This window comes from Paenibacillus sp. FSL R7-269, assembly GCF_000517865.1.
Taxonomy (GTDB): Bacteria; Bacillota; Bacilli; order Paenibacillales; family Paenibacillaceae; genus Paenibacillus_AQ.
On the sequence record NZ_ASPS01000049.1, the window covers coordinates 1 to 115343 of the forward strand.

A 115343-nucleotide genomic window follows, 5' to 3' on the forward strand; every position below is an offset into this window, starting at 1 on the left:
CCCAACTCACTCTCATCCATCTTCCAGCCCACTGGCAGGCTACTCTCCATCCCGCTCACTCCAGCTCCCCCGGCACTCCCAACTCACTTTCATCCATCTTCCAGCCCACTGGCAGGCTACTCTCCATCCCGCTCACTCCAGCTCCCCCGGCACTCCCAACTCACTCTCATCCATCTTCCAGCCTACTGGCAGGCTACTCTCCATCCCGCTCACTCCCCGCCCCAGCCATGGAACTTCGACCAGGAATTCAACAGGAAGTTAAGAATAATGAAGCCGTACCCGGCAATCGCCCAGCGGGCCATGACGGTACCGCTCCGGAGGCCGGAGAACTTCAGCACCAGGTAGGCAATGTAGACGCCAAGGCCCGTAAGCGTAGTCAGGACCTTCGTATCCTGAAACAGCGGCGTCCGCCCTTCCGCGACAATTGACAGACCCGCCAGAACCAGCGAGGCCAGCAGCAGCGGAACTCCGGCCAGGATCGCTGTGTAGGAATATTTGTCCATCGTCTCCAGGCTGGGCAGCCTGCGTACGCGGTCATCCCACTTCTTATTCTTCAGCTTCGTATGCAGGAATAGATACATTATCGCAAATACCGTCCCCAGTGTCAGTGCGGCAAAGCTCAGATTCGCCAAAATCACATGCATCGCCAGCCACCCGTGCACCGCACTCCAGCTCTGCAAGGTATGATCCTCTGCCGTCAGCCATACCCGGTTCAGCAGGAATACGCTGAAGCCCGCCATGCTGAGCAGCAGCACCGTGAACTCACCGCCGCGCGTATACGTCACAGCAAACGAGGTAACCACCATGCTGAAGGAGAACCAGAACAGGAAATCATAAGGCGTGAAAATCGGCAATCCGCCCTCCTGGGCGAAGCGGATCGCAAGTCCGGTCAGCTGCAGCAGGCCCACGACAGCAAGAAGCCCTGTGCCCAGCCGCTTTCCGCCCGGATTACGCCGAAGGCAATCCGAGAAAACAAACAGCAGGCTCAGGGCATATAGCAGCAGAGCGGCATCATATATTCCGTTCAGCAGTAGCATGTGGCTCACCCGCCCAGCAAACCGGCTGGGGTAAGCACCGCTCCCGGCACACGGATCTCTCCGCCGGAGGGACGTTCAGCAGTGCTGCGTTGAAGCGGTTCAACACTTTCACCGGCCGGACCTGCATCCAGCTGCTCCTGCAGGGCGAAGATCTGAGTGAAATACTCCAGTGCTTCATTCCCCTGCTTGCCGCCGGACATCTCCTTGATCACATTGATCGGATCATGCATCATCTGGTTGACGATGCTCTTGGTCAGCCGGCGGATCACCTTGCGCTGATGCTCATCCAGCTCAGGCAGCTTGTTGAACAGACTACCCATCGTTTCTTCATATATTCCGTTTGACTTGTCCTGCAGCGCACGGATTACCGGTCTGACGCCGAGCGTCTTCAACCATTGCTGGAAATCCGCCATCTCGCCTTCAATCATAACCTCGATCTTGGCGGCTTCACTGCGGCGCATCTCCAGATTGCTCTCCACAATGCCTTCCAGATCGTCGATATCATAGAGGAATACATCCGGCACACTGGCAGCAGCAGGGTCAATATCGCGCGGCACCGCAATGTCGATCATGAACAGCGGCCGTGAAGGACGGCGCTTCATGCCCTCGGCTACCTGGGCAGCCGTCAGCACATAGCCGTCTGCACCCGTGGAGCTGATCACAATATCCACTTCATCCAGAGATTTCAGCGCCTCTTCAATCGTGCTGGGCTTACCCGAGAATTTCTCGGCCAGCTCGATGGCACGGGACAATGTGCGGTTGGCAACAATTACTTCCGCCGCGCCGCTGCTGTACAGATGCTTGACCGTCAGCTCGCTCATTTTGCCGGCGCCGAGAATGAGCACTCTTTTGCCGGTGAACATGCCGAAGATCCGCTTCCCCAGCTCCACTGCCGCATAGCTGACCGACACCGCACTCTCGCCGATCGAGGTCTCACTATGCGCACGCTTGCCGAGCGTCACCGCCTGCTTGAACAGCCGGTTGAACCAGGTTCCGGTAACCCCTTCCGCCTGAGCCGTCAGGAAGGCGCTGCGCACCTGACCCAGAATCTGTGTCTCGCCAATCACCATGGAATCCAGACCGCAGGTGACACGCATCAGATGGGCAATCGCCTGCTCGTCTTCATATATATACATATGTTGCGTAAATACATCGCTTCTTACTCCGAACCACTGCTCCATGAAGCTGCGGATGAAATATCCGCACATATGAAGGCGGTCCACGACCACATAAATTTCCGTCCGGTTACAGGTGGCGACAACGACCCCTTCCAGAACGCTCTTCGTCTGCAGCAGCTGATGAAGCGCAAGCGGCAGATCTTTCTCGGCAAAAGCGAACTGTTCCCTCACCTCTACGGGAGCCGTACGGTAATTCAGGCCAACGACGACAATATGCATCGCTTGTTCACCATCCTAATCTATATTCATTGGTGTAGGCGCTGTTACTGCTTATCAGCAAATAATAGAATCAATTTCACAAGATCTCAAAACGCTGTGTTAAGTATATCACATCAAAATACGGCTTTTAACAAAACCTTTGAACTATTTATGAATTGCAGATAATAATTATTATAAATAAGTCCATAAGTAATTAAATATAACACATCGATGGAATATTGACACACTTTATTACGGATGATAGCATATAACAAATGATCTGAGTTAACTTTTATAACATATGTAGCAAAAACGACCTAATTCTCCTTTCCTAAGTTAACATTGTGTCAGTTATGTCCTTTCAAACCTCTCTTGTATAAGCCCGTTAATCCGGAATGGGCGTATCTACAGGCAACCGTAAATTGCCCCAGGCTACAAGAGGCCAGACCCCTGCTGGATAAATCAGTGTGAGCTTACGGGTGAAACCGGGCTTTTCTCTGCTGATGTATCCTGCTCTGGACTGCGCCTCCTTTAGCCTGGGGTTTTTAGCATCCATTATAATAGAAGGAGTGAGGGCAAATGAGTGCATCCTACGCAAGCTTAAGTGAATCGATCCGTAAGGCCAGAAATGTGAGGATCTACAAGAACAAGGACACCGCCTATGACTTCAAGCTCTACCCCTTCGGAGAACGCGGAACGTATATCGCCCCCGAGCTGATCCGTGAAATCACTCACAAACTGGCGGATGCTGTAGCGGAGCAATTTCCCGATTTTGATTACATTGTCTCCCCTGAACCCGGCGGTCATACCTGGGGGATGCTGGCTGCCTACAAGCTGATGAAGCCGATGAATATTCTGCGCCTCAGTACGGAGCTGTATGAGAATTATGAGGTTAGTGTCAGGCGCGAGACGGCGTATAATGAGAATTATATCTATTTTGACGGCTTCTCTTCCGGTGACCGCGTGCTGCTGCTGGATGATGTGATTAGTTCAGGCGCTACGATCCGCTGCATTGCTGCTCAATTGTCTGTGATGGGCGTGACGCTTGTCGGCGTGCAGGCAATCTTAGCCAAAGGTGAGCATTACAAGCAGCTGGAAGCGGACATCGGAGTACCCGTCAGGTTCCTGTCCCAGGTATAAGTTGTCCAAAAATAGCAGGGGAGTGACAAGCCATGGCTTATTATTACGAGCAGCCTTCAAGAACCTTCAGTGAGTTCCTGCTGGTGCCCAGCCTGACCACCAAAGATTGCATTCCCGGAAATGTGGATCTTAGCACACCGGTAACCAAATTCCGCCGGGGAGAGACCCCGGCACTGACCATGAACCTCCCCGTGACTTCGGCGGTCATGCAGGCGGTATCCGACCACAACATGGCAATCGCACTGGCCAAAAGCGGGGGCATCTCCTTCATCTATGGCTCCCAGTCTATCACGCAACAGGTCGAAATGGTCCGCCGGGTCAAAAAGTTCAAAGCCGGATTCGTCCTCAGCGACTCGAACCTGCGCCCGGAAGATACGCTTCAGGATGTGCTGGTGCTGAAGGCGCGCAGCGGCCACTCTACCATTGCGATTACAGACAACGGAGAACCAACGGGCAGACTGATGGGCATCGTCACCAGCCGGGATTACCGCGAGAACCGCCTCCCGCCGGATTGCCCGATTACAGAGTTCATGACCCCGCTGGCTTCGTTGATCTACGCCGAAGAAGGCATCACACTGACAGAAGCGAACGACATGATCTGGGATCATAAGCTGAACTGCCTGCCGATTGTGAATGACAGCGGCCATCTCGTCCACCTGGTCTTCCGAAAGGATTATGACAGCCATCAGGAGTATCCGCTGGAGCTGCATGACGACAACAAACAGCTCATCGTGGGTGCCGGAATCAATTCGCGGGATTACAAGGAGCGTGTACCGGCGCTGGTGGAGGCTGGAGCAGATATCCTGTGTATCGATTCCTCTGACGGGTATTCGGAGTGGCAGGCGGAGACCATCCATTATATTAAGGAGACTTTCGGGGAGAGCGTGAAGGTCGGCGCGGGCAATGTTGTCGATAAGGAGGGCTTCCTGTATCTCGTGGAGGCGGGAGCTGATTTCATCAAAGTCGGTATCGGCGGCGGCTCCATCTGCATCACCCGCGAGCAAAAGGGCATCGGCCGGGGCCAGGCCTCCTCCGTCATCGAAGTGGCGGCGGCGCGCCAGGAATATTATGAGCAGACCGGCATCTATGTCCCCATCTGCTCGGACGGCGGAATTGTTTATGACTATCATATTGTGCTGGCGCTGGCGATGGGCGCTGACTTCGTGATGCTTGGGCGCTATTTCGCCAGATTCGATGAGAGTCCCGGACGCAAGCTGCTGGTCGGCGGGAACTTCGTGAAGGAATATTGGGGCGAAGGCTCCAGCCGGGCCCGCAACTGGCAGCGTTATGACTTCGGCAATGCCGATAAAGAGAGCAAGCTGGAATTCGAGGAGGGGGTGGATTCCTTTATCCCCTATGCCGGACGGCTGAAGGATAATCTTGATCTCAGCATCAGCAAAATCAAGTCCACCATGTGCAATTGCGGCGCGCTAACCATCCCGGAATTGCAGCAGAAGGCCAAGATTACCCTGGTCTCCTCGACAACGATCTTTGAAGGAGGCGCACATGATGTTATGCTTAAGGAAAAGGACAGATCATCTTCCTGATCCCATCCTGATCCATAAGGAGCGTCAATCATGAGCCAAATTACCAAAGTTCTGGTCAGCAAGGACCAGCTACAGCAGCGAGTACAGGAACTGGGCGCTGAAATATCGCGCGACTACGAAGGCAAGGAGCTTGTGCTTATCGGTATTCTTAAGGGCGGCGCTGTATTCATGTCCGACCTGATGCGGGAGATTACTTTTCCGGTTGGCATCGATTATATGTCGGTCTCCAGCTACGGCGCCAGCGCCACCTCCTCCGGTGTCATCACGATTAAGAAGGATATCGACATCGATATCCGGGGCAAGCATGTCCTGCTCGTCGAGGATCTGATCGACACCGGGCTGACACTTCAGCATCTGCAGCAGCTGTTCGCCCTGCGCGAAGCCGCCAGCGTACGCATCTGCACCATCCTCAGCAAGCCTTCCCGCCGCCTGGTCAATGTTCCCATTGACTACAGCGGGATTGACATCCCGGACGAATTCGTCGTCGGCTACGGCCTCGACTATGCCGAGCAGTACCGTAATCTGCCGGAGGTCTGGATCATCAAGACTGGCGAATAGGTACTTGCCCCACAATGAAACACCCGCAGCAGGAGATTGTCTCTCCACTTCTGCGGGTGTTGTCTTGTTTCTTATATAGCTAGTAGGTGCGGCTATCCTGGACATGGATATAATTTACGCCCTGCGCCGTCAATTTGGAGCCGCTCGTGTCCACGACGCGGACCGCTTTCTTGCCTTTGCCACTGAGGGAGAAGCTAATATTATTCGCCAGCTTGTTCTCTACAATCTGTTCAAGCGCACTGTGAAAGCCCCCAACCGTCACTCCCTCCAGGTTCTCCAGAACCGGCACTTTACCCTCTTCAATAGTCTTAAGAATTTGATAGATCAACGACTTGCTACCATCCATTCCCGTTCGCCTCCTGCATCAATTGTGAGCGTTTACAACACATCCGCCTTACATGCAAGCTTTTCCATCATTATGTATATTCTCTTATTCGACAGCGCAGAACGTTTACCTCTAACCTGGAAATCAATCATCAATAAAAAGTTTCATCAATATGTCCCCCGTACATGCTGCTGACTCCGACGAGTCTGAACACACCATTCACTTTGGCATACGTATAATTCTGATCGGGTTCATCCTTATATCGTACCTCCGCTTCATAATCGCCCGATTTCAGGCTATAGACTCCCCGGATCTCTTGAATATCTGCTTCGGGATATGCTCTGGTATGAATCAGGTAGGCTTTGACCTCATTAGCGATTTGACTTCTTTTATAGGGTAATCCGGTTAGCGACAGGTAGATCCCTCCTGCTACAACAACGAGTACCACAACAGCAATTATCGTACCCCGGTTAGTAAGCCTCATGCGGATAACCTCCGTTCAAAATAGGGTTCCAACCCTGAGTGAGAATAACATAAATTTACAAGTGTCAGTTCATTTTACCATACTGGGTGAATGCCAGCATATTGTATTCGGTTTCTCACATATATTCGGTCACTCATCAACTCTTCCGCCTGAACGCAAAAAAGCACCCCTCAAGGTGCTTCCTGCCACTAGCCACTTTTCCTGCCACTTTCCATCCTTATGCGTTTTGGCGGTATATTGGTGCGCCCAGCGGTGAACTGCCGGCTCCGCCGTCAACGGCGATATCAGCGCCCTGGATATACGATGAATCCTCGGAGGCCAGGAACAGCGCTACCTTGGCGACCTCTTCCGGCACAGCCGCGCGGCCCAGCGGAATCGAAAGGGCCATGCCTGCCTCAACCTGCTTCCAGTTATCCATCGCCGACTCGCCCCAGATCGGAGTGCGCGTTACGCCGGGCGCAATGTTGTTGACGCGGATGCCCAGCGGGGACAGCTCGGAGGCCAGCACTTTGGTCATGCTGCTAACCGCTCCTTTGCTGGCGGCATAGGCGGAATTGCCAGGTCTTCCGGCCTTGGCTAACACAGAGCCCGTCAGAATGACGGAGGCTCCGGCCTTCAGATGAGGCAGCGCAGCCTGGACGGTGAAGAAGGTACCGGTCACATTGACCCGAAGCACTTCCTCGAAGGTGGCAAGCTCTGTGCTACCCAACGGTGTGTAGCCCGCGATTCCTGCATTCGCGTAGACCACATCCAGTCTGCCGAAGGCCTCTATCGCTGCATTCACAGCCTTCACCGCACTCTGCGGATCAGTCGCATCCCCCTGCACAGCAACCGCATACTCCGCGCCCAGCTCTTCTACCGCCGCATGCAGGGATACCGGATTACGGCCGGTAATGACCACTCTGGCGCCCTCCGCCACAAATAACCTTGCGCTAGCCAACCCAATCCCGCTATTCCCTCCAGTAATCAATGCAACCTTCCCGTCAAGCTTCCCCATCGTTACCACTCCTTATCGTTTTTATTTGAGACCGATCGTTCTATTATTGTCAAAAAAATAATTTCTTTCGTAGCTGCATCTTAACATATTCAAGAACGTTCGGTAAAGTATTATTTTTACCGAACGTTCTCAAATAGCATCAGCCATGCAAAAAACAGAAAATATCCCCCAATCCACAGCAGTGCCCCTATCATGATGATGATTCCTATGTACCCCGCCCAGCCTGGCGGTTTCCTTGTGTACTTCAACAGAAGAAGCGATGCAACAACCAAAACCGCAGAAGGGATGCCTATTATCTGGAGCAGCAATATATTTATGACATCCAGGATAAATCCTTGGCTGAACCATGGGTTAGTCAGCAGGACAACGAGCGCTAAGCCTACAATATTCACCACGACAGCAATAATCCAGAGTATTCTAACGGGTCTAACCATGCTTCACCCCCTATGCTATCCCATTACCCGCTACTCACAAGTATTACACCAAAGCTAACGTTATTCTCCACAATACCTTCAATTAAAGACGGGTCCGTCCCCATGGGGACAAGACCCGTCTTTATCACTCATCTTTGTTAGTCATCTTTGCCATTCGTCAAGATCTAACGGACAACCTACTGCCCTGCCGTCTCAAAAGAAAACCGTGCTGTCCAGGTAGCGCCTGCATCCTTCGTCACATAGAGGGTGGAGCTGTTCATATCCTTAACAGCCATCCAGCCCTGATTGACGTCGGTGAACGAGATCGTTCCTTCGAATCCGGGAATGGTCTGCTGATTCTTCCAGCTCTGTCCGTTGTTCTTGGTGAGCCCGATTCCCACTTGCTCCGCTGCCGGCTGGTATCCTGCCAGAAAGGCAGTCTGTGTGCCGATCAGCACCATATTACCGGGGGTACCCGAAGCTGGCCCCTTCTTCGCTATGGCTGCGCCGCTGCCCGGAGCCGGACCGCCGCCTGCGGTCTCCTGGGCAATCACCCGGGTCCAGCTGCCGCCGGAGTTAGAGCTGCCGTAGAGGGAATAAGAGGTCTGCGACATGCCGACGCCGCCGTACAGCAGCGCATACACCTGACTGTCCTTAGCGTAGATCTGTCCGTAATTCGCCTCAGGGGTGGAAGCGCTAAGTACCTGCTTCCAGGCTGCTCCACCGTTAGTTGTCTTCATCACCCGATAGCCGCTGCCGGGAACGACCACCACAGCCCAGCCGTTATTCCGGCTGGTGAATTCCGCTCCGCGTGTGTTGGCAGGCGTCTTGATCAGACTCCAGCTCTCCCCGCCATCCTTCGTATAATATGTAGATGCGCGGTTGTATCCGAAGCCCTGACTCTTGTCCAGGAACTCTATCCGTTCAAAGGTTACTGCCTGGTTCGACAGCCTTGTCCAGGTAGAGCCGCCGTCTGCCGTTCTTAGCAGATATTTAGCCTGCCCGTCCTTGACGGCAGCAAGCGCCCAGCCGTGAACATTATCCGGGAAATCAATCTGCTGGAAACTCCACTGTCCTTCATAGATCTTTTGGAAATGGCAGCCGCCGTCCGAGGTTCCAATCAGAAAACCGTTTCCGGCTGCGCGCCCGATATTCGCGTTCAGAAACTCCACATCCGAGAAGGTAAGCGGAATGCTGTCAGCTCCGCCATGTGCCTTTTGCAAATCCTGAAGCAGCTCGTGATCTCCAGTCCCGCAAGCCGGTGCCGCGGCCGAAGCTGCCGCCGCCTGAACCGGGGAAGCCGCCGCTCCCCAGCCTGACAGGGCAAGTAGACCTGCGGTAAGAAGAGTTACGGTTATCTGCTGTAATCTGGTCGTTCTATTCATCGGTAACACCTCCTGAATATATATTACCCTCTCCACAGAACGTCACTCCGAAGGCACATGAATATGTTACTCCATCTGAGGCCGACTATTCAGGTGTGAAATGGTACAAAACTGTAACCATTTTTGCTGTTAAAATATCCTATCCGTGTTTAATAATAAGTACAGAGATTTACAAGCAATGCATTCAAGGAGGAAGTGGACGGTATGATTAAACAGGATATTCAGCATGCACTTCTCTCCAATCTATGCCAGCGCGTGCATTTAATCAGCGGAGAAACGTACACTGGAGTATGCCAAATCGACCACTCCGCAGATGCACTGCATATTGAAACGAATAAAGGGACCTTCACCGTCCCCTATTGGACGATCAAGCGGTTCATCTAATCACATCATTCCAACCCAAAAGACCTCACGGCCACATCAGGAGATGTGAAACATGAGGTCTTTCTTGTGTACTTATACAACCGGATTCGGTATCATACTGCCGCCCCGGCAATGCTTCAGGTAATTCAGCGCATGGACCTGGCCTGTCATCTCCAGCTCATCCCGGTAGACCGGATCATGCCAGCCTTCAATATCAATCGTACCCTGATAGCCGCCCTGCCGGAGAATGGTGATAATATCCGTCCAGTTCGTATCTCCGAAGCCCGGCGTCCGGTCCCACACATAAGGCTTCGGACCATGAATTCCGTATTCCTTGACTATGTCCCAGGCAATCGTCGCGTCCTTGCCATGAACATGGAAAATCTTATCCACCCATTTGCGCAGCTGCGGAATCGGATCAATTAGCGCGGTGAGCTGATGGGCAGGCTCCCATTCCAGCCCGAGATTGTCTGCCGTAACGGCGTTGAACATTTTCTCCCAAGCTGTAGGGTTATGAGCAATATTCCAGTCACCCTTCTGCCAGCTCCCGCCCATCGCACAATTCTCAAAAGCAATCCGCAGACCCTTGTCTGCCGCCCGCTTCGACAATTCTCCGAACACCTCGGCGAATCTCGGAAGCGACTCGTCAATCGACGAGCCCGGCAAGCGCCCCGTGAATCCGCCGATAAGGTCAGTCCCGAACAAATGAGCGTGCTCAATCAGCTGCGCCCAGCCTTCCAAGGTAGCCTCTGTCTCAGCCTCCGGCCCGCCGCCAAGCGGATTGCCGTAGATGCCGACAGCAGAGATGATGAAGTGATGCTCAGCCGCCAGCTCCCGGACCCGGGCTGCGGTCTCCGCCAGATCGATTCCGCCTGTCGTCTGCCAGAAATTCAATTGAAAGGAGTCGAAGCCATGCTCTACAATCTGCGGAATGACCTGGACGGCTTCGCCGCCGCGTACAAGCGTCCCTATTCTCAGTGAATCTTGCATGTTGTTGTCAACTCCAGTTGGTTTTATAGTCAGCGCCCTGCTGTTACCGGCCCTTAATCATCTTGCAAGAGCCCCGTTTGAGCAATACCGCATCATAGACAATGTGCTGATGGGAGGAATGTTTGGTAATCAGGTCGAACAACACGCCCACACTGGACAGTGCCATTTCAGTGCCCGGCTGGCTGATCGTATCCAGCGCAGGATGATAGTACTCAGCCATCTCAATACCGTCGAAGCCGATGATCGAAATATCATCGGGGATAGATAAGCCTGCGGTAAGCACAGCTTTGGCCGCACCGATCGCAATCGTATCGGAGGCCGCAAAGATAGCGGTTACGGTTCTGTCGCGGTTAAGCAGTCTGCGTGCAGCATTGAAGCCTGAGCTTGGACTGTATTCACAATCCTCTACGAATCCCGGATTATAAGGTATGTTATGTTCTTCCAGCGCCATCTTGTAGCCAAGAAGGCGGCGGCTGCCTGTGGTGTCTTCCAGTAAAGGGGATTTGGCGAGAAAGCCGATGTTTCGATGTCCCAGCGAAAGTAAATAAGAGGTTGCCTTATAGGCTTCCTTGGATTCATCGATCGTTACGCTTGAGAAGATGGACGGGTCCACTTCCTGTGAGGTAGTGATGGTCGTGAGTACGAATGGAACGGTTAACTGCTTGAATTTCTCTTCGGAGTGATTATAGGTACCGCCCATGAAAATAATCCCGCTAAGATTCTTCTCTTTCACCAGCTGAATGGCTGCGTTAATCTCATCGGTGCCGTCTTCTACCTGATGGATAAGAAACGGATATCCGCGCAGATTGACCTGACGTTCAATCTCCTTGATCATAATCGAGAAGAATGGGTTAGTGATCCCTTTTACCATAAGTGCAATATTTTTGGATTGCGTTGTTTTCAGATTTCTGGCATTGGAATTGGGAATATAATTATATTCCTTGACGACACTCAGTACCTTCTCCCGGGTGGCATTGCTCACCAGACCCTTATTATTGATGACTCTGGACACTGTTGAGATGCCGACACCGGATATCCTGGCGATATCCTTAATGTTTACGTCCACTCTACTCCCCCATTTATAGGTAAGGGAGCTATAAGATATAGCTCCCCTGTAACCTATACATTCTTTTAGTTAACAGGTGTAAATTCTGCCAATTGTTTCTCTACTTCGGCAATGACCTTATCAACTCCTGCTTTTTTCAGCTGATCGCGGTATTCTGCTACAGCCGTTTTTGCATCTTTATTTGTTTTACCCAGCATGAGCTGGATACCAAGCTGTGCATTCACGTTCGAGATCGAAGCAATCTCAGTAGTTACATTAGCCGGGTCGAAGCTGAAGCCGTTGTACGGATCATCAATCGCTTCTTTATCCCATGCAGCGAACAGTTCCTTACGAACCGGGTTCTCAGTATCACTAGGAATCACGAACTTGTCGTTTCTGAGGGACCAAGCCGAGAAGCCTCCGCCGTCTGTTTTTTCATTGAAGCCCTGCGGCTGTTTCTTCACGCCATCTTCAATAACGTAGTGCTTGCCTTCGATACCGTACTGCATCAGATCGTAGTAGCTCTTATCAGTCATGAACTTCTCAATAACCATAAGAGAGCGCTCTGGATTATTCGAATTGGCGCTGATAACGGTTGAGTTATCTACACCCATTTTACGTTTGATTTTCTTGTTGGCTTCAGCAAAGGTATAGAACGCTGTAGGAGCATTAGGCAGCGCCTTGATATCTCCGCCATACTGGCCGATCCAGTCCTGGGCATGAGTCAGATAACCCGCAGAGTTCGCGGCTCTGAAGTTGTCTTTGCTGCCAAGGGAAGCGGACAGAACGTCTTTGCCCCAGTAGCCTTTGTCGCCCCACTCACGCATTTTCACAGCCCAATCCTCGAATTCCTGGGTGAAGGCCGGATGGAATACAGTCTTGTAATCCTCAGGGCTCTTAGTGACCAGGTTCAATTCATTAAGCGAGATACCAGGTGCGTTCAGCCACATGCCTGTAGTATCAACGAGCATTCTGTACATGTTCTGTGCATCTTCAGCTTTACCGTTGATTGGAGGGAAGGACTCGTTCTTCACCACGTTATCCATGTATTTAACCATATCATCAATGGACTTAATGTCAGTCATGCCGTATTTCTTCAGCAGATCGGTACGGTAGGCATAACCGGCAGGCGTATATTCACTGAACAGACTCGGTACGCCGTAGATTTTGCCATTCACCTTGGTATTCTGCCAGGAGGATTCTGGAATCTCAGCCTTCAGCTTAGGCGCTACCTTGTCCAGCATGTCGGTAATGTCGGTCAGCGCACCTTCAGTAGCCAGGGTGTAGTAGGACACAGGAGCACCCGGAGAAGCATGCGACAGATCGAACGATTCGCCGGAAGCGAATAGCAGCGGATACTTGGTTGCTACGTCTCCCCAGTCAATATATTTGATTTCAAGCGTAGTATTGAGATCAGCCTTAAGCTTCTTGTTAATCTCAGCCAGAATGTCTTTATTGGTAACTCCCTCACTGCCCCACAGGTAGTACGTCAGCTTCGCTTCCTTAGAAGTGTCTACGCCTCCGGAATTAGTGGAAGTGGATGGAGTGTTCGACGAGCCTGTATTTCCATTTGCATTATTGCTTGACGAACAAGCGGATAGCACTCCAGTAAGCATGAGGACAGCAGCTAGAGAAGAAGCAATCTTTTTACCTTTCATTCGGTAAGCCTCCCTTTTCTTTTCTATATTATGAATCTTGCATCTATAACAAACACCCTTCAAATTGAAGCAGGCGTCCATTAACCCTTAACAGCACCGATGGTAAGACCGGTTACGAAGTAACGCTGAATGAATGGATACAGGAGAATGATCGGGCCTGTAGCCAGCACGGCTGTAGCCATTTTGATCGATTGGGTCGGCAGATCGGCTGTATTAATGACCGCTCCCGAGTTGATGAGACTGCCCATATTCGCCTGATTGATCATGCGCTGCAGGAAGTACTGGAGCGGGAATTTGGTCTGAGTGTCCATGTACAGCATTCCGTTGTACCACTCATTCCAGAAGCCCAGTGCCGAGAACAGTCCGATTGTTGCCAGTGACGGAACCGCCAGCGGCATGAAGATCCGCCAGTAGATGCGGAAATCGCCTGCACCGTCAATCGTTGCTGATTCATACAGGGAATCCGGGATCGCCTTCATGAAGTTACGCATCAGGAAGATCGACCACGCCCCTACCACAGCCGGCAGAATCATGGCGAACAGGTTGTCCTTGAGGTGCAGATGCTTAACCATCAGGATGTAAGTCGGAATCAATCCTCCACTGAACAAGGTGGTGAAATAGATCAGGAAGGAGAAGAAGTTACGGTATTTGAAATCCTTGCGGTTCAGGACAAATCCGGCCATGGACATCATGAACAGCCCGAGCACCGTACCGACGACTGTGATAAAGATCGTTACCTGATAAGCATCCACCAGCTTGGAGGAGTTACTGAGCAACAATTCATAGGCCTTGAAAGAGATCTCATTCGGAATCAGCTTGTACCCCTCGCGGATAATCTCCTGCTCATTCATGAAGGAGGAAGAGATCATCAGCGCAAAAGGAAACACACAGAACAGGGCAAAGATGGAGATGCAAATGTAGCTGATCACCTTAATGAAAATGCTGCCTGAATCCTGTTTAATAGTATTACTTGCCATATTAACACCCCTGTTTCTTATCTTGTCTTAGAACAACGCGCTATCCGGTTCAACCTTGCGCACAATAAAGTTAACGACAAGCACCAGAACCAGACCGAATAAGGATTGGTAGAAGCCTACAGCAGCACCCATGGAGAAGTTAAATTGTCCCACGAGCGACCGGAAGACATACGTATCTATAATATCCGTCTGCGGATACAGCACGGAGTTTGTTCCAATCAAATTGTAGAAGAGGTCGAAGGAGCCTTTGAGAATTCCGCCCATACCGAACAGGAGGAGCAGAATGAAGGTTGGCTTCAGAATCGGCAGAGTCATATAACGGATACGCTGCCAGGTAGTGGCGCCGTCCATATAGGCTGCTTCATAAAGATCATGGTTGATTCCCGTTATAGCTGCCAGATAGACAATCATACCGTAACCGGTACTTGCCCAGATCTTGAACGCTACAATGATGTATTTCCAGATTCCAGCGTCGGAGTAGAACTCAATCTTGTCTAAGCCCGTACTGGTAAGCATCGTATTGATAAACCCGGAGTTGAAATTGAACAGGTTATACGCGAACACGCCGACGATAACCATCGAGATGAAGTTCGGAAGCAGAATAACCGACTGGGAGATCTTCTTGAACCACTTGCCTGTAATCTCCGACAGCATGATGGCAAATACAATCTGGATGATGTTACCTAGTGCAAGGAACACCAGATTGTAGAGCAAAGTATTCTTGGTGATATTCCAGAGGTCTCCGTTCTGAATCAGGAACTCAAAGTTCTTGAGTCCGATAAAGTCACTGCCGAAGATCCCTTTGTTGAGCTTGTAATCTACGAATGCAACGTAAGCGCCAGGCATTACCGCATAATGAAACACAGCAAAATACACAATGACAGGCAGCAGCATGAGATACAACACTTTGTTCTTCAATAATTCCCGGACAACATTTCCGCCCGATTGTACAAATCTTGCCAATGAACCCACCTCCAAATTAAACATTGCATTCCACTGCAACTAATTAACCCTTTTCGACCATATAGAAACGTTTCCATTATTTCTTTGTGTTTCCCCTGCTCAGAGCATACTCCTTCCTTGTATACGCTGTCAAACATTTTTTATTTTTAAATAACAAGTAATAAAATTACATTTCGCTGTTCATAATAGATGAAAAGGCGTTTTTTTTATAGATAATTGACTTTTTTCAGTCAAAAGTCTAAACTCGAAATGTATCGCCTATGGAAACGTTTCTATTTATTCTTTACATGGACATGTCAGCCCTTTTTTGTGACATCTGATGATGAATTCCCCCGTTCTGATCCATTTCATGTCCTAACTTAAGCATTGGAAAGCGAGGCTCGATATGATATTCAAACAACAAATGAACATGATTACCTTAACCCGGGATGACCTGTCGTATACATTCCTGCCTTCAGGAGATATTTTTGAATTCTCACAGGGCTCCACTCTTATTAATCTGTTCCAGGGTAATCCGGCAGACGGCTCTTCTAATAGTATCTATCTGCGCGTATATACGGAGCAAGGAATCCAGAGCTATCCGCTGCTGGGTATTAAGTCGGGCTCCAAGCTGTCCCGTACCGATGACAAACTGATTTTTGAAGGTTCTATAGAAGCAATCAGCTACCGCGTAACCTTCGCACCGGCAAAGGACGGCATCTGGTTCTGGCAGCTTCAGCTCTCCGGCAACGGTGAGACTGTAGATGTAGTGTATGGCCAGGACGTCGGCATTGCAGATAAAGGCGGCATTCTCGCTAATGAGCTGTATATGAGCCAATATCTGGATCACAGCATCTGGGAAGGCCCGCAGGGCTACGCCGTCTGCTCGCGTCAGAACCAGCCGCAGGGAACGGACTTCCCTTATCTCCAGCAGGGTGTAGTCGGCTCACGGGCTGTAGGCTACTCCACGGATGGTATGCAGTTCTTCGGCATTTCCTATAAAGGAAGCTATGTGCCTGAAGCGCTTAACGGCAATCTGCAGAACCGTAATTATCAATACGAGCTGGCTTATACCGCACTCCAGACTGAGACTATGGTCCTGTCGGCTCCAGTAGAATTCGCCTTCTATGGCCTATTCCGTCCGAATCATCCCGCTGCTGTAACTGAGCTTGAATTCCAGGCTGAGCTGCAGGCAGCTTATGCAGAGATCGACTGGAGCGGCAAGGAAGCCGTGCCAAGCCGGGATGTCCCTGTGCTGAGTGACGATATCGGCAAGCCATATGTCTCCGCACAGTGGTCACAGGCCGAGATCGATGCTGCCTTCCCGAACCGGAAGCTTGAGGAGATGGAGAACGGACAGCTGCTCTCCTTCTTCACAGACGGGCATGTCCATGTGGTTCTACAGCCTAAGGAGCTGCTGGTAGAACGTCCGCATGGCCATATCATCACCTCGCTGCTGGGCGACAAGCAGGTAGACAACAACCTGATCTCCTCCACTAACTATATGTACGGTATTTTCAACGGACAGACTGTAGTGGGGAATACCTCTTTCCATAAAGGGCTCTCCACGCCGCGCGGCCTGCTCAACATTCAGCGCAACAGCGGTCAGCGGATCTATGTCCGCATGGACGGAGTCTACCGGATTCTTACGCTGCCGGCGGCTTACGAGATGGGCGTGAATTTTGCGAAATGGCATTATCAGGTTGAAGACGATGTGCTGACCGTTACTGCGATCGCCGCAGCGGACCAGCCGGATGTTGCCCTTCAGGTCCAGTCGAAGCTGGGCAGATCCTACGATTATCTGATCACGAACCAGCTGGTCATGGGCGAGCATGAATTCCAGCATCCGGTACGGGTAGAAGAGAAAGACGGCATCCTGCAGCTTCTTCCTGATGAAGCATTGCTTCAGAAGCTTCCTTATCCTGGCCTGCATTTCGATATCCAGTTGCCTGGGACTTCTTATACGTATAGTGACGACCGGATGTTCTATGCCGACAGACAGCCGCGCAACGGCACTCTGCTTACCTTGTCGGTAACGCAGTCCTCCGGCTTCCAGCTCGTGCTTCAGGGCAGACTTACAGCGGCTGAGGCTCTTCCGCTGACGGTCCCTTACACACTGGAGAAGGAGCAGGCACAGTATAACGAATTCTACGCTTCGTTCACTTCCGGCTTCCAGCTGGAGCTGGATGGAGCCGAGCAGTCACGGATCGACATTCTGAATGAGACCGCATGGTGGTACACCCATAATGCGATGACCCATTTCATCATGCCGCATGGCCTTGAACAGCCGGGCGGAGCAGCCTGGGGTACACGCGATGTCTGCCAGGGGCCAATGGAATACTTCCTAATGACTCAGCATTATGAGCTGGCACGCAATACCCTGCTGAAGATCTATTCGCATCAACTGTGGGAGAGCAAGGAATGGCCGCAATGGTTCATGTTCGACCAGCATCCGGTTCAGGCCCATGAATGGCATGGCGACGTTGTGCTCTGGCCGCTGAAATGCATTAGCGATTACATCATGGCTACCGGAGATTATGCGATTCTTAACGAAGAAATCGGCTATCACCATCTGGCGGACGCTCAGCCAAGCCAGCAGACCGCGACTGTCCTTGAACATGTGAAGGCTGCCGTTGAGACCATCCGTGAACGCTTCGTACCGGGTACGTCTCTGATCAACTATGCCGGCGGCGACTGGGATGACACCCTGCAGCCAGCCAATGAAGCGCTCAAGACCAAGCTGGTCAGCGCATGGACGGTCGCGCTCGCCTTCCAGGTGATCCGCAATCTGTCCCAGGTGACTTCCGCCGATCCTGAATTCTCCGCCAGCCTGGCAACTATGGCCGAAGAGATGAAGGAATCGTTCCGTACCCTCCTGATCAAAGACGGCGTGATCGCCGGCTTCGCTTACTTCCAGGAGAACGGCAGCATTGATTATATGCTTCATCCGCTGGATCAGCAGACCGGCATTCATTACCGGTTATTGCCGATGACCCGCAGTATTATTGCGGAGCTGGTTACACCGGATCAGGCCGCAGCCAATCTGCGCCTGATCGATGAGCACCTGAACTGCCCGGACGGCGTGCGCCTGATGGACCGTCCTGCCCGCTATGAAGGCGGCGTAAGCACCATCTTCCGCCGTGCGGAGCAAGCAGCCAGCGTCGGCCGTGAGATCAGCCTGCAATATGTACATGCCCATATCCGCTATATTGAAGCTTCCGCCAAGCTGGGCGAAGCGAAGCGTGCCTGGGACGGCCTGTTCCAGATCAACCCGATCAACATCCGGCAGAGCGTGCCTAATGCGCAGCTGCGTCAGAGCAACATGTACTTCAGCAGCTCGGACGGCGACTTCCCTGACCGCTACAGCTATCAGGAGAACTTCGACCAGCTGCGTGACGGCAGCGTTGAGGTGAAGGGCGGCTGGCGGCTGTATTCCAGCGGTCCCGGAATCTATCTGAATCAGCTGATCTCAGCCGTCCTGGGTATCCGCTTCAGTGAAGAAGAGCTGATTATTGATCCGGTCCTTCCGGCCAGCCTTGATGGTCTGCGCTTCACTTATGAGTGCTTCGGCAAGAAGATGACCTTCGTCTATCACATCAGCCCAGGTAAGGCCCGCACCCCGGAAGTGCAGGCAGCAGGCGTTGCTGTTACTGGCCAGGTACTACCGAATCCATACCGCCCGGGTGCGGTAAGCATTGCCAAGAATCATCTGATGAGCCTGCCCGGCGATGAGCTGCATATCTATGTAACACAATAACTTTCAGTACGCTTACGAAGGAGTTAACCATGACTAAACCGTTTATCCAGGATCTCGTGAACGATATGACACTAGACGAGAAGTTAGCCCAGCTTACCCAGCTTGGTCCATACTATTGGGGTCTGGATGATACCGTGGATTTGACGGGTCCATTCAAAGAACTTAATATCGAGCCGCAAGTGATCAAAAGCATCGGCAGCGTTCTGAATGGCATCGGCGCGCGGAATGTCATTGAGCTGCAGACCCGGCATCTGGAATCCAGCCGCCTGAAGATCCCGCTGATCTTCATGGCCGATGTCATTCACGGCTACCGGACCATTCTGCCGATTCCGCTCGCTATGGGCTGTTCTTTCGATCTTGAGGCCTGCGAGCAGTTCGCTGAGGTAGCCGCGCGGGAGAGCGCTGCCGCCGGTATTCACCTCACCTTCTCTCCGATGACCGACCTCGTGCGTGATCCGCGCTGGGGCCGGGTCATGGAGACCTCCGGTGAGGACCCTTACCTGAACGCCCGGGTGACCGAGAGCATGGTCCGGGGCTACCAGGGCAAGGACCTGAAGGAGCCGGGGCGGATCGCTGCCTGCGTGAAGCACTTCGCCGGCTACGGCGCGCCTGAAGGCGGACGTGAATATAACACGGTGGATATGTCCACCGGTGTGCTCCGCGAGTTCTATCTGCCAGCCTACAAGGCAGCAGTAGATGCCGGTGTCGCTATGGTAATGGCTGCGTTCAATACCATTGACCGCATCCCGTCCAGCGGCAACAGCAAGCTCCTGCGCGGTATTCTCCGCGAGGAATGGGGCTTCGACGGCGTAACCATCGCCGACTTCAACTCCGTGAACGAGCTGGTGCCCCACGGCGCAGCGCAAGACGGACGTGAAGCTGCCCTGAAGAGTCTGTTAGCCGGACTGGATATCGAGATGATGTCCACCCACTATCTGAACCACGCTGCCTCGCTTGCCCAGGAAGGTCTCCTCGACCTCCGCCTCATCGACGAAGCGGTTACGCGGCTACTGGAGCTTAAGGACGCCCTCGGCCTGTTCGACAATCCGTTCAAGGATGCCGACCCTGTAGCAGATGAAGCCGACAAGCCAAGTCCCGAGCATCTTCAGGCGGCACGCGAGATGGGTGCCCGCTCAATCGTTCTGCTGAAGAACGAAGGCGGAGTCCTGCCGCTGAAGCGCGGGATGAAGATCGGCCTCGCCGGTCCCTTCGCTACCTCGATCAATGTTCTTGGCGGCTGGGCTGGTACCGAGAAAGACCCGGCGGTCTCCCTCTACACCGGCATCACCGGCAAAATCCCGGCAACAGACCTGCTCACAGCAATGACCGGCGAGCTGGGAAGCATGCTGGAGGGTGTATTCGATGTGGAGGATGCTTCCGAAGCGGCTTATGAGCAGCTGAAGGACTGTGATGTGATTCTTGCCGCAGTCGGCGAGAATCAGCAGGATACCGGGGAAGGCGGCAGTAAGGCCAGCCTGCGGCTGTCCGCCAATCAGGAGAAGCTGATCCACCGCCTCAAGGCAACCGGCAAGCCGGTGGTCACCATTGTATTCAGCGGCCGCCCGCTGGAGCTTGCACCAGTGCTTGAGTCAAGTGACGCGCTCGTACAGGCCTGGTTCCTCGGCACAGAGTCGGGAAATTCCATTGCAGATGTGCTGTTCGGCGATTATAACCCGTCCGGACGCCTCTCCATGAGCTTCCCTTACTCCGTGGGACAGATCCCGGTGTACTATAATGCTTATCAGACGGGACGTCCTTATGATCCCCAGTATCCGAATGTGCGTTATGTAACCCGCTATCTGGATATTCCGAATGATCCGTTGTTCTGCTTCGGCTATGGCCTTAGCTATTCCGCCTTTGCCTACAGCGGCTTCACAGTAGAAGCTGGGGCAGACGGCAAGGTGCTTGCCTCCATCCAGGTGGAGAACACCTCGGAGGTTACCGGCAAGGAGACCGTACAGCTCTATATCCGCGATGTTACCGCAAGTGTGGTCCGTCCCGGCAAGGAGCTGAAGGGCTTCAAGCAGATTACCCTTGCCCCGCATGAGAAGCAGACGGTATCCTTCGAGATCACCAGAGACATGCTCATGTTCTACGCCCAGGATGATCAGCTGGTGTTCGAGCCTGGAGACTTCGATATCATGCTCGGTGCCAACTCCAGTGATCATAGCACGCAGCGGATCTGGATCGGCTGACCCTACTAACCAATAGACATAACAAATAGCGCCAATCCTCCACTTCACAAGTGTATGGATTGGCGCTATTTATATTGCACAGCTCTGCGTTACGCACCGGTCAGCAGCTCAATATCCAGCCGTGCAAAGGTATCCTTCCATTCCTCAGAGCAGCCGCTGTCGGTCAGCACCATGGAGATATGCTCTAGCGGGGCGATCTGGGCAAAGGTAGTGATGCCGAATTTGGAATGATCCGCGACCAGAATGGATTCCTCGGCCCGTTCCATCATTTTGCGGGAGATGAGGGCTTCCTCCAGGTGGTAGTCGGTAATGCCCTCCGCGAGTGAGATCCCGCCGGCAGAGATGAACGCCTTATTCACCTTGAACTGACCCAGCAGATCATGGGCGGTGCCCCCTACTGCTGCCTGGTACCCTGCATTCACCTCACCCCCGGCAAAAATAACCTTCCCCGCAAACTGCTCCAGCGCACAATTCAGCACGGGAACAGAGTTCGTAATCACCGTCACTTGTGTACGGTCCTTAAGCGCGCGCATGATCTCAAGGGTCGTTGTTCCGTTGTCGAGGATGACCGTCTCACCGTCTTGAATAAGTGAGGCTGCCAGCCTGCCGATGGCCTGCTTGTCTTGCAGATGCATCTGGGCGCGCTTCATGAATGTAGGCTCATGATTCTCCGAGCGGATTCGCACCGCTCCCCCGTACACCTTGCGCAGCCGCCCTTCCTTCTCCAGCCGGTCAAGATCGCGCCGGATCGTCTCCGTCGTCACCCCGAACCGCTCCGCGAGAAAATGCACCTGTACCTTCCCCGCAAGCTCCAGCTGGGCGAGAATCGTGTGCTTGCGTTCTTCATAGGTCAGCGACATCCATGCTTCCTCCAGTCGGTGTTGATTTTATATAGAATGTACTTTTATTTTTTCTATGTTGGGATTGGCCGTGACACCAGAGAATAGTTGGCCCTCCAGCCGCTGTTGTCCCAGATTTCCTTGATTCAGCCACTTTTCGCGGGAGAAATCCGGTGACGGCTGCTGCACGAAAGTTTCAGGACCAATGTATGCGAAAAACAGCATACATTCTGCTGCACGAACTAGTAGACCATCAGATTTAAAAGGATGGATAAGTTTGTTAAACCCTATCAACCCAAAATCTAACGGACCGGTGAGATCTTATCTCCGCGAAAACGCCACTTTTTGCAGCGTAACGGACTCAGGCGAACTTATAGTCTCTCAATGAGACGTTTCGGAGCTGAAGTGCAAAGGATAAGGCCTATTCTAGCTCCATGGAGTCCGTTACTCGCCCAATTGGCGATTTTCTTCCCAAATAAGCGCACCTCAGTCCCTTACGATAAGCCAAGCGCCCCTGAAGAACAAGGCCCGCTTGGAAAAAAAGATGTAATTTGAAGGGGAATTGCGTCTGCTCCACTATTTTAAATCCGATAAGGTACTAGTTAGTAAATTCAAATTTTTTTGGGTATCTCTAGTCGAAATGTTGTTTCTAGTGTATTGATGTTGTTTTCACCAGTATATGAATCTGAATTCCACTTGTCAATGCGGCCCCTTTGCCACAGAAGCATCCTTGGTAGATATATGGGTATGGCACACATTGTATGAACTACAGTAGAATGAGCTTTTGCCTAATATCGTGCTAATTCTATTGCAGAGAATACAATCATCCCATAGGAGGCTTGACAGAATAACCAAACGAGCCTAAAATCAACATGAAACAACACAAAGAAACATAAATCAACAACACATTGAATCAACAAACGCCGCACTATTACATCACCACACGCCTTACTGCCATACCCATAATCGGATTGACAAGAGAGGGGATTTCCCGCATGAACAGTAAATTATCATTTCGGCCAGACGGCACCTTCACCATCGTACAGTTCACTGACCTCCACTGGATGGATGGAAGAGCAGAGGATCAGCAGACCCGGGAGCTGATGGAGCTGGTGCTGAAGGCGGAGCAGCCGGACCTGGTTATTTTCACAGGGGATACGATCTATACGGGTCCGGTCCGTGAAGGCGAGCTTCCTTGCCAGGACCCCAAGCAGGCCTTCCGCGATGCCGTGGCTGCTGTAGTGAATTCCGGTGTGCCTTGGGCGTTCGTATACGGCAACCACGACACGGAGAACGGAGTGACCTACAGCGAGCTGATGGAGATTGCGCAGGAGTCCCCGCAGTGTCTGGCTGAGGCTGGTCCGGCGGAGCTGGCAGGTTCAAGCAATTACGTCCTGGAGATTGAAGGCGCGGGCAATCATGCGGGAGCCATCCTCTATATGCTCGATACGGGTGCCTACTCTCCGCTGGAGCAGATTCCCGGGTATAGCTGGGTCCGGCGCAACCAGATGGATTGGCTGGCAGAGCAGTCTGCGCGGCTGAATCCCGGAGAAGGTCAAACGAAGCGGCCTGCACTGGCATTCTTCCATATCCCGCTGCCCGAATATGACGAGATGTGGAACACCCAAGTTTGTTACGGACACAAGTATGAACGGGTCTGCGCTCCGGTTCTGAATTCGGGGTTATTCGCTGCGCTCGTAGAGATGGGCGATGTGGCAGGCACCTTTTGCGGACATGACCATATCAATGATTTCACCGGCACGCTGCATGGCATCCGCCTCAGCTATGGCCGGGCAACCGGCTATAATACCTACGGGCACGACAACCTCAAGCGGGGAGCGCGCGTCATCCGTCTAGAGCAGGACCAACCGTCCTTCGACACCTGGCTCCGGCTGGCAGACGGCTCCCGTTGCACAGAACAGCCCGCCCATACACCTCTCCCTGCTGCAGGGTTCACAACACTAACTACTTCTTGAGGGGCTGACAATCCATGCTGCTGCCAATTCTTTTGGTGCTGGCTTCCGGAATGTGCCACGCGGTGTGGAGCATGTTCACCAAAAGAAGCCTGAATAAAAGCATCTTCCTGTGGTCGATCATGATGGTCTCCACGGTGCTGCTGCTGCCGGTACTGCTGATCGAGCTGTGGACACAGCCGCTGGCCGCCGGTGCTTACGCCCTGCTGCTGCTGTCTGTAGCGCTGCAGGCCTTATATTCCTGGCTTTTATCCATAACCTATGAGATGGGCGACCTGTCCCAGATCTACCCGGTGATGCGGGGGACAAGCACGCTGCTGATCCCGCTGATCGGCGTTATTTTCCTGAAAGAATCCTTGTCTGCCTATGGCTGGATCGGTATTTGCTGCATGCTCGGCGGCTTCGCTGTCCTCAGCGGAATAGGCTCCCGAAGAAGCCACCCGGCTTCATCCGGGTCTGTGTCCGGCACTCCTTCTGCATCCGGCCCCGGCACCACCTTAGGCTACTACACACCGGTACTCATGGCCCTCTGCGTGGGATTATGCACTACCTGCTACGTGTTCGTCGATAAGCTAAACCTTCAGCATATGTCGCCGCTGGCCCTGCTTGAGGTGACCAATATCGGCTTCGTTGCCGGACTGACCCCCGCGGTTCTGAGATCGCGGAAGCTGCTTGAAGAGTGGCGCCGCAACACATTCACCATCCTGCTGGGCAGCGTGCTGAATCCGGGCTCCTATCTGCTGTTCCTGTTCGCACTTCAGCAGGCACCGCTCGCCCACATCAGCCCGCTGCGGGAGATCGGAACCATATTCGCTACGCTCCTCGGTGTGTTGCTCTTGAAGGAGCGGCAGGGCCTGCGGCGGATGGTATGCTCAGTCGTCATTTTCTGCGGAATTCTGCTAATTGGCATCTGGGGGTAAGCAGGATAACTATCGCAGATGTCGAATTGAAACCGTATGATGAAGATAACCTCGATGAGCACACACCTAATGAAGGCACGAACCAGATTCAATCCCAAGCAGGCTCTATTGCTGCTTCTCTATTTAATTATTCTAACCAGTCTGCGCTATATGTGGTTCAATGCCAATACTGCGTCTGAGCATCCTGAAGCACAGCAAGGTGTACTGGATATGCGGGGCTGGGACTTCGTGAATTCCCCGTCCATCCAGCTGGATGGAGAATGGGAGTTCTATCCCGGCCAGCTCCTGGGCTATGAGGATTCCGCTGCACTGGCTGCGTCCACACCGCATGTTGTCCAGGTTCCCGGTGACTGGAGCAGCGGCTTCCCCGAAGGGGAGCAATCCTCTCTGGGCTATGGTACATACAAGCTGCGTATACTTTTAGATCCGTCACAGACCGAGTCTTACGGCTTCTGGATTCAGCGGATTCAGGCCGCCTCCAGCATCGATATTAACGAGCAGAGAGAGACCAGCTTCGGGAAGCTGGCCGCGAATAGCGGAGACTATATCCCCAAGGCGGTCTCTTACACCGCAGCCTACGATGAGCCGGGCAGGCAGGAGATTGTTCTCCTCGTCCGGGCAGCCAACTACGACCATCCGCTGGAGGGCGGGATTGTGAGGTCGATTCGCTTCGGCTCCCAAGCAGCGGTGGATACTGAACGGATGTATTCGATCGGCTTCCAGCTGGTCAGCTTTGTGATCATGATGCTTCATGCGCTGTATGCAAGCATTCTATACTTTTTCAACCGGCGGGAGCATGTGTTCGTGCTCTTCTTCCTGCTGCTGCTCGCTGTAGCGGTCTCCATCATCGCCGACAACGATGCGATTCTGCTGATCTGGTTCCCCATTAACTATACCTGGGCGCTGAAGATCAAGCTGCTGTCCTATCCGGCGATCTCCCTGTTCATGCTGCTGCTGACGCGCAGCTTCTATACTCATGGGCGCTCCGGCCGTCTATTGAAGGGATATGTGGCTGGACTGCTTATCTACACCGTCTATGTACTCGTTCTACCTGTTCAGTTGGTGATGTATGGAAAAATATTTTTCTCTCTGCTCTATCTGCTTCCTGTAGCTGCAGTTATCTACCATATCGGCCGGATGGTTTGGCGGAAGGAACAGGACTCCTTCTTCCTGCTGTTCGCTGCTGCCGCCATCGGCTCCAGTGTCATTGGCGGCGCCCTGGAATCGAACAGCCGGATAAGTATCCAGTATTATCCCGTTGATATGATAGCAGCCATTATCGGCTTCTCCTCCTACTGGTTCAAGCGGTACTTCCGCAACGCGGAGGAGAACCGGCTGCTCAACCTGCAGCTGAAGGAGAGCGACCGGAAGAAGGACGAATTCCTGGCGAATACCTCCCATGAGCTGCGGACACCGCTGCACGGTATCATCAGCATTGCCCAGACTGTAGCCTCCAAGGAACAACAGGTGCTGGACGAACAGAGCTCTAAGGATCTGGAGCTGCTCATTACGATCAGCCGCAGAATGTCCCTGATGCTGGGCGATCTGCTCGATGTGACCCGTCTGCAGGAGAAGCGGATTGTGCTCCAGCGCGAGCCGCTGGCCATGGGTTCACTGGTCTCGGGCGTGCTGGGGATGTTCGAATTCATGATCGAGGGCAAACGGCTGCAGCTGCGTAATGAGCTTCCCGCTTCATTGCCGCCGGTCTGGGGGGATGAGAAGCGGATTGTGCAGATCCTCTATAACCTGCTGCACAATGCCATCAAGTACACGCAGGCCGGAACGGTCACCGTCTCCGCTGCAGCCGACGGCAAGCTTGCGTGGATCAGTGTAGCCGATACCGGAGCGGGGATCGACAAGGAGACGCAGGCGCGGATCTTCTCGCCGTATGAGCAAGGCAGCAAAGGCATCATTGACGGCGGCGGCATTGGTCTGGGCTTAAGCATCAGCAAGCAGCTGACCGAGCTGCATGGCGGAGATCTCACTGTTGACTCAGAGCCGGGCAAAGGGTCAGTGTTCACCTTCACCCTGCTGCTGGCCTCCTCTGCCGGGGCCCGGGAGATGGCGGACCAGGAACCAGCCTCGCAGGGGCAGCCGGACAACCCGGAACTGCAGGAGATGCTGCTGGAGGAAGGCCGGCTGCTGCTACAGCAGCCCGATATCCGCAATCTCATAGTCCCTATGGAATTAACGAATCCGCCGCAGATACAGGATGCCTCCCAGACGGCCAAGTCTCTAATTCTGGCCGTCGATGATGATCCGGTCAATCTCAAGGTGCTCGCCAGCATGCTCTCGGCAGAGCATTATCAGCTGGTCACCGCCACCAGCGCCGAGGAAGCCTTGGAGCTGCTTGGCACCGAGCCGTGGGATCTGCTGATCGCCGATGTGATGATGCCGTACATGTCCGGCTATGAATTGACGCGGATCGTCCGGCAGCGCTTCTCCATCTCGGAGCTGCCGATCCTGCTGCTCACGGCCCGCAACCAGCCTGCGGACATCTATACCGGCTTCATGGCCGGAGCCAACGACTATGTCACCAAGCCGGTAGATGCGCTGGAGCTGAAATACCGGGTCCGCTCACTGACCGGACTGAAGCAGTCCGTTACCCAGAGCCTGCGGATGGAGGCCGCTTACCTCCAGGCACAGATACAGCCGCACTTCCTGTTCAACACACTGAACGCGCTGCTGGCGCTGAGTGAATTCGACCAGCCGAAGATGCGCGATCTCGGCGAAGCCTTCTCCTCCTACCTGCGCATCAGCTTCGATTATATGAACTCGCAGCAGCTCGTCGGATTATCCCATGAGCTGGAGCTGGTAGAGTCCTATCTCTTCATTGAGAAAGCGCGCTTCGAGGAACGCCTGCAGATCGAATGGGAGGTTGATCCCGGCATCGAGCTGCTGCTTCCTCCGCTCACCCTTCAGCCGCTTGTGGAGAACGCCGTCAGACACGGCCTGCTAAGCCGCAAAGCCGGAGGCAAGCTATCGATCCGCATTCACCGCCAGAAGGGCTACACCTCCTTCGAAGTGGAGGATAACGGCAAGGGCATGAGCGAGGAACAGGTGGCCCGTCTGCTCGATGACACCTTCCTGGCCCACCGCGGCATCGGCCTGCTGAACACCAACCGGCGCCTGACCCAGCTCTACGGCGAAGGCCTCGTCATCCGCAGCCAGCCCGGGGCTGGCACTACGGTATCCTTTGTGATTCCTGAGCGGAGGCAGGGCTGATCCTTTAGCTGTGTAGCTCAGACTTTTGACCACAACATAAAGCAAAGCAGCGATTCTCCAATACCGAGAACCGCTGCTTTTTTTTGAGTTTAGATCTAATTTAGTATTTCAACTGATATAACCGGTAGATCAAGGCTGCAGCCTCTGCTTTACTGGCGGTCTGGGCAGGGCGGAAGCTCTGATCCCCGAAGCCTTCGAACAGATGCATACTCTTGGTCAACGCCACACTGGATGCCGCCCATTTCGATATTTTGGCTCCATCTGTGAAGGCTGCAATCACTGCTGCCGGCTGGGCAACAGCTGATTTACCGTTATACGCTGTAAGTGCACGTGCAAGCATTGTTGCAATCTCTTCACGTGTGATGGTTGCCTCAGGGTCAAAAGCAGCCGGCGATTTGCCGTTAATGATTCCGGCTGCATAAGCCGCAGCAATCTCATCACTGTAAGGATTGGTTGGCTTAATATCCTTGAACGGCAAGGCCAGCCCTTCCCCGTTCAACCCGTAAGCTCTGGCGATCATTGCCGCGAACTGTTCGCGGGTAATCTTGTCAGATGGAGCAAATGCTCCGCCTTCGTCCAGGATTCCCTTAGTCAACAGGTAATTGATCTCTTTAACTGCCCAGTGACTGGCAGGCACATCTGTGAATGCAGCCGCTCCAAGCATCACAGTGTACTTGCTGAAGTGTCCTCTCGGTGCCGTTACAGTTTGAGTAACAGGATCATATTTACCGCCAACCGCTTCCCAGGTAAGACTCTTCTCATTCAGGACGTACACAGTCAGATTCTCCAGATTCGCCTCTGAATATTTCGAAATATCAATGGCTGACACATCAAAGGTCACATCGATCGGCTTGGCGAAGCTCTTCACTGGCTGGCCGCCAACAGAAGCACTGAATTCCATTACAGGAAGGTTGGCCAGCGGTTCTGCCTGACGGGGTTTGTTAATTACAGCATTCTGTACAACTTCTGCTGCCAGATTAATCTTCTGGCCTGCCTCCACCTTACCGAAGGTATCCGGCTCAATGGTGAATGCCGTCTGATCCATTTGAATCTTCAATCCGGCAATATCATTCTCCTGCACCAGCGTAAGAATCTCTGATGGGAGCGTGGTATTCAGCTTATGAATCCCTTTATCCACTGGAGGTACTTTCACCGTCAGGCTCAGCTTCAGGTCAGCAGCCGTTCCGGCTCCAAGCTTGCTAGTCAGCTCTCCAGCGACGGATGCTAATGCCTGCTTGGCCGTTTCAATCTGTGCGCTGATGAATCCCGAATCCAGCTGCGATGAGACGGCGTTTCCTTCTACAGTTACATTTTCTTTGGCAATTGTAGCTTCGCCAGCTTTGTTCAGCGCGGCCTGGCTGGAATGTATAACAGCATCCTTCAGCTTCTGAACCTCTTCAGTCTTGATACCCTGCGCGTTATTCAGCACCGCAGCCGCATTATTAATGAGGGCCTGGGCAATTTCTACTGCCTTGCTGGAGCTATCCAGCTTGTTCAGTAAATAAGGCGCACTATCCACCAATTGCGTAATAGAACTCACAATCTTCTGTTTCTCTGCGGAATCCTGAATAGTTCCCAGCAGCTGCGCTGCTGAATCCATGGCCTGAGACAAGCTCTTGCTGTTCTGTTCAGCTTGTGCAGGAGTGTTAGCCGATTTGAGTGACTCGGCAATGCTGGACAGCGCATTCTGTGCTGCCGTGGCTTTCTCTGCTGCGGAGCCGGAAGTATTCTTGAGCAAGTCCTTCAGCTTGTCATTCTGCTGCTGAACATTCGCGTCAGTCCCTGTTGCCGCAGCCGGAGCGGAAGCAGCCGGTGTTGCTGCTGGTCCAGGTGCTCCTGGTCCGCTTCCCCCTGGTGCCGGTGCAGGATTAGGATTCGTACCGGTATTGCCGCCGTTACCTCCATTATCGCTTCCTGGCGGGTTAGGGCCTGGATTAACCACAGTACCTCCAGATGACTCCAGGATTACTTTTTTGTCCAGGGTATAGGTCTGTCCATCAATAGTCATCGAAGCTTTGATTACATAAGTACCGTCAGTCAAAAACTTATCATCTGTATAATCATAAGTAATTGCTCTTAGCGGATATCCCTGTAAAGTCTCTTTGGATAGCACTTTCCCCGCTTCGTTCTGAAGCTCATAAGTAGCCTCTTCCGCGTACAGAGTCTTGCTGCCCCTGCTTGATCCGCCGTTGGCAACCAGAATTTGCGGCTTCTTGATTTGTCCGATGGAGTTGCCTGCCGTATCGACCAGTCCAATCTCAAGCAAGGTCGTACCAGCGGGCCGGATCAACTTACCATTCTGCAATCCCACAATGTCCAGCCCTTTCAAGGCTGGTGGCGTAATCTGGGTGAGCGTACCCGCCTGCAGCGTTCCAGGTGCGAAATGAATATCGTACTGGTATTCGATGGCACCCTTGATTTGGTCTACACTTACTATTACATCGCCAGGAGTCACGTGTACCTGATTGGCATTGAACGCATAGCCTTGAAGTGTCGATTGGCCCGCAGTCGTATATTTAACCGCATAGATGGTCCCTGATTCAGGTGCCACCAACGTAGCCAGCGCAGACGGAGTGTCATCCATCGACAAGCTATTGTCTCCTGCACCGATTACAACCTGATCACGGTATACAAAAGTGTCTGACCGGGTATTTGCAAGCATACTGTAGGTTCCTTGAGTGGCGTAGAAATAATTCTCACCTGCAGGATTGCTGTCGATCACATAAGGAATATAATTAGCCCCTACTAAATCCTGCCGCACCACGTACAACTCGTCAGTCGGCTGATCTAAAATAACCTTGCTGACCTCCTGAAGCTCTTGTCTTGCGTCCAGCACCAGCGAATAATCCTTGCCGGGTTCTGTGTTAATGGAGCCATACATGTAGTAACCATATTTGGCCTCCACTCCAGTATGGCTTCTGTTGTAGCGTATGAAATCAACGTCTACGGCTGAAGGAGAATCTACTACCAGGAATCCCTGTGATTCAGGAGTGCGAACGTAGGAAGAGGCGATAGAAGAAGTTCCGTCGCTTCTTTTCACTATAGCCTGGATATTCGCATTATCCAGCGGAATTCCGCCCGCATAGTTCCCGCCTTCAGCCTTATCGAGGCCCCGTACACGGATGACAGCCTGTGATTGCGGATCAATGATCGCTACGTACACACTTTTGGATAAATAATCCGTCTTCTTAAAATACAGCTCACCTATATAAGAAGCCTTGTCAGCCGGAATGGTGAACGTTCCCTGCTCATCGGTGGTGCCAAGCACCTCATCATAACGGCGGATCTGCACTCCGGCCACCGGTTGCCCCTGGGCACCCGTATCATGCTGGCGTACAGTAACCGTTACCTTTTGCGCCTGGTCAACGGTCAGGTATGGCTTGTCTACCAGATCCACCAGCTTGCCATCATTGCCTCTGATCTCAATATCCAATTCGTTCTTCGGCAGAACCTTCAGCTCAGCCTCACTCAGCAATTCTCCCTGAACATAACCATTATTTATCCAGGGGTTTGGGAATAATTGAACCTTATACGTGCCTGATTTGGCAGGCTTCCAATTCCGCATGTTGATTCGCTGCGGATTGCCTTCCTGTTCCTCAGTAGACCAATACAGAGAGTCATCCGAGATCACTGCACCGCTCTCATCTGTGATGACCAGCTTATAATTACTGCTGAGATCCAGATAATTCTCGTACTCATCTGTCACCTTCACCAGAACATCTACATTCTCGCCCAGAACTAGCTGATTGCGGAGTTCAGCCTCGTCATAATAATTGGAACTCGGAACCCGGAAGCTGATTCCGGCCTTATAAGTACTGCCGCCGCTGAAGGTATACTCATCCTTAACCGGAGTGAAATATGAATTCAGCACAAGCTCATTCGGGTTGCTGTTAGCATCCGCACCGCCAAAAGTGGTGTTTGCCGTCAGGCGGTGAATTCGTTCGCCCTTAGGTACATACAGATTACCGCCTGCGGCAGGAACCCAAGAACTGATCTGATTATAGTTATATCTTTCGTTCAGATAAGATATGTTTATTTTGCCTTGTTCCCCACCCGTAGCAGGCACCTGAAAATGCAGCTTGCTGAAATCCCGGGAATGTCCATCATAGAATATTTCATGTTTTGCTTCGGTCGGCGTAATTTTATTGCGGAATATGATCCTGTCCTTGGTATCATATCCTCTTGCAATTGATGTAAATTCATATTCCCTATTCTTCTCCAGATAGATACTCTGCCCGAATAAGAGCTTAGAACCTCTCAGATTATCCAACTGTTTGTACCTGGTGTTATCAATGAGAGAATAGTTCTCTACAGATAACGGCTCACCCTCCCAGGAAGCGCGGAAGCTGATCCGGCTGTAGTCACTGGCATCCTTGATGATTTCTTTGTGTATCCCTTCTTCGGCCGCGTACAGGGAAGAGGCAGAAAGCTGGAACATGTAAGCTTCACGGTTCTCAGTGGCTATATAAGCCTGGTAATCTCCATATACCTCTCCCGTTCTGAATACCAGCACCGTATATCCCGGCACAGCAAACTGATTCACCAATCCGCTGCGTCCGGAGTTGCTCAGGAACGGCTCGGTGAACAGCTTCCCGTTGGCATTCAGATAACGGACAGCCACCATATACGTGCCCGCTTGCTCCCGGTCAGTTACGTAGATTGGCTTAGCTTCATACTGCTCGCTCCCCTGCTTAAGCAATACGAACATAACCGGACTGGTCATGAATAATCTCTGATTATCCTTAAGTTGAATCTGTCCGTTCTCATCCGTGGTATAAGAATAGGACTGATAATTCGTCCAGATCGCCACCGATCCCTTCACAAGCGGAACACCGTTATTCAGGATGGTAAACCGTACATTCTTATCATCGCTGCGGACCTCCGATTGTGTAGCACTTTCATATGTATTGGAATCCTTAGTCATCCGTTCTACAGAGATATCAATGCCCGTAGTTGAAGGCACACGGATACTCTGCGGAGGTGTCATCACCAGCCCCTGCCCGCCCGTATATTCGGCATGAAGAGAATATTCTTCACCGGCAGCCAGCCCTTCAAAAGAAAGATAATTGTACTCCATAGAAGTATACACTGCATCCAGCACAGTCAGCTTGGCTTCACTTCTCGCCTTCACCTTACTGGCTATCTCCACATCTTCTTTCATAAGTACGAACTTAACCTCATTCAGAACCTTAAGATCGCTATAAGTCACATCTACTACACTATTGACCGTAATCTTTTGTGTGCCGTCCGGGAGCCGGTCATTCGAGACTACCCCTGCTCTGAACGAGGCGGCTGATACCTCAAGCACACTTAATAACGATAATAATAAGACCAGAACCATAGAAACTGCTGTTCTTAATTTCTTCGAATACATATTCCATCTCCTTCTCCCCAGTTCAATGAACACATTTTAACTTATAGTTAGATTATTACTCCCTCCCCAGTTAATCCTATTAAGAAGACTCACAACAAGGATGTTACATTTTTTTCGCGAAAATGTCTATTACTTCCTTACCAGGGTCCCACAAAGTTAGCTTCCCCCAGCGTTTTGTCACATTTTGTCTAATATAATTCCAAAAACATACAAAAAAGACGAAGACTCTAAGGTCCCCGTCGTTCTTAATCTACTATTCCTTACAACACCAAAGCCGCCGTCTCCCGCTTCAGCCACGCCCGGTGCTCCTCATCCAGCAGCGGAGCCAGCTTATCGTACACCTCAGCATGATAATGATTCACCCAAGCCAGCTCCTCCCCGCTCAGCATAGACGTCTCAATCGCCCGGGTATCTATCGGCAAATAACAGAGGTCTTCAAATCTCAGGAATCTACCGAACTCCGTAGTCACATCCTCCGTAATCAGCAGCGTGTTCTCCGTACGGATACCATGACGGCCCTCCTTGTAGACTCCCGGCTCTACCGTGATAATCATCCCAGGCTCCAGGACAACAGGATTCGGCTTGAAGCTGAATCGCTGCGGCTCCTCATGCACATTGGAGTAATAGCCTACACCATGCCCGGTTCCGCACTTGTAATCGAGGCCGTTATCCCACATCGGCCCCCGGGCAAGAATGTCGAGGGTAGATCCGGTGGAGCCATAGAGGAACTTGGCCGTAGACAGCGCAATCACAGACTTCAGCACCAGCGTGAAATCTCTCTTCTCCTCATCCGTCAGCGGGCCAAGCGCCAGCGTGCGGGTGATATCCGTTGTCCCGTTCTGGAAGTGCGAGCCCGAATCCAGCAGATACAGGCCTCTGGCTTCCAGCTCTACCGGATGGTCGGCAGACGGCGAATAGTGCATCATCGCAGCATTCGCGCCGTAGGCAGAGATACTGGAGAAGCTTAGCTCAGCGAATAAAGGCTGCTGCCGCCGCAGCTCCAGCCCCTTCTCATCGGCTTCAAGCTCGGTCACCGGACGGAGCGGAACCGTCTCCTGCAGCCATTTGAACAGTCCGACCAGGGCGGCCGCATCCTTCAAATAGACATCCCGGATATTACGGATCTCCACCTCGTTCTTGATCGACTTAAGGGCTACTACAAGACCCGATACTTCAATACTATGAGCGGATTCCGGGATGGCCGCCGCCAGACTATATCCGGTTTTGTTCGGATCATACAGCACGGAAGCTGCTTCCGGTAGCGTCTGCAGGAACGGAAGGATGTCCTCATACTCCCTGATCTCCACGCCATCCCGGGCCAGCGTCTCCTTATCTTGCGGGGTGGCCTTATGCCCTCCGGCGAACAAGATTGCATGATGTACCCCTACTATGGCAAAAGCCGTCACGTACGGATTGAACGGAATATCCCGTCCCCGGATGTTGAACAGCCAGCACAGATCATCCAGCGCGGACAGCACATAATAATCAGCGCCCTTACGCTTCATCCCCTGCCGGACCTGCTCCAGCTTGTCCACCCGGCTGAGGCCTGCATACTCTTCGTCATGCAGCATTAATGGCTCGGCCGGAATGGCCGGTCTGTCCGTCCAGATCTCCCCTACCGGGTCGAGGTCTGTAATCGTCTGAATCCCTTTCGCCGCGAACTTGGCCTGCAAGCCCTTCATCGCGGTTACGGACAACGTTCTGCCGTCTACCGCCATACGTGCGCCTTGCGGCAATTCCTCGGCCAGCCATTCATCCCATTGCGGAACGCCAGGCTCAGCCATGCGGAACATACGGATACCGGAGCCCTCCAGCTCCCGCTCTGCTTGAATGTAGTACCTGCCATCCGTCCACAAGCCAGCATCCGCTAATGTGATCACAGCCGTTCCGGCAGAACCGGTGAAGCCGGTAATCCAGCGGCGGCTTTTCCAGTGCTCCCCCTCATATTCACTTAAGTGAGCATCCCCGCTCAACACCACACAGGCCGCTATCCCGCGCTCCGCCATCCATTCTCTTAGCTTATGTACTTTCTCCTTCGGCAACATACCAGCATCTCCTTCTCTCTATCTAGTCTACTGAATTATCATACACCTGCATCTCAAGGAAAAAAAGGAAAGACGCCGCAAAAAAAAGATGAAGACCCTCAGGTCTCCATCGTGTCACTATCGCCTTTCCGTACCAGCTGCCGCCGCTGCTTCCCCTTCTTGATCCACAGCCGGTCCTGGTCATCCCGGTAGAATCTGATCCCGAACAAGCGCAACGGTGTCCACACTTCCCTAAAATAATAATTAGGCATGGTCCATTTCTCCCAGACTATAAATAGATTTGCTCCTAATTATAGACCGGGATACCTGGTTTGTTTGTCGCATTGTGGAGGGCAATGGGGAATAGCATTACTTTTTTTGTAAAAAGACACTTTATAGGTATGCTCCAATTTGAACTTTGTATTGTTCGTTCTCTTCTTCATTTGCTTGATTCCGATGCTGCCCAAACAGATCGACACATTTAATTACATTGCTCTCGTTATTGATTCTAGCGGACGATTCCAAGCTTTGCAGGATCAATCTAATTCCTTCTTTGCGATTATCATGTAAATAGTAGGTTGCCAATTCAGCAAGGAATTGAGTGTGCTGGTCCAACATAAGCTGCCGGTTATAATCGCCAAATGCTGTCGCATACGTACGGTAAGGAATATATGAAGCAAACCGCTCCAGAATATTATCGACATTCCAGTCATAGCGGTTAGCCGATAGGATGATATTGTATAATGCTATAAATATCTCATCTGGTCGGTGGGAGATGTATTCAACATATTCAGAGAGCGCCTCATACTGTCCAGCCATTACCCGATAGAGTAGTCTGTTTGCGGTACCCCACTCCTGGAACTGAGCCACAGTCCGCTTCACTTCTTCATTGTCTTCCTGTATCCAGCTTCCATCCATATAGAGGGATACCCAATCTAATGCCGAATTGAAGTCTCCTAATTCCTCACACACAGTTGAACGGATAAGCTGTGCGTACAGGATATAGAAGTACAGGGGTTTTTCAGTTTTTTTCTCGTTACTCTCTCTGCGGTTTGACTGCCACTGGAGATTATAACGAATAGTTGCTAATTGCAGCATCTTGTTAGCGAGTTCATCCACCTTATGCCACCGATTCATTGAACCGTAGACATGACCCAAATGATTCAACCCGTCTAATTGATCCGCTTCATCCAGCCGGTCCAGGTAGCCTTCGAAGAGGTGCGCAGCCTGTAAATTCCGCGCTTGGTCATCACCTATGGCAATTAGGAAAAGACGGTATTGGCATAACGCAAGTCGCTCGGAATTCTGATACTTCTCACTGGCACTCACATTCTTATACAGCAATTCGGCAGCTTCCCACAGCCCCTCTCGAAACAGGCCTTCAGCTACTTCGAACAGCATGGGGGCATAGACCAGATTCTCCAGCAGATTCTGAACCACCCGTTCAACGCAATCCAGACGGCCCAGCTCAGCGGAGCGCACAAGAAAAGGCCGCAGACGCCGCCAGGTGGGTGACGAGAAAAAGAAACATTCATCCACATATAAGATATAGAAATGATCCTCCGGCAGATCCATCGCCTGGGTGATTCGCTCCAGATGGTTCATAGCAATGGGCTGCTGACCACTAAGTATCCGGCTAAGCGTTCCTGAATTAATTCCGGATTGTCCGGAGAATTGATGAATAGACATACCCCTCTGCGACAAATACGACGCTAGTAGATCGCGAATCATAGTTCTAGTAGTAGGGACCACGCAAACACCACCTAACTGGAATCCAATATAATTTCTTTTATAGTTGTAATAATATGTCACAATATTCCAATGGTCAATAACGTAGAATACTACAGATTGGTATAATCCGTGAACTACAGGCAAGCGGCTTGCCATTATGATAAAAAAATAGAGACCCTATTGGTCTCATAAGGTCTCTGTCGTTTCGAAATCATATTTGCTTAGCCGCTGTCTTTGCTGTCTTTGCTGTCTTTGCTGTTTCCCAAGCTTCACCCACGCCGATGCGCAACATCCTGGTAGAATCGAACTGTATCCATCGCGAAGGTGTCGTGCCTTACCTGCGGAACCAGCGCTTAATCTGCTCCAGCGAACCCTTCGCTTCCGGGCCATTATAGCCGAAGGCATTGCCAATCATCTTAATTCTTTTTTAAAATTTGTATTGTTCCAAAAAAGTTGTTACAGAATTAACAGTTCTATTCAGTTCTTGAAACTCAATGGGTTTATCATTGGATATTATAGTTATTTTAATCAATATATTATTATAAGATAGTATACATTCGTTAAACTTTTGAAAGAATGGATTTTCTCTAGAAGTCTCTGTAGATGCTGGCAAAAAAATCATATCTTTACCTACTGAAGAGTGTAAATAAATCAAATCAATTAGAGCTAAGTTTTCATTCTTTTTATTCGTATAAATGATTCTTTCTTGTGTTTCTTGATTGGTTTGTTCACCTGTCAATGTTAAAATAGATCTCTTACCAAATGACGCTTCTTTGTCAATTGCCACCAAGTTAACATTATCAGTTTTTTCAGTTATTTCCGAATCTGCTATCTTAAGTTCTTTTATCATATTATCAAATAAAGATCTGTACTGATTATATGATATAGGTAATTCATCGTTCTTGAGTACTTCATCATGAGATTTAACGTCACAGGAAGAAACGGTTAAAGCTACTAGTATAACTAAAAAAAGAGGTAGAGTTCTTCTACAAAACTTAAATTTTATGATCTGCATAGACATACTTTGTAACTGAATCATTAACAGCCCAACCAGACTCACCTGTGTAGTACAATCCTACTAAAGAAGAAGTGCCTTTGATATACTTTTTCCATCTCGCTTGTCCTTGACCATAACCGCCACCTTGATATTTAGTGAAGGATGCAGCCCATCCTGAAGGAACATTTACTGGTCCCATTTCGATAGTTGTACTAGCGTATGATGTTTTAGATTTACTCCAATTTCCACCTAATGAAACTGTTAAACTAGATAAGAATTTCGGGCCAAATTCAGCCTCGGCTGAAATATTTGCACCAACTGACCATTGTGTTGTAATTGAGTTTTGTTGAGTGTATTTTAGTGGCAATGGTTGAGAACTATGGTTATCAATAGACACTTTAGAAACATAAAATCTATAGTCATCTAGTTGTGTAGAACTTAAAGTCCAGCCGTCAAAAGCGTAAGTATAGTTGCTATCACTCCAAGATTGTGTCCCAATGGTACCCTTGGTTGCATTTCCTAATGCAGAAGGGACAATGTACGGTACTATTTTCTTATTACCATTCAGATCAACTTCCCAAGCAGTAGGGGGGGCAGGTTCGTATTGCTTCTGACGTTCAATTTCTTGTTGATCAGGAACAGAAGTAAATACATTAGTTGATGAAGAGGTTGAATTATCAACATTTGTGCTGGATTCAGCATTAATGCTGGCAGGATAAATCGAGCATAAAAGTCCAAAGGTAGCTAACATTGTCAAAGCTTTCTTGTTCATAAATACACTCCTGATATTATATTTTAGTTTGGAATCTTTAGAAAAAACCTATTTTTAGGTTTAGAAAAATATTCCACTAATGTTCTTGATTATACATGTAATATCGTAGAAATAAATCCAAAAGATAGTATTTTATTGTTAGTTCTATGTCCGTTTGGGCTTTTCCCTCCGCCTGTTCCCCAAGGTGGCAGAAACCCGGCGTTGGAGCGCCTCGCCAGTAACAAGGGATTCGTGCTACAGGTCGAGCCGCAATATATACAAATAACGCTCCCGATAAACCGGGAACGTTTTGACTTATAGGTATACTCCAATTTGAACTTTGTATTGTTGATTCTCTTCTTCATCTGCTTGATTCCGATGTTGCCCAAACAGATCGACACATTTGATTACATTGCTCTCATTATTGATTCTAGCAGACGATTCCAAGCTTTGCAGGATGAATTTAATTCCTTCTTTGCGATTGTCATGTAAATAATAGGCTGCCAATTCAGCAAGGAATTTAGTGTGTTGGTCCAACATAATCTGCCGATTATATTCGCCAAATTCTGTAGAATACTTCCGGTAAGGAATATAGGAAGCAAATCGCTCCAGAATATAATCAACATTCCAGTCATAGCGGTTAGCCGACAAGATAATATTGTATAACGCTATAAATATCTCATCTGGTCGGTGAGAGATATATTCAACGTATTCAGGGAGCGACTCATGTTGTCCTCCCAGCACCTGATAGAGCAGTCTATTCGCGGTACCCCACTCTTGGAACTGAGCCATAGTCCGCTTCACTTCTTCATTGTCCTCCTGTATCCAGCTCCCATCCATATAGAGAGACACCCAATCTAATGCCGAATTGTAGTCTCCTAATTCCTTACACACAGCTGAACGGATAAGCTGCGCGTACAGGATATAGAAGTATAGGGGTTTTTCGGTTTTTTTCTCGTTACTCTCTCTACGGTCCGACTGCCGCTGTAGATTATAACGAATAGTTGCTAATTGCTGCATCTTCTCTGCGATTTCATCCATCTTATGCCACCGATTCATTGAACCATAGACATGCCCCAAATGCTTCAACCCGTCCAATTGATCCGCTTCATCCAGCCGGTCCAGGTAACATTCGAAGAGATGCGCCGCCTGCAAATTCTTCGTCTGGTCATCACCAATGGCGATACGGAACAGACGGTATTGGCATAACGCGAGTCTCTCGGAATTCTGATACTTCTCACTGACACTCACATTCTTATACAGCAATTCAGCAGCCTGCCACAGCCCCTCTCGAAACAGTCCTTCGGCCACTTCGAACAGCATGGGGGCATAGACCAGATTCTCCAGCAGATTCTGAACAACTTGTTCAACGCAATCCAGACGGCCCAGCTCAGCCGATCGCACAAGAAAAGGCCGCAGACGCCGCCAATTGGGTGAAGAGAAATAGAAACATTCATCCACGTATAAGCTGTAAAAATGATCCTCCGGCAGATCCATTGCCTTGGTGATTCTCTCCAGATGGTTCATAGCAATGGGCTGCTGACCACTAAGTATCCGGCTGAGCGTTCCTGAATTAATTCCGGATTGTCCAGAGAATTGATGAATAGACATTCCCTTCTGCGACAAATGCAACGCTAATAGATCGCGAATCATAGTTCTAGTAGTAGGGACCACGCAAACACCACCTAACTGGAATCTAATATAATTTCTTTTATAGTTGTAATAATATGTCACATTATTCCAATGGTCAATAACGTAGAATACTACAGATTAGTATAATCCGTGAACTACAGGCAAGAGGTTTGCCATGATCGCAAAAAAAGAGACCCTATGAGTCTCATAAGGTCTCTGCCTCAGCCTACGGCTGTTTCCAACGCTTCACCCGCTGCCGTCCTGGTCTCCCCGTTACCTGCGGAACCGGCGCTTAATCTGCTCCAGCGAGCCTATTTGCTTCAAATCAAATAACGCTCCCGATATACCGGGAACGTCGTTTGCTCTGCGTAATGACTTGAAATCATATCATTGCTACCCGATAAGCATCAACCATCACCTAAACCGTGATTCATAATTTGAATAAGACTTTGAGTGCTGATGTTTGCTACAGGCCCAGCAATACCAACAGTTATAATAATAGCAATAGCCAGACTACAGGAAGCTAGAAGCTTGAACAATTTTCTTTTCATGTGAATCCTGCACCTCCCTAACTAGAAGTTTGTATTGCTCTTTCTCTTCTTCATCTGCAAGATGCCGGTGCTGTTCGAACAAATCAACACATTTGATGATATTGCTCTCATCATTGATTCTAGCAGATGATTCCATACTTTGGAGGATGAAGATAACCCCTTCTTTACGCTTGTTATGTAAATAATAGGTTGCTATTTCAGCAAGAAATCTGGAGTATTGGCTGGCAATGACTTGTTTGTTATGAAGAATGCCATACTCTTCAAGATTTGTCCGGTAAGGAATATAGGCAGCAAAACGCTCCAGAATAGAATCAACATTCCAGTCATAACGATTAGCCGACAAGATAATATTGTATATCCCTATGAATATCTCATCTGGTCGGTGAGAGATATATTCGACATATGCTGAGAGTACTTCGGACTGTCCTCCCAGTACCTGATAGAGCAGTCTGTTTGCGGTACCCCACTCCTGGAACTGAGCCACATTCCGCTTCACTTCTTCATTGTCCTCCTGTATCCAGTTCCCATCCATATAGAGGGATATCCAATTTAATGCCGAATTGTAGTCCCCTAACTCCTTACATACAGCTGAACGGATAAGCTGAGCGTACAAGATATAGAAGTACAGAGGTTTTTCGGTTTTTTTCTCGTTACTCTCTCTACGGTCCGACTGACGCTGAAGATTATAACGAAGAGTTGCTACTTGCTGCATTTGCTTCGCCAACTCACCCACCTTATGCCACTTGTTCAATGAAACATATACATGAGCGAGATGCTTCAATCCATCCAATTGATCCGCTTCATCCAGCCGGTCCAGGTAACATTCGAAGAGATGTGCTGCCTGTAAATTCCGCGCCTGGTCATCACCAATGGCGATACGGAACAGACGGTATTGGCACAACGCGAGTCGCTCGGAATTCTGATACTTCTCACTGACACTCACATTCTTATACAACAATTCGGCAGCCTGCCACAGCCCCTCTTGAAACAGCCCTTCAGCCACTTCGAACAGCATGGGGGCATAGACCAGATTCTCCAGCAGATTCTGAACCACCTGTTCAACGCAATCCAGACGGCCCAGCTCAGCGGAGCGCACAAGAAATGGCCGCAGACGCCGCCAGGTGGGCGACGAGAAAAAGAAACACTCATCCACATATAAGCTGTAGAAATGATCCTCCGGCAGATCCATCGCCTTGGTGATTCGCTCCAGATGGTTCATAGCAATGGGCTGGTGACCACTAAGTATCCGGCTGAGCGTTCCTGAATTAATTCCGGATTGTATGGAGAACTGATGAATAGACATTCCCTTCTGCGACAAATGCAACGCTAATAGATCACGAATCATCGTTCTAGTAATAGGGACCACGCAAACACCACCTAACTGGAATCCAATATAATTTCTTTTATAGTTGTAATAATATGTCACATTATTCCACTGGTCAATAACGTAGAATGCTGCAGATTAGTCTAATCCGTGAACTACAGGCAAGAGGTTTGCCATTATGGTAAAAAAATAGAGACCCTATTGGTCTCATAAGGTCTCTGTCGTTTCGAAATCATATTTGCTTAGCCGCTGTCTCTGCTGTTTATGCTGTTTCCCAAGCTTCACCCACGCCGATCCGCAACATCCCGGTAGAACCTAACGGTATCCATCGCGAAGGTGTCGTGCCTTATCGGCGGAACCAGCGCTTAATCTGCTCCAGCGAGCCTTTCGCTTCCGGGCCATTGTAGCCGAAGGCATTGCCAATCATCTTAATGTATTCATTAAAAGTCGTCTCCCGGCTATACCGGTCACTCCACCACGCCTTGGCGTTATAACCCGAATCCGCCCCAATATACGTCAGCTCAATCCCCGACTTCCTATACACATGATCGAAGATAAACTTCACCCGCCGCATATGAAAATCCGACGACACCACAATCGCCGACTTAAAGCCCTTCTGCTGCATAATCGGGAGCGTGAGCTGGGCGTTCTGGTAGGTGCTCTCAGCAGCATCCTCCGTCAGAATAGCGGACTCCGGGATGCCCATGGAAAGAGCCGTTCCGCGCATGTCACCGGCGGGGCCGGTGATCTCCTTAGCATTAGACAGCAGGAGCTGCGGCGCATAGCCTTTTTGAAACAGCTGAACCCCTTGCTCCACCCGCCCTCCCCCGCCGCTGAGGATGATGATGACGTCTGCTTGTTTCGGAGTCTCAGATACGGGAAGGAAGCGTCCCGCACCCAAGAACAGCACGACTATTAACAGAACAGGCAAGTACAGAAAGAGAATTCTTTTTCTGCGCTTGCCCGGCTTGTTCTTGAATATTTTATTTATCATTGATTATTTCCTCGTATTAAAAAAATAGTATGGCAGGTGCAACAAGTATTTTATCTTAATCTCTTGCAGTTAGACCTTAGTGTATCACCTTAAAGCATTTATCCCTATATAGACTGAACTAAAGAATTTCATATAGAAAAATTGTCGACTCCTAGATAGGTAATAGAAAGTAACAACCATTTAGGACGTGATTTCATGACAACCACCGATATGAAAAACATAAGCTTGCAGCAGCTCTTCGTCAAAATTCTGACAAACGGATGTTTGAGTGTTATTTGGAGGTTTCACACCGTCTTGAGGGGCGAACGATCAAGGATATTTCTAAGATGATCAAGCGCACAGAAAAAACAACTGCCAAGTTACATTCATAACTATGAGCGTGACGGAATCAAAAGTCTTACGCTGGGACATTCACCAGGCTATCCACGCCGACATACCGACTAGAAGAAGCAGAATCTAGCAGTACTGTAGCAACCAAGCGTCCCGTCGACGTTGGCCTCGAAGCCAAGTATACCTGGACGCTTAAGCTGGCCATGCTCTTTGTCGAGTGGGAATTCGGTGAAACCTACACGAAAAAGGAATGTCCGTCTTGCTGCACCGGCTCGGATTTAGCCATGCCAAGGCAACCTACACTATGGAACTTACCGATACTTCGAAGCAGGAAACGTTCAGGTCAGAACCCTCTCCTGCACTAAAAAAGCTAATCAACTATTTGTTGTTTGAGGACGATTGTATCAATCGGGCATATCAGTCGCTGCAATACACCTGGTTTCCGGTAGACCAGCAGCGAAAGGTGCCGACATATGGTCGACCTGAAGGTTGCAAAATTGTTTGGTATCCTGAACTATGAGACGGGGCACGTTCTTTACCGAGATGGCGAGCGATATGCCCCTGTACTCATCCAGTTTCTTGATGCTGTCCGGAAGTCTTATGCGAAAGGTAAGATTGGAACGATTCCGGACAACAGCCGGATTGATCGTGCTGAACAGGTGCAAACCTACCTGCAAAAGCATACACAGCTGCAGTTTGTTTTCCTGCCCAAGTACCACTAAGGCTCAACTTGGTTGAAGGGCTATGGAAATGGCTATTTTACAAAAGTTCTAACACATTCGCATCAACATCGCTGCTTTCATGAAACGCGTCAATGATAACTCGTTTGAGGTCATTAATCGGCTTTGTATACGAATGTAATTCAAAAGTTCAGTCTATATAGCATAAATAATAAAACACGAAAATACAAAAAATATAGATCGGCTCAACATCTTAAAATAAGATATTGTCTTTTCACAAGTCGCTTTTTTTATTTTGACTAATTTGAAATCTCCATGTATCACGACACATTTCAATAAGACTTCTTTTTGCAACCCAGTTTAGTTCTTCTTTAGCCTTATTCACATTTGCATAACATTCAGCTATATCCCCCGGCCTCCGTTTAACATATATATATGGTATTTTCAATCCTGTCGCTTTTTCAAAAGCACCAATCAACTGTAGTACAGAAGTACCAATACCAGTACCCAAATTATATATGTTCGCACCTTCAACTACTTTCTCCATAGCTAAAACGTGTCCTTCTGCTAAATCCATAATATGAATATAATCCCTTACTCCTGTACCATCAATTGTAGGATAATCATTCCCGTAAATTTTTAGATTATCTAGTTCTTTATCTGCCACTTGAGCTATGTAAGGCATTAGATTATTAGGAATACCATTAGGTAGTTCACCAATTAATCCACTAGTATGAGCACCGACTGGATTAAAGTATCTTAATACTACCACAGAAAAAGACTCATCTATTCTTGCCAAATCCGCTAAAATCCGCTCACTCATAACTTTAGTTTCACCATATGGATTTGTAGTTGGTAGAAGTTCCATTGTTTCGATGAAAGGAACTTTATTTTCCCCATAGACTGTAGCTGATGAACTAAAAACAAACTTTTTCACTCCATATTTCTTACAAACTTTTGCAAGTATCATGGTACTAACAATATTATTATAATAGTAGTCTAGAGGTTGATTTACCGATTCTCCAACTGCCTTTAAACCAGCAAAATGAATAACTCCATCAAATGAGTGATTACTAAACACTTCATTAACCGCAACTTCATTTGTAACATCAATCAAATAGAATTGGATCTTTTTTTTAGTGATCCTTTCAACCTTTTCAATTATTTCGGCTCTACTATTACGTAAGTCATCAACTACCACAACTGAATGTCCTGCCTCTAATAATGCAATACATGTATGTGATCCTATGTAGCCTGCACCACCAGTCACTAATATTTCCATTAATCGATCCTCTATTTCTAAAAATTTTATTAATTCCTAAAAAAGCGTGAAATTCTCCTTGCAACTTTAACTAAATAATTAGGATATATGATCTTGTAATATAAATAGTCATATTTTCTATTTGCTAATACAACTTGAGGATGATCTAATGGAGTCTCCAATTCTTTAACCTCCATAAAGAAAAAGGAAGCAATTTTCTTGGGAAGTCTTTTTATATTGCCAGAATGAGTAGATGATTCTCCGATTCCAATATTAGTGATTTGGTTATATTTTGGAACAATAGATAGCCAAGAATTGATATGTCTAGTAAAACCCCACTGAAAATCCCAATATGATAATTTTATATTTTTATCTAAATCATCTTTAGTCTTTTGCCAAGTGTCTAAGCGTTTTTTCGCTGCAAATTTAGGAGTTATATCTAACAAGACATTATTTTTGATATACATATCATCTAATTGCTTTAATCCATAATCATATCTATTCCAGCGGTCTTTCCATGTAGCCCAACCCCATATAGCACCAGATTTCACAAATCCGTACGAACTTCCTCCAAAGTCGAATTCTTTAAAATAGTTCAGCCCACTAATCATTCCAACTCTATAATCATCTTTGTATTTTGAAAGCATTTCATCACAAAATCCAAAAAAAGAATTTGCAGGCACGCAATCATCTTCTAAAAAAATTGCATTATCTACGTGTTCAAAAACCCAAGATATTCCAGAATAAGGTCTTATACCACACCCTAAATTGACATCAGCATAATTTTTAAAAACGCTACACTCCCAATCGATATCTTCAACAATTTCCCTGCATCTCTCCATGTTTTTAATATCCGATTTATTTCCTTCTCTATGCCCGTCTTGTATTAAAAACAATTTGGAGGGTCTTGCTTCTTTGATTTTTTCGAAAACTAATCTTAAAGTTTCAGGCCTACAAAAAAAAATTAATGCAACCGGTACATTTAAATCAGCTTTATACATTTCCTCACCTAGTTTCAATTATTATTGGTAAATTGAGTTTTCCATTTATTAATATTATCAATCGGGATTTTTATATCAGTAGAAAATTTTTCGTTAATTAACTTTGGTAATGAATCAATTTCACTACGAGTAATACAGGTCAAATTAAAATCTTTTTGCTTCTCAATGGCTCTATTATCAATCCCTATTATTATACTTCTCTTTTTCTTTTGAAGAGCACGAATACCCGCATGTAATCTAGTTCCTATATAGTCGATGTCTTTTTCTAAAATCTCATCGTACGCTTTTAAGTTTGGAGCAACTAAATGGATATTATTGTTTTTAGGAACTAACTCACAAAAATAATCATAATCCTTAATCCCTTGCAACCACAAATAAACATTTTTATAATTATTAGACAAAATGTTCAGCATTTCTCTGTCTTTAGCAAAATCTTTATTATAATCAGTTAAAGTGCAAACTACATTTTGTGCTTTATTTGTAGGTATTTCAAGACAATGCTCTTCGGTCAAACTCCACATGGTTGGGCAAGAAGTATTTATCACATTTTCAAACCCCATTTTTTTCAATTGCATTTCAGTATAGGAGTCTCTTACAGAGTGTAGATATTTCATAGATAAAACTTTTTTATAAAGCATTTTCGTGTAAATATTGGGTTCATCACCATATTGCCACCACCCTACCCCTACTAGAATAGAGTTCTTCATTCTAGCTGCATTAAAAATATTTATATCCCACTGTCTAAATAATCTATTCATTTTTCCTCTTAATAAGTTGCTTCCACAAACGAAGTTAAAATCCGAATCTTTTAGATGTCTCAAATATCTTGAAACTGGTAAATGTGTAGAAATCTCTACTATAAATGCCTCTTTTAATACATTCTCTAACTGATTAAAAGCTCCATCAAATATAATGTGATCACCTATATTTAAGCTACTAACAGCTGGATTATAAAGAACTATTTTCTTCTGAATTTCCACAAGTCATCCTCCATTTTAATCTCATATTATTCCCTCTTTACTTACCATTTATTTCAATAACCATTTTCTAATCGGATACATAAATGCCCTAATAATCATTATTGAGTTTAATCTTATATCTTTGATAAATAAAGGAACCACAAAATTTGAAAAGAACTGAGTAATCAATGTGGCAATCGCCGCTCCGTTCCCACCCATTTTTGGTATTAGAATTAAATTAAGTGTAATATTCATTATTAATCCTGAAAAAACTAAAACAATAGAATATTTCTGATAATTTTCACAAACATACCAAACAGATGCTACACTCCCTAACATTGCAAAAATCCCAGCCCAAATATTCGTCAATAAAATATCAGAAGCCTTAAAATAAGCAGCACCAAAAAGAATATTAACTATGATTTTAGAAGTTAAAAGAACGAACACTCCGAAACTGATACTTATCCAAGCTATTATAGTGTACAAAAATTGCACTGATTCAATATAGGTATCATCATTGGTTTTCTTTTTTTTCATTATAATTGGTTTAAACGATGTTATTATTGCCATGGGTATAAAATACCACATTTCTGAAATTTGCACTGCTGCAGAATAAACTCCTAATTCTTCTTTATTTTCTATTATTGATCCCAACATTACTTGATCAATTTTCATATAAATCGTAATCATCAAACCAGAAATCATAATATACCAGCTTTGTGAAATAATTTTCTTACTATAAGTTAAATTGAATTTCCATTTATTTTTATTTTCTCTTTTATTAAAGTAGGCTAATATAAGTGCAAAACCAATAATAATAGCATCAAACATGTACACTAAGGAAAAATGTATTATATTACCTTTCAATATAATGACCAATATTTTTAACAAAGCAGATATTACGTATGTCCCCATGCGAATAACAGATGATATTTTAGATTTTTGATAAGCTTGAACCCAGTATTCAATTACTTCAAGTGATTTAAATAACATTGTAAAGGACATTATTAATACAATAATATGTATATTATTATGATTAGGCTCTAAAATACGTATTAATAATGAAGCAAAAACAGTTAATATTAAGCCACCAGATATTCTTAAGATTAAACTTGTGCATAATATTGTTCCTTCATCATCTTCTTTATTTATTATTGCTCTAACAGTTAGAGTTTCAAGCCCTAATGTTGAAAATGCCGTAAACAATGCAACAAAGGAAGTAGCATAACTATATTGACCGTATATTTCCGGCCCGAAATATCTGGTACTTAAAGCTGTTACAAATACTCCTATTATCATAAAGAAAATCCTATCACTAACAAGCCAACCGGAATTCTTTATGGTTTTCAATGCAACTTCATTATTCAATATATTTTTTTTGATTTTTTTGATTTTTTGTATATTCAAGTTTCGTTCCCTCTTAACAGAATGCTATTATAAATTTCTTGCAGCATAGATATATTTTTTTCTCTATTATGAGTATTCCAAGCACGCTTTCTGCTCCTCTCAGAAAACAAAGATGCAATCTCATCATTTGCGAAAATTTCACAAATATAATGTGCCAGCATGTAAGGAGCATCTGCTTGATAAATAAATCCTTCCTTTTTATGAGTCAGCATATCTGATACACCTCCAACATCCGAAGCTACAGAGGGAACTCCTAATAGCATAGCTTCGCCCAAAGAGTTAGGACTATTCTCTATTGCAGAAGGGCAGACAAATACATTAGACTTCAAGTACCTTTCACACATTTCCTCCTCATTTAATAAACCAGTAAAAAAAACACTTCTCTCCAGATTATTTCGTTTAATTATTTTTTTAATATATTTACCATAGTAAGTAAGCTGTAATTTTTCCATGATCATGTCAGCCTGAGTTATATTCTTCCCACTTATATATAGCTTAGCATCCGAAAATCGTTTTAATATTAATGGCATTGCTTCAAGAACATAGTGAAGACCTTTTATAGGATAATGTGCCTGGCTTAAAAAAATGGAGTGTTTTTCACATTGTTTTTTGTTCCATTGATAATTATAAAATTGCTCCCTCACAGTCTCATTACACATATAGTACATGGCATTTGGATTTATCTGAGAAGTACATGCTTTATCCCATGTTGTTCGACCTATAATATAATTCACTTTCTTTAACGCTTCAATTTCATTTTTGCCTCTTTTTAAATAGAGCTTATACAATCCATAGACATTATCTTTTCTTAAAATATTCCTTAAAGTCGCACCAAAAATAACCCTAAACGGTAGATTTGAAAAGATGTGTTTTGCTATAACAGATACTAGCCCTTGAATACTAATAATAGTTCTTATGTTCTTGTTAATACTAACATTAATAAAGGATAATGTATGAGCCAACTCCGTACCATGAATATGTAGAATATCCGGCTTGACTTCATCAATTATTTTTTCAAAAGTAGGATTAAAATTCATCTTTTTCTTATTCTTCTCTTTTACAGGTTCAAATGCATAATATAAAATATCTTTACCTTGAATTTTTATATATTCTTTCACCTTTAATTTTGGAAAAGCAATGGTTAATTCAACATTAGGTAAGCTCGACAAGTTATTCGCCACATTAATTAACCAACCTCCAAATGGTGAAGGCTTTTCATTCATCAGCAAACTTGCCTCAGGTAAAGGAACATTTATTAAAAATAAAATTTTCACAGATATTTCCTTTCTTACAAAATTATTTCTCAAGGATAGTCCTATACGTGCTGTACGCATCGTGCCATAATGGGTTATTAAAAAAAGAGAAATATCTTAATAAATAAATCAATACAATTAAAATAAACAATATTTGTTTATTGGCTCTTACATTAATTTTAGTAAGAATTTGCGGGATGGTAATAATCATGAAAATATCAAAATACATTCCAAATCTTGTGATCATTGAAATCTTAAAAGCAGCTATTGAAATAATAGTCGCTATTAATGAAAGTTTACCAAATATTAGCTCTTTGCCCTCAAGTTTATTAATATTAAATATAATGAAAAAAAACAAGAAACTCGAAATCAATGTAGATCTAACGCTGTTTTCATTTCCTTCTTCAACGTAGTGCCTATACTGTGGAAATATTTGATATGTTTGATTAATAATTAATTCTAATAATGGTGTAAATACTATAAATAATAGGAAACCAACAATTATAACCATCCATTTTTTTTTGATTTTCCGATCATTAATAAAAAAACACATAGGTAATAATATTATTGCACTTTGATGAAATCCAGAAGCAATAATTATAAATAGTAAGTAATAAATTATTCTTTTCTTTATCAAGAAAAAGACAGAAATTATTATAAAGCATATTGCAATCGTCTGTCTTATTCCAGATAAATGAACTAAGAAAAGATATGGATTAATTAAAAGAATTAAAACACTTATCCAATAATTTTCAATTAATATAGTTTTCTTAATTAGTTGATAAATAACAAGAATATAAAAAAAACTAACTACAGCTATGAACCATTGAAAATTGTATATCAAAATATTGGAGTACTTAAATAGAATATCGTTTTCTCCCCAAGCTGATATTCCTGAATTCAGGGCAGAATGTATAAGAGAATAACTCAAGTAATCATTTCCATAGTTGTATCTCAATGCTAAAAATAGGAATAAAACAGCGAATGTAAAATAAAAAAACGGCAGTTTTTTATTAATATTTGGTAACAAAAAAAATAACGAAACTACAAATACGATGTGAGTCATTGTTTAGCTCCTTCTTCACCTAATAAGAAGGAAACTACTTTTTTTCCTTGGTTAACATAATTCTTACTTTTTGCAAATTCCATTGCTTTTAATCCTAGTTTATACTTTTCAGTTTTATTCATTAGACTTACTTTTTGTAATAAACCTGCGATTGTTTTTGGCTCATTATTCTCTAATACCAGCATATAATTCATATAATCTTCTGGCATACCAGGCAAAACAGTTGATATTAATGGAGTACCTGATAGCATATACTCCAGTGTTTTTGATGGAAATGAATATTTAACATAATACTCATCAGCCGATCGAGCATTTATAAGAAAGTCAGCATCTCTTTGAATTTTTATTATTTCTTCATTTGTTACAAAACCTTTATAATGAACATTCTCATTAATCATACAAATTTTCTTTAAATCTTCCTCATAATCTCCGCGGCCATATACCACTAATTGCAGCCTTTTGTCTGTCAGCAAACAAAATGATTCAACTATCTTGTCTATTCCGTACCTTTTTGAAAGTGAACCACTATATACTACAATTATACTATCTTTCCCCCCTTCCGAGTTTTTAAGTAAAAACTCGGAATTAATATCATTTTCGTCAATTATTCCTTCTATTACTAAGTAGGGGATCCCAAATGCAAAATCTTCGGCTAAATATTTAGTAAGTGCTATGACCTTTGAAGTTCTTTTCATTAAATACTTGGATAATAAAAGTTCTATTCTTCTAAATTTAGCTTTCAAAAAACTATCATTAATATTAGGAATAGAAGGTGGGTCAGTCCATATGACAATAAAATCAATGCTAAATATTTTAGATATAAGTTTACCAATCATCATGAATGGAACATGAACTGAGTAAACAATTATACCTCCTTTATTATCTACTTTATAATATTCTTTATAGCAATAATATAATCCACAAAGAAATCTTGTTAAACTTTTTAATACACCTAAGTTAAGGAAAGGCATTTCTTTAATTTTAATTTTCCTATCAAACAACTCAACTACCCATTCCTTTGATTTAATAAATTTTCGTTTGTAAAATGGATAATCAGAGACTGCTCTGGTTGAAACATAAGTATATTCAAATGAATTATCATTCTCAAGTGCCTTAATCATATTCCAAATAAACTTATGAGTTTGAATAGACGGAAATTCATCTAAATAAAAAGTTTCTTCCATTTCATCATCTGGTATAGCAAATCCTAAAAAAAGAAAGTTCTTTTTCATCTTTCCCCCATAATTTTTTTCTACAAGTGTCCCCATTATTTATTCCATACATATTGATCTATAATTTTCGAGTAACTCAGAAGTATCTTAACAATTTTAACGGAAACATTACAATCTTGATAATCATTCGGAATAGTTTTTTGCTTTCTTGAATCCCATATTAATCTACTAATTTCAACAGACCTCACTATTTCCTCTTCTTTGATTCCACCTATTATTACATTTCCCTTGTCAAGAACTTCTGGTCGCTCAGTAGAAGTCCTAAGAAGTACACCTTGAAAATCAAGCATTGTACTTTCTTCAGACAAAGTACCACTATCAGAAAGCACACAGAAACTATTTTTTTGCAGCTTATTATAATCCAAGAAACCAAACGGTTTTAAATTCTGTACAAGAGGATGAAACTTGAAATTACGTTGTTCAATAAACTTCATACTTCTAGGATGTGTAGAATAAATTACCGGCATTTGATAGCGTTCAGCAATCTTATTTATTGCATTCATCAATGACATAAAATTCTGTTCATTATCAATGTTTTCTTCTCGATGTGCAGAAACAATAATATATTTTCCAGCCTCTAAATTTAGTTTTTCTAATATATCACTTGCATCAATCTTATCCATATGAGCTTGTAGAACTTCTTGCATTGGTGAACCAGTTACGAAAATATGTTCTTTACGGAAGCCTTCAGATAGTAGATATCTTCTAGAGTGTTCAGTGTACGGCAGGTTAATGTCAGAGATATGATCAACGATCTTTCGATTAATTTCTTCTGGTACATTCTGGTCAAAGCATCTATTTCCAGCCTCCATGTGGAAGATAGGTACTTTTAATCTTTTAGCTGCTATTGCACTAAGAGCACTATTCGTGTCTCCTAAGATAAGAAGTGCATCTGGCTTTTCTTTCTCCAAGACTTCAAAGGATTTTGCAATAATATTCCCCATTGTTTCCCCAAGATTTGTTCCTACAGCTTCTAAAAAATAATCTGGCTGACGAAGCTCAAGTTCATTAAAGAATACTTCATTTAATGTAAAATCCCAGTTCTGACCTGTATGTACAAGAATATGATTGAAATATTTATCGCAAGCCTTAATACACTCAGATAACCGAATGATTTCCGGTCTAGTACCAAGGATTGTCATGACTTTAAGTTTTTCCATAATTATACCTCCAAGTAATAAGTATCTGGCTTATCAGGATTAAACAACTCATTTGCCCAAAATAGAGTGATAACTTCTGTAGTACCTGTGTTAGTAATGGAGTGCGTATAGCCTGGTGGAATATCTATTACCTTAAGCCGTCGCCCATTTACGGGATACTCAATGATCTGTTCACTTTCGATATGACGGAAATTCACTATAGCTTCACCCTCAATTACAAGGAATTTCTCGACTTTAGTATGATGCCAATGGTTACCACGGGTAATTCCCGGCTTAGTTCGTGAGATGAAGACTTGCCCTGAATGTTCTGTTTTAATAAATTCTGCTAGCCACCCCCTATTATCATGCTTCATTTCCAGATCGTATCCAAAATCATCTTCTGGTAAATAGGATAAATATGTACTGTATAAAAAACGTTCGAAATCATTCTTCAAATCCGAAATAACTAATGTGTGCCGACTCTTCTTAAACGCTAACAAGCTAGCTTCTAGATGTTTAAGCTTAATACTAAAAGAACGAGGAATTTCATAAAAATCAGTGGAATTCATCATGTTCATACCGTCTAGTTTATTTATGAAAGAATCTACTACGTCATCGATATATACCAATGTTATTTCAGCATCCGGATTATTTACTTGAATGGGTATATCTCTACTTATATTGAAACACCATGTTGCAACTACAGAATTATAATTAGGTTTACTCCACTTCCCGAACACATTTGGCAATCGGTATACAAACGTGTCCACCCCTACTTCCCGTCCATAAGAAAGTACCACCTCTTCTGCTGCACGCTTACTCTTCCCATAGGAGTTATCTTGTTGGGCTTGTGTAGAAGATGATAATACGATTGGAGTATTCTTACCGTGAGAGTGCAGTATATTTATCAGATGTTGAGTATAATCAAAATTACCAGTTATAAACTCCTCTTCATTCATGGGTCGATTGATCCCAGCAAGGTGAAAAATAAAATCTGCTTTAAGCGCGTACTCTTCTAAATCCTGCAGAGAATTTTTAGAGCCAATTCTTAATATTTCAATATCCTCTTTACATTTAAGAGAAGCAATTAAATTACGTCCAATAAAACCATATGCCCCCGTAACTAAAATTGTCTTCATTTTATTAGCCCCTGCCATTAAGTTCTTTTTTTATTAAATCTAGACTTAACAAAAGTTCTTTAATGCCTGGCACATCTAATCTTTCTGTATTGTGAGAATTATATTCCCATCCTTCAGAAATCTCCTTGTCACCTTGTTCAAAGAATTTATCATAATTCAAATCTCTGGTATCGGCTGAAATTCGATAATAGCTTCCCAAATCGTCTGCTTTAGACATTTCCTCTCTCGTAAGCAGTGTTTCGTACAGTTTCTCACCATGTCTTGTTCCAATAATCTTAGTTTTACTATCCGATTCAAATAACTCCTTTAGCGCCAGTGCGAGCTCTCCTATAGTAGATGCAGGGGCTTTTTGCACAAAGATATCACCTTGTACGGCTTTATTAAATGCGAAGAGTACAAGTTCAACAGCGTCTTCTAAAGACATCAAATATCTTGTCATATCAGGATCAGTGATAGTTACATCTTCATAATTTTTAATCTGTTCTATGAATAACGGAATGACTGATCCGCGAGAACACATTACATTACCATAACGAGTCCCGCATATTAATGTGTTTTCTGGAGATACAGTTCTTGATTTTGCAACCATTACCTTCTCCATCATTGCTTTAGAAATACCCATTGCATTAATCGGATATACAGCTTTATCTGTTGACAAACATACAACCTTTTTTACTCCAAACGCTATGGCTGCATTAAGAACATTCTCAGTTCCGATCACATTTGTTTTCACAGCTTCCATTGGAAAGAATTCACATGAAGGAACCTGTTTTAAGGCCGCAGCATGGAATACATAATCAACGTTATGCATAGCCGCCGCTACGCTATTATAGTCCCTAACATCACCTATGAAGAATTTCACTTTATCATTTCTTAGTTCTTTACGCATATCATCTTGTTTTTTTTCATCTCTTGAGAAAATTCGAATTTCTTTTATTTCAGTATTTAAAAATCTTTTCAGCACTGCATTACCAAATGAACCAGTTCCGCCGGTTATTAACAAAGTCTTATCCTTGAACATTCTCTTTATCCCCCATTAGTAAATTAGAATCAAAATAACTATCCATCTCATTCATTAAGTCGTACTTATTAAAATTTTCAATATAGTATTTTCTAGCGTTACTTCCCATTTCAAGCAACTGTTCTGGAGTTTTATTGAAAATATCAATAATAATACTAGCAAGCTTTTGTTCATCCCCTGCGGGGCTAAACAGGCCCCCCTCAGACTCTTCTAAAATTCGATTTGTCTCACCATTTGATGATGATATGACTGGAATTCCACAAGCCATATAAGATTGCAATTTAGCTGGTATTGTCATAGCGAATAATGGATTATCAGTCAAACATTGAAAAGCAACCTCGCAATTAGCTAATAACTCAGGAATCCGTATCGCTGGTTGTCTGGGAATAAAATTAAACATTTCAGCAACATCTTTTTTATTCACTAACTCTACTAGCTCTTGCTTGTATCTACCATCTCCAACAATATTAAATCTAATTCTATGTGCAAGTTTCTTCTCTTTTAAAGACTTAGCTGTGGCAGGTAAAATTTCAAGTCCTTGAGCATTTCCGATATTACCAGTGAAAATAATATTAAATACATCATCATCGGGTATCTCTGGCACAACAGATTTTGTTTTTGGTGTATAAAAGTCCTCTGCATACTGTGGCCAATATGATATCTTCTCTTTCTTCACTCCCCGATTTGCAATTGCTTGAACAAAGCTTCTAGATGTTGCGAAAATTTTATCGCAATGCAAATATATATAATCTACCATCTTTCCTATTGCACCGATGATATATTTATTGGTAATTCCAGTAATGATCTCAACATTTTCTGGCCAAAGATCTTGAACATATAAATAACAAGGGATTTTTTTCTTTTTTGCATACCATACTCCGGGTAAAGCTTGTGTCATGGGAGAAACCTCAAAAATAAATACATAATCCGCATTGATTTTAGTGAAAACTTTCCAAAATAACCCTGATAAAACAAATGAAATGTAATTTAATGCAAGCATCAATGAGCTTTTACCTCTTGGCACTAAGGGTATTCTAATAATATCAACACCATTGTAAACTTCCGTACGGTTTTTAAATAATCCGTACCCCGGATAGTATTTACCTTGCGGATAGTTAGGGATTCCCGTAATAACTGTCACTTTATATCCCTTTTTGACCCATTCTGTACAGATATCATTAATGCGAAACTGCTCAGGGTAAAAATATTGAGCTACAACCAATATATGTTTATTCACTCTCTACCCTTCTTTGTCTATGGTTTCTGTTAAATGAATTGATTCTATAAAATTTCGAATTTGATAGTTATCCTTATATTCACTAATAGCTAGTTCATAAGCTAAATCACCAAATAATTTGTTAATTACACTTACTTTTCGTGCTAACTTATTTAAAAGTAATAAATTGAATGCTTTAGTCAATATTATTTTTTTGCCATGAACTTGTGCTATAGAAATAACCATCTGACTTGTGTTTACATATTCAATATTTTGCGGAAAGAATAGACCTTGTTCCTTATTCACAATCATAAATCTTATAAATTCGCAAAGATTATCTATATGTAACATGCTACGTTTGTTATTTATGTTAGGAAATACAGGAAATTTTCTAGTGAAGCTTGCCAATAACTGATAGTTTCCCCTTGAAGCTCTTCCGTAAATCATGGGCGGCCTTAATATCACAACCTTGAAACCTTCACTCCCTAGTGTCATAACTTTTTTTTCAGCCTGCAATTTACTTTCCCCATAAAAGTTACTTGGTTTAGGTATAGTATTTCTATCTATAACCTTCACTTGTCCACTATCCCCATACACAATAATACTACTCATAAAAATAAACTGTCTTACTCCATCTTGCTTTGCCTTTCTAGCCACTTCTATGGTCAAATCACGATTAACTCTATAGTACTCCTGCTCCATACTTGGATCAGTCGACACATGCGCTATACCAGCTACGTGCAGCACAACATCATAAATTGAGAAATCATATTCCTTCCAAGCCTCGCCTCTTACAGATAATTCTTCAACTTCGTATTGCTCAGGCCATTGCTTTACCCAGTTGATGAAGCTTGTACCTACATAACTCCCCTTACCTGTGATAAGAATTCTTTTCTTTTCCATTTATAACGAGGCTCCTTTGGTGTTGGGGGGGGCTTCTGTGCTCACTGCGCCTTCTCTAACCCCATCCGACTTCAGCACACTGAGGATCGTCATACAGAATACTTTAAAATCCAATCCTAGAGAGATTCTCCGTGTGTATTCTCCATCAAGCTTAGCCTTTACTTCATTTGGCAGTTCATCCCGCCCATTAACCTGCGCCCATCCGGTAAGCCCGGGCTTAATCTCGTTCGTTCCATACTTATCTCGCTCTGCAATCAAATCATACTGATTCCACAGCGCAGGGCGCGGGCCTACTATGCTCATGTCGCCTTTGAGAATATTTATAATCTGAGGAAGCTCATCAAGGCTTGTCTTCCTCAGGAATTTGCCTACTTTGGTGATGAAGAAGTCAGGATCTTGCAGCAAATGTGTAGGCATATCGCTTGGTGTATCTGTGCGCATCGTTCTGAACTTAAGAATATAGAATTCTTTTTTATTCCTGCCCACCCGCTTTTGCCGGAATAGAACAGGTCCTTTCGATGTGGACTTGATCACCACGGCGATAATCAAGAAAAAAGGCCATAACAGGAACATTCCGATTAGAGCCAATATGAAATCTAAAGTTTGTTTTACGATCATATAAGGCTTCATACGTTCACCTTGTCCTTAAGATACTATGGTTCACAGCTACAATTGCGTAGAAAGGATAACAATAGTTGTGAACCACACTTCTATTATTAAGATTACTTCAACTCTTAATTTACTAGTGATGCAGCTCCCGCTATCCCCTGTTGAAGGCTTGCTTCAAATGCGTCTTTATACTGCTTTATAATAGCTGTGCTATATCCATTAGTGTTTAGTTTTTGTTCAGCGTCAGCAAGTATACTGTTGAAAGAAGCTCTAGACGAAGCTAATTGCTGCTTCCCTTTTTCTTTGATACTCTGTTTGGCAGCATCATCCGTTGCACTTAAGTATTCCAGAAGTATTCCTGTCAAAGCAGCTTGACTCTGCGACTGCAACGCGCTCAGCTTCGCTTCAGTCTCACTGGTGATACTCTCATAAGAAACCTTACCAGACCCTGTTCCTGCCGATCCTGAACCGCCTGCTGCTCCACCTGGTTCAGCCGCTGGGGTTGCTGCTGGTGCCGGTGTTGCACTTGCAGATGGACTAGCTCCCTTGTCGGTTGGTTTCGCAGAAGCCGTATTTTCTTCGTAGACTTTAGAATTTGCTGTTATGGTCTTTGTTTTTGGATTCCAGCTAATGGAATTTCCTGCAGATTCCGATAAGAATCTTAGAGGGACATAGATCGAGCCGTTCAGCAGATAACTGGACTGGCCTGCGGGTAATGCCTTCGTGCTCCCACTAAATACATAACTTGCATTAACGTTGTTCAGGGTAATATTCTTGGCTGCAAAAGATGGACTGGAAGTCGCATTCATCAGGTATTCCTTAATGACCACCATCTCTGAGCTGCTTGGCTCAGCTACGGTTACCTTCAGATTCTTGGCATCCCAGATTACACTCTTCTGCAGGGCATACGACATGAAGCGCAAAGGGACATAGGTGGTGTTATTGTACATGAACACATGTTGTCCGGCTGGCGGCTGTAGTGCTACACCATCGAATAGCAGGGTTACATCTACATTCTGTACTTTGATAGAATTGGATGCTTTGATGGGCGCTGCAGTTGCAGTGGCTACAGGAGTAGCTGCTGCTACAGTAACCGGAGCCGATGCTATCAGGGGCTCACAGCCCATTAAGGCTACGCTCAGAAGTGCTGCTGCTGGAACCTTGATCTTGAACATGCCTATTCACTTCCTTTTTCTTGGGCTTTGAGTTTCTCTTCTTCAGCTAAGATCTGATCCCGGGTCTTGCCTTGGCTGACGCCGTACTTCTTGGCAATCTGAGCTAATTCGTTGTATTGCTCCTCTGAGACCTTGCCGAGGATAATGCTACGGGCTTCCCGCTTCTCCTCAGTTGTTAGTCCGCCTTGGGCTAACTCTTGCAATCTCTTAATATCTGATACACTGAGCTGCTTGGCTACGATAGCTGCCACATTCGCTTTATCTGTGATCGTTACGTTCTCTTGAACTTCCTTAGCCTTGTCCGTTGAAATATGGGCTAGTCCATCCACAGGTGTTGGAGCAGGAGTGCTTGCAGGCTTGCCAGCACTTACCGGCTTGTCCGTGCTGGCGGCATTACCGGATGCAGGTGTACTAGCTGGTGCAGCGCTTGAAGCCGGATCAGCGGAAGCTGCTGGCTCCGCAGACGGGTCGCTATCTGCTACCACAGGCTCAATCACTTGTCCCTGAGGGACACTGGGCGTATTGCCAGCTTCCACATCGAAGCCGCCTGCCATTGAGTTCATTAGCTTATCGACAGCATAATTGGCCGCGAATAACCCGCCAACACCTAACACCACGACGACCGACAGCGTCCAGATCAAACCTTTTTTCCATCTTTTCACTTCAGGTACCTCCACATCTCTAATTAGCTAATGGCTGCCTGGATGACTGGCTGCATCGGTACGATCTGGTTAATCACTTCGCGGATGGCTTCCGCATCTTCAGTGACAACCCGTTCCAACCGTTTGAATTCAAGCTCCATCTGGCTCCGGGTGAAGACGTTAGGTCTGCCGATGAAGATCCGGTCATGCTGAGTGGAACCCAGGTTCTCCTCATCGGTCAATAGTTCTTCATACAGCTTCTCGCCTTCACGGATGCCTGAGAAGGTGATGTCGATGTCCTTGTAAGGCTCGTAACCGGACAGTGTGATTAAGTCCTCGGCCAGAGCCAGGATCTTAACCGGCGCTCCCATATCCAGGACGAATACTTCTCCGCCATTCGCGAAGGAGCCGGACTGGATCACCAGTTGAACCGCCTCGGGAATCGTCATGAAGTAACGGACCATCTCGGGATGCGTTACGGTGACCGGCCCACCGGCGGCAATCTGCGACTTGAAGGCGGGAATGACACTGCCCCGGCTGCCTAATACGTTACCGAAGCGTACCGCAGAGAACTTGGTAGGACTTGCTACATTGAGACTCTGCACATACATCTCGGCAATCCGCTTCGTGGCCCCCATGACGCTAGTCGGGTTCACGGCCTTGTCGGAGGAGATCATCACGAAGCGCTCTGCGCCATACATGTCTGCACAGTCGGCTACATTGCGGGTCCCGAAGACATTATTCTTGATCGCTTCGGAAGGGTTGCGCTCCATCAGAGGAACGTGCTTATGTGCTGCCGCATGAAAGACCACCTGCGGCTTATAGCTCTGGAATACATCTATTAACCGGGTGCGGTCCTGAACGTCAGCAATTAAGGTCACGATCTCCAGATAAGGGAAGCTCTTGCGCAGTTCCATCTCAATCGTATAGATACTGTTCTCGCCATGTCCCAGAATCATCAGCTTGTCCGGTGCAAAGGGAGCTATCTGGCGGCACAGCTCTGATCCGATAGAACCGCCTGCGCCCGTAACCAGTACGGTCTTGTTATGAACATAGCCCAGAATACTGTTCATGTCTGCAACAATCGGCTCACGGCCCAGAAGGTCCTCTACGCTAACATCGCGGAGCTTCTTGACGGAAATCTTGCCTGCGATCAGGTCATTCAGAGCCGGTATAATCTTCAGCTTCGCGCCTGTAGCCTTGGCCAGATTAATAATCTCGGATATTTCTGTTCTGGAGACCGAGGGCATCGCGATAATAATCTCGTGAATCTGCTTCTCCTTCACAATCCGTGGAATGTCATAACGGTTACCCAATACAGGCACACCCAGAATGGACAGGTGATATTTATCTGCGCTGTCATCGATGAATCCAACCAGCCGGGTGCTCGCGAAGGAAGGTCCTGTCAGTTCTTTGGCAATCAGGATTCCGCAATCTCCAGCCCCGACAATAAGCGTATGAAGCTCGGTATTCTTGTTGTTGCTCCGGTCACTGCGGAAGACTCTCCAGAAGAAGCGGACTCCCCCAACCAGCAGCAGAACCGTCTCCATCGACCGGACTTCTATGCTGAATGGCACGCGTTCGGGCAAGATAATATAAGCGGCAGCGAAAGATAATACTGCTCCTACTACAATAGCTTTGAGAACTGATATAATCTCGTTAATACTGGCATATTGCCACATTCTGCGGTAGAGTCCGAAGTAGACCAGGCTTCCCCCGACGGCCACCGTGGAGATTACGCCGAACACGATCATCTGTACCACATATTCCGGCGGAATCTCATTGTAGAACCGGAACAGGTAGGACGTCACGATGCTGAACCATATGATCGCAATATCGATCATGAATAATACCAACACTCTTGTTTTCGCTGTCATTTTCAGTGCCTCCAAAAATAACAATTTATCAATTAAACAATTCAATTGCCATAGTAGTAATAGTAGTAGCCTTCACTGGCCTTGCGCTTCACGTTGTTAAGGACCACGCCCAGCATCTTGGCCCCGACCCGGTCCAGATTTGCCTTCGCCTTAGCGGCAATATCACGCTTCACCTTACCGTAGCTGACCACCATGATTACGCCGTCACTCTTGGAGGCCACAATCTGCGCATCTGTAACGGCCAGTAGCGGCGGAGTATCAATCAGAATCACATCATATAACTGGCGCAGCTCCTGCAGCACCGCACTCATCCGGTTGGAGGCCATCATCTCCGCAGGATTCGGAGGAATCGGGCCAGATGTCATCAGATACAGGTTGTTCACACCGGATTCCTGAATCACCTCAGACAGATTCGCCTGCTGCGAGAGCAAGGAGGACAACCCATACCGGTTACTCAGGGAAAAAGTCTTATGTGCTGTAGGCTTGCGCAAGTCACCATCGATTAGCAGCACCTTCTTATCCGCTTGCGCGTAAGCAGCGGCCAGGTTGGCAGTAACGGTTGACTTTCCTTCCTCCGGTCCGGAAGAAGTGACCATAATAATCTGGATCTGTTCATCTACAGAGGAGAAATCTATGTTCGTGCGCAGTGCCCGAAAGGCTTCGGATACCGGCGAACGCGGGTTGGTCACGGTGATCAGATGGCGTTGTTTATTTGGCTGCTGTGACATGCTCGAGTTCCCCCGCCTTTCTGCTCTGTGTCTGAGTCTGCTGCCCGGTGGTCTTGGTTTCTTCCTGGCCCAGCCGGGTAATCATGGCTATAGTCGGAAGTCCGAGGTATTTCTTAATGTCGTCTTCTGTCTTCAGCGTATCATCGAGATACTCCAGCAGGAAGGCAATCCCCAGGCCGATCATCAGGGATACGATAAAAGCAATCGCGAGGTTCATGACCACATTCGGCTCTACCGGTCCGGGTGCAACTGGCGGATTAAGCTTAGCTTCGTTGAGGATGGACACATTCTGTACGTTGAACAAGGACGGAATCTCCTGCTTAAATACAAGTGATATGGCATTCACGATCTCTGCGGCTCTCTGGTATGAATTATCTCGAACGACAAGTGTCATCACCTGCGTATTATTTACAGAACTCACGTTAACCTTCTTCAGCATTTCCTCTGCCGTAATCCCGAATTGCGGATAGTTCTTGGCCACAACATCGAGGATCGCCGGAGTCTTGATAATTTCCTTGTACGTATTGATCAGCTGAATGTTGGTATTAATCTGATTCAGATCCAGCTGCGCCGCCGTAGCTTGGGTAGGCGTCTGATTAACAATGATCTTCGTTGAAGCTTCATAGACCGGATTCTTGATATATAAGCTGTAGATCCCGGCAAGAACACAAGCCACGATAACAATGCTGATAATCATCCACAGTCTCTTCCTGACAATCTGGAAATAATCGCGCAAATCCAATTCTTGTGCTGACAAGTGCATTTCCCTCCAAGCTGTAAATTCTTATACCCTATTTCCTAAAAAAGCGCCTCCTCTCTAAACGACGAGAGGAGGCTCTCCACAATACTATTTACTTACTTGAAGTTGATGGTGCGGTAGATAATCACTGCAGCTTCAGCACGTGTAGCTGTGTTGTTAGGATTGAACTTGCCAGCGTTGCCGATAACCAGGTTATTGCTGGCAGCGAAGGCTACTCCGTCTTTCAGGGAAGCAGCGATCTTGCCTGCATCAGAGAACTTGCTCAGGGAGCTGACATTCGTAGCAGCTTCCGGCTTCTGCGACTTCACGGCACGGGCAATCATCGTTGCCATTTCTGCACGCGTAATCGTTGCATTAGGATCGAACTGGGCTGCACTGCGTCCAGTAATGATACCCTTCTCAGCAGCAACAGCTACGTAAGGAGCATACCAGGAAGTGGAGCTTACATCGCCGAAGCTCTGCTTCGCGGAGTTGTTCTCCAGGTTCAGTGCGCGGATCAGCATCTTGGAGAATTCTGCACGGGTCACATTGCTCTTCGGAGCAAAGTTGCCGTTGCCTACGCCTTCAATAGCGCCCTTGGCTGCTACGACTGAGATCTGTCTTCCAGCCCAGGCTTGAACACTTGCAACATCCTTGAAGCTGACTTTGTTCTCCAGTACAGCGTAGGAAGAGAAGCCGTCACGCGGTTCAGTGATGTGATCACCGTCTACAACACCACCCTGGTATTGCAGCGCGCCGTAAACTACCTTCGCAACGGACAGCAGTTCGCGGTCAAGGCCTTCTGTATTCTTAAGCGGCAGCTTGATGATGATTGGCTGCTTGAAGGTGGATGTAACCACACCGCCCACAGTCAATTCGAAGTCGTATACGCTTGATGTCAGCTTATTGCTGGACAGGGAAGTTACGGTTGTATCTGCTACAGTGGAAGTAGTCAGTGTAATAGCTTCACTGAACTGTCCTACTGGAATCGTTACGGTCAAGCCGTTGAAGGTAATTGCAATGTTGGCAATGCCTTTCGCCTTGGCTGCTTCGATGATTGCTTTGGACAATGGTACTTCTACCGTTGCCGCATTCACTGTACCCAGGTTCAGGGTAAGGGTAAGACCTGTCTTACCGGCATTGGCTGCAACCAGTGCATCGAAGGCCTTCAGTACGTCAGCATCTACGAGCTTCAAGGTTGCTTTGTCGCCTACAATCGTTACCAGCTTGGATACATCGTAGATTCCTGGTGTAGCAGTAGGGTTCGTAACTGGAGTTGTTACTGTGCCGCCACCGCCGCCGCCAGTGCTGCCACCAGGGGATCCAGGATCAGGTGTTACAGGCTCGTTAATGTAAGCTCTAACATAAGCTGAAGCAAGAGCCATCATTGCTGGCTTGGCTGTCGGGATTGTATCCTTCAGGTTCTTCAGACTGAGCTTAATATCTCCAGGAGTAATGTTAAGGTTGTACAATACCTGGCTTACGGTCAGACCACCTTCAACTGTGTTATGGTTCAGCACCTTGGTAATAGCTTCATCCAGCAATTTATTCAGAGCATCATCAGTGCTGGAAGCATTAGCGATCAGGTTCAACAAATCAGTTGCGGACTTATTGCTGATCATTGCGCGAAGTTCAGCTTCAACGCCTTTGTCACCGAACAGGAATTCAGTGAAGTCTTTAGCTGTAAGATTAGATACGTCAGCCTTAGCTGCAATCTTCTTCAGCAAGGCACCGTTGTCCAGATTGTAGCGGATATCCTTAATTGCAGTGTAATTCTTGTCATACACATCGTAGACTACACTGGATACACTCGTGAAAGCTTTATGGGCAGTTGCAAGATCTTCATTATTCAATTTAAGCTTAGAAAGTACTGGTTGGAAGATCTGTTCGAACTTCTCAGCGCTAAGATTGCCCGCTTCCTGCTCATACGCAAGCAATGCTTGTCTCTCTTTCTCTGTAAGCTGAGCATAAATCTTCTCAACCTTAGCCTTCACATCTGCCTGCGATACTGCTGCTGCGGAAGCTGTACTCACTCCAAAATGTTCAGCCAATCCCTTACTGCTGAACGGGAATCCGGCAACGGATGCCGCTGCCATGCTTACTGCTAGTGTAGATACTGCCAATTTTTTCTTCAAAGTCACTTGTCATCCACCTCTGTGTATGTATTTTTATATAAATAGAACATAAATCCAGTAATACCCATTCTACCACCAAAAGTTAAGTAGGTCACCCCTTACGCGAAAAAAATCCGAACAATCTATGAAGTTTGCTGTTAGATTGAATAGAATTAACTCGATTAATCTCCTTATTTGCAAGGATATCGCGCGCATTTTGTTGAAAAAAGTCGACTGACTCTGCTCCTAATTCCCGCCGCACCACCCCGTAAGCCTCGCTTAATCCAAAGGGACGGTTCATAGAATCATGCGCATCGGATGCAATAATATGCACGGCATGCTGCCGGCATAATTCGAGCGACAGCTTCTGCAGCTTACTCCCGAAGACGCCGGCGATACTCTGTGCGGTTACCTGTCCAAGAGCGCCAAGCTCAATTAACCGCAGCAGCTTGGACGGATCGGCAGCAACCTCCGCATTGCGCTCCGGGTGGGCAATAACCGGCACCATTCCCTGAATGACCAGCTCATGGCAGGTCTCTTCCATCGTGCGGGGCACCCTAGAAGAGGGCATCTCCAGCAAAATATACCGGGAACCGGCAAGCGTCAGCAGTTGTCCGCGCTCCAGATCATCGAGCAGTTCACCGTAGATCCGGATCTCCTGCCCCTGCAGCACGATCAGCGGATTGCCTGCCTCCTGCAGCTTCGCATTCAGCACCCGCACCGCCGCTTCAATCTCCGGGGCCGGATTCATATAGACTCCGTTCGCATGGTGGGGCGTAGCTATTACAGTTGAAATACCATCGTTATGGGCGTCAAGGGCCATGGCGAGAGCGGCGTCGTAATCAGCGGCTCCGTCATCCATGAAGGGTAGAATGTGGCTATGGATATCTATCATATGTTGTTTATCGGTCCCTTCGTAGAGGATATGTATAGTTTCCGCAAAAAAATACAACCATTTCACTAGGAAATGATTGCCATATTTTAAAACAATATCACCTACGCTTCCAGTCGGAACAGCTGGCCGGCCGCCTCTGCAAGTCTCTCATCTACTTCGTTAATTACTGCCTCTTGCTGACTACGGTTGCGCATATCGAGCAGTCTATCAATCTCTTGTCGGAGCTGCTCAATCTCACCTTCTACGCTCTGACGCTTGTAGACAGCCAGCATCTCTGCCACTGAATATTTATGCTGATAGATCAGCTTGGTGCCTTCCGGCCTCACTTCCGAGATCCGGCGCACCGAACCGCCTTCATAGTAATACATCATCGTTAGGTCCTTATAAATCCGGTTTACGGTCCCCGTGCCCTTATACATGAAGAATAATTTGCGGACTGCATTAATCAGATGAGGATTCACCACCCTGCAGGTCAAGGAACCCATATAGATGCCACCTTTGCGTTCAAAAGACAGATGAACCTCCTCACCTCCGGCCTCCTCCAGCACAATCTCCTGTTCGCCCGCGCCCAATACCTTCACACGGTGACTGATATAGCTGGTATCTGCTGTCTGCAGGAACTGGTTCAGCTGAAATTCGGTCATTTGCATCGTTGCATTCACATATTCCATCGCCAGACGCTGAGCCATAAACATCCCTCAATTCTTAATGACAAACCCTTAAGTCTCGGAAGGCGCTTCGTGCTGCGGTTCATCCCCGGAATTCGGATCATCCGGTTCTGCCGGAAGCTCTTCTTCGGTGGGTAGAGTATGTCTATCTATAAGTTCCCATAATTCGTCTTTGCCAAGTCCAATCTCTGATGAATACGCAATGAAGCTGTCTCCCGGCAGCACACCGAGTTCTTGCTTCATGATCTTAATATGCTTCGGCCAGCGGGTCTTCGGAATTTTGTCCGCTTTGGTGGCCACTACGCAGAGCGGCAGATCGTAGTGCTTCAGCCAGTCGAACATCATTTTGTCATTGGCCGTCGGCGGGTGGCGCAGATCTACGATAAGCAGGACCATCTTCAGCGTCTCGCGCTCTGCCATGTACTTTTCGACCATTTTGCCCCAGGAGGCGCGTTGTGTCTTCGAGACCTTGGCATAGCCATAGCCCGGGAAGTCAACGAAATACATGCTCTCATTCACACGATAATAGTTCATATGCTGCGTCTTGCCCGGTGTAGAACTGGTACGGGCCAGATTCTTGCGGTTAATCATCCGGTTGATCAGAGAAGACTTCCCTACATTGGAGCGCCCTGCCAGAGCAATCTCCGGCAAGGCATCCACAGGGTATTGGTCAGGGCCTACGGCACTGATAATAAATTCGGAGCTAATAACTTTCATAGGACTTCCTTTCTAATGCACACTACTCGGCGCTTCAATGCTTATTTCTGTGTCTGAGTCTGAATCGGTGTTGATGCCTTCTTCATGATCTACGAGCGCGTGCTTCAGTACCTGATCCATATGGGATACCGGCACGAACTCGACATCACTAAGGACACTCTCAGGAATATCCTTGAGGTCGCGTTCATTGTCCTTCGGGATAAGAATCTTCTTGTAGCCTGCACGGTGGGCTGCCAGCGATTTCTCCTTAAGACCTCCGATAGGCAATACGCGTCCGCGCAGCGTGATCTCACCGGTCATAGCAACATGCTTGGAGACATAACGCTTGGTGAGCGCAGAGATCAGCGCCGTGGCGATTGTAATCCCTGCGGACGGGCCGTCCTTGGGAATGGCACCTTCGGGAATATGGATGTGAATATCGTTCTTCTCGTGAAAATCAGGAGCAAGCCCCAGCTCCTCCGCCTTCGAGCGGGTATAGCTGAAGGCGGCCTGCGCCGACTCCTTCATTACATCGCCGAGCTGTCCGGTCAGCGTCAGCTTCCCGGTGCCCTGGACCACCGTGACTTCAATCAGCAGCGTATCGCCGCCAACCTCTGTCCAGGCCAGCCCGGTAACGGTACCGATCTGATCCTCCAGCTCTGCCATTCCATAGCGGTACTTGGAGGCTCCCAGGTAATCCTTGATCTCTTCTGGAAGAATGCTGACGCGCTCCTTCTCTTCGGAGACGATCTGCTTCGCCGCCTTACGGCAAAGGGCCGCAATCTGCTGCTCCAGATTCCGCACCCCGGATTCGCGGGTGTACTCGCGCACCATCTTCAGCAGCGTATCATCTCCGATGGACAGCTGCTCTTCCGCAAGGCCGTGGCTCTTGCGCTGCTTCGGCAGCAGATAACGGCTGGCAATCTCCAGCTTCTCCAGCTCCGTATAGCCGGGAATGAACAGCATCTCCATCCGGTCCAGCAGCGGACGCGGGATGTTATGCACGGCATTCGCCGTAGTGACGAACATGACATTCGACAAGTCGAACGGCAGCTCTACGAAGTGATCGCTGAACGTATTGTTCTGTTCCGGGTCCAGCACCTCCAGCAGGGCCGCCGACGGATCGCCGCGGAAGTCCGCTGCCATCTTGTCGATCTCATCCAGCAGGAAGACCGGATTAATGCTGCCTGCCGTCTTCATTCCCTGGATGATCCGGCCCGGCATTGCGCCGACATACGTACGGCGGTGACCCCGGATCTCGGCTTCATCCCGCACGCCGCCCAGCGAAATGCGGACGAACTTGCGGTTCAGGGAGCGGGCGATGGAGCGGGCGAGCGAGGTTTTGCCGACGCCCGGAGGACCTACCAGACACAGAATCGGTCCTTTCAGACCCTTGACCAGCTTCTGCACGGCCAGGTATTCCAGCACCCGTTCCTTCGGCTTCTCCAGACCATAATGGTCTGCGTCCAGCACTTCTTCTGCCTTACGGATATCCAGATCATCTTCCGTAGCTTCGCTCCAGGGCAGACCGAGCAGCCAATCCACATAGTTGCGGATGACGCTGCCTTCGGCCGAGCTTGCCGGCATTTTCTCCAGCCGGTCGATTTCCTTCAGGATCTTCTCCTGCACCCGCTCCGGCAGGTTCTTCTCTTCCATCTGAGCGCGCAGCTCATCAGCTTCGCCGGCCCGGCCTTCCTTCTCGCCAAGCTCCTTCTGGATCGCTTTCATCTGCTCGCGCAGGTAATACTCCTTCTGGGTCTTCTCCATCTGCTTCTTCACGCGCTGGCTGATCTTGCGTTCGAGTTCCAGCACTTCGCGCTCATTATTGAGGATATCGAGCAGCTTCTCCAGACGCTTGCTGACGTCAATGGTCTCCAGGATCTCCTGTTTGTCCTTGATCTTCAGCGCCAGATGACTGGTGATAACATCCGCCAGCCGCCCGGGCTCCTCGATATCGGAGACCGCAGCGAGTGTCTCTGGCGTTACTTTTTTGGACAAAGTGATGTAGTGTTCGAACTGGCTCAGCACGCTGCGCATCAGGGCATCGCTCTCCTGGTCCACATCCTCCTGCTCCGGCAGCTCACGCGCCATCACCTCATAGTACTCTTCGTTGTCCGTATAATGAATAATCTCGGCCCGCTCTACGCCTTCCACCAGCACACGGATCGTGCCGTTGGGGAGCTTCAGCATCTGCCGCACATTCGCCACCGTACCTACGCGGAATATATCCTCTTGCCCCGGCTCTTCAATATTAACTTCCGACTGGGAGCAGAGGAGAATCAGATTATCTTCAACCATAGCTTTCTCTAGTGCCCGGACGGACTTCTCACGGCCTACATCCAGATGCAGAACCATACTGGGATATACAAGAAGACCTCTAAGCGGTAATAAAGGAAAACGACGACCTTTGGATTTATTTTGTATCATCGCTTTCGCACCTCCCATGGTTCATAAGTAGTGTCATATGCATTCATTCTAACAAAAGCCGCATGAAAACACCAACAACCCGTGTCCGCAATTGGCGTTATTGGCATGCTCACCCATCGGTATGTAGTATTCGCTGAACATTCGTGTCCTATGCCGCTGCTCTCCCTTCTTCATCCAGTCAAAAAAATCCCCCGGCGCTTGCCCGCCAGGGGATTCCTTCACACTGTGCCTGTCTTACCCGGGCATACTCTCGCCCGAAGCATCCGCCTTCAGAAGTGAAGGCGCTGAAGAGAAGGTCTCGCCGGATACGGCGGGCATTCTGATGTCTGCCGTATCCGTGCCGAACAGGTGGCGGAACACTTCCTCCACCGTGTCCACCGGAATCACCCGCAGCGCGCCGAGATCGGCGAACAGCGACTGCCAGTTCTCCTTCGGGATCAGCACGGTCGTTGCTCCCGCCTGGAAGGCAGCCTCCACCTTGGCGACCACGCCGCCGACCGGCTTCACCCGGCCATGGATGCCGACCTCCCCGGTGATTGCCACCGTGTTGTCCACCGGCAGGTGCCGGATGGCAGAGACGATGGCCACCGCCATGGCCACCCCGGCGGACGGGCCGTCAATCGGCGTCCCTCCGGGGAAGTTAATGTGCAGGTCATACTTGTCCGGCTCCAGCTTCATGGAGCGCAGGACGGTCAGCACATTCTCGATGGAGCCCCGGGCCATGCTCTTGCGACGCACAGTCCGCGAGCCGCCGCGTGTCTCCTCTTCATCGACTACCCCGGTGATATTCAGCCTGCCCGGCCCGTTAAGGGCGGGCGCGGCTGAGACCTCAATCTCCAGCAGCGTGCCCATGCCGGGCCCGTAGACGGCAAGGCCATTGACCAGTCCGACCTGCGGAGCGGAAGGGATTTTGCGCTCCGTCCGCAGCGGCAGCTGGCTGCTGCTGGCGACCCATTCCACTTCCGCAGCGCTAAGCGTGTCCCGGCCTTCGGTCAGCGCAAGACCCGCAGCCAGCTGAATCATATTTACAGCCTCACGGCCGTTCGTAGCATACTGCTGCACGACCTCCACCGCTTCGGGGCTTGGCTTCAGCCCGATCTTCTGAACGGCATCCCGTCCGATCACGGCAATCTCCTCCGGCAGCAGCGGACGGAAATAAATCTCCATGCAGCGCGAACGCAGCGCAGGCGAGATCTCATCCGGCGACCGTGTCGTGGCTCCGACCAGCCGGAAATCGGCAGGCAAGCCATTTTGGAAGATATCATGAATATACGCTGGTGTATTACTGTCCTCCGAGTTGTAATAGGCGCTCTCCAGCAGCACCTTACGGTCTTCCAGCACCTTCAGCAGCTTGTTCATCTGAATGGGATGCAGCTCGCCAATCTCATCGAGGAAGAGAATTCCCCCATGTGCCTTGGTTACTGCGCCCGGCTTCGGCTGCGGGACTCCCGCCACGCCCATGGCCCCCGCTCCCTGATAGATCGGATCATGCACGGACCCGATTAGCGGATCGGCAATTCCGCGCTCGTCGAAGCGCGCCGTAGTGGCATCGATCTCGGTGAATTTGGCGTCACGCTTGAACGGCGACAACGCATTCTTCTTCGCTTCCTCCATAACCACCCTCGCCGCTGCCGTCTTGCCCACACCCGGCGGCCCGTAGATAATCACATGCTGCGGATTGGCACTGCACAGCGCGGCCTTCAAGGCGCGCAGCCCGTCCTTCTGTCCGACGATATCGTCGATAGAGGCGGGGCGTGTCTTTTCTGAGAGCGGCTTGGTCAGTGAGATCATCCGCATCTTCCGCAGCTTATCCAGCTCCTTGCGCGATTCCCGGTCCACCGCCGTCTTGTTCGTCTTCTGTCCCCGCAGCAGATTCCAAAAATAAACGCCGATGACCAGCGCGAAAAAGAGCTGCACGACCATCAGCAATATACTTAGTTCCATAGGTCACCCTCCTGTATCCTTCCGTCTGCCTATTCTGTATTCAGCTACTACTAGGTAGTATAGCCGTTTCAGACATTCGTAAACTCCCGCAACAAAAAAACCGGATCCCATTCTCCTTCCGCACTCATAGATTGCATAGGATTTCCACAAACGGAAAGACTATACCGGATGACTGGAGGCGAATGACCATGACACAACTGGATAACTCTGGAAATTCACAGGAGAAGCTGCCGCAATCCCTGTCCGCCATATTAGAAGGACTACAAAGCCGCCTGGGCAAAAGCACAGATATCATCTACCGGTTCATCACCCTCGGCCCTTCGTCCGCTGTAATTGTATTTATTGAAGGACTCGCAGATCCGCAGGAGATGATCCAGGCCATTCACGAGGATTCCAGTCTGTATCAACAGTTCAGCCAGCCTCAGCCAGAGAGCTGTCTGAAGCTGCTGCAGGAACGGACGCTCTCCCTCGGTAAGGTCGGGGAGGTCAGTAATTACACGGAGGTAGAACGCGAGCTGCTCGCCGGTAACTCGATCCTCATCATTGACGGAGCTCCGAAGGCGCTGTCTGCCGGAACGGAAGCGCTGAAGCAGCGGGCAGTGGAGGATGCCGGCTCACAATCCGTTGTAAGGGGGCCGCGTGAAGGCTTCACGGAATCCCTGCGTGAGAATACCGCCCTGATCCGGCGGAGAATCCAGAACCCGAAGCTGCGCATTGAAGAGAGAACCCTCGGGGAACAGACGCAGACGAATGTAGCTGTAATGTATATAGAAGGCAATGTAGATCCCGGGGTGCTGACCCAGCTGCGCAGACGGCTGGATGAGGCCAAGCTGGACAGTGTACTGGAGAGCAATTATATCGAGGAGATGATTCAGGACCCGCAATACAGCCCTTTTCCGACGGTCTATAACACGGAACGCCCGGATTCCGCCGCATCAGCACTGCTGGAAGGACGGATCACTATCCTGGTTGAGGGTACGCCGTTTGTGCTCATCGTTCCTGCCTTATTCGTACAGTTCTTCCAATCCAGTGAGGATTACTATCAGCGGAGCGATTTTGCCAGTCTGGTCCGCATCCTCCGTTATTTCTGCTTCACTGTAGCACTTCTGACCCCGGCCTTTTATATTGCGATCACCACCTTCCATCAGGAGATGATTCCGACGACCCTGTTGGTCAGTCTGATCGGGCAGCGTGAAGGCATTCCGTTCCCGGCATTTCTCGAAGCCTTCCTGATGGAGATCACCTTCGAGATTCTGCGTGAGGCCGGTATCCGCCTGCCCAAATCAATGGGCCAGTCCGTATCTATCGTAGGTACGCTGGTTATTGGCCAGGCTGCGGTGGATGCAGGGCTAGTCTCGGCTGCTATGGTCATCGTCGTCTCCATTACAGCCATATCCAACTTCGCCCTTCCCGCCTTCAACATCGGGATCTCGGTACGGATTCTGCGCTTCGTGATGATGGGGATTGGCGCTTCCTTCGGCCTATACGGGATTGTTGTCGCTTTGATTATTCTGGGTCTCCACTTATGCAGCCTGGAATCCGTAGGTGTTCCTTACATGACTTCCTTCGCCCCCTGGCAGTGGCTTAGCCAGAAGGATAGCCTCATAAGGCTGTCAAGACGCAATATGAAGAAGTATACCGGGCATAACTGACAGAGAGGAGCAACCTACTATGCGTATTCAACAAGCAGTCTGTCTGCTCCTGTTCTTCAGTCTGGCGGTATTGCCCGGATGCTGGAGCCGCAAGGAGCTGAACGAGCTGGCCGTGGTCATGGCGATGGGAATTGATGCCGCACCTGAGGGTTATGCCGTTTCTGCACAGGTGCTGAATTCGGGAGAAGCACGCAGCACAAAAGGAGCAGCAGGCAAAAGCCTGCCTGTTCTTACCTACAAGGCCGTAGGCCAGACGGTTCCCGATGCCCTCCAGCACATGCTCAGTACGGCTCCGCGTACCCTCTACTTATCCCACATCCGGGTGCTCGTCCTCGGAGAAAAACTGGCACGGCAAGGAGTCAGTGACATCCTTGATTTCATCACCCGGGATCATCAGCTCCGCAGTGATTTCTTCCTGGTGGTCGCGAAGAATTCTCAGGCCTCTGACATTCTGGAGATTAATACTCCGTTCGAGCAGATTCCGGCCAGCTCGCTCTATTCCTCCATTCTGGTCTCGCATAAAAATTGGGCAGCCACCGGCAAAGTCACCCTGCAGCAGTTCATTCTTGAACTGGAGCGCGGCGGCTCCAATCCGATTATGTCCGGCGTAAGGCTGAACGGCGATGTGTCAGAGGGAGGAACAATCAAGAATATTGAATCCATTGTCCCCAAGACTCAGATTGTCCAGGCGGGAATTGCTGTTTTCAAAAAAGACCGTCTGGTCGGCTGGCTGAATGAGAGCTCCAGTAAAACGCTTAATTACACGCTGAATGAGGTCGATTCCTCGAACGGAATTGTCTCCTGCCCGGATGGGGGCAAGGTCGGATTTATCATCACCCGCTCGGAGAGCCGCATCCTGCCCCGGCTTAATTCTGCCGGAGAGCCTGAATTCACACTCTCCATCCATGCAGAGTCCGATCTTACGACCGTTAATGGTACCCTTGACCTCACTAAGCCGGCCAATATAGCGCTGATCGAGACCCGGATTGAGAATAAGTTCATTAACAATATGGAGGGGAATATCCAGAGCGTACAGCAGGATTATGGTTCGGATATCTTCGGCTTCGGCGAAGCACTACACCGCAAATATCCCCGGGTATGGAAGAAGTACCGTGATGGATGGGATGACCATTTCAAGCATGTGAAGGTACGAATCGCATGCAAGTTACAGATCCGGCGGATTGGTTCCATTGTTCAGCCGCAGAGAAGGGAGATGGAGCTTAAATGAATTGGAACTGGCTGCTGCTCCTGTTCCTGCTGATCACTGCTCTGATGCAGCTTCCCCGGTTGATCCGGCTGCGTTCTCCACAGGATACGACGATCTTCTGCACACTCTGGCTGCTTGCAGCTTCAATCACGATTGCCGACATGGCAGGTTCCACTCTGATTCGGCCTTTGGACTGGGTCAATGGCATCATCAAGCTACTCTCTTTGTAACCATTAACTAAACTGAAAGGATGATGGGCCAGTGAGCAAGTCCAAGAACCTCTCCTCCTTACAATTATTCATACTGACCTTCGGGCTGATGACAGGAACCTCCATTCTGGACTTGCCCGGAACAATAACGCAAATCGCCAGAGAGGATGCCTGGATCGCTGCCCTCTTCGCCCTGTTGATCAATCTTATGATGGCACTCTTATGTCTCGGCCTCTGCCGTCTGTATCCGGGCCAGACTCTGTTCGAGATTCTGGAGTCTGTGCTGGGCCGATGGCCGGGCAAGGCGTTATCACTCATCTATTTATTCTATTTTCTCATCCTTACCAGTGCGCTGCTGGGCGATCTGAGCACCTTCATCACCACAGAGGTTATGCCTGAGACCCCGTCTGAAGCAACCAAACTCATATTCCTGCTCGTTCTCGTCATCAGCGCGCGCAAAGGCATCATTATTCTGGGCCGGTTGAGTGAGTTGCTCTTCCCCTGGCTGCTGCTTCTGCTCACGCTGCTCGTTCTGGCCCTGATCCCTCAAGCGAATTGGACACATATCCGCCCCATTATGGAGGATGGCCCGGGCCCTGTTCTGGCCGCCGGTATTCAGTCCGCCATGTTTCAAGAGCCCATTGTATTGATGGGCTTCCTCCCCCTGGTGAAGCTGCCCGCCAAGCGGGCACGGGTCTTGCTCAGCGGAATAATTACCGGCGGGATAGTCCTCTCCGTACTGACACTGCTCAGCGTACTGGTCCTTGGGATTGAACAGACCTCGAACAGCGTCTATCCGGTATTCGTGCTGGCGAAGACCATTAATATTGGCAACGTACTGCAACGAGTTGAAGGAATGTTAATTACGATCTGGATTATGACCTTCTTTATCAAAATCTCCTTGCTCTTTCTGCTGCTCCTACAAAATTTCCAGACCGTATTCAGTCTGAAGCGCACCACTCACCTGATCTTTCCTTTGGCGGTTCTGTTGTTCGTCTTCGCCTCCAATATTTATATCAACATGGCCTATCTCATAGATAAGGTGCAGAATGCCTGGTGGAAATTCGCTGCCATCCACCTCGTATTCATCCCTCTGCTGATATATGGGATTGCGCTGATAAGGAGCAAGCTGGCTGCCTCGGCAGCCAAGTCTTAAGACCTGGTTATGCCTATACATTCTTCTATTTAGCAAAAAAGCCCTGCCCGTTTGCAGATCATCCGCAAACGGGCAGGGCGCTGTTATATATAGAATTAGTTCTCTGTACTGCCGATTTGAACCGCCGGAGCAAGTCCCGCGTGGCTACGGCCGGGAATCTCGCCGGTCGCCTCGAAATGCTCGACAATAATGTCAATCTCCTTCTTCAGCTCGGAGACGAGCTCTGCCTCAGGCACCTTGCGGATCATCTTGCCGTAACGGAACAACAGCCCTTCTCCGCGCGCACCGGCGATGCCGATGTCTGCTTCTCTGGCTTCCCCTGGACCATTCACCGCACACCCGAGGACAGATACCTTAATCGGCACCTTCAGCTTGGAGATGTACTCCTCCACTTCGTTCGCAATCGAGAAGAGGTCAATATCCAGGCGTCCGCAAGTCGGACAGGAGATCAGGGTAGCGGCATTCGAGATCAGACCGAAGGTCTTCAGCAGCTCACGCGCCACCTTCACTTCCTCCACCGGATCAGCACTCAGGGAGATCCGCACCGTACTACCGATACCCATGGAGAGCAGCGCACCGATCCCGGCCGAGCTCTTCACTGTTCCGGCGAACAGAGTGCCGGATTCAGTGATACCCAGATGCAGTGGATAAGGAATCACTTCTGCAGCTTGACGGTAAGCCTCGATGGCCATCGGCACATCGGATGCCTTCAGGGACACGATGATATCGTGGAAGTCCAGCTCTTCGAGAATGCCGATATGGTATAGGGCACTCTCAACCATAGCCTCAGGTGTAGGATAACCGTATTTCTCCAGCAGGTGATTCTCCAGTGAACCGGCATTCACACCGATCCGGATCGGTATCCCCTTGTCCTTACAGGCCTTAACGACAGCTTCCACCTTATCACGGCGTCCGATATTGCCGGGATTGATCCGCACCTTGTCGATGCCGTTCTCAATCGCCAGCAAGGCCAGCTTGTAATTGAAATGAATATCCGCTACGAGCGGGATATGAATCTGCTTCTTGATTTCCTTAATCGCTGCTGCCGCTTCCTCATTGTTGACCGTTACACGCACGAGCTGACAGCCAGCTTCCTCCAGCCGCAGAATCTCGGCCACGGTTGCCTCTACATCGGCGGTCTTGGTCGTACACATGCTTTGGATTGCAACCTCGTTGTTACCCCCGATAATCACTCCGCCAACATTGACGGGACGGGTCTGGTGTCTCAGGAACATGATTTTCTCCCCCATAACGATCAAAGCTCCACCCTCTCCGCTCCCGCAGGTCATGCGGGGGTGCGGGAGAAAGTGGAGACCCTGAGCTGTATTGTTAAGCCGGGTCAGGCCGGGTAATGAAGCCTGACTTACGCGCTTTCTTCTTTTTTCTTATCCTTCTTGAGACTAAGCTCCGGCAGAGACTTCTCCTTAACAACCTGCTCGGTAATGACACAATCCTTAATGTCATCACGTGAAGGCACCTCGTACATCACATCAAGCATAATGCTCTCAATGATGGCACGCAGTCCACGGGCACCGGTGTTGCGCTTGATCGCTTCCTTCGCAATCGCTTCAAGAGCAAGCGGTTCGAACTTCAGAGCTACATTATCCATCTCCAGCAGCTTCACATACTGCTTCACGAGCGCATTTTTAGGCTCGGAGAGAATACGTACCAGGGTGCTCTCATCAAGCGGTTCCAAGGTCGAGATGACCGGCAGACGGCCGACGAACTCGGGGATGAGGCCGAACTTCAGCAGGTCCTCAGGCAATACCATAGACAGGTATTCACCGGCCTTGAGGTCCTTCTGTCCTTCAACCGCAGCGTTGAAGCCGATGACTTTTTTGCCGATACGGCGCTTGATCATTTGCTCCAGGCCGTCGAAGGCACCGCCCACGATGAACAGAATGTTCGTAGTATCGATCTGGATGAATTCCTGATGAGGATGCTTGCGTCCGCCTTGCGGTGGAACCGAAGCAACCGTACCTTCAAGAATCTTCAGCAGCGCCTGCTGAACGCCTTCACCGGATACGTCGCGGGTAATGGACGGATTCTCGGATTTACGCGCTACCTTATCAATTTCGTCTATATAGATAATGCCGCGTTCGGCTTTCTCTACATCATAATCAGCCGCTTGAATCAGCTTCAGGAGAATGTTCTCGACGTCTTCACCCACATAACCGGCTTCCGTAAGGGAAGTGGCATCTGCAATGGCAAAAGGCACGTTGATGATCTTCGCCATCGTCTGCGCCAGCAGGGTCTTACCGGAGCCTGTAGGTCCGAGCAGCAGAATGTTGCTCTTCGTCAGCTCCACATCTTCAATCTTGCTCTGGCTGTTCACGCGCTTGTAGTGATTGTATACAGCAACGGAGAGCGATTTCTTCGCTTGCTCCTGGCCGATAACATATTGGTCCAAGATATCGCGGATTTCCTTCGGTTTCGGAATATCCTTCATATCCAGCTCTTCCTCGTGGCCAAGCTCCTCTTCCACAATCTCTGTGCATAGCTCGATGCATTCGTCACATATATAAACGCCAGGTCCCGCTACGAGCTTACGAACCTGCTCTTGTGATTTGCCGCAAAAGGAACATTTCAACTGCCCTTTTTCATCATTAAATTTAAACATCTAACCACCCCTTTAAGATATGATCGGTGAAGAGAGTACCTGGTCAATGAGCCCGTATTCCTTCGCTTCTTCCGCGCTCATGAAGTTATCGCGGTCTGTATCCCGTTCGATTTTGTCAAGGGGCTGACCTGTGCGCTCTACATAAATCTGATTCAGCTTCTGCTTCGTCTTGAGAATCCAGTCGGTGTGAATCCAGATGTCGGACGCCTGCCCCTGAACGCCGCCGAGCGGCTGATGAATCATGACCTCGCTGTTGGTCAGCGCATATCTCTTGCCGGGCGCTCCGGCTGTCAGGAGCAATGATCCCATACTGGCTGCCATCCCTACGCAAATCGTTGAAACATCCGGTTTGATATATTGCATCGTATCATATATACCCATGCCGGCTGTAACAGAACCACCGGGCGAGTTGAGGTACAAGTGAATGTCTTTTTCGGGGTCATCTGCTGCCAGGAACAGCAACTGCGCAATAACCAGATTGGCGACATCATCGTCAATCGCACTGCTCAGGAAGATGATGCGATCCTTGAGCAATCTGGAATAGATATCGTATGAGCGTTCTCCCCGGCTTGTCGTTTCCACAACCATTGGTACCAGACTCATGCCACCAACCTCTTTTCTCTATACAGATTAGTCTTTCCGTTTCAGAAATATTTTAACACGTTCAAAGCGGGATGTCATTTATTCACTGGGTCCCTAAACCGCATTGTTCATGTGCATGCCATTATAACGCAATTCCACAGACAATGCCAATTGAAGGGTTCATGATATGTACTACCAAACGCCCGGCCCCCGATAAAAATAAGGCACGTAACAAAAACTTACGTGCCTTATCAAATCTCTATGGAGGCTAATGGATAGCCGTTCTAGGTAAGGGATTGAAGCTTACTCAGCCTTTGCTTCTTCTGCTGCCGCTTCTTCTGCAGGTGCTGCCGGAGCTTCAACTTCCACGCTGTTGCTAACGAGGAACTCGATTGTCTTGCGCAGGGAGATCTCATCGTTCAGGCTGCTCAGGGAACCATTGGCTGCCAGAATGCTGCGGATTTCTTCAGGAGAACGCTTGTAAGCTTCAGCCATAGTAGCCAGCTCTTGCGTAACTTCTTCTTCCGACACTGCGATCTTCTCTTCCTTAGCAATAACTTCCAGAACAAGGTTGTTACGAACGCGCTTCTCAGCATCGCCCTTCATTTGTCCTTGCAGGTCTTCACGGGTCTGGCCGGAGAAGCTAAGGAACATGTCCATGTTCATGCCCTGCTGGCGAAGACGGGTATCGAAGTCACGAACCATGTTCTCCACTTCGCTGGCGATCATAGCCTCAGGAATTTCAACTTCAGCATTTGCTGCTGCTGCGTCAACTACTGCGGATTCACGAACGCTCTTCAGCTCTTCCTGCTTGCGGGATTCGAGCTGTGCCTTCAGGTCTGCCTTGTATTCTTCCAGTGTGTCGAATTCACTAACATCCTTGGCGAATTCATCATCCAGCTCAGGAAGCTGTTTGCGCTTGATTTCGTGCAGCTTCACTTTGAATACAGCAGCTTTGCCTGCCAGTTCAGCAGCGTGATAAGTCTCAGGGAAGGTTACTTCAACATCCTTGAAGTCTCCAGTAGACATGCCCACTACCTGCTCTTCGAATCCTGGAATGAAGGAATTGCTGCCCAGCTCCAGGGAATGACGCTCAGCCTGTCCGCCTTCGAAAGGAACGCCGTCAACCGAACCGTCAAAATCAATTACAGTGATGTCGCCGTTCGCTGCTGCTCCCTCTTCGATAACAACAAGCTCAGCGTGACGCTCTTGCAGACGCTTCAGTTCAGCATTCAGCTCTTCGTCAGTTACTTCTGCCTTCTGTACTGGTACTTCCAGACCTTTGTACTCGCCCAGCTTCACTTCAGGCTTAACTGTGATCTTCGCTTTGAAGATGAACGGCTGGCCCTTAGCGAATTGCTCGATGTCCACTTCAGGACGGTCTACAGGGAAGATGTCAGTCTGTTCAACGGCTTCGCCGTAAGCTTCAGGAAGAAGAATGTCGATAGCATCCTGATACAGGCTTTCAACACCGAAACGGGATTCAAAAATCGGCCGTGGCACTTTACCTTTACGGAATCCAGGTACGTTTGCTTTCTTTACCACTTTATTAAAGGCTTTGTCGAGTGCTGCAGCTACGCGTTCCGCTTCAACTTCGACTTCAAGAACTCCGAGGTTCTTCTCTATTTTTTCCCAAGTTGCTTTCATAATATACTTTTCCCTCCAAAAATAGGTTACATTTTTACTTAAATAGTCCAACATTTCACGCACAGAATAACCACTATATTATATACAACATTACTTTATTTATCAAGTAGAGAACTCTTTACGAATCCCCTGAGTGAACGGTAGGCCCCCTCAAATTGGAAGCGCATGCTGTCCGTTATGCCATACATGCCCCGTGTTTCCTCTTCTTTGCGGTTCCCGTTCAGGCTCTCCGACACCATCTGGTGCAGGGCTCCCGCCCAAATATCCAGCTGCGAATACTCCCCGTCCAGCAGCTTGCGGTAATCCGCCGTCCCGTAGATGGACATGACGAACTGCCCCCACAGCTCCTGGGCAAAATAATACAGCGTCGGCTCATGCACCTCCGCCTGCTCAGCCACCCGTTCCAGCACCTGGCTGATCTGCGGCGGGAACTCGTCGTTCTGCAGCGGCACGGTCTCGATCTCCACCTCAGCAGCCTCATGGCCCCGGCTCAGCCTGATTGCCCCCTGCGCCCCTCTGCGCCGCAACGTCTGCAGTGTGCGGAATTGCAGCAGCGGATGCACCTCGGCCTGCTGCAGCCAGCCGGTCAGCGCTTCATCTACCCCGCTCCCCTCCAGGTAGGAGAGCTGCTCCAGCGCCAGTACTGTCGCTTCGGACAGCGGTTCATTCATGACCCGCTTCAGCAGTTTATCCGGGTACTCCGCATCCTCCTCCAACTTGGATCTGGCCAGAATCCGGGCCATATCCTCTTCCCCCAGATCCATCTCCTCCGCATCCGGGGCTCCGTTCCCGTCACCGCCCTGCGCCGCGTAGGGGAAGGCCGCCACCAGCCATTCCAGCAGCGACCGCCATTCCTCGTAGTGCCGCTCTTCCTGTCCCTGGCACTGCAGCAAAAAACGCAGCAGTTCCATCGCCTCCCCGTAACGTTCACTCTCCAGCATAACTGTGAGCTGAATCTGATAGTAATCCAGGGTCTTGGGAAACAGCACGATGTTCTCTTTGGCGGGGGAATTGAATTGATTCATGAGGGCACCTCCTTTTCTCCGAACTGTAATCGCTTCTGAACCTTAATCAATTGTAGATTATAGCATATCCCTGCACGGTTTCAAAAAAACAAGTTGAAAAAGTTAACTATGTATGATAACATAATTTTTGCTTGCTTTTCAGTCAGTCATCATGTCCCGGTAGCTCAGTTGGATAGAGCATGCGCCTTCTAAGCGCACGGTCGGGGGTTCGAATCCCTTCCGGGACGTCAAAACAGCAGCCTTCCTTCGGGAGGGCTGTTTTGTCGTTCTGGGGATGAGAACCCAGCGCCAGCGGGGACGTTGGAGCATAAGCTTCGATAGCACTACTTCGCAATCAGCCCGAATGGGCTGTATCCCTTCCGGGACGTCAAAACAGCAGCCTTCCTTTGGGAAGGCTGTTTTGTCGTTCTGGGGATGAGAACCCCCTTTTATTTTGAGTAGGATCAATGTGGGCGCTTGGGTGGACGCTGCGCGAACGGACCGTTGTTCCAATCGCTGTGTTTTCCAGATTTTCCTCATTCCCCTTAGCGGTAAAAATCCAGAAACCAAGGCGAACGCTGCCGCTTTCACACAATCGTTCCGTCCTCTCCGCTGTTTGAGCGGGAAATGAACTTCCAAAGAAACCACTACTCTTGTCGTAGTGGAGGATGGGAACCAAACACAAACTATGCGGACTGGAGATCCCTTATTCCGGCGGATCACGCCTGTCCGCAGGGTCATGCGGACTCAGGGGCCGTTAAGTAACCCGTTTCTCCGCTTTTTCAGCTCGAATGAACACTTTAACGTCCTCTGAGTCCGTTTAGGACAGAAAAGTTGGTTTTTTCGACGAATAGCGTCCCCTCAGTCCGGATAACTCAGCTGGTGGCTACATTCTATTCGTTCACCCTGAAGCAGTTCAAGTCCCACTATTAAGCATTTGCGCCTCAATATTCGCCTCAATATTTGCCGCAGCATTTCCTGAACTTTTTTCCGTTTCCGCTGGGGCAGGGTTCGTGGTTACATAATGTGTAGAATAACGCTGTTCCATCGCTACATCTCCAGTCTTCGAGAAGCGAAGCGGACGCTTGGGGCCCTTTCCCCTTTTGACATAAGCGGTATGGGATGGCTTCAGTTCATGCTCCCGTGCCTTCTGACGGATCAGTGACAGGATGAAGTTGAACTGCGACAGGTTGCCGCGAAGGACCCGTTCCAGATAAGGAACTTTGCCCAGACGCCACTCTTCTACCTGTTCAGGACTGACTGCTCCAAGTCTGAGAAAGACCTTCAAGGGAGTGACAACGCCCTTTCCCTGCAATGAGCTTCTTAACAATTTCGCCCACTTTCTTGTTCAATTGCTGCCTATTCATGCATGCCTTCCTCCATATTCCTGCAGCGCCCGCACTTCTCCGGGAAGTAAATCCCATCCACCCGGTAGCAGCTAAAATCAAGGTGATCGAATACAAACGGATTGCCGCATTCGGTACACTGCAGCAGAACAGGATCGCGCGTGCGTCCGATCAGCGATTGCGTCCAGTCCAGAAGCAGTCCATGCCATGCGCTCTCGTCCAACCGGTCACCGGAACATAGGATTTTGAACAGAAATAAAAGAATCATGCCCCGGTTCCGTTCCTTCAGATACTCCATACTGACCGGCGTGATCCCTTGGTCCAGCCAGTTCTCCCACTCCCGCTGCAGCTCCTCCGCCTCCCGTTCCTGCCGGACGGTCCAGCCGTAGACGGGGAACTCGATCATGGGAAGCTTCCCGGATTCAATGAATACGCGGTCATCTGCTTCCGGTTCGGCTTAGGCGGTTGGTCTTCTGCGTGCTCACAGCGTTCTGCCTCCTTGTCCTTATAATGGGCACAGGCTAGTCCAGACTGCGCGTATTTTATAGTCCAATAATAGCATATCCAGACTGTGAAACAGGAGATTTAGTGGTGAGTTTCAGCGCTTCTCTGAGCCATCCGAAGCTTCCTCGATTACACAGCAAACAGGCTGCCCGCCATGAAACTTCCATAGCAGAGCAGCCTGTTCTTCCAGGATATAGCTCTATTCACCCGTTTGCATCCGTCTCAGCGTCCCCGGCGGCGGTTGCCCAGCCACAGCGGGAAGCGGAACATAAAGTTGATCAGCAGCACGACAAAGACCAGCACGGCAGCAGACTTATCCGCGATTTGCCGCGCATCCTCTACAATGGCCTCAGACTGCACGTACCACAGATGCACAGCCAGAGTCTCGCCCGGTGAGAAGAGGTTGAAGTCCCACATCTCGCCGGAGGTGCTGAGTCCGGCGGTCAGGAGGATGACCGCCGACTCCCCGAAGGCGCGTCCAGCCACCAGGCAGACGCCGGTGACGATGGCCGGAAGGGCTACCGGCACGACGACCTTGCGGATGACATGGAACTTCGTCATGCCGAGGGCATAGCCGGCTTCACGGATCTCGCCGGGAACCGCTCGCACCGCTTCCTCCGTGACGCGGGCCAGCATCGGCAGATTCAGCAGCGCCAGGCTGACTCCCCCGCCGAGGATCGTCAGGCCGACGCCGAAGTACTCGGCGAAGATCGCAAGGCCCAGCAGACCGAACACGATGGACGGCACCGAGGCCAGGGATTCCACGCAGATGCGCAACGCACCCGTGAAGGCATTATCCGGCGCGTACTCCGCCATATAGATCCCTGCCCCGATCCCGATGGGAACCGAGATCAAGAGAGAGATGAACAGGATATAGAAGGAGTTGAACAGGACGGGACCAATCCCGCCGCCGGGATCGATCTCCTCCGGCTGCTTGAGCAGGAAATCAGGTCTGAGCGAAGGCAAGCCTTTGCTCAGGATGGTGAACAGCAGCCAGAAGATCAGCAGCATGACCAGAACGCCCAGCGTATAGAAGCCGATGGTAGCCAGTTTATTACGCCGCTGGGCTCTGGCCGTATGGCGTGTGCGCGTGAATCCGTTCATCAGGCATCCCTCCGTTTGCGGCCCAGGAGCCGGATAATCAGAATCAGTACAAACGAGATCAGCAGCAGCAGGAAGGCCATCATATGCAGGGAGTAGTTCCAGGTGGAGTCGAACTCCACGTTGGAAATCTGCATCACGATATTACTGGTCAACACCGAGGTGGGTGCGAACAGGCTCTTCGCCAGCTGCGGCGTATTGCCGATGACCATCACCACCGCCATGGTCTCCCCGACTGCGCGGGTCATGCCCAGAATCACTGCCGAGATAATGCCCCGGCTGGCAGCGGGCAGCACGACGCGCATAATGACTTGAAGGCGGGTCGAACCGAGCGCATAGGCAGCGTCGCGGTATTTGCGCGGAACAGCCACAATAGCATCATCGCTGATCCGGCAGATGGTCGGCAGTACCATCAATGCCAGCACGAGTGCGGCGGCGAGCAGTCCGTCCCCGAGACCTTCTCCGCTGACTCTGCGCAGGAAGGGCAGCAGCACGGTCAAGCCTAGATAGCCATATACAATAGAAGGAATACCGACCAGCAGATCCAGTACCGGACGGATGAAGCTCTTCAGCCACTTCGGGGCAATCTCCGCACAGAGCACAGCCATCCCAACCGAGATGGGCACGGCAATGACCAGGGTCAGCGCGGTAAGCGACAATGTATTTACGATGAAGGCGGCTGCGCCGAAGGCATCCTCTTCCGGCGTCCAGTTGAACGAGAAGAAGAAGTCCTGCGGGGAGATGCGGGTGAAGAGCAGCAGCGCCGTTTTGCCAATGAATACAATAACTAGTCCCAGCACAAGACAGAGCGCAAGGATGCTGAATAAGAAATAATAACGGGAGATGCTGTTGCCCAGCAGATGTCTGCGGTGCCTTTTGGTGTTACGTTTGACTTCCTCTAGGCTTGTCTGTGTCTTCGCTGTCAGGCTATGAACCGGTGCCCCCATACTTTCCCTCCTGTAAGAGGCCAACCCCGTATATCCCGGAGCTGGCCGCTGTTACCTATCAATCTATTGTGCTTGCTTGGTTCAAGGATCTTAGGATTGCATAGCAGAGATTGGAATGAACTTAAGCTTCTTAAGCGAGCCCTGCTGGAACTTCTTGCTCTGTACATATTCGATGAATTCTTTGGTCGCGCCGGTCGGCTGGCCGTTCGTCATGTAGTAGCCGTAAGCCCAGATCTTGTATGAGCCGTTGATCACGTTATCCGTGTTAGCTTCCACACCGTTGAACTTCACAGCCTTGATGTCGCCGCCCGTTACATAGACAAGGTCGATGTATCCGATAGCATTAGGCGTTGTACCTACAGCTGTTTTCATGTCACCGCTGGAGCCGGTTTCCTTGTAGTTCTTCTCTTTCTTCACGATATCTCCGCCGCCCAGCGCCTTGGCCTGATAGTTAACGCGGGTCCCGGAGCCGAAGGCACGGGTGATCACTACGATGTTTGCATCCGATCCGCCGACCTCTTTCCAGTTGGTGATTTTACCGGCGTAGATGCCTTTGAGCTGCTCTGTAGTCAGGTTGTCGACTCCGACATTCTTATTAACGATGGTTGCAAAAGGAATCACAGCGACCTTATTGGCCACTTGTCCGTCAAAGGCCTTGAAGCCCGGAACATCAATACTGGCATCCCAGTCGCAGGCTCCGATATCGGCAATACCTTTCTTCACGGCCTGCGGTCCAGTCACGGAGCCCTTGCCGGAAGCGGCGATCTTCACTTTAGGGTGAAGCTTCTGGAATTCCTTAGCGGCCTGCAGCGTCAGCGGAAGCAGTGCTGTAGAACCGTTAACGGTGATTTTACCCTTGAGGCTGTCCGCTGCTGCGGCCACCCCTGCAAAGGATGCGGTAACCGCGATCACCGCGGTGAGTGCTGTAACTGTGAATTTTTTGAATATCTTCATGTCTGAATTCTCCTCCCGGCGGTGTGCGCCGATAAATGTTGTAATTAATTAGCAACTTCCGGTGAGCCTGACAGTTGCAACGCTTTGCCGTTCTGAATGACCAGTACCTTGCCGTCGCTGATGATCCCCAGCTTGCTGCCGTCTGCCGATACCGCTACTTCTGATACATCTTCGGCTGTCCGGTACAGTTCAACCGGAGCTGCGCTGCCTGCAATAGAGTAGATTACCGTGCTCCCGTCCGTTGTAGTCCCGGAGACTACGAGGCCCGTACTAACCTCTGTGGACCAGTTCACCTCTGCACCGAGGGCGATATCTGTGCTTTTACCATCTGCTGTAATCAGCTTTAGCGTGTTAGCGGCATTGCCGTCCGCATCCGCACTCAGGTATGATACGCTGCCGTTTGCCAGAATCTCAGGATACAGCTTGTTGTCAGGTGTAGTAGTCAACGCTGCCGGCTTAGCACCTTTGGTAGTAAGATCCAGCTTATAGAGCTGTTCTCCGGCCTTGCTGAAGTCTACTGTAAGTGAATCTTCTGTGCTGTCGGCATCATTCTTGGCGGTACCAGTGATGTTGACAATGTACACTGCGCTTTTGCCGTCTGCCGATATGCGAAGCTCCGATTTATTCTCTACTTTATCTTCAAGCAGAGCCTTGACCTCTCCGGTCTCTACTGAAATCTGTGCCAGCTTCTCCTGCTTGTCGCCCTGGACGAAATAGAGCGTCTTGCCGTCACTCGACCACACGATATCTGTCTTCACGCTGGTGTCCTTGCCGAGCGGACTGATTAAGCCGGTGGACAAGTTGATCAGCTTCAGCTGGCCGGTCTCATCGCTGAATGCGCCCCACTGCTGGTCGGCGGAGACTGCGAAATCCACCGCACTTTCGCTGGAAGAGAACAGATCATAGTTACCTGGAGTCTGAGTGAATTTATAGAGCAGGGTGGATTCAGCGTCGCTCTGATTCGCAATCAGGCCGCCGTCAGCGCTCCAGTGAAGAGTGTCAAATGAACCGGCAGGCCGGGCGAAGCTCAGAATCGTGTGAGCATCGGCCTCCAGCTCACCGCCAAGCGCCGTAACCAGCTTCGTCAGCTCCACATACGTTTTGCTGTTACGCACTACCGGGGCCACTGTAAATTCCAGGGTCTCGCCATCAACCTGATAGCTTTTCACGCCTGCCTGTAGCTGCACACTATGTAGACCTTTGCTGTCATTGAGCTGGATTCCGCTGCTGCCATGCACAAGTCCTGCTCCCAGCTCTGCGGCTATCTGGCTCAATGAATAGAGCTTGTACCCGCCGCTGTTGATTGTGCTGAGTGTAACCGGCGTACCGTTGATATTCCAGGACATGCTGCCCTCTACGGCTGCTGCTGTCTTGACAGCTGCGGCACTTACTTGGCTGCTTGTCGCCAGAACACTAACAGCTCCCCCTGTTACGAGAAGTGCAGAAGCCAGAGCCGCGCCGATCCATTTACTATTCTTCAATTAGATTCACCCTTTTCCTATAGGTAACTGCTAATGTTATTTTCGTCTACGAGTGTCAATTCTGTTGCGTAGGAATGTTATGGAAATATTAACTGTAAAAATAATTACAAGCCCATAGAAAAAAGACCCGCCCGGGAACCCTCCCGGACCGGCCTATTGTAAACCCTGTGTTAATTCACAATCCAAGTCACGATAATCTCATTCCCGCCGCGCTCTGAAGCCGAGGGGCTGCCAATAATAGAATACGAATAGGAGCCATTCACTTTGCCGTTAATCAGCAGGTTGCGGCTGTCCACAATCTCTGTCCCGCGTTCCAGCTCCTTCTCTCTTACATACTTCTGATATGTAGTTCCAAGAGCGGCCATAGTCTCCTTCGTCTGATAGATCAGCATAGAGGATTTCTTCCCCTCTGACTGTTCACCTTGGGTAAAAGTAATACCTGCCCCTTCGGGAATCGGCAGATCCTCCGGCAGATATTGTTTTGCCTCCGTCTTCTCGTCCGCCAAGGTATGAAACCGTCCACCACCAACTGAATGGTCTGCATCGCCGCAGCCGCTAAGTCCAGCCGCAGCCAGCAGCACGCCTAGAGGAAGGAGCAGCTTATGTCCTGCCATAATTCCACCGCCTTTAGTGAATTGGGTTTCAGAATGCCGGTAAACATAGGATGTCCCTTTTATTACCCGGATCAAGGGTGGGAGTAACGGATAATCCTTACCATTTTATTTACTTTTTAAAATAATTTGTACGCTTCCAGAAAGAGTTTTACTTTTACATAAGAAATCATTAATATAATGAGTGAGCGCTCACTCATTATTGTGAGGAATGGAGGAGATTGGTGTGAATGAGGGAAAACCTGTCATTGCGGTTACTCATGTGAACCGGGCTTTTGGCAATAAAACGGTGTTGAAGGATATAACGCTTCAGGTGAATCAGGCAGAGACCTTCGGGATTCTGGGGCCATCCGGCTCTGGCAAAACCACGCTTGTCAAGCTGCTTACGGGCATAGATGAGGTAACCTCCGGTGAGGTCACCGTGCTGGGGGTGCGGATGCCGAAGCTTGCCATGCTCCAGCAAATTGGATATATGGCCCAGTCGGATGCCCTGTATACCGAGCTTAGCGCCAAGGAGAATCTGGAGTTCTTCGCTGCGCTCTATGGACTGAAGGGCGGCAACCGCACGCGGCGGATTGGGGATGTGATGGAACTGGTGAATCTGCAGGAGCATCTGCGGAGGCGGGTGGACCAATACTCCGGCGGCATGAAGCGCCGGCTGTCCCTGGCGATTGCCCTGTTGCACGAGCCGCCGCTGCTGCTGCTGGATGAACCAACCGTCGGCATCGATCCGGTGCTGCGCCAGTCGATCTGGAAGGAGCTGAAGGCGCTGAACCGCAAGGGAACAACGATTGTCCTGACCACGCATGTGATGGATGAGGCAGAGAAATGTGACCGGCTGGCGATGATCCGGGACGGCGTACTGCTGGCGGCCGATACTCCGGCTGGACTGCTTCAGGCTACCGGCGCCGCCAGCATTGAGGAAGCCTTCCTCTATTATGGAGGTGTACGCCGATGAGAATCCGGGCCATTACCCTGAGAATTCTGCAGCAGTTCATCCATGACCGGAGAACCATGGCGCTGATGTTCATCGCTCCTCTGCTGGTGCTTAGCCTGATGAGCCTGGTGTTCGGCAGCGATGCTTATGAGCCTAGAATTGGCTTTTCGGGGGATGCGGCAGTGTTCAGTTCAGCGCTGGAAGCCCAGCAGGCTGAGGTTACCAGCTATGCTGATGAAGCATCCGGGCAGGACGCCCTGAAGGCGGGAGACATTGATGCTCTCCTTACAATGAAAGGAGACACTCCTGCTGTTGTCCTTGAAGGCAGCAACCCGGCGGCTAACCGCGCTGTGATCATGGCGCTCCAGGAAGCTGCGCAGAGCCTACAGCCACAAGCGCCGGGCGGCGGGCAGCTCCAGCCGCAGATCAGCTATCTCTACGGCGCGGAGGATATGAAGACGATCGATCGCTTCGGCCCGATTATGATCGGGGTGTTTGTGTTCTTCTTTGTCTTCCTGATTGCCGGTGTCTCCTTCCTGCGCGAACGGACCACGGGCACGCTGGAGCGTCTGCTCTCCACCCCGCTGAAGCGCTGGGAGATCGTCACCGGATATGTCTGCGGCTTCGGCATCTTCACCGTCTTTCAGGCCCTGCTGATCTCCTGGTTCTCGATCCAGGTGCTGGGGATTATGATGACAGGCAGCTTCGGCTACGTGCTGCTGATGACACTGCTGCTGTCGATGTCGGCGCTGACCCTCGGCACCCTGCTCTCGGCGTTCGCTGCCAATGAACTGCAGATGATCCAGTTCATCCCCCTCGTCATTGTGCCGCAGATCTTCCTGAGCGGATTATTTCCGCTGGATACCCTTCCCCTCTGGCTCCAGCGCATTGGACTCGCCACTCCGATGTACTACGGTTCACAGGCACTGATGGATATCATGGTACGCGGCAGAGGCTGGAGCGATATCGCCGGGGATGTGTTCATGCTGATCGGCTTCTCCCTGCTGTTCATGCTGCTGAATGTGTTGGCTCTGCGCAAGCACCGCAGAATGTGAAGGGTGAACGGGCTATGGTACACTAGGAGGAACTGCAAGAGTCTGGAGGTTCTATTAATGGAGAATAACCCTGCTGCTGATCAGGAGCAGCTGGAGCAAGACCAGTGGGTTCAGGAGCTGCTGGATCTCAGCGAGAAGGAGCAGGTCACACCTAAGCAGCTGTCCATTCTGCGGGCGGCGATTGATGTTTTTGCAGAGAAGGGATTCTCGGCGGCCGCCACCAGTGAGATCGCCCAGAAGGCGGGCGTGGCCGAAGGCACGATCTTCCGTTATTACCGGACCAAAAAAGATCTGCTGCTCGCCATCACGGTCCCCACCATGAGCCGGATGATCGCCCCATTCGTGCTGCGCAACTTCAGCGGTGTGCTGGATGTGCCGTTCGGGAGCTATGAGGATTTCCTTAAGGCCTTCATCGTGAACCGGCTGGAGTTCGTCCGCAGGAATCTGAAAATCGTCAAAATTCTCATTCAGGAGATCCCCTTCCAGCCTGCGCTGAAGGAGCAGCTGACCGAGAATATCTTCGAGCAGGTCCTGGCCCGTGTAACTGCAATTACCGAGCATTTCAAGGTGCAAGGTGAAGTGATTGACGCGCCTACTCCTGCGATTATACGCTTTACGATCTCGGCGATTGTCGGCTATCTGCTAGTACGGCTGGTGCTGATGCCGGAGCAGGATTGGAACGATGAGGCAGAGATTGAACAGACTATAAGCTTCATTCTGCACGGGATCGGCGGGAATGGATAAGACAGAAGCAATAAAAGGAAGTGAGTATACGTGGGTTATCAGGTGCCGGAACGGGTAATCAAGCTGCTGTGCGGAAATGCCGCTTTTGACCAGGGAGCGGCTTATTATCATGCCCATAAGGTAGACCTTGTCTATACGGAGCATAACGAGGAAGACGAATATTCTAAATACCGCGCTGAGGTCCATGGACTGGAGAGCCATGAGATTGCGCTGATTATCGACAGTGACGGGGATGTGCAGGGGGAATGTACCTGCCCGGCGTACTATCGCGGCGGACCCTTCTGCAAGCATATTGCGGCAGTGCTGGTGACGGTCCTCTACCGCAGCCAGGCTGCCGGAGCTGAACAGGCTGAGGATATGCAGGCAGATGCGGAGGAGGCTTATCCCGCAAGGACAGGCAGTCTGCCGCTGGCGCAAGGCAGCTCCGCCCCTTCCGGGGCAGAGCAGAGGGAACGCAGCGGAGACCGGCAGCTGGTGAGCAGCATGCTCGGAATATTCACCGGAGGGCGGCAGCGGCCAAGCGGTGCAGGCACGTATATCGATCTGCGGACACCGCTCCAGGTCGAGTTCATCTGCCGGCCCTTCAACTTCAACTACGGCAGTACCATGCTTGGGATGGAAGTGAAGCTTGGTCCTAAGCGTCTTTATATCGTGCAGAAGATTAGACCTTTTTTGGAGCAGGTGCACCGGGGCGAGCCTTTTGAATTCACAGCGCATTTCAGCTATGATCCCGCCCTGCACAGCTTCTCCAAGGAGGATAATGAGGTCCTGCAGAAGCTGATTGAGATCATGCTGAATGAGAAGGTCTACCACAGTCTCACCAGCCCGTATGGTTCCCGCACTAACAATGCAGGGAACGACCGGCTGCTGCCTGTGGCCCCTTTTTTCTGGGAGAGTCTGTACCCCCTATTAGAAGCTGCGCCTGCCGTCCGCCTTCAGCATGGACAGCTTCTGCTGGACCGCTTGTCCCTCTCGGAGGAGCCGCTGCCGCTCAGCTTCCAGTTCGACCAGGCACAGGAGGACGGCTACCGGCTGGATGTCCGGGGGCTTGAACAGCTTATGATTCTGGAGAGCTACGGGCTGGTCTTGACCGAAGGCAGACTGCTGAAGCTCCCGGCGCAGGAATGCGGGCGGCTCTCCGAGCTGAAGCGGGTGCTCAGCGGCAGCCGGCGGGATAGCCTGGCGATTGCGCCTGAGCAGATGGAGCCCTTCATGGAAACCGTCATCCCCGGGCTGAAGAAGCTGGGCAGGGTGAGCATTGCCGACACCATTGCGGACCGGATCGTCCAGACCCAGCTTCACGCCAGACTCTACCTGGACCGGGTAAGGGACCGGCTGCTGGCCGGGCTGGAATTCCAGTACGGCGGAATTGTCATCAATCCGCTGGAGGAGAAGGCGCATGAGCGGAGCAGTGAAGTCATTCTGATGCGGGACGGGGAAGCAGAGCGGCGGATTCTGGACCTGATGGCCCATGAGTCCTTCTCACGGACGGAGAGCGGATATATCATGCGTGACGAGGACGGGGAATTCGACTTCCTGCACCATACCATCCCGCTGCTGGAGCCGCTGCTTCAGGTCTATGCTACCACTGCGGTCAAGGATCGGGTGCTTACGGAGCATGCAGCGCCCAAGGTCAGCCTGAGCTGGAACGAGAAGACCGACTGGCTGGACTTCAAGTTCGCCATGGAGGGCATCACAGAGAAGGACATTACAGAGGTCCTTAAGTCGCTCCAGGAAAAGCGTAAATATCACCGGCTCAAGGACGGAGCCCTGCTCCCGCTGGATACCGCAGAGTTCCAGGAAATTATCGCGCTGATGAACGAGCTCGGCGTCCGCAGCGTGGATATTCAAAGTACGGAGTTCTCCTTGCCGCTGGTCCGCGCCCTCCATCTCCATGCAGGCACCTTCCAGGGGCAGACCATCGAGACCGGACGCTCCTTCCGGCGGCTGCTCGCCAATATGGCGAGTCCTGAGAATCTGGACTTCCCTGTACCCGGGAGTCTCGCTTCTGTGCTGCGGGATTATCAGCAATACGGCTTCCAGTGGATGAGGACGCTGGCCCATTACCGCTTCGGCGGCATTCTGGCGGACGATATGGGCCTTGGCAAAACACTGCAGAGCATCACCTTCCTGCTCTCGATGCGGGAAGACATCCGGCAGAGCGGTGTGCCTGCCCTTATTGTCGCGCCTGCCTCCCTGCTCTATAACTGGCTTAACGAGCTGAAGCGCTTCGCCCCGGAGCTGCAGGCAGTCATTGCCGACGGCAACGCCGGTGAGCGCAGCCGGGCTCTGCGGAACACGGCCGGGCATGATGTCATCATCACCTCGTACCCGCTGCTGCGCAGAGATGTGGATGAGTATGCCAAGCTGTCGTTCCATACGCTTATTCTGGATGAAGCACAGATGATCAAGAATCATGAGACTCAGACTTCGCAGGCGGTCAGACTGCTTCAGACCCGCTACCGCTTTGCGCTCACTGGTACACCGGTGGAGAATACACTGGAGGACCTGTGGTCGATCTTCAGCGTCGTCTTCCCCGGCTTGTTCCCCGGGAAGAAGGCCTTCCATGACCTTCCCCGGGAGACGGTAGCCAGGCGAGCCCGTCCCTTCCTCCTGCGCCGCCTGAAGAGTGATGTGCTGAAGGAGCTGCCGGATAAAATCGAGTCCCTCCAGGCCTCCGAGCTGCTGCCGGAGCAGAAACGGCTCTATGTCGCCTATCTGGCCCGCCTGCGCAAAGAAGCGCTCAAGCATCTGGACAGCGACAGCTTCGGCAACGGCCGGATCAAGGTGCTGGCCGGACTGACCCGGCTGCGCCAGCTGTGCTGCCATCCGGCCCTGTTCGTGGACGGATATACCGGCGGCTCCGGCAAATTCGAGCAGCTGCTGGAGATCATCGACGAATGCCGCAGCTCCGGCAAACGGATGCTGATCTTCTCGCAGTTCACGCAGATGCTCGGTATGATCGGGCGCGAGCTGGCGCTGCTCGGGATTCCTCATTTCTATCTGGACGGACAGACCCCGGCCTCCCAGCGGGTTGAGCTATGCAGCCGTTTCAATGAATGCGAGCGCGACCTGTTCCTGATCTCGCTGAAGGCGGGCGGCACCGGCCTCAACCTGACCGGTGCCGACACGGTCATTCTCTACGACCTGTGGTGGAACCCTGCTGTCGAGCAGCAGGCCGCCGACCGCGCCCACCGGATCGGGCAGAAAAAAATCGTCCAGGTTATCCGCCTGGTAGCCCAGGGTACCGTAGAGGATAAGATGTACGAGCTGCAGCAGAAGAAGAAAAACCTGATTGACGAGGTAATCCAGCCGGGACAGGAGGCGTTGTCGAGCCTCAGCGAGCAGGACATCCGCGAGATCCTCTCCATCTGAGTTGAACAATATAAACAGGGACCTTCTGAGCGAGCAGCTCTGCAAGGTCCCTGTTTCATTTCACAACCGGAAAGTCCGGAATAATACCTAATCCTCTATACGTCTGAGCTTAATTTCTCATGCGTCACTACACGGTGTGCATTCACCAGCTGGCCGGTTGATGTCTTGCCCCACACGGATATTCCAATCTCATCTTCGTCCACTTCTCCAGTGATGAACACAAATTCATAGGCATTCAGATCAGCAAAATAATCCCGGGTCACCACCTGATTCGGAGCAACATCAATCACCTCACTGACATACAGCGTTCTGGTAGCGCCCAGCACGTATCCCTGAATACTAATAGAGGTGCTGCCTGGAGCACTCCGCTTGACCACTCTTACCGTCACTGTCTGCGTAGGTCTGACTCCCGAAACGGCATTGTTCTCTATCGGTCCTGTTGACAAAATCGCCATCCTGTCTCGTCCTCCCTTGAAGTTCTAGTGTCAAAGTACGATATATTCATATTCGGACTTTCCTGTAACGGTGTGGACACAGGCCTGAGCCTATTCACCAATGACTGCAGGCACGCATATCCTTGAATAAGGAAAGACCGCCCATGCGCTGCACTTTTATGTATACGAACGCCGAACGGAAGAAGGGACTCCCATGCCCCCTGCAGGAAAAGGAAAGAGGCCCGCCGCCAAAAAAACACCGTCCAGCTCCAAAACCCAGACCCCTAAAGGGCTTGAATTCGCCGTAGCTGCACTTCTATTGACCGGCAAGCTGAAAGTAGACTCTATCCAGATGTACACAGACGCGTCGATGTTCGTCAGTCTGGTAGGCAAATATAAAACCCTAAGCGAGCTAAGTAGTGACAATGTCGATAAGCTGGTCAGCTTCCTCGATGACAACAGCAGCCTGACGCTGAACGAGATCATGACCGCTTTGAAAAAGAAAGCCGAAAACACCTGAACACATCCGGAAGTGAAAGGGAGGGACGGGGTTATGGACAGTTTTGACGGAGAAGAATTTGCCGGCGGGATCCTGCTGGTCATTGTAATTATGCTGCTGATTTATGGTTCAACGGACATCAAGAACCTGACAGGTGCGCCTAGTGACGTGTGATTCTTAACGGTTGGGCTTCTGCTGCACGGTAATCCGCTCTTGCTTTCTCCCAGAAATTCGCTATACTGATACAAATCCATATTCAATCGATGACCGGGAGAGTAATGGTCTTATATCTAGTCCCCAGCGAGCCGGAAAAGTGAAAGCCGGTACAGATTAGAACCATGAAGCGCACCCGTGAGATGGACTTCTGAACCTTGTAGTAGGAAGCCCCGGCCGAGGACCGTTAACCTGTAAGGTGGCTAAACCGTAAGGCTTTAGCAACGAGAGTGGTACCGCGAGCGCACAAGCCTCGTCTCTTAGGAGATGAAGGCTTTTTTTGTCGTTATTTTATTCAGGAGGTTGTTATTCATGCCAATGTTAAGTGAGCTCATTCAAGAAAGCCTGAAGCAGTCTGTTCACACAATCGCACTATCCCTGGGCGTACCTGCTATCGCTGAAGTCAATGTTGCCCTTGAGCAGCCGGCGAGTGCCGACCACGGGGATTATTCCAGCAATATCGCCATGCAGCTCGCCCGCCCTTTGCGCAAAGCTCCACTGGTTATCGCCAGGCTGATCGTCGCCGAGCTCGAAGCATCGGGCTCTGTTCACGGACTGGTGCTGAGAACTGAGGTTGCCGGTCCGGGATTTATTAATATGTATCTGGATTGGCAAGCCTGGGCACGGGCGAAGGAGAATTTCACGCTGCCTCAGCATGCAGGGGAGTCGAAGGTGATCGTCGAGCATACTTCCGTCAACCCGAATAAAACAATGCACACTACATTGACCTGATACTTTATATATTCTTCTTAGCAAAATACATAGATTACCATCCCTAATTCTGGTAGAATAAATTGAAATTATTATCAGAATTAGGGGGAAAAGAATTGAAAAAGCCGATTTATAAAAAATGGTGGTTTTGGGTTGTATTGATAATCGTTTTTGCTGGTATTGGAAACATGGGTAAAGATAAAGACGATGCAGCGGCCTCTGAACCAGCTAAGGCTGTAGCGGCCGAGGCAACTATAGCCCCTACAGCAACCCCGGCAGTATTGACTGAAGAAGAAAAGAAAGCCGCAGAGGAAGCAACTATAAAGGCTGAAGCAGAGAAAAAAGAAAAAGAAGAAGCGGAAGCCAAAGCTAAACTTAAGGCTGAGGCCAAAGCAAAAGAGGACAGCGTCCCTAGGGAACATAAGGCAGCATTAGAAAAAGCGGAAATGTATGCGGATAGCATGAATATGTCAAAGGCAGGTATTTACGATCAACTAACTTCTGAATATGGAGAAAATTTCCCAAAAGAAGCCGCTCAATATGCAATAGATAACATTAAATTCGATTGGAAAGAAAATGCATTAAAAAAAGCAGAAATGTATGCAAAAGAAATGAGTATGTCAGATTCAGCTATTTACGATCAGTTGATTTCTGAATATGGGGAAAAATTCACCAAGCAAGAGGCGAAATACGCTATAGATAATTTAAAATAATAAAAATATAAATGAACGCCCTGCGACCAATACGGTCAGCAGGGCGTTCATACTTAAGCTCGTAATGCTTCGGCCAGCTCCGCAGTGTACCGAGTCAGGCGCAAGCTTATCTCCGTTCGCATCACATCCCGAGTAAGTCCGAACCGTTGCTGATAGCCCCTGAAGTAAATCATGTTGTATGTAACAAAGTCTTCCTGAATGTCCTCCACTACCTTTATGTTTCGCTGCTTAAGCTGCTGGCGTAACTGGTAAGCGTCCTGAATGATCCGCTTTTGTATATACCGGCCTGCTGTTATGTAGGTCCTATTCAAGACGTTGCTAGATAGCTCCACTTCCTTCAGACTCTTGCTTACCATCGTATCCAGGTAAGGGAGTAGGATAAGGTCCCGTACCATCGTCAGCTCCTCGGGCGTTAGCATATTTCCGTTCATCGTTTCCGCCTCCCAATAAGAACATTCGTTTGTATTATATGCCTGAGAATAAGTTTTTAGCAATGGTCTCATTTGCCATACAACGTAAAAAAAAGCCCGCCGACCAGTTAAGGTTGACGGGCTTCTTTTGTGTTCTACTTAAATACTCCAGCACGGAATAGGATGGTTACCATCCGATAGAAGTCATAGCTGCCGTTTGCAGTAGTGTCCAGATAGCCCGCATCCTCCGCAGCCTCACAGGCTGGTAGTGCCCACTTAGGGATTTCCTTCAGCTTGGCCGCAGCCTCCAATTCCTTCACACGCTTAGTCAAGGACTGTGTAACCTCCGCTTGCCCCTTAATCAGTAATGCCATAGATTCAAACTGCTTCTTCTCTTCTGCTGTCATCTCTTCATCCTCCTGTGTTTTCGTAATCTTCCCTAAAGCATTAGCCAACTGTGCAGATGTAGGTCGTTTGCCCGCGCGGTAATCGGCAGTACTCAGCCCGAAGTCAATCTGAAAATGCGGATAGTCCTTGAAGCTAGTCCAATCCCCGCCCCACTCCCAGCCCAGACGCTTCGCGGCGTCAACCACTTCCTGCCAATCGGCAATACCGTCACCGTCACCGTCGCGCTTCATATCCCAGCTCACGCCACCGCCAGGGAGCAGCAGCGCGAAGTCAATCGCAACCCCAAAATTATGATAGCTGTAGCCTCCCTTGGCATTAGTCACAATCTGCCCGGGCTTGGTCCGGCCCTGGGCATATAGACCGTCCTGCTCCGGTATCGTCCGCAGCCCCTGCGTGATAACGATAGGAACGCCGTGAGCATAGGCGAATTCTATTAGTGCCTCGGCCACCTGCCGGACGACCGGCTGAAGCCCGGACAGGCGGGCGGCGGACTTGGCCTTTACCTGCTCCAATGTGTAAGACATCACTCACCCGCCCCCTTCCGTGTCTGTTTGACCAATTGGTTGCCATAAACCGCCACGGCACCGCATAAAATGCCCTGCAATACGCTATCCGGGGATAGCCCCAGCATCAGACAAACCACAATAATAGCAATCAGCGTCACGATATAAATAATAGTCCAGTCCGGCACGCGCGGTGTCTGTTTAAGGACATATCCGATCACCCAGCAGACAACAAGCACCAGCAGCAGCTCTGGCTTGATAAAACTCGATACAGCATTCCATTCCATAATCCAATCCCCCTATTCATCGATTTTGTCCAAGCGCTTATGAGCTTGTTTTGCTGACTCTTCAACCCGCGTCACGCGCTCTGCTAGGGCGTCTGTCCGCTGCCCCTGTGCACGAACATCGACCCGGATATCATCCACCCCTCGCTTGATGTAATCCATATCAGCACGCATAACAGCGCCGGAGCCTGCCCGCAGCTCAGTCTCCTTTTTCGCCACGCTCGCCCTGCCAAGCCACCCTAGCGATACCGCACTGATAACCCCAAGCGCTGACAAGAGCGATGTCAACTCAATATCCATGCCCTACCCCTCCCCCTCATCTCTATTGGTGATAAAAAGCCCCCGGATACAAGTCCAGGGGCAAAATAAAAACGCCTGCTATTCGGCGTCTGCTGTGATCTCTGTAGCCTGCTCGGCTGTAATCTTTTTTGCGGTGACAAATACCTGCACCTGTGCCGATGTATAAAACCCTCCGGCGTAGTACCGCTTAATGAGTGTATACCAGTCCATTACAATACACCTCCCATCACAAGGCTGAGGACCAGGGCCGCTTGATCCTGCTCGGCCTGATCCTGCCGCGCCTGTGTCTGCGCCAGCTCCAGCAGCAACCCGGCGTTATCCATCCGCAATTGCTCAATCTCCGTCAGCTCCGGCGGCTTGTTGGCCACAGCTTCCTGGTATGCTTCCCAGGCTGTCTGTAGCTCCGCTTCCGTGGGCTGCGGCGCGGCCAGGTTCCAGACGGCGATATGTGGGCCGCGCTCTATCAGGTCGTAATCCTCGCCCTCGGTCAGTAGGTTATAGTCGATGCCGTAACGGTAGTGAACGCCTTCCTGCGGCTCCTCACCGTCTTCCGGCGGTTTGATCTCATAGCGGATGCGGCCCTTCTCTTCGGCACCGGGTCGCAGCTCCGGCTCCGGGCCGTTGTTCTGCACGACAAAATCCCGGAACGGGATAGCGTCCGGGTATAGGTGCATAATTGCTAGTGCTATGTTCATTATTATGCCTCCCTCTGGATAGATAAAAATGTTCTTGCCCCATCCGCGCTACCTATAGTGCCATTCGATGAAGCATTAATATATATTTCGATTGTCGAACCAGCTCCCAGCCTTACGGGTATAGACAAATGAGCAGTTTGGGCACCGATACGCATTGCAGACCTTACAGTCTTAGCCGACACCGTACCATTTAAAAATATTGTTAAATCTATCATTGAATCCGTTGCAAACCCGTTCAGAATAACACAAGCACAAATTAAATATTGACCGGTTTTTGCTGCCGTAAATTTACTTGCAGAAAATTCGCCCAACAAATCTACAGCTATACTCGGAAACTGAACTTTGGTCATAACCGATTCAGTTATGTTTTGAGAAGTGCCAAGCGCATCTATAAACGTGCGACTATCTGGTGTATTATCTCCCCATGGGTTAATAATACCGTTTGCTTCGTCCACAACAATACCACCAGCAAACGTTGCGTATTTATTAGTGGACCCAATAGAACAAGCATCTAAAGTTAATCTGCTGTTGTAAGCACATGTAATCATATACCCATTACCTGAACCCGTACAGCTTTGTACTAACACCTCGCTATTTACCGTAGCGTAAACAGCCGGATTTCTGTTATTGATTGAACAATTGATTAAATATACCTTTGAGCAGTTAGCCAAAAAAGCAGAATCATTAGCCACTGAGGAAATGACACACTTAGAAAATACAACCTCAATACAACTAAATGCCCCATTCCAGCTCGGTCTATTGAAAACGAATCCAGACACTTCAGCTCGGCATGATATTCTTGTCAGGCTTATGCCGGAAATAATATGCGTTGTTGCCTGAACCGCCGAACCTAGTAATTTTATTTCTCCCTTGCCGCTCTGACCACCGATATAGACATCCTCATTATATGTCCCCGCACCAACATTAATAGTAAAGGTATGATTTACAACGATCGGAATCATACTTACCGCTTTTGCAATAGTTTTAAATGCCCCGCCCGCCGTATTAGCAAGCCCCGTATTGGCGTCGTTGCCGTCTGTACGGACATAGTAGGTGACATCCGCCGTGGTCTGTTGCGGCGTGGTCGCAAGATTGGCCTTGCCATTCCAAGCAGCCTTTTCGCTGTCGCTCACAAAGCGATTGCTTGCGTCCTGGACAATGATGCCCGGTGGATGTGTGGACGGATGAGTATAGTTGTTTGCGTTGGTTGCTACACCGTCCAGCTTGGATTTATCCCCGGCAGACATCAGCCCGGCCGCACCTGTAGTGGCTACGGTTGTCGAAGCCTTGGCATTCCAGGTTGATTTTTCCGCATCCGTAACAAAGCGATTGCTTGCGTCCTGGACAATGATACCCGGTGGATGTGTTGAAGGGTGGGTATAGTTGTTTGCGTTGTTCGCTACGCCATCCAGTTTGGACTTATCACTAGCAGACATAAGCCCCGCTGCTGCTGTAGTGGCGGCGGCGGTCGAAGCCTTGGCATTCCAGGTATTTCTCTCCGTTTCCGTGATATGTCGGGTAGTATCGGCAGCATGATCCTGGAGGGCTTTAACCGATGTATCCAGGATGTCGGCGTTTGCATTTAAATCGTCAATATCTACTAAATCGGTTCCTTCAGGCTTCTTCAGCCCCAAATTGCTTGTCGTCTTCATGTCGTGCCCCCTATCCGTATGTCCTCAATTCATTCCAGGTCTTCGCTTTTACCTCGCTCCACAACAATGACTTTACCGCCTCCCAGTACGTATAAGAGTAGGCAAATCCATAGGCAAGGTGCGCCGGTTTGATCTCTTCCAAAATCTGAATCAGTCCGGCCATGTTGGGCGGAATCCCTAACACTCCAACAAACCGGACAATGAACCGGTATTCTCCCGGAACCTCTTCGACCAAAACGTCGCCGCCCGAAAAGGCGGAGGCTGTCCGCTGGATCATTTGTGGAGTGGTGGTGCCAATGCCCCGCAGCTTGGCCTTGATGATTTCCCGCCGGGTAATGAGAGATTTTGACGGGTCAACGGCTAATCCAAGCTCAGATTCCCACCGTGACAGGCTCCAGGTGGCGGTATCAACCGCATTCTGCTGTCTCACCTCTTCGGCCCTCGCGTTCGCCCTCCCGATCTGCTCAGACAGAATGTCTAGGAGCTGCCGGAGCTTATCCCGCTTATTGTACACATCCGGCAGTTGCTTACTGATATCGGGAATTAGCCCAGGCTCCGGGGTGGGCGGAACCGTTTCTTCCGTGTAAAGTAACGTACTGTACAGCGACTCACCGTAGGCCATCCATCACACCCCCCGGAGCAAGTCCCAGGTCACAGGGCCTTTGCTCATGTACTCGGAGTGCGTGTGCGCCGCAGGCGGGAAGGTGGACGGCTTACCTGAGACGCCCGTCCACGGAATAGCGTCTGCATTGTTGGCATAGTCTACTTTCCCGTCATTATTCGTGTCATAGATGCTTTTGAGCATATCACCCGACGTCTGCGCGGCCACCAGCAGCACATTGCCGGAGGCTGAACCGATATATAACTTGCTGGTATCCGTGCAGAACCCCAGCTCCCCGACGGCCAGTGTGCCGATGGCTGATTCCAGACCGCGCCGAATTTGAATTAATGTCTTCCGTGCCATGGTCACCGCCTCCTAGAATGTTCCGCCGTCGATAGCGCCGACCGTCAGCCGGTTGCCGTTGGCCGCATCATAGACAATGCTGTCACCGTCTATGTTGGCCTCAATGCCTGTCCCGTTGACCAGGATACCCTTGCCCGGCTTGGCCGCGACACTGGTTGAGCCGACCACAATACCATTGCCCGCCCCGACGGTCAGCGTCACACTGTCCGCCTGCCCACCGCCGGTTAACCCGTTCCCCGCTGTAATCGTCTGAAGCGCTCCACCGGTTCGCACCCAGGCACTCCCGTTCCAGCTATAAATCTTCTGTTCATCGTCCACATAGGCCGTCCAGCCGACGGCCGGAACATAATAGGCCCAGGCCCCGGAGGCATACTCCGCAATCTGATTCGTTTTACCCGCCCAGACCCCGGTCGCGCCGGAAGGGATGATATAACGGTCGGCTTCTGCTGGGCTTGCAGGCGGGGCAGTCAGGTTCTGATCCTTCACCGATGCCTGCGGCTCGATATTATGCTTCGCCAGCTCAATTTCGTTTTTGATTTTTTGTGCAGACCAAAGGTCTGTAATGGCCGCGCCGCTGTCATTGATTAGGCGGTGCCTCGCGGCATCGTTGATATGTGTGGCGATTTCTGCGGCGGTCTTGGTGTTCGTGCCGTCGGACACTTTATTCGGGTGCCCTGCGGTGACGTCCGCCTTCAGCAGCTTGGCGTATGTGCTTCCGTCGGCAATATCATCCACGGTGCCGGTTAGGTCGGTTAACTTCTGCGCGTTGACCCTGCGCCATGTGCTTCCGTCGTCGAAATACAGATATCCAATGTTACTCCCGCTGCTGACATAATACAGACGGCCCACGGATGCCGCCGCCGGACGGGAGGCTTCAGGACCGGACAGCGCCCGGCCGACCATGGAATTAGATGTGCCGTCTCCGATGTAAATTTCCTTAGTGTCCGTGCAAAAACCCATTTCCCCGGCCTTCAGCGCCCCATAGGTGGACAGTTCCGCCCGTGTGCCCCGTTTCAATTGAATCGTTTGTGCCATGTTACACCTCTCTCTCGAATGATCCGCCGTCAATCCGGCCGCTGGCCTTATACCGCTCCATCTCGGTCTGTGTGGCCGTGATGGACGCCTGCACCGCATTGATATCGTCGGCTTCTACGGTGTCCCCCGGCGTCTCATAGGTCACATAGACCTCGGGCACACCGGAAAATATTTTGATCGACCTACGCCACGGGGTTGCGCTTGGAACGGATAAGGTCCAATTCGTGATTTCGGTACCAGTGAAGCGTGACCCGGTAAATACCCGGATCGTCGAATTGTTAATATTGTCATGCCGTAATTCCCCGTTATAACTGCCTGCAACCAGGGGAATCCGTTCTTCGATCACATACGGGTTTCCGGTCAGGCTCTTGTTCAGCTTCTCGGAAAACCTGTCAATACTGTCTGGGTACGACACCTGCTACACCTCCAATTCCACTACACCAATAACCGGCACTTCTTCAGCGCTCAACGGAACATTTCCAGCGCCGCCGTTTAAGGTGAGTTCGGAGTAATCGATAATTCCGTCCGTGCCCAGCAGCAGCGCCCCGATTACGGCATGACTGACATAGGTGACGCTGAAGGATGCTTTTCCCCGCCAATCCTCGACTTTCAGCAGGAACGCATCATGCACCGATTGCAAGGTGTACCCGGCTGCCAATACAACTGTCGCGGATATATTGATAGTCTTGGCAACCGCAGCAGCCACCGTCACAACGGCCCCTATGGGCGCGGTCCCTTCCCCCTGCCCTGGATCGGGATCGATGTACCGCTGAACCTGGGAGACCAGCAGTGAAGAGGCGGGGAGCTTATCAGCATCGGCAATAACCACCTTGACCGTTTTTGGACCGGCCCACAACGGGAATACCTTCGCAGCTCCTACGCCTGGAACCTCCCGGCTCCATCTCAGGTAATCCGCTTTGTTTCCGCTGGTGCCCGGATTCTGCCGCCGCTGAAGCACGCGCTCCCGGAATGCAGCATCCGTTTCCCGGTCCCGGCCATCCTGGGTCTGCTGGGCATTAGTGACAGACATGATATCTGGATTCGGATTGACGACAACCGTTACTGTCCCGGCCGGAACATTACCGGATGCCCCCATCTCCACGGCCATGATTTCAACGGTGCCCGTTCCTTCGGACGACAGCGTGACCGTATTGATGGTTTCAAACCGGATACCGGATGCTGTAGCAACCAGGAATCCAGCAAGCAGCTCATAGCCCGGCGTCCCGGTGACAGCGATGAAGCCGGAAGCATATTCCTCACTATATACGGATAGTCCGTCATTGCCGCCCAGCTTGTAAAGGCTGGCACCGGTTGACGCATTGATTGAAGCAGAATTATAAACATCCTCCAGACGTTCGTCTGCCTTGCCTAAATGCCAAGCAAACAAACGCAGGATCATCCCCATGGGCGATTTTTCGGCGGTGTCCAGCTCTTCGCCAAATACTTCCTTCGCCTTGTCCTCGACATCAGCCAGGATCTCCGCGAACCGCTGGCGCTTAAATCCCTGTTCATCCACCGATTTCCACCCCCTCCATGGTTATGACTTCCCCATTGGTGCCCGTCGCCGTAAAAGATACGATAAGCTGCCGGAGCTGCCGGTTAAAACTAAACTCTATCGCATCCACACTCTGAATCCTCGGCTCCTGAAGCAGACCAGAAATGATTTCATCCTGCATTTCATCGCGGGAAACTCCCTTGCCCAAGAATTTCTTATGATCAATCCCCAGCTCCGGGTTAAGGAACCATTCGCCCTTTTGCACCCCCAGGATTAACCGGCAGGACTGAGCGATTTCGTCCGGACCGGATATCATTTGCAGTTGCCCCGATTGAAGGGCAATATCTCCAGTATCATCAAGCTTTATAGTGAACACGGCATCACCCCCACAATGACGGCATCCATTCGGCTGTGCCGACGGCTGGAGTCTGGCGCAGCCACACGGCCAGACAGGGTATTCCTGATTTCAGCGTCCGCACAGACTACATACACGGTATCCCCTGGAGACAATGCCGGGCGCATAACCGTTTCAAAGGGCTGCGCCCCGCCGCCAAGGTCAAGCTCAAACTTGACCTTGTGCCCGGCCACCGGCACGGACATAATCTGTGCTGGATCACTGCCGAACAACTTAAGTAACGGCTGAACAGAGGCGGTCAGCGTCACCGGGTCAAAGGTAATCACCTTACAAGGCAGAGCCACATTGATGCCGTCCGCTTGCTTTGATCCATGCCCTCTCAGGATATTGGCCAGCGCTCCCGCTGGGTCTGTCTTGCTCACATAATCGCCTCCACCTCTGTTATAAAGTCGCCTGTATTAGAAAACTTGTGGCTCCCGCTGCGGACATACAGCTTTCCCGACCACTCGCGGCAAGTTAGGTTAATGACGGAAGCCGTGGTAATCCGCCGCTGTAACTGCGCTTGAATCTTATACCCCTTATGGCCGTTATCCTCGAAGTACTCCGGGCTACCAATCAACCCGGTCGCCGGAGATAGCGCAAAGACCGCATCCGCGCCGCTGCGCAGGTTGCGGACATAAAGCTTGCTCTGATTGATATAGACCGATGTGCCGCAGTCCTTGCAGACTTCGGTAATGATGTCCGTTACCTTGCCTTTGGCAGTGTATCCGTCTTGGTATCGGTAATCATGGTTCAGCGACATTTGCGCCACCGGCAGGCCGATGTATCCGGCCATCTGCTTGATAATCGCACTGGCAAGGGTCCCCTTGGCAAAGGCAATTTCGGTAACTTCCCGTTTGCCCAGGTCTTCGCTGTCCAGCACATTAATGGTGGTTACCTTGTCCACGCCTTCCCAGCGCGTCCGTACCGCCGATATACGGCCGTGGAGAATCAGGCCAATATCCCCGGTATAGCCCGCATTGACCATCAGCACCCCGTTACGCTTGAGGTTATTAATGGTGGTCTGCGCCAGATTCCAGAGCCGCAGTTCCGATTCGTTCGGTAAGGCATCGTTATCGAACGGCACCGTGCCCTCTATGCTGTATTTAGCCAGTGCGAACGACATATTCCCCGTCATGATCTCCGCGACACGACCAAAGTTTGTTTTAGCCATCGGCCTCATCCTCCAGGAGCAAATATAAAAAGACGCTCACGCCGAGCGTCCCCCAGGTTACGACACTGCTATGCTCTGACAGATCAAACGGGACAATCGGGATTTTCGGGAAACGGTTATCCTGGACGTCATAAAAGAGTGTCTGACCGTACACCAGCTTCTCCCCAAAGACCAGGGTTTCTCCATCCTTGGTCAGATCCACCGTAAAGAAATCGTAACTGGAGTTGTAATGCACCTCAAAGGTGAATGCTTCATCCGCCAGGGAAAGTTCAAACCGATACGGGATAAGGTCTTTCTCCACTTCAATGTATTCCATAACTCACCTCACTTGATGTTGCCTGTCCCCCACTTGCTCCCGGACTTGAATTTGACCTTTTCAACCTTGTCCTTGTCCTTGTCCTTGCCCGTTTCCTTCCCCTTACCTTTTCCCGCCCCCTTGTCCTTGTCCTTGTCCTTGTCCTTGTCCTTAGTCTGCTTTGTCCCACTGTTGACAATTGGCGCTGCCTGGGACTTAATCGGTGGCGGCAACGTATCGACGTAAGAGGCGGCAGCAATACGAACCTCTCGCAGCTCCATCGAAAAAGTCATACCGTCGGCGGTCGTGTAATCGGTGGATGTGGAGAAATCCGTAATCACGCCGACAAAGCCATTGCGGCCGACATAGCTGACAATCTGTCCTTTGTCCTTGACCGATATGATATCTGCCCGCGTCTTCGCCGCCTTTGTCCCGGCAATAATTCCGGAGATGGACAGAGTTCGGGCTTGGGCCTGTATATGGTCAATCAGGTTGATTCCCTTTTCAACCGGCTGCTCCGTGACCGTCACCGGAAAGCTAGGCGACTCGCTTTGAACAGTGATGTACATCCCGTTAATTAGCGCCACTGATTTCCACCCCCATGATCCGGGATGCCGATTCTAAAAAGTCCTGCAACTTTTGGTCAACAATACTGCCAATTTGTTGCGCTGTTTTAGTATCTGCATTGCCCTGAACTGTAATTGTTATGGAGGGAGCAGTGATATTTATTTTCTGATTGCTACTGGTGCGGGCCGGGGCCGTTTCAGGAGTATACCGGGAATACTTCTCGTTTTCATCAGCGGTCAGGACACGTTCGTCTTTATGCAGTTCTGCGATATAACCGTCCCACGGCACATTGCTCAACCCGTTAGCGTGACTACCGTCGATTGGCGCAATGGGCTTAATATTAATCCCCACTATCTCTTCACCGGTAAACGGATTTTTGATTGACACCGAGTTTAGTTTGCCGATCATTGAATTATACTTTCCAATAATCCAGTTAATGGCATTTATAAACGTTGACTTGACTCCATCCCATGCACCCGTCAATTTTGTTTTTATGCTGTCACCGACACCAGAAACCGCCCCAACAATAAACCCCCATGCATTGGACATCGTAGTTTTAACCGCCTCCATTGCTGTTGATATCCCTGTCTTGACATTATTCCATGCGCCAGATACAGCGCCAAATATCCTACTTCCGGCCCCTGTAACAGTTCCAACAACGTTATCCCAGAGAGTTACAAGCCAATTCCATACGCCTGAAAAAATACCAACCGTCACAGCTTTGATGTTATTCCAGACTCCGGTTACAACATTCCAAATGGCAGTAGCTCCACTGGACACAGTAGTTTTCATCCAGTCCCAGGCGGATTTAAGCCAATTCCATACGGCTGTAAATACGGCTATGGTCACGGCTTTGATCTTATCCCAATTTTTGTACACCAGGAGTGCAATCATCGTAATCGGTCCACCAATGACGGCTAATATCGTAATGCCCCATTTTTTGATAAAGTTGGTGACAAAATTGAAGGCTATCATAAAGTACTTCGGCACCGTCACCTTGAAAAAATTAAGGATTACCATGGTCGCTGTCTTAATGCCTGCCCACATCCCATCAATAAAGGCTCGGAACTTGTCGGAACGCTTGTAGGCTACGGTCAGCGCAACTCCTAAACCTACAAGGGCCAGGACGACAAGTGCAATCGGGTTCATCGCCATCACCGCATTGAACGCCGTCTGCACGGCTGTGAACGCCTTGGTTATGCCTGACCAGACTTTAGTTGCTACCCCCGCTATCTTGGTTGCCGTAGCCACCGCGACCATCGTTGTTTTGTAGGTCAATAAAATTGCGGCAATGCCGGAGATGATAGGGATAAACGGTTCCCACTCCACAATTGCTCTGCCGACATCATATATCTGCGCGGCAATGTTTTGTATGTCCGGCCAAAGAGCCGCAGCCTGAGCGCCAAAGTCCTGCAAATAGGGTATCAATGCTTGTACCCATCCGCTCACCTTCTCAATGGCTATGCCCAGGTAGGTTCCTATCAGATCCCCGAAGGCGGCAATTTGCGGCTGATGGCTGGCAATCCACGCCCCAAACATACTCAGATACGGCAGCAGCTTTTGCCCAATGGGGATCAATATCCCCGTTTCTATGTGACGTTTGAAGTATTGCATTGACTCCCCGATACTCGTAAAACCATTATTGAGATTAGCCGCAGAGTCCTTGCTTTGATCAAAGCTAGTGTTCACATCATCTAAGGCACTGAAGGCTTTCACGCCAAGTTCCTCAAACATTGTCCCGAACAGCCCGATACCGACTGTATTTTGCTGTACCGGGTCCTGAATATCCGAAATCATGGATACGATATCTTTAAATGCAGACTTTGCCGCTGGCCCGCCGTTGGAAAAGGTCTTCATCATTTTGTTAGCGTCCAAGCCTAAAGCCTGAAAAGATGTTTCTGCGGTGCCCCCGGCTTCAATGGACAAGATGCTAAACTCATTCATGGCGTCGCCCAGCAAGTCCGTATTGCGTGCTCCTGCCTTCATACCGTTGTCAAAGTATCCCATAGTGTCTTCCATCGTAAAGCCCATGGAGGCGAACGCTTGCGAATACTCGTTCACGCTGTCCAGCATGTCTCCCAATGTATCTACCCCTCGGCCCTGTCCTTGGGTTAACAGGTTGAAGGCCTCCGTAGAGGTGACCCCGAAATTCTTCATAGCGACAGATACCCCGGCAATAGACTCCGTAACGTCGCCGTCAAATTGCCCCGCGTACAGCATCGCCTCGCGGGAAGCAGACTCAAGTGCATCGCCTGTAAGCCCTGTAGCCTTGGCTACAGCCGCGATAGATCCGCCCAGGTCGTCCCAATCTTCGCCAAAATTCTGATTGTACAGATTCTTAGCAACTTCCCGCGTCGCTTCCATTTGCTCCGTGGTTTGACTAGTCGTCATTTGCACATTAGACATTGCATTTTCAAAATCACTGGATGCTGCTAATGCTGCCGATCCAATCCCGATTAATGCCGCGCCGCCAGCAGCTCCTAATCCAATGACACTTTTGGTTAATATTCCAACCTTGGAATCCGCTTCATCTAATCCACCGGAATTGAATTTGAACCCTACTGCATACATGAGTGAGCCGATGATTCCGCCTGCCATATATCCACTCCTTTCCAGCAACGAAAACAGACGTCCCGGGGAAGGACGCCTATTTTTTGCTCTTATTTTTATTCATTTGTTCGATATGAATATCCAGTGCTGCATTTGCCTCAGCAATGTCGTCCTGGTCCATGTTGTCTAAATCGCTATATGTGATACCCATATCTGACAACAGCAAGCGCCAATGATCCCAATTCTCTCGCGCCCGTTCCTTAGCCTTCTTTTTCGATATCCTCGACATCCGAAATCACTTCCTCTTCATCCACTCCATTAATGAAAAGGTAAGCTTTGTTGGCGACCTCCATCATTTCCCGATAGGATTCAAAGCTTTCCTGAGTAACTTTAGGAGCAACAACAACATGCGCAAACATTTCATCCGCCATCTTTTCTTCAGAAGGCACGCCATGTTTGTTTTTCATCCGGTCATTAATTTTTGTCACAGCCCGGACGCCCGGGAACTGTAGCGTATACTTGTCACCGGATTTAGTTGTTACTTCTTTAATTTTAAAATTTGCCATGATGAATAAGGCCCCTCTCGAATTTTAGATTAGTTCATGCTTAGATCAAGACACTGGAACTCATACGATTTATCGCCAGCTTCGCTGCCATATTCCCGGTCTGCCGGTTTCTTCAAATATGCTTGTGTTGCAGTGTTCGTTTCCTTCGGTGTTCCTGAGAAAATAACGGATACCGGAACCAACTTCCCGCTGTTTGCCAATCCATCCAGATAAGGAACCTGCGGGCTGGTCCGCTGAAGAGTAACGGTGATGGTTCCCAGGGGATTATTCACCTTATTGCGGACCACATCCCCCTGAGCGCCTACCGCTGTCGTATACTGCTCTTCATCCTTTGCAACCGTCACTAAGTCCTCGCCGTATCCCGTCAAAAAGACGCCAGCCACAATCGTGGTGACGTCCATTGGATCATATGTTTTTGGTTCAGCCACTCTTAACGCCTCCTATGCAAATTTAATTGTTCCGCTAATCCCAGCCTTGTGTACCGCTCCGGCAATGATAAATTCAAATTTCCCATCCGGGTAGTTCCGGGCGGCAATATTGGCCGGGTCCACCTGTGACCTCGGCGGGAATGTTGTATTGTACAAGGCCACGCCATCCTCATCCGTCGCAATCATGCCTTGAAGGAACGCCCGCTGAAGTACGGTGCGGGAAGCACTCTCAATCTGCGCGATACCGCGATTGTCAAATGGAATTTTGGTACGCATTTCCTGCGCTCGATTGAACAGGTCCTGCACCGCATACTGAATGGAAAACACAATGTAGTCCTGGGAGTGAATAAGGTCTATGAACTCCCCGCTAACCGCCCGGCCGTCGCTGGTGACATTGGTCCCGGCCTTAGTCACATAGGTGTTGGCTCCCAGGGCATGAATGGCGCTCAGCTCCGTCGCATCGATGTCCATCGGCGCGATGCCAACCAGCGTCCAGCCCTTCCAGGTCACACTGCCGACCGGTAGGCTACCGACAGCGCCGACCCATGCCGCATCCGGGTAGTTAGTGACAGTGGTATGATAGATTACCGCTGTGCGGTCATAACCCTTTGCCTTGATGGTGGCTAGGTCCGCCTTGCTGCTGGTCCGGGCGACAAACTGCCGGGACTTGTCTGCCTCCACGGCATCCGCAATCAAGATTAGATCCTCGACCGTTGTCGTGGTCGTAATAAGGAAATGCCAGTCCTTCAGGAACAGCGTCGGCAGCAAGTCGGCCAACGTGACCGGGCTTGCTCCAGTCTTGCGGGAGATAACCGCCAGCTCCGCCGGCGGATTCTTCTGGGCAAAGATTGCCGCAGCCGCCTTGTATTCCTCCGTGTTGGCCGGATAGTCTGTCTGCACGGCGTCGATATCCGCATAATTCTTGTAATCCTTGCCTGCCGTGCTGGCCCCCAGGATCAAGGGCTTGCCGAACCCGCCCAGGATAGGCATCGGCTTAAGCACAGAAATCGTTACCGTTACGTCACTAATGCTCAACATAATCACTCCTTTGTATTGGTGCTGTCTCGATCCAGCCGGAGACATCGGTAATCACTAGGTCGGTCGCACGGAATTCTACATCGAAGCCCTGCCGCCGTTCCCACTCTTCTCCGATATTAATGTCCCGGTTCTGGATTTCTCCGATGTCGATTACAATTACGTCCAGCGTGTCTTTCAGCCGGTCACCGCCCGTCGTTTTGAACCAGTCCCGCGCTCGCATGGCGTTAACCATGGCGATGTCCGAATCATCGGCATAGCAGTTAAAAGAGACGGTGAAGGTCACCGTCTCCCGCCTCTGCTGCTGCCCGCCCTGCTGGGTTATGATAGGCTGCCCGCCGGAGGACTCAAATCCACCGATAAAGCTATAAGTCAAAAAATCACCGGAAGGAATATCCCCGCCGCCGTTCATTTCAATCACCAGTCCGCCGGTTGCCTGCTCCAGCCCTTCAACGATTGAAACCCGAATATTCTCAAACGGGAGCATTGGCGACCACCTTCCGCAATAAATACTGATTGACGTCCGAATATTCACGGTCCGGCGACTCTGCAACGTTGTACTGTACATCCAGATACTCGATCCGCTCCCCGGCGCTGTGTGAGGCTGTCGTATAGAGCATACGGTCCGTCTCGGTGTAGTTGCCGCCCTCTGTTGCCCGTAGCTTGGCGCTGACCGGCTGAATACTCCCGCTCCGCTGCTCCAGCTCCGGCGGGGACGGCACCCATTTCCCTTTGACATATGCTCCGCCAGCGTCCCGCACCAGGAAATAAGGACGGAAATACTTGCGAACCACAGAAGCGAATCTGAAATGCCTCATCCTTATTCCCCCTTTGGAACGACATCGAAGGTCAGGGAGTCGCGCAAGTCCTCGTCCCGCTGCAATAGCTTCCGGGGACCAGTCTTATGTGCTGCATATCGGGCGGATAGGGAAGGTTCCTTGATTCGGTTGAAATTCTTAACCATCCGATCAAGTCCCACCTCCCCGATCTCCGCAAACAGGGAATCAACCGACTTGCGGCCGTGGGCGATTTCCGTTACCCCGGCGCGGACCAGCTTGCCGATTGGCGTTTGTCCTTTCTTTTTGCCGGTCCCGATAAAGGAACGGGCGGGGATGTTCATCTTATACGATCCGTATTCGTGGACACTTGCAATCATTGCAAGCTCGGCATCCCCTTGCATACCAATGCGGACCTTCTTTTCCATCAACGGCCGCAGACGCTCGGCCAGCTCACGTAGGTTATCCTCGCCAGTCACCTGCACGCCAGCGCGTCTTGCTCTTGCTCTTGCCATAGTCCCACCTCACAATCGGATAAGCGCCGCTACAGCGACGGGCAACTCTCCCGACGCCGCTGCGGCATACGTTACAGATATATCCCCGACCCGCTCCGAAGTCACGCCCGGTGTCTGTAACAGAGTTTGGGCGAACAGGATGCAGGCCAACTCATATTTTCGCGGCAATGTGGCAACTGGTGCGCCCGCTGTGTCGTTCGGAAGGACATACCCCGCCGTATACTCCACTTCGATGTTTCGCGTCCCACAAGGCCAGCAGAACCGCTTAAATAACATGCCGTTTTCTGACTCAATCTCATAGGCGGATTCCTTCAGAACCGCACCGTCCTCCTTCACTTCGGATACGGACTGAATCGGGAAGTTCCGCAGCCGGAGAAACTGTGTGCCCGGACCGTCTAAGCGCTGCCGGTGCGTCTTCAGCTCAAAGATTCGATTACATTCCCGCTCAATGGCTTCGCTCGACGCCGCCAATGCCAATTCCAAGGCAATATCCTGTTCCGTATCCCAATCGGCTATGTCCAGCGCCGCCTTAGCCCGTTTTAACGTTGTCAGCATCGTCGTTCCCCGCCTTCAGCGCGGCTTCTACCTCTGCCTTCGTCGCCTCTTTCCCGACGACCTCCGCAGCCCGCAGCAGCACCAGACGTTCGTCGTCCGCTTCGAAAACCGAACCGGGAAGAATCGTCTCCCCCGTCTCCTTGTCCACAAATTCGGCAGTTACATGATAGTGCTTTTTCGCCACTTGAATCCTCTCCTTCCCATATTAAAGGCCCCGAAGGGCCATGATTACACCGTTGGTGCGCCCAGCTTGATGAACGGGGATACCTGATAGCCGTTTTTCAACGTGAACGGACCGCTGACCCACGGTTTGCCGTCCACATTCCAGAACGCCTTGATGATGGTTTTGTTCTGGCGGAACAGTGGATGTTCAGAAGCTTGGATGAAAATGCCTGA

The 115343-nt window shown here is 49.6% G+C and carries 108 protein-coding genes, 1 tRNA gene, 1 riboswitch and 1 other annotated feature (1 of these 111 running past the window's edge); of the genes, 22 read left to right on the forward strand and 87 right to left on the reverse strand.

Features of this window, described 5'->3' with window-relative positions:
* Window positions 1–209 precede the first annotated feature (209 nt).
* A complete protein-coding gene (gene ccsA, locus C162_RS21275; protein WP_036697485.1) occupies window positions 210–1037 on the reverse strand; it encodes a cytochrome c biogenesis protein CcsA in 828 nt (275 codons plus the stop codon).
* A gap of 5 nt (window positions 1038–1042) precedes the next feature.
* On the reverse strand, window positions 1043–2434 hold the full coding sequence (gene hemA, locus C162_RS21280) for a glutamyl-tRNA reductase (protein WP_036697486.1): 1392 nt from the start codon (window positions 2432–2434) through the stop codon (window positions 1043–1045).
* A gap of 331 nt (window positions 2435–2765) precedes the next feature.
* Window positions 2766–2868: riboswitch (purine riboswitch) on the forward strand.
* A 124-nt stretch (window positions 2869–2992) separates the two neighbouring features.
* Here hemA and C162_RS21285 point away from each other — a divergent pair.
* From C162_RS21285 to hpt, 3 genes are read left to right on the forward strand one after another with little or no spacing between them, the layout of a single operon-like run.
* A complete protein-coding gene (locus C162_RS21285; RefSeq protein ID WP_036697487.1) occupies window positions 2993–3553 on the forward strand; it encodes a phosphoribosyltransferase in 561 nt (186 codons plus the stop codon).
* Between the two features lie 32 nt (window positions 3554–3585).
* Window positions 3586–5100, forward strand: coding sequence for an IMP dehydrogenase (locus tag C162_RS21290; protein ID WP_036697488.1), 1515 nt, complete (start codon window positions 3586–3588; stop codon window positions 5098–5100).
* 27 nt (window positions 5101–5127) lie between these two features.
* Complete coding sequence (hpt, locus tag C162_RS21295; RefSeq protein WP_200869229.1) at window positions 5128–5658, forward strand: hypoxanthine phosphoribosyltransferase; 531 nt, start codon at window positions 5128–5130, stop codon at window positions 5656–5658.
* Window positions 5659–5737: 79 nt separating this feature from the next.
* On the opposite strand, the gene C162_RS21300 is transcribed toward hpt, so the two are convergent.
* The 5 genes from C162_RS21300 to C162_RS21320 form a co-directional block, all read right to left on the reverse strand.
* Complete coding sequence (locus tag C162_RS21300) at window positions 5738–6004, reverse strand: hypothetical protein (protein WP_036697490.1); 267 nt, start codon at window positions 6002–6004, stop codon at window positions 5738–5740.
* A 130-nt stretch (window positions 6005–6134) separates the two neighbouring features.
* The gene (locus C162_RS21305; protein ID WP_036697491.1) at window positions 6135–6467 is read right to left on the reverse strand and encodes a DUF3139 domain-containing protein; all 333 of its coding nucleotides are present in this window, start codon (window positions 6465–6467) and stop codon (window positions 6135–6137) included.
* Between the two features lie 217 nt (window positions 6468–6684).
* On the reverse strand, window positions 6685–7464 hold the full coding sequence (locus C162_RS21310) for an SDR family NAD(P)-dependent oxidoreductase (RefSeq protein ID WP_036697492.1): 780 nt from the start codon (window positions 7462–7464) through the stop codon (window positions 6685–6687).
* A gap of 116 nt (window positions 7465–7580) precedes the next feature.
* Complete coding sequence (locus C162_RS21315) at window positions 7581–7898, reverse strand: hypothetical protein (RefSeq protein WP_036697493.1); 318 nt, start codon at window positions 7896–7898, stop codon at window positions 7581–7583.
* Window positions 7899–8074: 176 nt separating this feature from the next.
* Entirely contained in the window at window positions 8075–9262 is a 1188-nt protein-coding gene (locus C162_RS21320) for a hypothetical protein (RefSeq protein WP_036697494.1), read from the reverse strand.
* A 204-nt stretch (window positions 9263–9466) separates the two neighbouring features.
* Between C162_RS21320 and C162_RS21325 the strand changes: the two genes are divergently transcribed.
* Window positions 9467–9646: a hypothetical protein gene (locus C162_RS21325; RefSeq protein ID WP_036697495.1), complete on the forward strand. Its 180-nt coding sequence runs from the start codon at window positions 9467–9469 to the stop codon at window positions 9644–9646.
* Between the two features lie 72 nt (window positions 9647–9718).
* Here the strand turns inward: C162_RS21325 and C162_RS21330 are convergent, their stop codons facing one another.
* From C162_RS21330 to C162_RS21350, 5 genes are all read right to left on the reverse strand, one after another.
* A complete protein-coding gene (locus tag C162_RS21330; protein ID WP_036697496.1) occupies window positions 9719–10615 on the reverse strand; it encodes a sugar phosphate isomerase/epimerase family protein in 897 nt (298 codons plus the stop codon).
* A 43-nt stretch (window positions 10616–10658) separates the two neighbouring features.
* A complete protein-coding gene (locus tag C162_RS21335) occupies window positions 10659–11681 on the reverse strand; it encodes a LacI family DNA-binding transcriptional regulator (RefSeq protein ID WP_036697498.1) in 1023 nt (340 codons plus the stop codon).
* 65 nt (window positions 11682–11746) lie between these two features.
* Complete coding sequence (locus C162_RS21340; protein ID WP_036697499.1) at window positions 11747–13318, reverse strand: DUF3502 domain-containing protein; 1572 nt, start codon at window positions 13316–13318, stop codon at window positions 11747–11749.
* Between the two features lie 80 nt (window positions 13319–13398).
* A complete protein-coding gene (locus tag C162_RS21345; protein ID WP_036697501.1) occupies window positions 13399–14295 on the reverse strand; it encodes a carbohydrate ABC transporter permease in 897 nt (298 codons plus the stop codon).
* Between the two features lie 27 nt (window positions 14296–14322).
* The gene (locus C162_RS21350; RefSeq protein ID WP_036697502.1) at window positions 14323–15258 is read right to left on the reverse strand and encodes an ABC transporter permease; all 936 of its coding nucleotides are present in this window, start codon (window positions 15256–15258) and stop codon (window positions 14323–14325) included.
* 385 nt (window positions 15259–15643) lie between these two features.
* Here C162_RS21350 and C162_RS21355 point away from each other — a divergent pair, with 385 nt between their 5' ends.
* Both C162_RS21355 and bglX read left to right on the forward strand, forming a co-directional pair.
* A complete protein-coding gene (locus C162_RS21355; protein ID WP_051493824.1) occupies window positions 15644–18994 on the forward strand; it encodes a GH36-type glycosyl hydrolase domain-containing protein in 3351 nt (1116 codons plus the stop codon).
* A 29-nt stretch (window positions 18995–19023) separates the two neighbouring features.
* Window positions 19024–21189, forward strand: a complete 2166-nt coding sequence (bglX, locus tag C162_RS21360; protein WP_036697504.1) for a beta-glucosidase BglX — start codon at window positions 19024–19026, stop codon at window positions 21187–21189.
* A gap of 89 nt (window positions 21190–21278) precedes the next feature.
* Here bglX and C162_RS21365 read toward each other — a convergent pair whose 3' ends face one another.
* Complete coding sequence (locus tag C162_RS21365) at window positions 21279–22049, reverse strand: DeoR/GlpR family DNA-binding transcription regulator (RefSeq protein ID WP_036697507.1); 771 nt, start codon at window positions 22047–22049, stop codon at window positions 21279–21281.
* 974 nt (window positions 22050–23023) lie between these two features.
* Between C162_RS21365 and C162_RS21370 the strand changes: the two genes are divergently transcribed.
* From C162_RS21370 to C162_RS21380, 3 genes are all read left to right on the forward strand, one after another.
* Complete coding sequence (locus C162_RS21370; RefSeq protein ID WP_036697508.1) at window positions 23024–24004, forward strand: metallophosphoesterase family protein; 981 nt, start codon at window positions 23024–23026, stop codon at window positions 24002–24004.
* A gap of 14 nt (window positions 24005–24018) precedes the next feature.
* The gene (locus C162_RS21375) at window positions 24019–24921 is read left to right on the forward strand and encodes a DMT family transporter (protein WP_036697510.1); all 903 of its coding nucleotides are present in this window, start codon (window positions 24019–24021) and stop codon (window positions 24919–24921) included.
* A 69-nt stretch (window positions 24922–24990) separates the two neighbouring features.
* Window positions 24991–28146 (forward strand): hybrid sensor histidine kinase/response regulator, encoded by a 3156-nt coding sequence (locus C162_RS21380; protein ID WP_051493825.1) that lies wholly within the window; start codon window positions 24991–24993, stop codon window positions 28144–28146.
* A gap of 100 nt (window positions 28147–28246) precedes the next feature.
* Here the strand turns inward: C162_RS21380 and C162_RS21385 are convergent, their stop codons facing one another.
* From C162_RS21385 to C162_RS21415, 9 genes are all read right to left on the reverse strand, one after another.
* Complete coding sequence (locus C162_RS21385) at window positions 28247–33520, reverse strand: S-layer homology domain-containing protein (RefSeq protein ID WP_036697514.1); 5274 nt, start codon at window positions 33518–33520, stop codon at window positions 28247–28249.
* A gap of 260 nt (window positions 33521–33780) precedes the next feature.
* A complete protein-coding gene (locus C162_RS21390; RefSeq protein WP_036697516.1) occupies window positions 33781–35565 on the reverse strand; it encodes an aminopeptidase P family protein in 1785 nt (594 codons plus the stop codon).
* Between the two features lie 98 nt (window positions 35566–35663).
* Window positions 35664–35816 carry a hypothetical protein gene (locus C162_RS36075; RefSeq protein WP_156949675.1) on the reverse strand — a complete coding sequence of 51 codons (153 nt, stop codon included), beginning with the start codon at window positions 35814–35816 and terminating at the stop codon, window positions 35664–35666.
* Window positions 35817–35937: 121 nt separating this feature from the next.
* Window positions 35938–37296 carry a helix-turn-helix domain-containing protein gene (locus C162_RS21395; RefSeq protein ID WP_084649004.1) on the reverse strand — a complete coding sequence of 453 codons (1359 nt, stop codon included), beginning with the start codon at window positions 37294–37296 and terminating at the stop codon, window positions 35938–35940.
* Window positions 37297–37702: 406 nt separating this feature from the next.
* Window positions 37703–38314, reverse strand: coding sequence for a hypothetical protein (locus C162_RS21400; RefSeq protein WP_036697518.1), 612 nt, complete (start codon window positions 38312–38314; stop codon window positions 37703–37705).
* Window positions 38271–39044, reverse strand: coding sequence for a hypothetical protein (locus tag C162_RS36080; protein WP_156949676.1), 774 nt, complete (start codon window positions 39042–39044; stop codon window positions 38271–38273). The genes C162_RS21400 and C162_RS36080 overlap by 44 nt, the downstream gene beginning before the upstream one ends.
* 294 nt (window positions 39045–39338) lie before the next feature.
* Window positions 39339–40634, reverse strand: coding sequence for a helix-turn-helix domain-containing protein (locus C162_RS21405; protein WP_036697519.1), 1296 nt, complete (start codon window positions 40632–40634; stop codon window positions 39339–39341).
* Between the two features lie 534 nt (window positions 40635–41168).
* On the reverse strand, window positions 41169–42632 hold the full coding sequence (locus C162_RS21410; protein ID WP_235218496.1) for a helix-turn-helix domain-containing protein: 1464 nt from the start codon (window positions 42630–42632) through the stop codon (window positions 41169–41171).
* 244 nt (window positions 42633–42876) lie between these two features.
* A complete protein-coding gene (locus C162_RS21415; RefSeq protein ID WP_036697520.1) occupies window positions 42877–43524 on the reverse strand; it encodes a YdcF family protein in 648 nt (215 codons plus the stop codon).
* Between the two features lie 803 nt (window positions 43525–44327).
* Here C162_RS21415 and C162_RS35550 point away from each other — a divergent pair.
* On the forward strand, window positions 44328–44576 hold the full coding sequence (locus tag C162_RS35550) for a hypothetical protein (RefSeq protein ID WP_051493827.1): 249 nt from the start codon (window positions 44328–44330) through the stop codon (window positions 44574–44576).
* 232 nt (window positions 44577–44808) lie between these two features.
* Here C162_RS35550 and galE read toward each other — a convergent pair whose 3' ends face one another.
* From galE to lonB, 24 genes are all read right to left on the reverse strand, one after another.
* The gene (galE, locus tag C162_RS21425; protein ID WP_036697522.1) at window positions 44809–45816 is read right to left on the reverse strand and encodes a UDP-glucose 4-epimerase GalE; all 1008 of its coding nucleotides are present in this window, start codon (window positions 45814–45816) and stop codon (window positions 44809–44811) included.
* A gap of 29 nt (window positions 45817–45845) precedes the next feature.
* Complete coding sequence (locus C162_RS21430; protein WP_036697524.1) at window positions 45846–46796, reverse strand: hypothetical protein; 951 nt, start codon at window positions 46794–46796, stop codon at window positions 45846–45848.
* 14 nt (window positions 46797–46810) lie between these two features.
* Window positions 46811–47776, reverse strand: coding sequence for a polysaccharide pyruvyl transferase family protein (locus C162_RS21435; protein ID WP_036697526.1), 966 nt, complete (start codon window positions 47774–47776; stop codon window positions 46811–46813).
* Between the two features lie 48 nt (window positions 47777–47824).
* Complete coding sequence (locus C162_RS21440) at window positions 47825–49162, reverse strand: flippase (protein ID WP_036697527.1); 1338 nt, start codon at window positions 49160–49162, stop codon at window positions 47825–47827.
* The gene (locus tag C162_RS21445; RefSeq protein ID WP_036697529.1) at window positions 49159–50436 is read right to left on the reverse strand and encodes a glycosyltransferase; all 1278 of its coding nucleotides are present in this window, start codon (window positions 50434–50436) and stop codon (window positions 49159–49161) included. Before C162_RS21445 ends, C162_RS21440 begins: the two co-directional genes overlap by 4 nt.
* Window positions 50437–50458: 22 nt before the next feature.
* Window positions 50459–51481: an EpsG family protein gene (locus tag C162_RS21450; RefSeq protein WP_036697531.1), complete on the reverse strand. Its 1023-nt coding sequence runs from the start codon at window positions 51479–51481 to the stop codon at window positions 50459–50461.
* Window positions 51478–52713 carry a glycosyltransferase gene (locus C162_RS21455; protein WP_235218497.1) on the reverse strand — a complete coding sequence of 412 codons (1236 nt, stop codon included), beginning with the start codon at window positions 52711–52713 and terminating at the stop codon, window positions 51478–51480. Before C162_RS21455 ends, C162_RS21450 begins: the two co-directional genes overlap by 4 nt.
* A gap of 35 nt (window positions 52714–52748) precedes the next feature.
* Entirely contained in the window at window positions 52749–53873 is a 1125-nt protein-coding gene (gene wecB / locus C162_RS21460; protein ID WP_036697535.1) for a non-hydrolyzing UDP-N-acetylglucosamine 2-epimerase, read from the reverse strand.
* 2 nt (window positions 53874–53875) lie between these two features.
* Window positions 53876–54991 (reverse strand): polysaccharide biosynthesis C-terminal domain-containing protein, encoded by a 1116-nt coding sequence (locus C162_RS21465; protein ID WP_036697537.1) that lies wholly within the window; start codon window positions 54989–54991, stop codon window positions 53876–53878.
* A 4-nt stretch (window positions 54992–54995) separates the two neighbouring features.
* Window positions 54996–56012: a nucleoside-diphosphate sugar epimerase/dehydratase gene (locus tag C162_RS21470; RefSeq protein WP_036697540.1), complete on the reverse strand. Its 1017-nt coding sequence runs from the start codon at window positions 56010–56012 to the stop codon at window positions 54996–54998.
* The gene (locus tag C162_RS21475; protein ID WP_036697542.1) at window positions 55999–57249 is read right to left on the reverse strand and encodes a glycosyltransferase family 4 protein; all 1251 of its coding nucleotides are present in this window, start codon (window positions 57247–57249) and stop codon (window positions 55999–56001) included. The genes C162_RS21470 and C162_RS21475 overlap by 14 nt, the downstream gene beginning before the upstream one ends.
* Window positions 57250–57252: 3 nt before the next feature.
* Entirely contained in the window at window positions 57253–58131 is an 879-nt protein-coding gene (locus tag C162_RS21480) for an NAD-dependent epimerase/dehydratase family protein (protein ID WP_036697545.1), read from the reverse strand.
* Window positions 58132–58761, reverse strand: coding sequence for a sugar transferase (locus C162_RS21485; protein ID WP_051493828.1), 630 nt, complete (start codon window positions 58759–58761; stop codon window positions 58132–58134).
* Window positions 58762–58865: 104 nt separating this feature from the next.
* On the reverse strand, window positions 58866–59915 hold the full coding sequence (locus tag C162_RS21490; protein ID WP_036697547.1) for a stalk domain-containing protein: 1050 nt from the start codon (window positions 59913–59915) through the stop codon (window positions 58866–58868).
* Between the two features lie 2 nt (window positions 59916–59917).
* Window positions 59918–60577: a hypothetical protein gene (locus tag C162_RS21495; RefSeq protein ID WP_036697549.1), complete on the reverse strand. Its 660-nt coding sequence runs from the start codon at window positions 60575–60577 to the stop codon at window positions 59918–59920.
* 23 nt (window positions 60578–60600) lie between these two features.
* On the reverse strand, window positions 60601–62433 hold the full coding sequence (locus C162_RS21500) for a polysaccharide biosynthesis protein (RefSeq protein WP_036697552.1): 1833 nt from the start codon (window positions 62431–62433) through the stop codon (window positions 60601–60603).
* Window positions 62434–62474: 41 nt separating this feature from the next.
* Entirely contained in the window at window positions 62475–63161 is a 687-nt protein-coding gene (locus C162_RS21505) for a CpsD/CapB family tyrosine-protein kinase (RefSeq protein ID WP_036697555.1), read from the reverse strand.
* Window positions 63142–63918 carry a YveK family protein gene (locus C162_RS21510; RefSeq protein WP_084649006.1) on the reverse strand — a complete coding sequence of 259 codons (777 nt, stop codon included), beginning with the start codon at window positions 63916–63918 and terminating at the stop codon, window positions 63142–63144. Before C162_RS21510 ends, C162_RS21505 begins: the two co-directional genes overlap by 20 nt.
* Before the next feature lie 98 nt (window positions 63919–64016).
* Entirely contained in the window at window positions 64017–66041 is a 2025-nt protein-coding gene (locus C162_RS21515) for an S-layer homology domain-containing protein (protein WP_036697560.1), read from the reverse strand.
* An 85-nt stretch (window positions 66042–66126) separates the two neighbouring features.
* Window positions 66127–66909, reverse strand: a complete 783-nt coding sequence (locus tag C162_RS21520; RefSeq protein ID WP_036697561.1) for a tyrosine-protein phosphatase — start codon at window positions 66907–66909, stop codon at window positions 66127–66129.
* Window positions 66910–67010: 101 nt separating this feature from the next.
* A complete protein-coding gene (locus C162_RS21525) occupies window positions 67011–67598 on the reverse strand; it encodes a hypothetical protein (protein WP_036697564.1) in 588 nt (195 codons plus the stop codon).
* 30 nt (window positions 67599–67628) lie between these two features.
* On the reverse strand, window positions 67629–68294 hold the full coding sequence (gene yihA / locus C162_RS21530; protein WP_036697566.1) for a ribosome biogenesis GTP-binding protein YihA/YsxC: 666 nt from the start codon (window positions 68292–68294) through the stop codon (window positions 67629–67631).
* 12 nt (window positions 68295–68306) lie between these two features.
* A complete protein-coding gene (gene lon, locus C162_RS21535; protein ID WP_051493829.1) occupies window positions 68307–70700 on the reverse strand; it encodes an endopeptidase La in 2394 nt (797 codons plus the stop codon).
* Between the two features lie 234 nt (window positions 70701–70934).
* The gene (lonB, locus tag C162_RS21540; RefSeq protein WP_036697567.1) at window positions 70935–72644 is read right to left on the reverse strand and encodes an ATP-dependent protease LonB; all 1710 of its coding nucleotides are present in this window, start codon (window positions 72642–72644) and stop codon (window positions 70935–70937) included.
* Between the two features lie 182 nt (window positions 72645–72826).
* Here lonB and C162_RS21545 point away from each other — a divergent pair, with 182 nt between their 5' ends.
* From C162_RS21545 to C162_RS21560, 4 genes are read left to right on the forward strand one after another with little or no spacing between them, the layout of a single operon-like run.
* Window positions 72827–74296, forward strand: coding sequence for a spore germination protein (locus tag C162_RS21545; protein WP_442792467.1), 1470 nt, complete (start codon window positions 72827–72829; stop codon window positions 74294–74296).
* Between the two features lie 19 nt (window positions 74297–74315).
* Window positions 74316–75524, forward strand: coding sequence for a Ger(x)C family spore germination protein (locus C162_RS21550; RefSeq protein ID WP_036697569.1), 1209 nt, complete (start codon window positions 74316–74318; stop codon window positions 75522–75524).
* Window positions 75521–75733, forward strand: coding sequence for a hypothetical protein (locus C162_RS21555; protein WP_036697571.1), 213 nt, complete (start codon window positions 75521–75523; stop codon window positions 75731–75733). The genes C162_RS21550 and C162_RS21555 overlap by 4 nt, the downstream gene beginning before the upstream one ends.
* A 31-nt stretch (window positions 75734–75764) precedes the next feature.
* Entirely contained in the window at window positions 75765–76868 is a 1104-nt protein-coding gene (locus C162_RS21560; RefSeq protein WP_036697573.1) for a GerAB/ArcD/ProY family transporter, read from the forward strand.
* Between the two features lie 95 nt (window positions 76869–76963).
* On the opposite strand, the gene ispG is transcribed toward C162_RS21560, so the two are convergent.
* From ispG to C162_RS21585, 5 genes are all read right to left on the reverse strand, one after another.
* Window positions 76964–78103: a flavodoxin-dependent (E)-4-hydroxy-3-methylbut-2-enyl-diphosphate synthase gene (ispG, locus tag C162_RS21565; RefSeq protein ID WP_036697705.1), complete on the reverse strand. Its 1140-nt coding sequence runs from the start codon at window positions 78101–78103 to the stop codon at window positions 76964–76966.
* 128 nt (window positions 78104–78231) lie between these two features.
* Window positions 78232–79488 (reverse strand): ATP-dependent Clp protease ATP-binding subunit ClpX, encoded by a 1257-nt coding sequence (clpX, locus tag C162_RS21570; protein ID WP_036697574.1) that lies wholly within the window; start codon window positions 79486–79488, stop codon window positions 78232–78234.
* Window positions 79489–79500: 12 nt separating this feature from the next.
* On the reverse strand, window positions 79501–80091 hold the full coding sequence (gene clpP / locus C162_RS21575; protein ID WP_036697575.1) for an ATP-dependent Clp endopeptidase proteolytic subunit ClpP: 591 nt from the start codon (window positions 80089–80091) through the stop codon (window positions 79501–79503).
* Window positions 80092–80373: 282 nt separating this feature from the next.
* Window positions 80374–81717, reverse strand: a complete 1344-nt coding sequence (gene tig, locus C162_RS21580; RefSeq protein ID WP_036697577.1) for a trigger factor — start codon at window positions 81715–81717, stop codon at window positions 80374–80376.
* Window positions 81718–81812: 95 nt separating this feature from the next.
* Window positions 81813–82742, reverse strand: coding sequence for a hypothetical protein (locus C162_RS21585; protein ID WP_036697578.1), 930 nt, complete (start codon window positions 82740–82742; stop codon window positions 81813–81815).
* 153 nt (window positions 82743–82895) lie between these two features.
* On the opposite strand from C162_RS21585, the gene C162_RS21590 reads away from it, so the two are divergent.
* Window positions 82896–82969: transfer RNA gene (locus tag C162_RS21590), tRNA-Arg, on the forward strand.
* A 668-nt stretch (window positions 82970–83637) separates the two neighbouring features.
* On the opposite strand, the gene C162_RS21595 is transcribed toward C162_RS21590, so the two are convergent.
* The 7 genes from C162_RS21595 to C162_RS21625 form a co-directional block, all read right to left on the reverse strand.
* The gene (locus C162_RS21595; protein WP_051493830.1) at window positions 83638–84009 is read right to left on the reverse strand and encodes a hypothetical protein; all 372 of its coding nucleotides are present in this window, start codon (window positions 84007–84009) and stop codon (window positions 83638–83640) included.
* Window positions 84010–84080: 71 nt separating this feature from the next.
* Window positions 84081–84473, reverse strand: a complete 393-nt coding sequence (locus tag C162_RS21600) for a hypothetical protein (RefSeq protein WP_036697579.1) — start codon at window positions 84471–84473, stop codon at window positions 84081–84083.
* A gap of 320 nt (window positions 84474–84793) precedes the next feature.
* Window positions 84794–85675, reverse strand: a complete 882-nt coding sequence (pstA, locus tag C162_RS21605; RefSeq protein WP_036697581.1) for a phosphate ABC transporter permease PstA — start codon at window positions 85673–85675, stop codon at window positions 84794–84796.
* Window positions 85675–86619 carry a phosphate ABC transporter permease subunit PstC gene (gene pstC, locus C162_RS21610; protein WP_036697583.1) on the reverse strand — a complete coding sequence of 315 codons (945 nt, stop codon included), beginning with the start codon at window positions 86617–86619 and terminating at the stop codon, window positions 85675–85677. Before pstC ends, pstA begins: the two co-directional genes overlap by 1 nt.
* 90 nt (window positions 86620–86709) lie before the next feature.
* Window positions 86710–87573, reverse strand: a complete 864-nt coding sequence (locus C162_RS21615) for a phosphate ABC transporter substrate-binding protein (RefSeq protein WP_036697584.1) — start codon at window positions 87571–87573, stop codon at window positions 86710–86712.
* 44 nt (window positions 87574–87617) lie between these two features.
* Complete coding sequence (locus C162_RS21620; protein ID WP_036697586.1) at window positions 87618–89054, reverse strand: stalk domain-containing protein; 1437 nt, start codon at window positions 89052–89054, stop codon at window positions 87618–87620.
* Window positions 89055–89224: 170 nt separating this feature from the next.
* Window positions 89225–89668 carry a hypothetical protein gene (locus C162_RS21625; protein ID WP_036697587.1) on the reverse strand — a complete coding sequence of 148 codons (444 nt, stop codon included), beginning with the start codon at window positions 89666–89668 and terminating at the stop codon, window positions 89225–89227.
* 208 nt (window positions 89669–89876) lie between these two features.
* On the opposite strand from C162_RS21625, the gene C162_RS21630 reads away from it, so the two are divergent.
* Genes C162_RS21630 through C162_RS21645 form a run of 4 tightly spaced genes read left to right on the forward strand, consistent with a single transcriptional unit; the run spans window position 89877 to window position 95776 of the window.
* Window positions 89877–90623, forward strand: a complete 747-nt coding sequence (locus C162_RS21630; RefSeq protein WP_036697591.1) for an ABC transporter ATP-binding protein — start codon at window positions 89877–89879, stop codon at window positions 90621–90623.
* Window positions 90620–91657 (forward strand): ABC transporter permease, encoded by a 1038-nt coding sequence (locus tag C162_RS21635; protein WP_036697593.1) that lies wholly within the window; start codon window positions 90620–90622, stop codon window positions 91655–91657. The genes C162_RS21630 and C162_RS21635 overlap by 4 nt, the downstream gene beginning before the upstream one ends.
* A 57-nt stretch (window positions 91658–91714) precedes the next feature.
* Window positions 91715–92401 carry a TetR/AcrR family transcriptional regulator gene (locus C162_RS21640; RefSeq protein ID WP_051493831.1) on the forward strand — a complete coding sequence of 229 codons (687 nt, stop codon included), beginning with the start codon at window positions 91715–91717 and terminating at the stop codon, window positions 92399–92401.
* A 30-nt stretch (window positions 92402–92431) separates the two neighbouring features.
* Window positions 92432–95776 carry a DEAD/DEAH box helicase gene (locus C162_RS21645; RefSeq protein ID WP_036697595.1) on the forward strand — a complete coding sequence of 1115 codons (3345 nt, stop codon included), beginning with the start codon at window positions 92432–92434 and terminating at the stop codon, window positions 95774–95776.
* Between the two features lie 95 nt (window positions 95777–95871).
* Here C162_RS21645 and C162_RS21650 read toward each other — a convergent pair whose 3' ends face one another.
* Entirely contained in the window at window positions 95872–96231 is a 360-nt protein-coding gene (locus tag C162_RS21650) for a hypothetical protein (protein ID WP_036697597.1), read from the reverse strand.
* A gap of 193 nt (window positions 96232–96424) precedes the next feature.
* Between C162_RS21650 and C162_RS21655 the strand changes: the two genes are divergently transcribed.
* From C162_RS21655 to C162_RS21665, 3 genes are all read left to right on the forward strand, one after another.
* Window positions 96425–96730: a hypothetical protein gene (locus C162_RS21655; RefSeq protein ID WP_036697600.1), complete on the forward strand. Its 306-nt coding sequence runs from the start codon at window positions 96425–96427 to the stop codon at window positions 96728–96730.
* Window positions 96731–96963: 233 nt separating this feature from the next.
* Window positions 96964–97186, forward strand: a binding site (T-box leader).
* A gap of 48 nt (window positions 97187–97234) precedes the next feature.
* Window positions 97235–97654: a hypothetical protein gene (locus C162_RS21660; protein ID WP_036697603.1), complete on the forward strand. Its 420-nt coding sequence runs from the start codon at window positions 97235–97237 to the stop codon at window positions 97652–97654.
* A gap of 95 nt (window positions 97655–97749) precedes the next feature.
* Window positions 97750–98346, forward strand: coding sequence for an Ltp family lipoprotein (locus C162_RS21665; protein WP_235218498.1), 597 nt, complete (start codon window positions 97750–97752; stop codon window positions 98344–98346).
* Window positions 98347–98399: 53 nt separating this feature from the next.
* On the opposite strand, the gene C162_RS21670 is transcribed toward C162_RS21665, so the two are convergent.
* The 28 genes from C162_RS21670 to C162_RS21800 form a co-directional block, all read right to left on the reverse strand.
* Entirely contained in the window at window positions 98400–98777 is a 378-nt protein-coding gene (locus C162_RS21670; RefSeq protein ID WP_036697607.1) for a hypothetical protein, read from the reverse strand.
* Between the two features lie 134 nt (window positions 98778–98911).
* Window positions 98912–99688: a M15 family metallopeptidase gene (locus C162_RS21675; protein WP_036697610.1), complete on the reverse strand. Its 777-nt coding sequence runs from the start codon at window positions 99686–99688 to the stop codon at window positions 98912–98914.
* Window positions 99688–99954: a phage holin family protein gene (locus C162_RS21680; protein ID WP_036697612.1), complete on the reverse strand. Its 267-nt coding sequence runs from the start codon at window positions 99952–99954 to the stop codon at window positions 99688–99690. The genes C162_RS21675 and C162_RS21680 overlap by 1 nt, the downstream gene beginning before the upstream one ends.
* A 12-nt stretch (window positions 99955–99966) precedes the next feature.
* The gene (locus tag C162_RS21685) at window positions 99967–100251 is read right to left on the reverse strand and encodes a hypothetical protein (RefSeq protein ID WP_036697614.1); all 285 of its coding nucleotides are present in this window, start codon (window positions 100249–100251) and stop codon (window positions 99967–99969) included.
* A gap of 78 nt (window positions 100252–100329) precedes the next feature.
* A complete protein-coding gene (locus C162_RS35555) occupies window positions 100330–100461 on the reverse strand; it encodes an XkdX family protein (RefSeq protein ID WP_084649008.1) in 132 nt (43 codons plus the stop codon).
* Window positions 100461–100946 (reverse strand): XkdW family protein, encoded by a 486-nt coding sequence (locus C162_RS21690; RefSeq protein ID WP_036697615.1) that lies wholly within the window; start codon window positions 100944–100946, stop codon window positions 100461–100463. The genes C162_RS35555 and C162_RS21690 overlap by 1 nt, the downstream gene beginning before the upstream one ends.
* A 2-nt stretch (window positions 100947–100948) precedes the next feature.
* A complete protein-coding gene (locus tag C162_RS34575; protein WP_051493832.1) occupies window positions 100949–102598 on the reverse strand; it encodes a right-handed parallel beta-helix repeat-containing protein in 1650 nt (549 codons plus the stop codon).
* 10 nt (window positions 102599–102608) lie between these two features.
* Complete coding sequence (locus C162_RS21700) at window positions 102609–103220, reverse strand: putative phage tail protein (protein WP_036697618.1); 612 nt, start codon at window positions 103218–103220, stop codon at window positions 102609–102611.
* A gap of 3 nt (window positions 103221–103223) precedes the next feature.
* Window positions 103224–103562, reverse strand: coding sequence for a hypothetical protein (locus C162_RS21705; protein ID WP_084649009.1), 339 nt, complete (start codon window positions 103560–103562; stop codon window positions 103224–103226).
* Between the two features lie 12 nt (window positions 103563–103574).
* A complete protein-coding gene (locus C162_RS21710) occupies window positions 103575–104597 on the reverse strand; it encodes a DUF2793 domain-containing protein (protein ID WP_036697620.1) in 1023 nt (340 codons plus the stop codon).
* Between the two features lies 1 nt (window position 104598).
* Entirely contained in the window at window positions 104599–105012 is a 414-nt protein-coding gene (locus tag C162_RS21715) for a hypothetical protein (RefSeq protein WP_036697621.1), read from the reverse strand.
* 3 nt (window positions 105013–105015) lie between these two features.
* Window positions 105016–106113, reverse strand: coding sequence for a baseplate J/gp47 family protein (locus C162_RS34580; protein ID WP_051493833.1), 1098 nt, complete (start codon window positions 106111–106113; stop codon window positions 105016–105018).
* The gene (locus C162_RS21725; protein WP_036697622.1) at window positions 106106–106468 is read right to left on the reverse strand and encodes a DUF2634 domain-containing protein; all 363 of its coding nucleotides are present in this window, start codon (window positions 106466–106468) and stop codon (window positions 106106–106108) included. The genes C162_RS34580 and C162_RS21725 overlap by 8 nt, the downstream gene beginning before the upstream one ends.
* A complete protein-coding gene (locus C162_RS21730) occupies window positions 106456–106869 on the reverse strand; it encodes a Gp138 family membrane-puncturing spike protein (protein WP_036697624.1) in 414 nt (137 codons plus the stop codon). The genes C162_RS21725 and C162_RS21730 overlap by 13 nt, the downstream gene beginning before the upstream one ends.
* Window positions 106866–107660, reverse strand: a complete 795-nt coding sequence (locus C162_RS21735; RefSeq protein WP_036697626.1) for a phage protein — start codon at window positions 107658–107660, stop codon at window positions 106866–106868. The genes C162_RS21730 and C162_RS21735 overlap by 4 nt, the downstream gene beginning before the upstream one ends.
* Window positions 107653–107976 carry a phage baseplate plug family protein gene (locus C162_RS21740; protein ID WP_036697627.1) on the reverse strand — a complete coding sequence of 108 codons (324 nt, stop codon included), beginning with the start codon at window positions 107974–107976 and terminating at the stop codon, window positions 107653–107655. The genes C162_RS21735 and C162_RS21740 overlap by 8 nt, the downstream gene beginning before the upstream one ends.
* 8 nt (window positions 107977–107984) lie before the next feature.
* Window positions 107985–108542 (reverse strand): phage baseplate protein, encoded by a 558-nt coding sequence (locus C162_RS21745; RefSeq protein ID WP_036697630.1) that lies wholly within the window; start codon window positions 108540–108542, stop codon window positions 107985–107987.
* Window positions 108529–111120: a phage tail tape measure protein gene (locus C162_RS21750; protein WP_036697632.1), complete on the reverse strand. Its 2592-nt coding sequence runs from the start codon at window positions 111118–111120 to the stop codon at window positions 108529–108531. Before C162_RS21750 ends, C162_RS21745 begins: the two co-directional genes overlap by 14 nt.
* 49 nt (window positions 111121–111169) lie before the next feature.
* Entirely contained in the window at window positions 111170–111361 is a 192-nt protein-coding gene (locus C162_RS21755; RefSeq protein WP_036697634.1) for a hypothetical protein, read from the reverse strand.
* Window positions 111333–111638 (reverse strand): hypothetical protein, encoded by a 306-nt coding sequence (locus C162_RS21760; protein WP_036697635.1) that lies wholly within the window; start codon window positions 111636–111638, stop codon window positions 111333–111335. Before C162_RS21760 ends, C162_RS21755 begins: the two co-directional genes overlap by 29 nt.
* Before the next feature lie 29 nt (window positions 111639–111667).
* Window positions 111668–112066: a phage structural protein gene (locus C162_RS21765; RefSeq protein ID WP_051493834.1), complete on the reverse strand. Its 399-nt coding sequence runs from the start codon at window positions 112064–112066 to the stop codon at window positions 111668–111670.
* 12 nt (window positions 112067–112078) lie between these two features.
* A complete protein-coding gene (locus tag C162_RS21770) occupies window positions 112079–113104 on the reverse strand; it encodes a DUF3383 family protein (protein ID WP_051493835.1) in 1026 nt (341 codons plus the stop codon).
* Entirely contained in the window at window positions 113091–113588 is a 498-nt protein-coding gene (locus tag C162_RS21775; protein WP_036697639.1) for a phage neck terminator protein, read from the reverse strand. The genes C162_RS21770 and C162_RS21775 overlap by 14 nt, the downstream gene beginning before the upstream one ends.
* The gene (locus C162_RS21780; protein WP_036697641.1) at window positions 113575–113919 is read right to left on the reverse strand and encodes a hypothetical protein; all 345 of its coding nucleotides are present in this window, start codon (window positions 113917–113919) and stop codon (window positions 113575–113577) included. The genes C162_RS21775 and C162_RS21780 overlap by 14 nt, the downstream gene beginning before the upstream one ends.
* A 2-nt stretch (window positions 113920–113921) precedes the next feature.
* Window positions 113922–114392, reverse strand: coding sequence for a hypothetical protein (locus tag C162_RS21785; RefSeq protein ID WP_036697644.1), 471 nt, complete (start codon window positions 114390–114392; stop codon window positions 113922–113924).
* A gap of 9 nt (window positions 114393–114401) precedes the next feature.
* The gene (locus tag C162_RS21790; protein ID WP_036697646.1) at window positions 114402–114947 is read right to left on the reverse strand and encodes a hypothetical protein; all 546 of its coding nucleotides are present in this window, start codon (window positions 114945–114947) and stop codon (window positions 114402–114404) included.
* Window positions 114922–115131 carry a hypothetical protein gene (locus C162_RS21795; protein ID WP_036697648.1) on the reverse strand — a complete coding sequence of 70 codons (210 nt, stop codon included), beginning with the start codon at window positions 115129–115131 and terminating at the stop codon, window positions 114922–114924. Before C162_RS21795 ends, C162_RS21790 begins: the two co-directional genes overlap by 26 nt.
* Window positions 115132–115175: 44 nt before the next feature.
* Window positions 115176–115343: the 3' end of a phage major capsid protein gene (locus tag C162_RS21800; RefSeq protein WP_051493836.1), read on the reverse strand. 1062 nt of this gene lie beyond the right edge of the window; only the last 168 of its 1230 coding nucleotides appear in the window; the start codon falls outside the window, past its right edge; the stop codon is at window positions 115176–115178.

What these genes read in the sequence shown, in the direction of transcription:
- ccsA (WP_036697485.1), bottom strand. Translation starts at nt 1,037, where the DNA reads ATGCTACTGCTGAACGGAATATATGATGCCGCTCTGCTGCTATATGCC.
- hemA (WP_036697486.1), bottom strand. Translation starts at nt 2,434, where the DNA reads ATGCATATTGTCGTCGTTGGCCTGAATTACCGTACGGCTCCCGTAGAG.
- C162_RS21285 (WP_036697487.1), top strand. Translation starts at nt 2,993, where the DNA reads ATGAGTGCATCCTACGCAAGCTTAAGTGAATCGATCCGTAAGGCCAGA.
- C162_RS21290 (WP_036697488.1), top strand. Translation starts at nt 3,586, where the DNA reads ATGGCTTATTATTACGAGCAGCCTTCAAGAACCTTCAGTGAGTTCCTG.
- C162_RS21300 (WP_036697490.1), bottom strand. Translation starts at nt 6,004, where the DNA reads ATGGATGGTAGCAAGTCGTTGATCTATCAAATTCTTAAGACTATTGAA.
- C162_RS21305 (WP_036697491.1), bottom strand. Translation starts at nt 6,467, where the DNA reads ATGAGGCTTACTAACCGGGGTACGATAATTGCTGTTGTGGTACTCGTT.
- C162_RS21310 (WP_036697492.1), bottom strand. Translation starts at nt 7,464, where the DNA reads ATGGGGAAGCTTGACGGGAAGGTTGCATTGATTACTGGAGGGAATAGC.
- C162_RS21315 (WP_036697493.1), bottom strand. Translation starts at nt 7,898, where the DNA reads ATGGTTAGACCCGTTAGAATACTCTGGATTATTGCTGTCGTGGTGAAT.
- C162_RS21320 (WP_036697494.1), bottom strand. Translation starts at nt 9,262, where the DNA reads ATGAATAGAACGACCAGATTACAGCAGATAACCGTAACTCTTCTTACC.
- C162_RS21325 (WP_036697495.1), top strand. Translation starts at nt 9,467, where the DNA reads ATGATTAAACAGGATATTCAGCATGCACTTCTCTCCAATCTATGCCAG.
- C162_RS21330 (WP_036697496.1), bottom strand. Translation starts at nt 10,615, where the DNA reads ATGCAAGATTCACTGAGAATAGGGACGCTTGTACGCGGCGGCGAAGCC.
- C162_RS21340 (WP_036697499.1), bottom strand. Translation starts at nt 13,318, where the DNA reads ATGAAAGGTAAAAAGATTGCTTCTTCTCTAGCTGCTGTCCTCATGCTT.
- C162_RS21345 (WP_036697501.1), bottom strand. Translation starts at nt 14,295, where the DNA reads ATGGCAAGTAATACTATTAAACAGGATTCAGGCAGCATTTTCATTAAG.
- C162_RS21355 (WP_051493824.1), top strand. Translation starts at nt 15,644, where the DNA reads ATGATATTCAAACAACAAATGAACATGATTACCTTAACCCGGGATGAC.
- bglX (WP_036697504.1), top strand. Translation starts at nt 19,024, where the DNA reads ATGACTAAACCGTTTATCCAGGATCTCGTGAACGATATGACACTAGAC.
- C162_RS21365 (WP_036697507.1), bottom strand. Translation starts at nt 22,049, where the DNA reads ATGTCGCTGACCTATGAAGAACGCAAGCACACGATTCTCGCCCAGCTG.
- C162_RS21370 (WP_036697508.1), top strand. Translation starts at nt 23,024, where the DNA reads ATGAACAGTAAATTATCATTTCGGCCAGACGGCACCTTCACCATCGTA.
- C162_RS21375 (WP_036697510.1), top strand. Translation starts at nt 24,019, where the DNA reads ATGCTGCTGCCAATTCTTTTGGTGCTGGCTTCCGGAATGTGCCACGCG.
- C162_RS21380 (WP_051493825.1), top strand. Translation starts at nt 24,991, where the DNA reads ATGAAGGCACGAACCAGATTCAATCCCAAGCAGGCTCTATTGCTGCTT.
- C162_RS21385 (WP_036697514.1), bottom strand. Translation starts at nt 33,520, where the DNA reads ATGTATTCGAAGAAATTAAGAACAGCAGTTTCTATGGTTCTGGTCTTA.
- C162_RS21390 (WP_036697516.1), bottom strand. Translation starts at nt 35,565, where the DNA reads ATGTTGCCGAAGGAGAAAGTACATAAGCTAAGAGAATGGATGGCGGAG.
- C162_RS36075 (WP_156949675.1), bottom strand. Translation starts at nt 35,816, where the DNA reads ATGCCTAATTATTATTTTAGGGAAGTGTGGACACCGTTGCGCTTGTTC.
- C162_RS21400 (WP_036697518.1), bottom strand. Translation starts at nt 38,314, where the DNA reads ATGATTCAGTTACAAAGTATGTCTATGCAGATCATAAAATTTAAGTTT.
- C162_RS36080 (WP_156949676.1), bottom strand. Translation starts at nt 39,044, where the DNA reads ATGAACAAGAAAGCTTTGACAATGTTAGCTACCTTTGGACTTTTATGC.
- C162_RS21405 (WP_036697519.1), bottom strand. Translation starts at nt 40,634, where the DNA reads ATGTCTATTCATCAATTCTCTGGACAATCCGGAATTAATTCAGGAACG.
- C162_RS21415 (WP_036697520.1), bottom strand. Translation starts at nt 43,524, where the DNA reads ATGATAAATAAAATATTCAAGAACAAGCCGGGCAAGCGCAGAAAAAGA.
- C162_RS35550 (WP_051493827.1), top strand. Translation starts at nt 44,328, where the DNA reads ATGGTCGACCTGAAGGTTGCAAAATTGTTTGGTATCCTGAACTATGAG.
- galE (WP_036697522.1), bottom strand. Translation starts at nt 45,816, where the DNA reads ATGGAAATATTAGTGACTGGTGGTGCAGGCTACATAGGATCACATACA.
- C162_RS21430 (WP_036697524.1), bottom strand. Translation starts at nt 46,796, where the DNA reads ATGTATAAAGCTGATTTAAATGTACCGGTTGCATTAATTTTTTTTTGT.
- C162_RS21450 (WP_036697531.1), bottom strand. Translation starts at nt 51,481, where the DNA reads ATGACTCACATCGTATTTGTAGTTTCGTTATTTTTTTTGTTACCAAAT.
- C162_RS21455 (WP_235218497.1), bottom strand. Translation starts at nt 52,713, where the DNA reads ATGAAAAAGAACTTTCTTTTTTTAGGATTTGCTATACCAGATGATGAA.
- wecB (WP_036697535.1), bottom strand. Translation starts at nt 53,873, where the DNA reads ATGGAAAAACTTAAAGTCATGACAATCCTTGGTACTAGACCGGAAATC.
- C162_RS21465 (WP_036697537.1), bottom strand. Translation starts at nt 54,991, where the DNA reads ATGAAGACAATTTTAGTTACGGGGGCATATGGTTTTATTGGACGTAAT.
- C162_RS21470 (WP_036697540.1), bottom strand. Translation starts at nt 56,012, where the DNA reads ATGTTCAAGGATAAGACTTTGTTAATAACCGGCGGAACTGGTTCATTT.
- C162_RS21480 (WP_036697545.1), bottom strand. Translation starts at nt 58,131, where the DNA reads ATGGAAAAGAAAAGAATTCTTATCACAGGTAAGGGGAGTTATGTAGGT.
- C162_RS21485 (WP_051493828.1), bottom strand. Translation starts at nt 58,761, where the DNA reads ATGAAGCCTTATATGATCGTAAAACAAACTTTAGATTTCATATTGGCT.
- C162_RS21490 (WP_036697547.1), bottom strand. Translation starts at nt 59,915, where the DNA reads ATGTTCAAGATCAAGGTTCCAGCAGCAGCACTTCTGAGCGTAGCCTTA.
- C162_RS21500 (WP_036697552.1), bottom strand. Translation starts at nt 62,433, where the DNA reads ATGACAGCGAAAACAAGAGTGTTGGTATTATTCATGATCGATATTGCG.
- C162_RS21505 (WP_036697555.1), bottom strand. Translation starts at nt 63,161, where the DNA reads ATGTCACAGCAGCCAAATAAACAACGCCATCTGATCACCGTGACCAAC.
- C162_RS21520 (WP_036697561.1), bottom strand. Translation starts at nt 66,909, where the DNA reads ATGATAGATATCCATAGCCACATTCTACCCTTCATGGATGACGGAGCC.
- C162_RS21525 (WP_036697564.1), bottom strand. Translation starts at nt 67,598, where the DNA reads ATGGCTCAGCGTCTGGCGATGGAATATGTGAATGCAACGATGCAAATG.
- yihA (WP_036697566.1), bottom strand. Translation starts at nt 68,294, where the DNA reads ATGAAAGTTATTAGCTCCGAATTTATTATCAGTGCCGTAGGCCCTGAC.
- lon (WP_051493829.1), bottom strand. Translation starts at nt 70,700, where the DNA reads ATGATACAAAATAAATCCAAAGGTCGTCGTTTTCCTTTATTACCGCTT.
- lonB (WP_036697567.1), bottom strand. Translation starts at nt 72,644, where the DNA reads ATGGAACTAAGTATATTGCTGATGGTCGTGCAGCTCTTTTTCGCGCTG.
- C162_RS21545 (WP_442792467.1), top strand. Translation starts at nt 72,827, where the DNA reads ATGACCATGACACAACTGGATAACTCTGGAAATTCACAGGAGAAGCTG.
- C162_RS21550 (WP_036697569.1), top strand. Translation starts at nt 74,316, where the DNA reads ATGCGTATTCAACAAGCAGTCTGTCTGCTCCTGTTCTTCAGTCTGGCG.
- C162_RS21555 (WP_036697571.1), top strand. Translation starts at nt 75,521, where the DNA reads ATGAATTGGAACTGGCTGCTGCTCCTGTTCCTGCTGATCACTGCTCTG.
- ispG (WP_036697705.1), bottom strand. Translation starts at nt 78,103, where the DNA reads ATGTTCCTGAGACACCAGACCCGTCCCGTCAATGTTGGCGGAGTGATT.
- clpX (WP_036697574.1), bottom strand. Translation starts at nt 79,488, where the DNA reads ATGTTTAAATTTAATGATGAAAAAGGGCAGTTGAAATGTTCCTTTTGC.
- clpP (WP_036697575.1), bottom strand. Translation starts at nt 80,091, where the DNA reads ATGAGTCTGGTACCAATGGTTGTGGAAACGACAAGCCGGGGAGAACGC.
- tig (WP_036697577.1), bottom strand. Translation starts at nt 81,717, where the DNA reads ATGAAAGCAACTTGGGAAAAAATAGAGAAGAACCTCGGAGTTCTTGAA.
- C162_RS21585 (WP_036697578.1), bottom strand. Translation starts at nt 82,742, where the DNA reads ATGAATCAATTCAATTCCCCCGCCAAAGAGAACATCGTGCTGTTTCCC.
- C162_RS21600 (WP_036697579.1), bottom strand. Translation starts at nt 84,473, where the DNA reads ATGATCGAGTTCCCCGTCTACGGCTGGACCGTCCGGCAGGAACGGGAG.
- pstA (WP_036697581.1), bottom strand. Translation starts at nt 85,675, where the DNA reads ATGAACGGATTCACGCGCACACGCCATACGGCCAGAGCCCAGCGGCGT.
- pstC (WP_036697583.1), bottom strand. Translation starts at nt 86,619, where the DNA reads ATGGGGGCACCGGTTCATAGCCTGACAGCGAAGACACAGACAAGCCTA.
- C162_RS21615 (WP_036697584.1), bottom strand. Translation starts at nt 87,573, where the DNA reads ATGAAGATATTCAAAAAATTCACAGTTACAGCACTCACCGCGGTGATC.
- C162_RS21625 (WP_036697587.1), bottom strand. Translation starts at nt 89,668, where the DNA reads ATGGCAGGACATAAGCTGCTCCTTCCTCTAGGCGTGCTGCTGGCTGCG.
- C162_RS21630 (WP_036697591.1), top strand. Translation starts at nt 89,877, where the DNA reads ATGGAGGAGATTGGTGTGAATGAGGGAAAACCTGTCATTGCGGTTACT.
- C162_RS21635 (WP_036697593.1), top strand. Translation starts at nt 90,620, where the DNA reads ATGAGAATCCGGGCCATTACCCTGAGAATTCTGCAGCAGTTCATCCAT.
- C162_RS21640 (WP_051493831.1), top strand. Translation starts at nt 91,715, where the DNA reads ATGGAGAATAACCCTGCTGCTGATCAGGAGCAGCTGGAGCAAGACCAG.
- C162_RS21650 (WP_036697597.1), bottom strand. Translation starts at nt 96,231, where the DNA reads ATGGCGATTTTGTCAACAGGACCGATAGAGAACAATGCCGTTTCGGGA.
- C162_RS21655 (WP_036697600.1), top strand. Translation starts at nt 96,425, where the DNA reads ATGCCCCCTGCAGGAAAAGGAAAGAGGCCCGCCGCCAAAAAAACACCG.
- C162_RS21660 (WP_036697603.1), top strand. Translation starts at nt 97,235, where the DNA reads ATGCCAATGTTAAGTGAGCTCATTCAAGAAAGCCTGAAGCAGTCTGTT.
- C162_RS21670 (WP_036697607.1), bottom strand. Translation starts at nt 98,777, where the DNA reads ATGAACGGAAATATGCTAACGCCCGAGGAGCTGACGATGGTACGGGAC.
- C162_RS21675 (WP_036697610.1), bottom strand. Translation starts at nt 99,688, where the DNA reads ATGTCTTACACATTGGAGCAGGTAAAGGCCAAGTCCGCCGCCCGCCTG.
- C162_RS21680 (WP_036697612.1), bottom strand. Translation starts at nt 99,954, where the DNA reads ATGGAATGGAATGCTGTATCGAGTTTTATCAAGCCAGAGCTGCTGCTG.
- C162_RS21685 (WP_036697614.1), bottom strand. Translation starts at nt 100,251, where the DNA reads ATGGATATTGAGTTGACATCGCTCTTGTCAGCGCTTGGGGTTATCAGT.
- C162_RS35555 (WP_084649008.1), bottom strand. Translation starts at nt 100,461, where the DNA reads ATGGACTGGTATACACTCATTAAGCGGTACTACGCCGGAGGGTTTTAT.
- C162_RS21690 (WP_036697615.1), bottom strand. Translation starts at nt 100,946, where the DNA reads ATGAACATAGCACTAGCAATTATGCACCTATACCCGGACGCTATCCCG.
- C162_RS34575 (WP_051493832.1), bottom strand. Translation starts at nt 102,598, where the DNA reads ATGAAGACGACAAGCAATTTGGGGCTGAAGAAGCCTGAAGGAACCGAT.
- C162_RS21700 (WP_036697618.1), bottom strand. Translation starts at nt 103,220, where the DNA reads ATGGCCTACGGTGAGTCGCTGTACAGTACGTTACTTTACACGGAAGAA.
- C162_RS21705 (WP_084649009.1), bottom strand. Translation starts at nt 103,562, where the DNA reads ATGGCACGGAAGACATTAATTCAAATTCGGCGCGGTCTGGAATCAGCC.
- C162_RS21710 (WP_036697620.1), bottom strand. Translation starts at nt 104,597, where the DNA reads ATGGCACAAACGATTCAATTGAAACGGGGCACACGGGCGGAACTGTCC.
- C162_RS21735 (WP_036697626.1), bottom strand. Translation starts at nt 107,660, where the DNA reads ATGGCTAAAACAAACTTTGGTCGTGTCGCGGAGATCATGACGGGGAAT.
- C162_RS21740 (WP_036697627.1), bottom strand. Translation starts at nt 107,976, where the DNA reads ATGGAATACATTGAAGTGGAGAAAGACCTTATCCCGTATCGGTTTGAA.
- C162_RS21750 (WP_036697632.1), bottom strand. Translation starts at nt 111,120, where the DNA reads ATGGCAGGCGGAATCATCGGCTCACTCATGTATGCAGTAGGGTTCAAA.
- C162_RS21755 (WP_036697634.1), bottom strand. Translation starts at nt 111,361, where the DNA reads ATGTCGAGGATATCGAAAAAGAAGGCTAAGGAACGGGCGCGAGAGAAT.
- C162_RS21760 (WP_036697635.1), bottom strand. Translation starts at nt 111,638, where the DNA reads ATGGCAAATTTTAAAATTAAAGAAGTAACAACTAAATCCGGTGACAAG.
- C162_RS21770 (WP_051493835.1), bottom strand. Translation starts at nt 113,104, where the DNA reads ATGTTGAGCATTAGTGACGTAACGGTAACGATTTCTGTGCTTAAGCCG.
- C162_RS21775 (WP_036697639.1), bottom strand. Translation starts at nt 113,588, where the DNA reads ATGCTCCCGTTTGAGAATATTCGGGTTTCAATCGTTGAAGGGCTGGAG.
- C162_RS21780 (WP_036697641.1), bottom strand. Translation starts at nt 113,919, where the DNA reads ATGAGGCATTTCAGATTCGCTTCTGTGGTTCGCAAGTATTTCCGTCCT.
- C162_RS21785 (WP_036697644.1), bottom strand. Translation starts at nt 114,392, where the DNA reads ATGGCAAGAGCAAGAGCAAGACGCGCTGGCGTGCAGGTGACTGGCGAG.
- C162_RS21790 (WP_036697646.1), bottom strand. Translation starts at nt 114,947, where the DNA reads ATGCTGACAACGTTAAAACGGGCTAAGGCGGCGCTGGACATAGCCGAT.